At 50.1% G+C, this 115,343-nt stretch carries 103 protein-coding genes and 1 riboswitch (1 of these 104 running past the window's edge); of the genes, 58 read left to right on the top strand and 45 right to left on the bottom strand.

Annotation, left to right across the window (positions count from 1 at the left end):
* Window positions 1-64: the 3' end of a TVP38/TMEM64 family protein gene (locus tag GJ688_RS09740; RefSeq protein ID WP_155476354.1), read on the top strand. The gene continues 635 nt to the left of window position 1, outside the view; 64 of the gene's 699 nt are visible here — the last part of the coding sequence; the start codon falls outside the window, past its left edge; its stop codon occupies window positions 62-64.
* A 63-nt stretch (window positions 65-127) separates the two neighbouring features.
* On the opposite strand, the gene hepT is transcribed toward GJ688_RS09740, so the two are convergent.
* The 3 genes from hepT to GJ688_RS09725 form a co-directional block, all read right to left on the bottom strand.
* Window positions 128-565 (bottom strand): type VII toxin-antitoxin system HepT family RNase toxin, encoded by a 438-nt coding sequence (hepT, locus tag GJ688_RS09735; protein WP_155476353.1) that lies wholly within the window; start codon window positions 563-565, stop codon window positions 128-130.
* Entirely contained in the window at window positions 555-971 is a 417-nt protein-coding gene (mntA, locus tag GJ688_RS09730; RefSeq protein WP_155476352.1) for a type VII toxin-antitoxin system MntA family adenylyltransferase antitoxin, read from the bottom strand. Before mntA ends, hepT begins: the two co-directional genes overlap by 11 nt.
* A 236-nt stretch (window positions 972-1,207) precedes the next feature.
* The gene (locus GJ688_RS09725) at window positions 1,208-1,903 is read right to left on the bottom strand and encodes an Hsp20/alpha crystallin family protein (RefSeq protein ID WP_235910891.1); all 696 of its coding nucleotides are present in this window, start codon (window positions 1,901-1,903) and stop codon (window positions 1,208-1,210) included.
* Window positions 1,904-2,094: 191 nt separating this feature from the next.
* On the opposite strand from GJ688_RS09725, the gene GJ688_RS09720 reads away from it, so the two are divergent.
* The 5 genes from GJ688_RS09720 to GJ688_RS09700 all read left to right on the top strand — a co-directional run bounded on the left by GJ688_RS09720 (window position 2,095) and on the right by GJ688_RS09700 (window position 5,843).
* Window positions 2,095-3,069, top strand: a complete 975-nt coding sequence (locus GJ688_RS09720) for an SDH family Clp fold serine proteinase (protein ID WP_155476351.1) — start codon at window positions 2,095-2,097, stop codon at window positions 3,067-3,069.
* 3 nt (window positions 3,070-3,072) lie between these two features.
* A complete protein-coding gene (locus GJ688_RS09715; protein WP_155476350.1) occupies window positions 3,073-3,222 on the top strand; it encodes a hypothetical protein in 150 nt (49 codons plus the stop codon).
* 178 nt (window positions 3,223-3,400) lie between these two features.
* Window positions 3,401-4,300: a damage-control phosphatase ARMT1 family protein gene (locus GJ688_RS09710; protein ID WP_155476349.1), complete on the top strand. Its 900-nt coding sequence runs from the start codon at window positions 3,401-3,403 to the stop codon at window positions 4,298-4,300.
* Between the two features lie 196 nt (window positions 4,301-4,496).
* Window positions 4,497-5,180 (top strand): TerC family protein, encoded by a 684-nt coding sequence (locus GJ688_RS09705; RefSeq protein WP_155476348.1) that lies wholly within the window; start codon window positions 4,497-4,499, stop codon window positions 5,178-5,180.
* Window positions 5,181-5,321: 141 nt separating this feature from the next.
* The gene (locus GJ688_RS09700) at window positions 5,322-5,843 is read left to right on the top strand and encodes a hypothetical protein (protein ID WP_155476347.1); all 522 of its coding nucleotides are present in this window, start codon (window positions 5,322-5,324) and stop codon (window positions 5,841-5,843) included.
* Between the two features lie 19 nt (window positions 5,844-5,862).
* On the opposite strand, the gene GJ688_RS09695 is transcribed toward GJ688_RS09700, so the two are convergent.
* Entirely contained in the window at window positions 5,863-6,435 is a 573-nt protein-coding gene (locus GJ688_RS09695) for a hypothetical protein (RefSeq protein WP_155476346.1), read from the bottom strand.
* A gap of 340 nt (window positions 6,436-6,775) precedes the next feature.
* On the opposite strand from GJ688_RS09695, the gene GJ688_RS09690 reads away from it, so the two are divergent.
* The 3 genes from GJ688_RS09690 to GJ688_RS09680 all read left to right on the top strand — a co-directional run bounded on the left by GJ688_RS09690 (window position 6,776) and on the right by GJ688_RS09680 (window position 8,348).
* On the top strand, window positions 6,776-7,543 hold the full coding sequence (locus tag GJ688_RS09690) for a sulfite exporter TauE/SafE family protein (protein WP_155476345.1): 768 nt from the start codon (window positions 6,776-6,778) through the stop codon (window positions 7,541-7,543).
* 190 nt (window positions 7,544-7,733) lie between these two features.
* A complete protein-coding gene (locus GJ688_RS09685; protein ID WP_155476344.1) occupies window positions 7,734-8,093 on the top strand; it encodes a hypothetical protein in 360 nt (119 codons plus the stop codon).
* A gap of 24 nt (window positions 8,094-8,117) precedes the next feature.
* Entirely contained in the window at window positions 8,118-8,348 is a 231-nt protein-coding gene (locus GJ688_RS09680) for a hypothetical protein (RefSeq protein ID WP_155476343.1), read from the top strand.
* 307 nt (window positions 8,349-8,655) lie between these two features.
* Here GJ688_RS09680 and GJ688_RS09675 read toward each other — a convergent pair whose 3' ends face one another.
* Window positions 8,656-9,111, bottom strand: coding sequence for a MarR family winged helix-turn-helix transcriptional regulator (locus GJ688_RS09675; RefSeq protein ID WP_155476342.1), 456 nt, complete (start codon window positions 9,109-9,111; stop codon window positions 8,656-8,658).
* A 191-nt stretch (window positions 9,112-9,302) separates the two neighbouring features.
* Here GJ688_RS09675 and GJ688_RS09670 point away from each other — a divergent pair, with 191 nt between their 5' ends.
* Window positions 9,303-10,520 carry an efflux RND transporter periplasmic adaptor subunit gene (locus GJ688_RS09670; RefSeq protein ID WP_155476341.1) on the top strand — a complete coding sequence of 406 codons (1,218 nt, stop codon included), beginning with the start codon at window positions 9,303-9,305 and terminating at the stop codon, window positions 10,518-10,520.
* A gap of 39 nt (window positions 10,521-10,559) precedes the next feature.
* Complete coding sequence (locus tag GJ688_RS09665; RefSeq protein ID WP_155476340.1) at window positions 10,560-13,757, top strand: efflux RND transporter permease subunit; 3,198 nt, start codon at window positions 10,560-10,562, stop codon at window positions 13,755-13,757.
* Between the two features lie 399 nt (window positions 13,758-14,156).
* Here the strand turns inward: GJ688_RS09665 and GJ688_RS09660 are convergent, their stop codons facing one another.
* The 4 genes from GJ688_RS09660 to GJ688_RS09645 all read right to left on the bottom strand — a co-directional run bounded on the left by GJ688_RS09660 (window position 14,157) and on the right by GJ688_RS09645 (window position 17,355).
* Window positions 14,157-15,341, bottom strand: a complete 1,185-nt coding sequence (locus GJ688_RS09660; RefSeq protein ID WP_155476384.1) for a toxic anion resistance protein — start codon at window positions 15,339-15,341, stop codon at window positions 14,157-14,159.
* A 2-nt stretch (window positions 15,342-15,343) separates the two neighbouring features.
* Complete coding sequence (locus GJ688_RS09655; RefSeq protein WP_155476339.1) at window positions 15,344-16,018, bottom strand: 5-bromo-4-chloroindolyl phosphate hydrolysis family protein; 675 nt, start codon at window positions 16,016-16,018, stop codon at window positions 15,344-15,346.
* A 214-nt stretch (window positions 16,019-16,232) separates the two neighbouring features.
* Complete coding sequence (locus GJ688_RS09650) at window positions 16,233-16,445, bottom strand: hypothetical protein (protein ID WP_155476338.1); 213 nt, start codon at window positions 16,443-16,445, stop codon at window positions 16,233-16,235.
* Window positions 16,446-16,563: 118 nt separating this feature from the next.
* On the bottom strand, window positions 16,564-17,355 hold the full coding sequence (locus tag GJ688_RS09645; protein ID WP_235910890.1) for a ferrous iron transporter B: 792 nt from the start codon (window positions 17,353-17,355) through the stop codon (window positions 16,564-16,566).
* Window positions 17,356-17,576: 221 nt separating this feature from the next.
* Between GJ688_RS09645 and GJ688_RS09640 the strand changes: the two genes are divergently transcribed.
* Window positions 17,577-20,093: a hybrid sensor histidine kinase/response regulator gene (locus GJ688_RS09640; protein ID WP_155476337.1), complete on the top strand. Its 2,517-nt coding sequence runs from the start codon at window positions 17,577-17,579 to the stop codon at window positions 20,091-20,093.
* A gap of 162 nt (window positions 20,094-20,255) precedes the next feature.
* Window positions 20,256-21,173: an N-acetylmuramoyl-L-alanine amidase gene (locus GJ688_RS09635; RefSeq protein WP_170291841.1), complete on the top strand. Its 918-nt coding sequence runs from the start codon at window positions 20,256-20,258 to the stop codon at window positions 21,171-21,173.
* A gap of 34 nt (window positions 21,174-21,207) precedes the next feature.
* On the opposite strand, the gene GJ688_RS09630 is transcribed toward GJ688_RS09635, so the two are convergent.
* Window positions 21,208-21,873 carry a hypothetical protein gene (locus GJ688_RS09630; RefSeq protein ID WP_155476336.1) on the bottom strand — a complete coding sequence of 222 codons (666 nt, stop codon included), beginning with the start codon at window positions 21,871-21,873 and terminating at the stop codon, window positions 21,208-21,210.
* A 216-nt stretch (window positions 21,874-22,089) separates the two neighbouring features.
* On the opposite strand from GJ688_RS09630, the gene GJ688_RS09625 reads away from it, so the two are divergent.
* The 5 genes from GJ688_RS09625 to GJ688_RS09605 all read left to right on the top strand — a co-directional run bounded on the left by GJ688_RS09625 (window position 22,090) and on the right by GJ688_RS09605 (window position 30,269).
* On the top strand, window positions 22,090-22,800 hold the full coding sequence (locus GJ688_RS09625) for a response regulator transcription factor (RefSeq protein ID WP_155476335.1): 711 nt from the start codon (window positions 22,090-22,092) through the stop codon (window positions 22,798-22,800).
* Window positions 22,801-22,811: 11 nt separating this feature from the next.
* A complete protein-coding gene (locus GJ688_RS09620) occupies window positions 22,812-24,368 on the top strand; it encodes a sensor histidine kinase (protein ID WP_155476334.1) in 1,557 nt (518 codons plus the stop codon).
* A 102-nt stretch (window positions 24,369-24,470) separates the two neighbouring features.
* Window positions 24,471-25,577, top strand: a complete 1,107-nt coding sequence (locus GJ688_RS09615) for a hypothetical protein (RefSeq protein ID WP_155476333.1) — start codon at window positions 24,471-24,473, stop codon at window positions 25,575-25,577.
* Between the two features lie 181 nt (window positions 25,578-25,758).
* Window positions 25,759-27,141, top strand: a complete 1,383-nt coding sequence (locus GJ688_RS09610) for an efflux RND transporter periplasmic adaptor subunit (RefSeq protein WP_170291840.1) — start codon at window positions 25,759-25,761, stop codon at window positions 27,139-27,141.
* An 11-nt stretch (window positions 27,142-27,152) separates the two neighbouring features.
* Window positions 27,153-30,269, top strand: coding sequence for an efflux RND transporter permease subunit (locus GJ688_RS09605; RefSeq protein ID WP_155476331.1), 3,117 nt, complete (start codon window positions 27,153-27,155; stop codon window positions 30,267-30,269).
* Between the two features lie 93 nt (window positions 30,270-30,362).
* Here the strand turns inward: GJ688_RS09605 and GJ688_RS09600 are convergent, their stop codons facing one another.
* Window positions 30,363-30,518: a DUF1540 domain-containing protein gene (locus GJ688_RS09600; protein ID WP_155476330.1), complete on the bottom strand. Its 156-nt coding sequence runs from the start codon at window positions 30,516-30,518 to the stop codon at window positions 30,363-30,365.
* A 150-nt stretch (window positions 30,519-30,668) separates the two neighbouring features.
* On the opposite strand from GJ688_RS09600, the gene GJ688_RS09595 reads away from it, so the two are divergent.
* Window positions 30,669-30,887: a hypothetical protein gene (locus GJ688_RS09595; RefSeq protein ID WP_155476329.1), complete on the top strand. Its 219-nt coding sequence runs from the start codon at window positions 30,669-30,671 to the stop codon at window positions 30,885-30,887.
* Window positions 30,888-31,404: 517 nt separating this feature from the next.
* On the opposite strand, the gene GJ688_RS09590 is transcribed toward GJ688_RS09595, so the two are convergent.
* Entirely contained in the window at window positions 31,405-31,908 is a 504-nt protein-coding gene (locus tag GJ688_RS09590) for a LysM peptidoglycan-binding domain-containing protein (protein ID WP_155476328.1), read from the bottom strand.
* A gap of 235 nt (window positions 31,909-32,143) precedes the next feature.
* Window positions 32,144-32,279: riboswitch (cyclic di-AMP (ydaO/yuaA leader) on the top strand.
* Between the two features lie 159 nt (window positions 32,280-32,438).
* Between GJ688_RS09590 and GJ688_RS09585 the strand changes: the two genes are divergently transcribed.
* Window positions 32,439-34,274, top strand: a complete 1,836-nt coding sequence (locus GJ688_RS09585; protein WP_170291839.1) for an APC family permease — start codon at window positions 32,439-32,441, stop codon at window positions 34,272-34,274.
* A 55-nt stretch (window positions 34,275-34,329) separates the two neighbouring features.
* On the opposite strand, the gene GJ688_RS09580 is transcribed toward GJ688_RS09585, so the two are convergent.
* The 4 genes from GJ688_RS09580 to GJ688_RS21025 all read right to left on the bottom strand — a co-directional run bounded on the left by GJ688_RS09580 (window position 34,330) and on the right by GJ688_RS21025 (window position 36,679).
* Window positions 34,330-34,635, bottom strand: a complete 306-nt coding sequence (locus GJ688_RS09580; protein ID WP_155476326.1) for a hypothetical protein — start codon at window positions 34,633-34,635, stop codon at window positions 34,330-34,332.
* Between the two features lie 16 nt (window positions 34,636-34,651).
* Window positions 34,652-35,500: a 4Fe-4S binding protein gene (locus GJ688_RS09575; RefSeq protein ID WP_155476325.1), complete on the bottom strand. Its 849-nt coding sequence runs from the start codon at window positions 35,498-35,500 to the stop codon at window positions 34,652-34,654.
* Window positions 35,501-35,713: 213 nt separating this feature from the next.
* Window positions 35,714-36,424 (bottom strand): YetF domain-containing protein, encoded by a 711-nt coding sequence (locus GJ688_RS09570; protein WP_207708794.1) that lies wholly within the window; start codon window positions 36,422-36,424, stop codon window positions 35,714-35,716.
* Between the two features lie 132 nt (window positions 36,425-36,556).
* Window positions 36,557-36,679 carry a hypothetical protein gene (locus GJ688_RS21025; protein WP_268892057.1) on the bottom strand — a complete coding sequence of 41 codons (123 nt, stop codon included), beginning with the start codon at window positions 36,677-36,679 and terminating at the stop codon, window positions 36,557-36,559.
* Between the two features lie 396 nt (window positions 36,680-37,075).
* On the opposite strand from GJ688_RS21025, the gene GJ688_RS09565 reads away from it, so the two are divergent.
* Window positions 37,076-37,435, top strand: coding sequence for a DUF2642 domain-containing protein (locus GJ688_RS09565; RefSeq protein ID WP_155476324.1), 360 nt, complete (start codon window positions 37,076-37,078; stop codon window positions 37,433-37,435).
* On the opposite strand, the gene GJ688_RS09560 is transcribed toward GJ688_RS09565, so the two are convergent.
* The 15 genes from GJ688_RS09560 to GJ688_RS09490 form a co-directional block, all read right to left on the bottom strand.
* Window positions 37,432-37,881, bottom strand: coding sequence for a hypothetical protein (locus tag GJ688_RS09560; protein WP_155476323.1), 450 nt, complete (start codon window positions 37,879-37,881; stop codon window positions 37,432-37,434). The two genes, GJ688_RS09565 and GJ688_RS09560, sit on opposite strands and share 4 nt — an antisense overlap.
* A 16-nt stretch (window positions 37,882-37,897) precedes the next feature.
* A complete protein-coding gene (locus tag GJ688_RS09555; protein WP_207708793.1) occupies window positions 37,898-38,476 on the bottom strand; it encodes a hypothetical protein in 579 nt (192 codons plus the stop codon).
* A gap of 428 nt (window positions 38,477-38,904) precedes the next feature.
* Complete coding sequence (locus GJ688_RS09550; protein ID WP_155476322.1) at window positions 38,905-40,518, bottom strand: ABC-F family ATP-binding cassette domain-containing protein; 1,614 nt, start codon at window positions 40,516-40,518, stop codon at window positions 38,905-38,907.
* A gap of 216 nt (window positions 40,519-40,734) precedes the next feature.
* A complete protein-coding gene (gene nifV / locus GJ688_RS09545) occupies window positions 40,735-41,862 on the bottom strand; it encodes a homocitrate synthase (RefSeq protein WP_155476321.1) in 1,128 nt (375 codons plus the stop codon).
* Window positions 41,863-41,879: 17 nt separating this feature from the next.
* A complete protein-coding gene (locus tag GJ688_RS09540; RefSeq protein ID WP_155476320.1) occupies window positions 41,880-42,713 on the bottom strand; it encodes a radical SAM protein in 834 nt (277 codons plus the stop codon).
* 177 nt (window positions 42,714-42,890) lie between these two features.
* Complete coding sequence (fdxB, locus tag GJ688_RS09535) at window positions 42,891-43,157, bottom strand: ferredoxin III, nif-specific (RefSeq protein WP_155476319.1); 267 nt, start codon at window positions 43,155-43,157, stop codon at window positions 42,891-42,893.
* 12 nt (window positions 43,158-43,169) lie between these two features.
* Complete coding sequence (nifX, locus tag GJ688_RS09530; RefSeq protein WP_155476318.1) at window positions 43,170-43,541, bottom strand: nitrogen fixation protein NifX; 372 nt, start codon at window positions 43,539-43,541, stop codon at window positions 43,170-43,172.
* Window positions 43,542-43,675: 134 nt separating this feature from the next.
* Complete coding sequence (gene nifN, locus GJ688_RS09525) at window positions 43,676-44,974, bottom strand: nitrogenase iron-molybdenum cofactor biosynthesis protein NifN (protein ID WP_155476380.1); 1,299 nt, start codon at window positions 44,972-44,974, stop codon at window positions 43,676-43,678.
* A gap of 40 nt (window positions 44,975-45,014) precedes the next feature.
* On the bottom strand, window positions 45,015-46,376 hold the full coding sequence (gene nifE, locus GJ688_RS09520; protein WP_170291838.1) for a nitrogenase iron-molybdenum cofactor biosynthesis protein NifE: 1,362 nt from the start codon (window positions 46,374-46,376) through the stop codon (window positions 45,015-45,017).
* 109 nt (window positions 46,377-46,485) lie between these two features.
* Window positions 46,486-47,928 (bottom strand): nitrogenase molybdenum-iron protein subunit beta, encoded by a 1,443-nt coding sequence (gene nifK, locus GJ688_RS09515; protein WP_155476317.1) that lies wholly within the window; start codon window positions 47,926-47,928, stop codon window positions 46,486-46,488.
* On the bottom strand, window positions 47,928-49,394 hold the full coding sequence (gene nifD, locus GJ688_RS09510; RefSeq protein WP_155476316.1) for a nitrogenase molybdenum-iron protein alpha chain: 1,467 nt from the start codon (window positions 49,392-49,394) through the stop codon (window positions 47,928-47,930). The genes nifK and nifD overlap by 1 nt, the downstream gene beginning before the upstream one ends.
* Window positions 49,395-49,460: 66 nt before the next feature.
* Window positions 49,461-50,315, bottom strand: a complete 855-nt coding sequence (gene nifH, locus GJ688_RS09505; protein WP_155476315.1) for a nitrogenase iron protein — start codon at window positions 50,313-50,315, stop codon at window positions 49,461-49,463.
* Between the two features lie 28 nt (window positions 50,316-50,343).
* A complete protein-coding gene (locus GJ688_RS09500; protein ID WP_155476314.1) occupies window positions 50,344-50,727 on the bottom strand; it encodes a P-II family nitrogen regulator in 384 nt (127 codons plus the stop codon).
* Window positions 50,728-50,730: 3 nt separating this feature from the next.
* Entirely contained in the window at window positions 50,731-51,048 is a 318-nt protein-coding gene (locus GJ688_RS09495; protein ID WP_155476313.1) for a P-II family nitrogen regulator, read from the bottom strand.
* A gap of 231 nt (window positions 51,049-51,279) precedes the next feature.
* Window positions 51,280-51,723 (bottom strand): HutP family protein, encoded by a 444-nt coding sequence (locus GJ688_RS09490; RefSeq protein WP_155476312.1) that lies wholly within the window; start codon window positions 51,721-51,723, stop codon window positions 51,280-51,282.
* Between the two features lie 596 nt (window positions 51,724-52,319).
* Between GJ688_RS09490 and GJ688_RS21330 the strand changes: the two genes are divergently transcribed.
* Window positions 52,320-53,333 (top strand): methyl-accepting chemotaxis protein, encoded by a 1,014-nt coding sequence (locus GJ688_RS21330; protein ID WP_328597348.1) that lies wholly within the window; start codon window positions 52,320-52,322, stop codon window positions 53,331-53,333.
* Between the two features lie 204 nt (window positions 53,334-53,537).
* A complete protein-coding gene (locus tag GJ688_RS09480; protein ID WP_155476311.1) occupies window positions 53,538-53,753 on the top strand; it encodes a hypothetical protein in 216 nt (71 codons plus the stop codon).
* An 8-nt stretch (window positions 53,754-53,761) separates the two neighbouring features.
* On the opposite strand, the gene GJ688_RS09475 is transcribed toward GJ688_RS09480, so the two are convergent.
* Window positions 53,762-55,780 (bottom strand): molybdopterin-dependent oxidoreductase, encoded by a 2,019-nt coding sequence (locus GJ688_RS09475; RefSeq protein ID WP_155476310.1) that lies wholly within the window; start codon window positions 55,778-55,780, stop codon window positions 53,762-53,764.
* Window positions 55,781-56,045: 265 nt separating this feature from the next.
* Between GJ688_RS09475 and nifX (GJ688_RS09470) the strand changes: the two genes are divergently transcribed.
* The 3 genes from nifX (GJ688_RS09470) to cobI all read left to right on the top strand — a co-directional run bounded on the left by nifX (GJ688_RS09470) (window position 56,046) and on the right by cobI (window position 58,811).
* Window positions 56,046-56,420 (top strand): nitrogen fixation protein NifX, encoded by a 375-nt coding sequence (gene nifX, locus GJ688_RS09470; RefSeq protein ID WP_155476377.1) that lies wholly within the window; start codon window positions 56,046-56,048, stop codon window positions 56,418-56,420.
* A gap of 20 nt (window positions 56,421-56,440) precedes the next feature.
* The gene (locus tag GJ688_RS09465; RefSeq protein WP_155476309.1) at window positions 56,441-58,021 is read left to right on the top strand and encodes a hypothetical protein; all 1,581 of its coding nucleotides are present in this window, start codon (window positions 56,441-56,443) and stop codon (window positions 58,019-58,021) included.
* 88 nt (window positions 58,022-58,109) lie between these two features.
* Entirely contained in the window at window positions 58,110-58,811 is a 702-nt protein-coding gene (cobI, locus tag GJ688_RS09460) for a precorrin-2 C(20)-methyltransferase (RefSeq protein WP_155476308.1), read from the top strand.
* A gap of 393 nt (window positions 58,812-59,204) precedes the next feature.
* On the opposite strand, the gene GJ688_RS09455 is transcribed toward cobI, so the two are convergent.
* Window positions 59,205-59,411 carry a TOBE domain-containing protein gene (locus GJ688_RS09455; protein WP_155476307.1) on the bottom strand — a complete coding sequence of 69 codons (207 nt, stop codon included), beginning with the start codon at window positions 59,409-59,411 and terminating at the stop codon, window positions 59,205-59,207.
* A 142-nt stretch (window positions 59,412-59,553) separates the two neighbouring features.
* Between GJ688_RS09455 and GJ688_RS09450 the strand changes: the two genes are divergently transcribed.
* A complete protein-coding gene (locus tag GJ688_RS09450) occupies window positions 59,554-60,180 on the top strand; it encodes a tetratricopeptide repeat protein (protein WP_170291837.1) in 627 nt (208 codons plus the stop codon).
* Here GJ688_RS09450 and GJ688_RS09445 read toward each other — a convergent pair whose 3' ends face one another.
* Complete coding sequence (locus GJ688_RS09445; protein WP_155476305.1) at window positions 60,181-61,176, bottom strand: substrate-binding domain-containing protein; 996 nt, start codon at window positions 61,174-61,176, stop codon at window positions 60,181-60,183.
* 120 nt (window positions 61,177-61,296) lie between these two features.
* Here GJ688_RS09445 and modD point away from each other — a divergent pair, with 120 nt between their 5' ends.
* Window positions 61,297-62,142, top strand: coding sequence for a ModD protein (gene modD / locus GJ688_RS09440; protein ID WP_155476376.1), 846 nt, complete (start codon window positions 61,297-61,299; stop codon window positions 62,140-62,142).
* A 102-nt stretch (window positions 62,143-62,244) separates the two neighbouring features.
* Here modD and GJ688_RS20290 read toward each other — a convergent pair whose 3' ends face one another.
* Genes GJ688_RS20290 through modA (GJ688_RS09430) form a run of 3 tightly spaced genes read right to left on the bottom strand, consistent with a single transcriptional unit; the run spans window position 62,245 to window position 64,869 of the window.
* Entirely contained in the window at window positions 62,245-63,333 is a 1,089-nt protein-coding gene (locus tag GJ688_RS20290) for a sulfate/molybdate ABC transporter ATP-binding protein (RefSeq protein ID WP_170291836.1), read from the bottom strand.
* Window positions 63,279-64,028 (bottom strand): molybdate ABC transporter permease subunit, encoded by a 750-nt coding sequence (modB, locus tag GJ688_RS20285; protein ID WP_407928948.1) that lies wholly within the window; start codon window positions 64,026-64,028, stop codon window positions 63,279-63,281. Before modB ends, GJ688_RS20290 begins: the two co-directional genes overlap by 55 nt.
* 37 nt (window positions 64,029-64,065) lie before the next feature.
* Window positions 64,066-64,869 carry a molybdate ABC transporter substrate-binding protein gene (modA, locus tag GJ688_RS09430; RefSeq protein ID WP_155476304.1) on the bottom strand — a complete coding sequence of 268 codons (804 nt, stop codon included), beginning with the start codon at window positions 64,867-64,869 and terminating at the stop codon, window positions 64,066-64,068.
* A 515-nt stretch (window positions 64,870-65,384) separates the two neighbouring features.
* On the opposite strand from modA (GJ688_RS09430), the gene modA (GJ688_RS09425) reads away from it, so the two are divergent.
* Genes modA (GJ688_RS09425) through GJ688_RS09415 form a run of 3 tightly spaced genes read left to right on the top strand, consistent with a single transcriptional unit; the run spans window position 65,385 to window position 68,118 of the window.
* Entirely contained in the window at window positions 65,385-66,209 is an 825-nt protein-coding gene (modA, locus tag GJ688_RS09425; RefSeq protein ID WP_235910889.1) for a molybdate ABC transporter substrate-binding protein, read from the top strand.
* Window positions 66,210-66,259: 50 nt separating this feature from the next.
* Window positions 66,260-66,997: an ABC transporter permease gene (locus tag GJ688_RS09420; RefSeq protein ID WP_235910888.1), complete on the top strand. Its 738-nt coding sequence runs from the start codon at window positions 66,260-66,262 to the stop codon at window positions 66,995-66,997.
* Entirely contained in the window at window positions 66,994-68,118 is a 1,125-nt protein-coding gene (locus GJ688_RS09415; protein ID WP_155476302.1) for an ABC transporter ATP-binding protein, read from the top strand. The genes GJ688_RS09420 and GJ688_RS09415 overlap by 4 nt, the downstream gene beginning before the upstream one ends.
* A gap of 53 nt (window positions 68,119-68,171) precedes the next feature.
* On the opposite strand, the gene GJ688_RS09410 is transcribed toward GJ688_RS09415, so the two are convergent.
* The gene (locus GJ688_RS09410) at window positions 68,172-70,868 is read right to left on the bottom strand and encodes an ATP-binding protein (protein ID WP_155476301.1); all 2,697 of its coding nucleotides are present in this window, start codon (window positions 70,866-70,868) and stop codon (window positions 68,172-68,174) included.
* 241 nt (window positions 70,869-71,109) lie between these two features.
* On the opposite strand from GJ688_RS09410, the gene GJ688_RS09405 reads away from it, so the two are divergent.
* From GJ688_RS09405 to GJ688_RS09385, 5 genes are all read left to right on the top strand, one after another.
* A complete protein-coding gene (locus GJ688_RS09405; protein WP_170291835.1) occupies window positions 71,110-72,369 on the top strand; it encodes a threonine/serine exporter family protein in 1,260 nt (419 codons plus the stop codon).
* Between the two features lie 38 nt (window positions 72,370-72,407).
* Window positions 72,408-73,145: an HAD family hydrolase gene (locus GJ688_RS09400; RefSeq protein WP_328597347.1), complete on the top strand. Its 738-nt coding sequence runs from the start codon at window positions 72,408-72,410 to the stop codon at window positions 73,143-73,145.
* Between the two features lie 95 nt (window positions 73,146-73,240).
* A complete protein-coding gene (gene thrC / locus GJ688_RS09395; RefSeq protein ID WP_155476373.1) occupies window positions 73,241-74,482 on the top strand; it encodes a threonine synthase in 1,242 nt (413 codons plus the stop codon).
* 73 nt (window positions 74,483-74,555) lie between these two features.
* Window positions 74,556-75,914 carry a PLP-dependent cysteine synthase family protein gene (locus tag GJ688_RS09390; protein ID WP_155476299.1) on the top strand — a complete coding sequence of 453 codons (1,359 nt, stop codon included), beginning with the start codon at window positions 74,556-74,558 and terminating at the stop codon, window positions 75,912-75,914.
* 199 nt (window positions 75,915-76,113) lie between these two features.
* A complete protein-coding gene (locus tag GJ688_RS09385) occupies window positions 76,114-76,518 on the top strand; it encodes a VOC family protein (RefSeq protein WP_155476298.1) in 405 nt (134 codons plus the stop codon).
* Between the two features lie 302 nt (window positions 76,519-76,820).
* Here GJ688_RS09385 and ssnA read toward each other — a convergent pair whose 3' ends face one another.
* Window positions 76,821-78,152, bottom strand: coding sequence for a putative aminohydrolase SsnA (ssnA, locus tag GJ688_RS09380; RefSeq protein ID WP_155476297.1), 1,332 nt, complete (start codon window positions 78,150-78,152; stop codon window positions 76,821-76,823).
* Between the two features lie 16 nt (window positions 78,153-78,168).
* A complete protein-coding gene (gene ygfK, locus GJ688_RS09375; RefSeq protein ID WP_235910887.1) occupies window positions 78,169-81,318 on the bottom strand; it encodes a putative selenate reductase subunit YgfK in 3,150 nt (1,049 codons plus the stop codon).
* 296 nt (window positions 81,319-81,614) lie between these two features.
* On the opposite strand from ygfK, the gene dpaL reads away from it, so the two are divergent.
* The 16 genes from dpaL to sugE all read left to right on the top strand — a co-directional run bounded on the left by dpaL (window position 81,615) and on the right by sugE (window position 105,372).
* Window positions 81,615-82,838, top strand: a complete 1,224-nt coding sequence (dpaL, locus tag GJ688_RS09370) for a diaminopropionate ammonia-lyase (protein ID WP_155476295.1) — start codon at window positions 81,615-81,617, stop codon at window positions 82,836-82,838.
* Window positions 82,839-82,991: 153 nt separating this feature from the next.
* Entirely contained in the window at window positions 82,992-84,764 is a 1,773-nt protein-coding gene (locus tag GJ688_RS09365) for a sigma-54-dependent Fis family transcriptional regulator (protein WP_155476294.1), read from the top strand.
* 178 nt (window positions 84,765-84,942) lie between these two features.
* A complete protein-coding gene (gene xdhA, locus GJ688_RS09360; protein ID WP_155476293.1) occupies window positions 84,943-87,225 on the top strand; it encodes a xanthine dehydrogenase molybdenum-binding subunit XdhA in 2,283 nt (760 codons plus the stop codon).
* Between the two features lie 31 nt (window positions 87,226-87,256).
* Window positions 87,257-88,138, top strand: coding sequence for a xanthine dehydrogenase subunit XdhB (gene xdhB, locus GJ688_RS09355; RefSeq protein ID WP_155476292.1), 882 nt, complete (start codon window positions 87,257-87,259; stop codon window positions 88,136-88,138).
* Window positions 88,135-88,623, top strand: a complete 489-nt coding sequence (gene xdhC, locus GJ688_RS09350) for a xanthine dehydrogenase subunit XdhC (RefSeq protein ID WP_155476291.1) — start codon at window positions 88,135-88,137, stop codon at window positions 88,621-88,623. The genes xdhB and xdhC overlap by 4 nt, the downstream gene beginning before the upstream one ends.
* Before the next feature lie 291 nt (window positions 88,624-88,914).
* Entirely contained in the window at window positions 88,915-90,264 is a 1,350-nt protein-coding gene (locus GJ688_RS09345; protein WP_207708791.1) for a nucleobase:cation symporter-2 family protein, read from the top strand.
* Window positions 90,265-90,411: 147 nt separating this feature from the next.
* Window positions 90,412-91,653 (top strand): YgeY family selenium metabolism-linked hydrolase, encoded by a 1,242-nt coding sequence (locus tag GJ688_RS09340; RefSeq protein ID WP_155476290.1) that lies wholly within the window; start codon window positions 90,412-90,414, stop codon window positions 91,651-91,653.
* A 282-nt stretch (window positions 91,654-91,935) separates the two neighbouring features.
* On the top strand, window positions 91,936-92,940 hold the full coding sequence (locus GJ688_RS09335) for an ornithine carbamoyltransferase (RefSeq protein ID WP_155476289.1): 1,005 nt from the start codon (window positions 91,936-91,938) through the stop codon (window positions 92,938-92,940).
* A 4-nt stretch (window positions 92,941-92,944) separates the two neighbouring features.
* On the top strand, window positions 92,945-93,895 hold the full coding sequence (arcC, locus tag GJ688_RS09330; protein ID WP_155476288.1) for a carbamate kinase: 951 nt from the start codon (window positions 92,945-92,947) through the stop codon (window positions 93,893-93,895).
* 143 nt (window positions 93,896-94,038) lie between these two features.
* Window positions 94,039-95,421 (top strand): dihydropyrimidinase, encoded by a 1,383-nt coding sequence (gene hydA, locus GJ688_RS09325; protein WP_155476287.1) that lies wholly within the window; start codon window positions 94,039-94,041, stop codon window positions 95,419-95,421.
* A gap of 15 nt (window positions 95,422-95,436) precedes the next feature.
* Complete coding sequence (gene xdh / locus GJ688_RS09320; protein WP_155476286.1) at window positions 95,437-97,998, top strand: selenium-dependent xanthine dehydrogenase; 2,562 nt, start codon at window positions 95,437-95,439, stop codon at window positions 97,996-97,998.
* Between the two features lie 140 nt (window positions 97,999-98,138).
* Entirely contained in the window at window positions 98,139-99,566 is a 1,428-nt protein-coding gene (yqeC, locus tag GJ688_RS09315) for a selenium cofactor biosynthesis protein YqeC (RefSeq protein WP_155476285.1), read from the top strand.
* A 421-nt stretch (window positions 99,567-99,987) separates the two neighbouring features.
* The gene (locus GJ688_RS09310) at window positions 99,988-101,340 is read left to right on the top strand and encodes an NCS2 family permease (protein ID WP_155476284.1); all 1,353 of its coding nucleotides are present in this window, start codon (window positions 99,988-99,990) and stop codon (window positions 101,338-101,340) included.
* Between the two features lie 338 nt (window positions 101,341-101,678).
* Window positions 101,679-103,022: a 5'-deoxyadenosine deaminase gene (locus tag GJ688_RS09305; RefSeq protein ID WP_456237462.1), complete on the top strand. Its 1,344-nt coding sequence runs from the start codon at window positions 101,679-101,681 to the stop codon at window positions 103,020-103,022.
* Between the two features lie 11 nt (window positions 103,023-103,033).
* Entirely contained in the window at window positions 103,034-104,749 is a 1,716-nt protein-coding gene (gene ade, locus GJ688_RS09300) for an adenine deaminase (protein ID WP_328597346.1), read from the top strand.
* Between the two features lie 299 nt (window positions 104,750-105,048).
* Window positions 105,049-105,372 carry a quaternary ammonium compound efflux SMR transporter SugE gene (gene sugE, locus GJ688_RS09295; protein ID WP_155476282.1) on the top strand — a complete coding sequence of 108 codons (324 nt, stop codon included), beginning with the start codon at window positions 105,049-105,051 and terminating at the stop codon, window positions 105,370-105,372.
* A gap of 91 nt (window positions 105,373-105,463) precedes the next feature.
* Here sugE and GJ688_RS09290 read toward each other — a convergent pair whose 3' ends face one another.
* Window positions 105,464-106,705, bottom strand: coding sequence for a LysM peptidoglycan-binding domain-containing protein (locus GJ688_RS09290; RefSeq protein ID WP_170291833.1), 1,242 nt, complete (start codon window positions 106,703-106,705; stop codon window positions 105,464-105,466).
* A 348-nt stretch (window positions 106,706-107,053) separates the two neighbouring features.
* Here GJ688_RS09290 and rarD point away from each other — a divergent pair, with 348 nt between their 5' ends.
* Complete coding sequence (rarD, locus tag GJ688_RS09285; protein ID WP_155476280.1) at window positions 107,054-107,977, top strand: EamA family transporter RarD; 924 nt, start codon at window positions 107,054-107,056, stop codon at window positions 107,975-107,977.
* A gap of 146 nt (window positions 107,978-108,123) precedes the next feature.
* Window positions 108,124-108,663 carry a ferritin-like domain-containing protein gene (locus GJ688_RS09280; protein WP_155476279.1) on the top strand — a complete coding sequence of 180 codons (540 nt, stop codon included), beginning with the start codon at window positions 108,124-108,126 and terminating at the stop codon, window positions 108,661-108,663.
* 76 nt (window positions 108,664-108,739) lie between these two features.
* Here GJ688_RS09280 and GJ688_RS09275 read toward each other — a convergent pair whose 3' ends face one another.
* The gene (locus GJ688_RS09275; protein ID WP_155476278.1) at window positions 108,740-109,573 is read right to left on the bottom strand and encodes an MBL fold metallo-hydrolase; all 834 of its coding nucleotides are present in this window, start codon (window positions 109,571-109,573) and stop codon (window positions 108,740-108,742) included.
* Between the two features lie 202 nt (window positions 109,574-109,775).
* On the opposite strand from GJ688_RS09275, the gene GJ688_RS09270 reads away from it, so the two are divergent.
* Window positions 109,776-110,459, top strand: a complete 684-nt coding sequence (locus GJ688_RS09270) for a DNA alkylation repair protein (RefSeq protein ID WP_155476277.1) — start codon at window positions 109,776-109,778, stop codon at window positions 110,457-110,459.
* On the opposite strand, the gene GJ688_RS09265 is transcribed toward GJ688_RS09270, so the two are convergent.
* Window positions 110,456-110,626, bottom strand: a complete 171-nt coding sequence (locus GJ688_RS09265; protein WP_155476276.1) for a hypothetical protein — start codon at window positions 110,624-110,626, stop codon at window positions 110,456-110,458. The two genes, GJ688_RS09270 and GJ688_RS09265, sit on opposite strands and share 4 nt — an antisense overlap.
* A 269-nt stretch (window positions 110,627-110,895) precedes the next feature.
* Between GJ688_RS09265 and GJ688_RS09260 the strand changes: the two genes are divergently transcribed.
* Both GJ688_RS09260 and dmpI read left to right on the top strand, forming a co-directional pair.
* On the top strand, window positions 110,896-111,048 hold the full coding sequence (locus GJ688_RS09260) for a hypothetical protein (protein WP_155476275.1): 153 nt from the start codon (window positions 110,896-110,898) through the stop codon (window positions 111,046-111,048).
* A 44-nt stretch (window positions 111,049-111,092) separates the two neighbouring features.
* Complete coding sequence (dmpI, locus tag GJ688_RS09255; RefSeq protein ID WP_170291832.1) at window positions 111,093-111,284, top strand: 4-oxalocrotonate tautomerase DmpI; 192 nt, start codon at window positions 111,093-111,095, stop codon at window positions 111,282-111,284.
* A gap of 159 nt (window positions 111,285-111,443) precedes the next feature.
* Here the strand turns inward: dmpI and GJ688_RS21550 are convergent, their stop codons facing one another.
* Complete coding sequence (locus GJ688_RS21550) at window positions 111,444-111,689, bottom strand: STAS domain-containing protein (protein WP_170291831.1); 246 nt, start codon at window positions 111,687-111,689, stop codon at window positions 111,444-111,446.
* A gap of 456 nt (window positions 111,690-112,145) precedes the next feature.
* Between GJ688_RS21550 and GJ688_RS09245 the strand changes: the two genes are divergently transcribed.
* Window positions 112,146-113,981 (top strand): UbiD family decarboxylase, encoded by a 1,836-nt coding sequence (locus GJ688_RS09245; RefSeq protein ID WP_155476272.1) that lies wholly within the window; start codon window positions 112,146-112,148, stop codon window positions 113,979-113,981.
* A gap of 209 nt (window positions 113,982-114,190) precedes the next feature.
* On the opposite strand, the gene GJ688_RS09240 is transcribed toward GJ688_RS09245, so the two are convergent.
* Window positions 114,191-115,075, bottom strand: a complete 885-nt coding sequence (locus GJ688_RS09240) for a VOC family protein (protein WP_155476271.1) — start codon at window positions 115,073-115,075, stop codon at window positions 114,191-114,193.
* Window positions 115,076-115,343: the final 268 nt, after the last annotated feature.

Genomic DNA, 115,343 nt, shown 5'->3' with positions numbered 1-115,343 from the left:
AGGGATGAAATTTTATTTTAATAAAAAGGGTACTGAAAAAGAGAAACCGGGATACGATGGCTGATAGAAAGAGTGCATAATAGATAAGACAACTTTTTGACCATAAAGAAAAGCGTGAGCCCCAAAATCAGGTCTCACGCTTTTCTCTATGAGCATCATCGAGGTATTGGACGATGGTTCTAGCGAACTGCCGAATATCTTCGAGATTAGTCTCAATGATGTTTTGCAATATGGCCATATTCAATCGCTGGTACTCATGGACGGCGATATTGCGAAAACCAACCATAGATTTCAGCGCCTTTTCAAGACGAGAATTGATGACGCCTTGGCGGTGAAGGATTTCAAACATATCTCGGCTGGTTTGAGGAATTCCCCAGCTTTTTATGGCGATGACATGAGCGGCTAAATCGATAGCGGTTTCACACATTCGTTGAATGTTGAGCACGATGGAATCTTGTTTGGTGTAATTGCTCAAGTTATCAGGGTTTCGAGCGTATTCTTCCTGAACTCGTCGCCAGCATCGCTCGATAGTTTCTCGTTTGTTCCAGGCAATGTCAGGACTCATCATGGCGCATTCGCTCCCTTGCTGCATCGAAGATACACTGTCGTTCTTCATTGAGGCGGGTATATTTTTTTAGGGCTAAGGTATGAAACTCGAGAAGTCGCTGTTTGTCACAGCAGAAGATAAGAGTACCTGTAGATAACACTTGAGTTTGAAATACAGTAGAAGCTGTCGACAAATTAACCAAATCGACATCGCGGTTAAGTAGGACAGCCAATTCTAGTCCGACTTGAAAAACCGGAAAGTCATCGAAAAAGGCTTCAGAAAGAAAAGCGATATCGATATCACTATCGGGTCGTAGACGGTTATTTATGGAAGAGCCAAAAAGAATAACAGCGTAGGGATGAAAGGCCTTTTCGAGGATCGGCAATATGATAGTGGCAATGCCCTCTGGTGAAAGTCTATCCATGAGAGGCCTCCTTACAAAACGCGCTGACTACATGCCATTAGTAATATTTTACCATAAAATCTACTGTTGTACATGAGAATTAGCTAACTTATATAACCTCCAAAAAGAGAATGTATTTAGAAACAGATTAGATAGGCCATATGTAAGGTACGTTGGTTTGCTATAAAAGAGTCTACATAAACGAAAATCCCTGGCGATGTTTGATGTAACATGCCAGGGGTTTTTTAGTAAGTTTTCTATTTAGATTCTTGGTTGATAGTGGTGCGTTTGCGGCTGATTTTATCGCTTTTGGGGAGTCGAATCTCCAGGACGCCACTGCTTTGTAGGTTTGCATCGACGGCTTCGGCACGAATGCTCGTGGGAAGTGCGACGGTCCGGTTGATGACGAGGTTGTTCGTGCCGGTCCAAGCGGTGCCGGAGATGGTGAGCGAGTTGTCGGTCACGTTGAGGCTCAAGTTGTTGAGGGGAACGTTGGAAACGTAGGCGGTAACTACGACATCGCTGGAAGTTTCCGAAATATCGACACTCGGTTGAGCAATGACATTTCCGGAGAGCGCCATGGAAGCGAAGTTGGTCACGCCGGTCCAGCCGCTGCCCAGTTGATTGAATTGACCCGCAGAGATGACAGGGGTCGTCGAGATAACAGGGCTCGTCGAGAAGTTAATGGAAGGTTGAGCAAACTGGCTGGCCGAGATCATCGGATTCCAGGAAGACTGGATGCCAGCCACCATCGGGGTGGTCATCGTGGCGAAAGTCCCTAGATTTCCGGACGATTGAATCCAGTTGCCTGATACGGGAATGCTGCTTTGCATGGCATTGATCGTAGAGGTCGGAATCAGGCTGTAGTTGACGGTTGTTCCCATATTGGAGATGCTTGACGAGACAGGGATAAAGCTGGCATTTGCGCTTGTCGTTTGCTGGTTGGTGAGCATGCAAGACCCTCCTAAAAATATCTTCGTTGTTGGTCGAAGGTCCCTTGCGGAGACGCACTCAACGATCGAATGAGCCTACGACCAAAATTAGTTTGGCTTTGCTGTAAGGGCTCTATGCGAAAAGGCGGGGAATAATTGAAGAGTGGTTGTGAAAAATAGCTGTAGGAATAATCTGAGACCGGGGGTTAAGGATGCCACAGAAACGCAGAGAACTCATACAGACCATTTCAGAGATGCGCAAATCGAGCGTCATCTGTTATATCGGCGGCGACCGTCAAAATGTCAGCACCCGGGTCGCACCGGATATTATTCCTGTGATTTATAAACACCTAGAAGAGATGGATAACCTCGAAAAAATCGATTTATTTTTGTTTACTAAAGGGGGGGATGTACATACCCCTCTCCGGCTCGTAGAACTGATCCGGGAGTATACGGAACATTTTTCTGTCCTTGTTCCCTACAAAGCCTATAGTGCTGGGACGCTGATTTGTTTAGGCGCCACAGAACTCGTCATGACGAAAATGGGAGAACTGAGCCCTGTCGACCCGAATGTAGTGAGTATGTTCAATCCCACAGACAAGGAAAACGCAGCGGCCAAACTGCCGATCAATGTGGAGGATGTTTACTCCTTCTTCACATTAGCCCGCGAAGCAGCAGGGATCCCCGATGAATCCATGGATGACATCTTTTGCACCCTGGTGGAAAATGTTCATCCCCTGGCCATCGGCGGCGTGCAGCGAACCTATTCGCTGATCCGATCGATCGCAAAAAAGCTGCTCCTGTGCCATATGGATGCCGGACAAGAGAGCTTAATCGATGAGATCATCAGCAATTTGACAGAGAAAATGTTTTCTCACAGCTATATGATCTCTCGGCGAGAGGCCGCCTTATCTTTAAAACTCCCCGTCTCCTATTGCAGTCCCGAACTCGAGAAAGTAATGTGGTCTCTCTTCACCCGGTACAGCCATGACTTGCTCCTCGATGTTCCCTTTATCCCAGAACGAGCTGCGAACATGTCCGGTGAATTTTCCGTTTGCTCTGGAATAATTGAAACAGTCAAACGAACGGACGGCTATTTTTTTGAAGGGGTTATCCAAAAATTGAATGAAAGTCAAAACAATATCTGTATCTCCAACCAGGGATGGGAAGAGATTGAGGAGGAGTAAAAGGTGACGAAAAAATATGTGCGCATTGGTTCTGGCTCAGGGTCTACGACTGCAGAGTATCAGATAGACCGAGATGGAGCCGAATACGTGGTGGTTCGGGAACACAATGAGATCAGTGGACAGTTTAAGGCGGATGGACGAGGCTTTAAATAGGCAGGAAAAAGTCGGGTTCTGCTCCGAAAGGCGCAAAACCCGACTTTTTGTTTTTGCCACACTGTGTCGACAAGGACCGGAGATTCATCCATAATGAGGAAGGAAGTTAAACCTTAAACCATTTAGCTTAGTATGCTTAGGAAAGCGAAGACTACAGAAGCTTTTGAAGGAGAATCACATGAGATTATATTTTGACTGTGTCCCCTGTACAGTACAGCAGCTTACGAATGCGGTGCGAAGATTCATTCCCGATGAACAGGAACAATACGGGATTCTTGGTGATGCTATGAATGGTTTTTATGGTCAGATCCATAAAGATACCTGTTCGCCCATCTTGACGGCAGGGTTTTATGAAAAGATCAAAGCAGCCACAGGCACCGAAGACTTGTACGCCGCGGAGAAAGAGCTCTTTAATCGGGAAATGCTGCATTTAGAAGAGGACTTTCGTCAGTTAATTGCCGATAGCGACGATCCTGTCAAAAGGGCTGTTTGCCTGAGTGCTGCTGCCAATATTATCGATTTTGGCATTTTGGGTGAAGTGAATAAGCAAATGGCGAGAAAAGCTATTTTGAAAGGAGCCAAGACCGAACAGGAATATCCCGATTTGGAACGGTTAAAACAGGAACTGGCCACAGCCAAGACGCTGCTCTATATAGGAGACAACTGTGGAGAAATCGTCCTGGACAAGCTGGTCTTGGAAACGATTCGCCGACATTACCCACAAGTGGAGATCACCTTCGCTGTCCGCAGTGCACCAATCTTAAACGATGTAACGGAAAAGGAAGCCCGCGAAGTCGGGATCGACCAGTACGCCGAAATCATCCCCAGCGGCTCTACGATTCCGGGTACGGTGCTATGCCAGTGCACCCCTGAATTTAACCAGCGCTACCGGGATAGTGATGTGATCATTCTTAAGGGTATGGGGAACATAGAGACGGCAGCGGAAGATGAGAGGAAGGCCTTTTTTATCTTTATGGTCAAGTGTGACTTCATGAGCCGCCACTTGAAAGCCAATCTACAGGACATCTACATCACAAAGGGGAACTATTTGTACGAGCAGAACAGAAGTAGGGATTAAAAGAAAAGAAATGCTCGCCGATTAGGCGGGCTTTTTCTTTTATCCTTTGATAACAGGGCGTACTGGAATGCCAGATTGCATTATCCAGATTATCCAGTATTTAAGGGTATCATCACAAGAATGCATGCGCTAATATAGACAAGTACAAGCTGGGGGTTTGGCCCTATACGAAATATTTTATAAATGAGGTGAGCCGATGACGTGGCAAGTAGTTTTGACATTGCTGAACATTGTTTTTATCAACCTTCTCCTTAGCGGAGATAATGCCGTGGTCATTGCCATGGCAACGATGGGCTTACCTGAAGCTATCCGCAAAAAAGCAATTTTTTGGGGAACAAGCGGTTATTTTGTTCTCCTCGTGCTGTTAACCTCAGTGGCAGCTATTTTGATCCAAATTCCCTTGTTCCAATTTGTTGGCGGCGTCTTATTAGCCTGGATCGCTGTAAAGCTGCTCATCAATGAAGAGGAGAATGCCGAGAATCAAAAGTCTTCTGCCGATCTGAAAAAAGCGATTGGTACGATTATTTGGGCTGCCCTTCTCATGAGCACCGATAACGTCTTAGCTATTGCTGGGGCCGCAAAAGGTGACTTGGTCTTATTGTTCATTGGACTCGGTATCAGCATTCCGATCGTTATGGCAGGAAGCACACTCCTTGCCACGGTCATGCGTAAATACCCTTGGCTGGTTTTCGTCGGTTCCGGTATTCTTGCATGGACGTCGGGAACGATGATTGTAGAAGACAAGTATATTGCTTCGGTCTTGCATGGCCTTCAGGCGACGGTACAGATTCCCGAATTTGTCATCCCGGCGGTACTTACCGTCATGGTCATCCTGATCGGTAAAAAGTATCGCGATGCTGTGGGCATCTTGTCCAAGTAACTTTATAGAGAGAAAAAATCCACTGTGGATCATCCACCGTGGATTTTTTTGATCCATCCGTTTTTTGCAAATAATAGTCTCATCGTACATTCAGCGAAACCAAAAATGTACGCAACATCCGAGGATTCAACAGGAGGAAAGATGTCAAAGCTCACCCATTGGTTGATCATTACGCTCGTCATCTCGGTAGAACTGAACATCTATTTCTGGTCCGAGAGTCATAACCAAAGTAAACGTTTAATGGAAGCACTTTCAGACAATGCCGTACAGACGAGAATTTATCTCGATCGCGGCCGGGAAGATATGCAAAGAATTTTTTCGGAACCCCTAAGCCTGTTCTCCTTAAGCCTGATCAGTCGCGACCTGCAGACGACGGGAGCACTTTTGGAAAGTCGCTCCCGCCTCGACGGAACAAACCAGTCTACCTGGCGTTACTTAAACTATTCCTTTCAAGATTGCTCATTTCGCATAGCACGAGTGATCAATGAAGTGAGCACAACGTCCTCACTGACGACAGAACAATCGGAACAACTTCAAAAAATACAGGGCCTGATCGCGGAGGTGTCGAATACTTTTTGGTTAGCCAATCCTGAAAATGGAACGATACCCGAATCAGCGGTGGAGGATGCCCGAAAAGCCGCTGATGCTTACGGCAGAAAGTAAAAGGATAAAAGCCGCAGGTTCAATGTCTCTTCCAAGCAGCCCAACGACAATGAGGGCATTGCATAATCCCTCCCTGCACAGAAAGACCCTCCTGACCGCATTCCGGACAGGCAGAAGGAACAGTCGGGGAAAAGCGGATTCCGAGAAAACGTGACGTGTATGGCGACAGGCTGTGACTCACCACCAACATGGACGGATCCTGACGGAGACGATACTGGCCGTTGATACTTCGAACAAAGAAGAAACGGGCCAAGTAGCCTTGGATAAAGACGAGTACGTAACACTTGATGAAATTTCGCATAAAAATGAGGTTCTCTTGATTTTCCAGTTCAAAGTCAAAGTCAAGAAGCTCTAGCAAGTCGATGAATTCCTCAAAAAGCCAAAAGTCTAGATCGCTTGGTATATATCGAAAAACAAGCAAGGGAATGATAACAGCGCTGCACAAGGCACTGAGAAAAAAGGAGAGACCGAAGAAGCGAAAAGAGAAATGCTTCAGTAAAATTTGCCGGATCAATGATTGATCCCTTACTTCGATCAGAGGTTTTTGTTGGCGAACAGCTGTCCAAAAATCTCCTGCCGTGGTTACGTTCATGTCGGAATCCTCCTTTCACCACTTAAAAGACAACAAAAAACCTTTGCTCTAATGATACATCAGAACAAAGGTCTTGCTCAGCGAAGGGCTCCAAATGACCAGTTCATATCGAACGGTTGTTGATCATTGGTTACGAGCTACTCCCCTTTTTATACATGTTATCACAAATATTAAATGCCGTCAAAAAGCCTGGAACAGCTTGCTTAACAAAGGCGGTCACGCCTATTGACGGAATCTTCGTTCGGAGGGAAAGAGGAGTTAGGTATTGAAAAAGTAATCACATAAACGTATGTACTTGCGCGAAACCTGCGGGGGGGCCATCCAATGAAAGAGGTACAAGATGAGTTTTGATCTACTGACGATGACGGTCATTCTTTCCGCAGTTTCCTTTGTTGCGGGTTTCGTAGACAGTATCGCCGGTGGTGGAGGGCTTTTGCTTCTGCCGGCGCTTTTGTTTACCGGACTTCCTCCCCAGACGGTGCTGGGAACCAACAAGTTTGCCTCCACTTTCGGAACAAGTTTCGCCCTCGTTAATTTCGTACGAAGCAAGAAAGTCGACTGGCGAATCGTCTCAGTTGGAATAGCATTCACACTGCTCGGAGCCTTTCTAGGCTCTAAGGCGATCCTCTATTTCCCTAACGATCAAGTTGGGCGAATGATCGTCTTTCTCTTGCCCTTCGCCATGGCCATCACGTTAATTCCCCAAAAGGTACGAAAGGAACATAAGGAGCCTTCCACTCAGGAATTGTTAAAGAAGGTTCCATTGATTTGTTTTTCGATCGGCTTCTATGACGGATTTTTAGGACCCGGTACGGGCAGCTTTCTGATCATGGCCTTTTACATATTTCTTGGATTAGACCTGGTCATGGCTTCGGGAACAGCGAAAGTGTTCAATTTAGCGTCAAATGTTGGCGCCTTAATCGTTTTTCTGTTGGAAGGGAAGGTATTGTATCTTCTCGGTCTGCCCATGGCGCTCGCAAACATTACGGGAAATCTGCTGGGCAGCACGCTGGCCATAAGAAAAGGAACGAATTTGGTCAGGGCTTTTCTCATGACCTCCTTCGGACTATTGTTCATCACCCTAGTTTGGAAGTATTTCTTCCAATAAACCTTTCACAACTGCTCAAACACTGTGATGACTATCGTAAATTGTTACTCCATCTCAAAGAATAAGTCCTACGTAACAAACAGGCTGAAAAAATTCCTCTGCGTAACATGAAGAGAAGGTAGGTTTTCTGTTTAGCGACGGTCAAAAATGGGAACGGATAAGATAAAGCGAACAAAAAGGGGGAGCTCCGTTGCCTGAGACCGAAATAGATATTGAACGCCTCTATTACCAAGATCTCCGTGAAAAGAAAACTACCGCTACCGGTGTCCGTGGACGGGCATCGCGATTGGGCCGAGTCGGCAGCATGGTGATGCCGTCAGACAGACTTTCCGCTCGAGAAAAGCGCGATTACCGGCGGCCCGGACCGTTGATCACCTATTCCCTTTACGAGGATTTGGTCTCTTTCGAAGTGTTCGATCAGATGCACTACCGTCAACAGGTACAATTACTGCCGAGATGGCGCCGGAAGTATGCTGACGATGATATTTGTCGGCAATGGGGCCTTTCGAGATACGGTCTAGAGGTTATCGTAGAGGCCTTGGGTGGATAAAAAGGCATCCTGTAGGAGTAAACCATGAAAGGTAAGTACATCGATAAACACCTGGGTAATGCTATTGTGTTCACCGGATTTGGCCTCATCGCGATTATCTTACGATTTTTGACGCAACTTTGGTTAGCCCACTCAAAACCAACATTGATAGCAATCAATGGATACACAATGGGAATATTTATGTTGCTCATCGCTGCAGTTAATTTTTGGATGTATTATAAACAAACGAAGCAGAATAAAAAGCCCGCCGGCTGAGGCGAGCTTTCGTTTTTTAAAACAACTCATTTTTATTACCCGTAATCCGCATGCCGCATAAACATTCAATTGATTTTTAGGTTTATGCAGTTTTTCTTGCTTTAATAAACATTAATGGGGATTACAGTAAGGAATCCAGGTGCATCTTGTGGTTTATTTAGGAAGAAAACTGAATAAAACTAATTTTTCTTTGTATAATCATGAGAACTTGCGGAATCCGGGTTATTAAGTGAAGATGTAACTTTTCTACCGTTTCCATCGTCTCTAATAGGTGGACTAGCTAAACGAGCCAAAGAAGGAAAGGGCTTTACCGAGCCCTTTCTCGTAAGGTCCCGTTCATCTTTTCCAATACATCGACGGCTTTCTCCAAATCGTCTGCGTTTAACAACCGTAGCTGGGCGTTAATCCGTTCAAAGCGTCGATGATTCACTGTTTGAATCATGCTCAACCCTTGCTCAGTCAGCGATAACATGACCACCCGCCGGTCGGCGAGGGAACGTTCTCGGGTGAGAAGGTTTAATCCTGCCAGTTTATCCGTGATTCCGGTCACAGCGCCCGAGGTGACGCCCAACTGCCCGGCAATATAGGTAGAATTACAGGGACCGAACTTCCACAAAAGGTAGAGGAGAAAGAAATGTCCCTCTGCCAAGGGAATGTCACCGCCCACGTCCTGAGTGGCCTGCTTAATGTTATAAAAAAACTCGTCTAAGAGTGTCTGAATCCTCGTCAAATAGGTTTCTTTGTCCACTGTCTCGCTTGACATTGACGTCCACTTCCCTTACGATTTAAAAGTCTTGGTAGTTAAATATCTTAGTTGCTAAAACAATACTACGGTGGAATGCGGGGGATGTCAATCCTAATAGAGGGGACAGCGGAAAGTTTAGACAGCCCCATTCAATCAGATAGCATTGGAAGATAGGAAGAGCTCTCGACAGAAATAAGGAGGAACATGTTGTGAAAAAAGAAATGGGCGTCGGGCTGCTGGCGCTCGTCTTGTTGACGGCGGGAACAGCTTGCGGGAAACAGACGGAAGCGCCCACGGCAGAAGCGGCCGCACAGACAGTTTCCCTAGCGAAGGTACAGCGGGCGAGCTTGTCTAATCGGTTGACTTTCAACGGAACGCTGGAAGCGAAGGAAGAATTGAAACTCGTGCCCAAAGGGACAGGAAAAGTGGCCCATAGTAACGGCGAAGTGGGACAGATGGTCCGGGCTGGCGACGTGCTTATGGAACTGGACAACGCCGACATTCAAGCCCGATTGGACTCGGCCAAGGCTGGAGTCGCTGTCAACGAAGCCAATCTGCAAAAAGCGCAAGTTCAGTTGGAGATGGACCAAATCGCCCTCGACGATGCCCAGCGGAATTACGAGCGGCAAAAGGCCCTCTTTGAAGCGGGTGCAGCCCCGAAGACCGAGTTTGAAAACAGCAAAAGCGCTTATGATACGGCGGTGAAACGCGTCGCCAATGATCAGGCGAGTATCGCTTCTGCCCAGGCCCAAATGCAACAAAGTCAGGCTCAAATTCGCCAAATCGAAGTCGAGTTGAATGATACCATTTTGCGTTCACCGGTGACCGGTATCATCGCCGACCGAAGTGCCAACACAGGTGAATACGTTTCGAACACCAATCCTGCTTTTACTGTGGTGAACATTGACACTGTGGAAGTCAAAGCCAACCTGACCGAAACGGATATCAACTACGTCAAGACCGGGCAGGAAGTAGAAGTGAAAATCACGGCGGCAAGGACAGAACCGTTCAAAGGCCGTATCACTAAAATCAGCCCCATAGCCGACGAAAAGTCGAAAACATATCCCATCTGGATCAGCATCGATAACCATGATTACATATTGAAACCGGGCATGTTTGCCGAATTCCAACTGAACACCAATCAAAAGACAGACGTTTTGACCGTTCCCACAGAGGCGATCATCGAGCGAAACGGTACGCCGATGATCTATCTGGCTGTGGAAGGCAAAGCCGTTGAGAAGAAAGTCCACCTGGGAATCACCGACGGAAAACTGGTTGAGATTCTCGATGGAATCACCGAGAACGATAAGATCATCACTTCCGGGTTGAAAACATTGACCGATGGCGTAGCTATCGCCGAGCAGGGCAGCACCCAAACTGCTCCGGCTCCGGCAGAACAGGCTCCATCCGGTGGACAGGCGCAGTAACAGTCTCAGAACTTACACCAAGAAAGGAGAGCCTGAACCATGCGCCTGACCGAATTTGCCGTCAAGCGGCCTGTCGCCATGACCATGATCGTCCTCATGTTCGTTGTGCTGGGGTTATATAGCTATCGCATGCTTGGCGTCGACTTGTATCCAAACGTGAATATCCCCTATGTGACTGTCAGCGTTTCCTACCCCGGCGCTGGCGCCGAGGAAGTGGAAAAACAGGTCCTTAAACCGATTGAATCATCGGTCGCCTCCATCAGTAAGATCAAGTCGACCATGTCCCAAGCCTCCGAGGGTTTTGGTTTTGTTGTCGTCGAATTTGAGCTGTCTGCCAATGCCGATCAGGCAGCCATCGACGTTCAGAAAAAGGTCGATTCGATCAAAGGGCAGTTGCCGGAAGACGCCAAAGATCCCGTCGTCGTCAAGATGGACATGAACTCGGCTCCAGTCATCACTTTATCGGTCGTCAGCCCTCGGCCGATCGAAGAAACCTATGACCTCGTCGACAACATCTTGAAGGAGAGGTTGCTCAAAGTCGCCGGCGTCACCGATGTATCCCTCGTCGGCGGGAAGAAGCGGCAAGTCCAAGTCCAGATTGACAAGGCCAAGCTCGAAGGATACGGATTGTCCGTCAATACGGTGGTCAACCGCCTCGATAAAGAGAACCTGAACCAACCGAGCGGACGATTGGACCGGCCAGACCTGGAGTACAACGTCCGCGTCATGGGTGAGTTCAAATCGGTCAAGGAAGTGGAGGATATCCAGATTCCTTTGGCCAACGGTCACAGCATTCCCTTGAAAAACATCGCTACCGTTAAAGACGACTATGAAGAGATGCGCACCTTCAGCCGTCTCAATGGAGAAGCCTCGATCGCTGCGGCCGTTTTTAAACAGAGCGACGCCAGCATTGTCGACGTAGGCGATGCTGTGAAAAAAGCTTTGCCGGCGATTGAGAAGGATTTGCCGCCCGATGTGCAAGTCCATATCGCTCGCGACTTTTCTCAATATGTTCATCTATCTTTGAACGGGACTCGCTGGAGTATCTTAGAGGGTATTGTAACGACGGCATTTGCCTTGTTTATATTTCTGCGGGAATGGCGTTCGATGCTCACTGTCATCATCGCCATCCCGACATCGCTGATCTCGACCTTGATGGGCATGTATTTCGCTGGATTTACGTTCAACATGATGTCCCTCATGGGGATGGCCCTTTGTATCGGTATCCTCGTTGACGACTCGATCGTCGTCTTGGAGAACATTCACCGGCACCGAGACATGGGTAAAGGGACAGTGGAAGCGGTCTTGGAGGGCCGATCCGAGATCGGTATGGCCGCTATCGCCATCACCTTGTCGGACGTGGTCGTTTTCGCCCCGATTGCCTTTATGGGAGGCATGGTGGGCCAGTTTTTCCGGCAGTTCGGCCTCACTGTGGTCATCGCAACGCTTTTTTCCCTTTTCGTTTCCTTTACATTGACACCGATGCTAGCCTCTCGCTTCTATATGGAAGAAGATCCGGAGACAAAGCAGTTAAAAGCGAAAAAACGGCAGGCTTCTATTTTAGGTTGGGTCCTGCGAAAAATCGAACCTCTTTCCAACCGTTTTTGGTCCCTGACGGAGCGGGTGGGTGATCGATCCAGTTCCGATTACATGAAGGCCCTCGCCTGGGCGCTGAAGCATCGGAAGACGGTCATCGCTGCCGCCCTCGCCGCTGTGATGGCCAGTTTAACCTTGATCCCCTTAGGCCTCGTTGGCTTCGAGTTTATGCCGAAATCGGACCAAGGCGAACTGACCATCAACTTGGAAATGGCGAACGGGACGCCTGTGGCGACGACCGATCAGGCCGTCAAAGAAATCGAAGCGTACTTAAAAACAATCCCGGAAATCAAATACTTCCAGAGCAGTATCGGAACCAGCGGCGGCGGAGCTTCTGCAGTGGGTTCCAATAAAGCCAATATCGGTATACAACTCTATTCCAAGGCGGAACGATCCCGCTCGATGTGGCAAATTGGTGACGAGCTTCGCCTCTTTGCCAAGCAATTCACCAAGGGAGACATTCGGGTCCTTGAATCGGAATCAGGCGGCGGCCCGCCAGGAACAGCGATCCAGTTGGAAGTATCCGGTCCCGATTACGACCGGCTGTTGACCCTGGCTGATCAGGTAAAGACGATCGCTAAGGAGACTCCTGGAGCCATCGAGGTCGATTCCAACTTCCGTTTCGGACAGCCGGAGGTGCAGATTACCATCGACCGAGCCCGAGCCTCTACATACGGACTTACGGTCGATGATATCTCTCGAACGCTCCGGGCCTCCTTAAACGGCGATGTGGCCACGTCCTACCGGACCGGCGATGATGATGTGGATGTACTCGTCCGCCTCAACGGTGTCAATAAGGCTTCCGTGGATGAACTAAAACGCATCACCGTCACGACTTCAGCGGGCCAACTGGTCCCGATCGGGTTGATTGCCGACGTGAAAAAAGGCAGCGGGCCAACGGAGATTCACCGCATCGATCGGCAGCGAACGATTACCATATCGGGAAATCTAAAAAAAGGCACCGCCCAAAGCGCCTTTAACAACGAACTCAACCAGCGCCTCGCCCAACTGAAACTTCCTCCCGGCTATTCCATCAAGCAGGCCGGCTCCACGCAAGACATGGAAGAGACGGGTGTACAACTGATCTCGGCCTTCCTGCTTTCGATCACCTTGGTGTACATGGTTCTAGCCATTCTCTATGAAAGTTATGTTACGCCCATGATCCGGATGATGTCGCTTCCCTTAGGCCTGATCGGGGCGCTGATCGCCCTGGCCGTTACCGGAAAGACGATCAACCTGTTCTCAGGCATCGGTATCATCATGATGGACGGCTTGGTGGCGAAAAACGGTACCTTGCTCATCGACTACACCAATACGCTCGTCGAGCGGGGGAAACCGCTCCGGGAGGCATTGGTGGAAGCCGGTAAAACTCGTCTGCGGCCGATCATGATGACGACCTTCACCATGATCTTCGGGATGCTCCCGGTAGCGGCGGCGGTGACGGAAGGAACGGAAGTCCGTTCCGGTATGGCTGTCGTCCTTATTGGCGGCTTGATCACATCGACCGTGTTCACGCTCGTCGTTATCCCTGTGTTCTATACGCTTATCGATGATTTTATCAACTGGCGTAAACGGAAAAAGATGGAGCGCCTGAGAAAGCAAGTCGCTAGGATTGAGGCGAAAGCGGCCATCGATGCTTAGAAAGTTCCACTTAGTCTTTCACTTTGTGGTACATTTGGTAGATCTGGGTGTAATGACTCCGCTCGCTAAGGGCTCCACGGCTGTTCGCTCTGTTGCTCCGCGGGTGCGCCAAACCTCTGGGCATTTCTGCATGTAAACCATGGCGCACCTATCCGCTTCGCAACTTTCGCTCTCGACGCCGCTCCGCCCAAAACGCTCGCTTCGTCATTACACCCCGGATTTTGCCTTCAGTTGCATCTCTTGATTCTAAATTACTTTTAATGAAAATGTTGATAGAAAGTAAAAGGACGACGTCTTATTAAGAAATAGACGCCGTCCTTTTTTCAAGTAGAGCCCTTAGTTGTATATAACAGGGTCCCCAGGTTCTCGATGGAGTGTCTTCCCATGGTATCCCTTCACTTACCGATGAGTCGTCGATGTGACGATAGTCATCAACCGGTTCTTCAGTTCCTGTTCCATCCGGGCCAATTCAGTTTCCGCTTCTTGCCGTTTCGTCCGTCCTTCTTGCTGGATTTTTAGTGTCTCCTCCAGGGTGTGAATCAGGTTTTCCTGGGTTTTTTTCAAGGTCTCCAGATCGACGATGGCTCGCTCGTTTTCCCGGGCCACACCGATGCTGTTCGTCTTGAGCATCTCTGAGTTCCGCAGCAGCAGGTCATTCGTCGTATCGGTCACTTGTTTTTGCATGGCTAAGGCGCTTTGCTGGCGGTGGAGGGTCAAGGTGAGGACGACTTGGTTTTTCCAGAGCGGGATGGTCGTCAAGATGGACGATTGAATTTTTTCGACGAGCACGTGATCATTGTTTTGGATCAAGCGGATCTGGGGCGCGGTCTGGAGCGTGACCGTGCGGCTGATGAGCAGGTCGTGGATCTTCTTCTCCAGGCGGTCGGAAAACTGGATATAGTCATTCAATTCTTGCACGACGGCAGCGTCGTCACGGAGGGCCGCCTTTTGCTGCAGCATCGGGATGGTTCGTGTGCGCAGCTCTTCCAGTTTGAACCGGCCTGCAGCGATATAGACGTTCAGTTCCTCAAAGTATTCGCGGTTTTTTATAAACAAGGTCTCCAACAGGGTCACATCCCGCAATAACTGCAGGCGGGTCTTGTCCAACTGCTGGCTGATCTGATCGATTTCATGGCCCAGGGTCTGATAACGGGCGAGGAGCTTCTCAGTGGAACGTTTGGCTGAGCCGAAGAGTTTGTTGAAGAAGCCCCCTTTCGATTCGTTCAGTTCGTCGGGATCCACTTCTTTTAACTTGAACATCAGATTTCCCAGAATTTCACCGACAGGACCGGAATCCTTGGCTCGTACGTGATCGAGGATCGTATCGGCGAAACGAGACAGTTCTGTCTGCACGGGCATGCCAAACTGTAACAAGGTACGGCTGTCGTCGGGATGAAGCTGCTGGGCGAGTGCCTGTGCCTTGCGTTGTTGCTCCGGTGGCAAGGAAGACAACAGAGTTTCCGGCGGAAAAGAACGGGTCGGGGTGGGAACTGAGGGAATCGTTGTGGAAGGAGAAGAGGCAAGGGGATCTGGCGATTCGAAGGGGCCGGGAATCGAAAAAGGATCGGAGGAGGATGACTTCATGGTCACTTTTTCACTCCTTTTGCATCGGCGTTCAATGGCTCAAAAGGTTTTGAAGGGATGCTTTTGGCATCTAAAGTCTGTTTTAGCACATTGATTTCCACGTCTAAATCGAGAACGTCATTGGACAAGACTTGTCGAAGTTCCGCTTCGTAAGCGTCGCGAAGGTCATTCAAGACGGCTTCTGTTTTTTCTACGGCTTCACGAATTTCATGATTGGTGACAGGTTGATTCGCGAGCAGGCTGTATTTCTCTAAAATGGTGATCGTGGCGTCCAGGTAGTGATTGAAAAAAGCTTGGGCTTTTTTGATGCGTTTGGGGTCTTTTGTGGTGATGGCGAGGATCTGTTCAGCGATTTTATACAACCGAGATACCTTCAGCCAAATGGGGATAGAACGGATTTTAAAGCGCAGGCGACCAATCGTTTTGACTTTTTGCCGGCCTTCTTTGAGGGTCTTCTCGATGAAGCGTCCTTCCGAACCGTCACCAAGCTGGCCTTGAGGAAGGGCGGGGGAGAAGCGACGCTTTATGACGTAAGAGGAGATGAAATAGGCTGCCCCTCCAGTGACGAGGGCCGGCAGAAGATCAAAGCCATTAAACAAATAGATGAGAACGAAGGCGGTGACGCTGAGAGAACCGGAAAGCAATATCCGCAAAAGGGTTATTGCGATTTCTTTCACGATACTTCGCTCCTGTCAATGTTTTTCATTTTACGACATCTTACGATTATTATAACAAGAGGCAAAGGCGTTAAAAAGTATTATAGGAAAAAGTGGTTCCCTATAAAAAAGAACCGTCACCTTCGTTCTAAAGAACGGGTGACGGTTCGCCTTTTTCCGAGACTTTCGAAGAGTGCCATACCGTAGGAAGAGATGGTTTCGAGTTCACAACTGCTTACGATGATGATGGGCAGCAGGAGCAGCTTGAACCCCCGGAAGAGTTGCCTCCATGACTGGAGCAGCTTCCACTGCAGGGGCAGCCTCCTCCCGATGCACAACTGCAGCTTCCCTTTTTCACCTGTTTATATTCCTTGATAAATCCGCGCAAGGTAAACCAACCGATAGCCGTGATGAGTGCCCCGCTGACCAGGTAAGTGCTGAGCGCCATTGAGTCTCCTCCTCCTTGTTTTTTAACTAAATTTGTTTAACTAAACTCGATGTTTGTCTCAGGATTCTATCGCCGCCGCGGCAAGAAATCCAGCTCGTCAAAGGAATGGTACGGTAAACTAACCTCCGAACCCGAGCCACAGCCCTGCCTGATACACGATCAAAGACACGAGCCATGCCAGCGCAAACTGGTAGCCGGCGCTAAAGACAACCCACTTCCAGGAACCTAATTCTTTTTTCAGAGTGCCGAGCACAGCCATGCACGGCGTGTACAAGAGGGTAAAAACCATAAAGGCGTAGGCCGACAAGGAAGTAAAATGAGCCTGGACGATGTCTTGCATCTGCATCGCCGTATCCGTCGCATCAGAGAGATCGCCGACGCCATAGATGATGCCGAGAGTTGACACGACCGATTCTTTGGCCATGATTCCCGTAAGGATGGCTACACCAGCATCCCAGGAACCAAAACCGTGTAAGGCGAAGATGGGGGCAATGACGCTGCCGATAGCGGCTAAGAAACTATCTTGGATTTCAGAGGGTCCGCCCATGTTAAAGCTGCTTAACAGCCAGATGAGAACAGACATGCTGAAGATAATCGTGCCGGCTTTGAGGAGAAAACCTTTCCCTTTTTCCCAGGTCTGCAGGAGTACTGTTTGCAAGGTAGGGATCCGGTACGGAGGGAGTTCCAAAACAAAGGGTTCTGATTCACCTTGAAAGAGTGTGTTCTTGAAGAGAATACCCATGACGATCGCCAGCACAATCCCTAAGAGATAGAGGGAAAAAACGACTGGGGTTTCATGGTCAGTAAAGAATAGCGCTGTGAAGAGAGCATATATGGGCAGACGGGCACTGCAGGACATGAGTGGCGCAATGAGTGCTGTGATACGGCGATCTCGCTCTGAATTAAGCAATACGACCAAGTACGCGGTTAAATGAAAATAATTCTCAATTTGTCTTTAGCTTGATTTCGTCACTGAAGGCTTTTTTTAGGGTCTATTTTTCAAATGAAGGAATAGGGTACTCCTTTGCAGAATCATGAAGTGTAGCTGGAGATATATTAGTCATTCATGAAAATCGACTGGGAACAAGGAAATAATGGAGGCAGTTGGCGCTACAAAGGGGGATAAGAAACATGCATATGCTTCGCAAAGTCCCGTTACGAACGATACTCATCATTCCCTTTATCTTGCAACTGCTTATTGCCGCCGGTCTCGTCAGTTGGTTGTCCATCAAAAACAGTGAACTGGCTGTATATGATGTGACGACCCGACTGCGTACAGAGACAAGCAATCGGATTTTTGAACACTTGAAAAGCCATATGGAGATTCCCATGGTTGTCAACCGGTTAAATGCGAATGCCCTTGAAACAGGCCTGTTAGATATTCACAATAAACCGGAGCGGGAACGGTATTTCTTTAAACAGCAACAGACTTTTCCCGATATAGCCATGAACTTTATCGGTACCCCTCAAGGAGAGTTCATGGGCGCACGCCGGAGCGCCTCTGGGGAAATCCAACTTGTTTTGGCCAGTGATGCCACTGGAAACAACTCGAATTATTTTTCTGTTACCCCTAACGGGGAAGCGGGGGAGCTAAAGGAAGTATTCCGGAATTTTGATCCCCGAAAACGACCTTGGTACATCACTGGTGAAAAGCTAGGCCAACCGGCATGGAGCGACATTTACCGCCATTTTGTTTTTCAGGACTTAGCGATTACGGCGGTACGGCCTGTTTACGACGCTTCCGGTCGGTTGTTCGGGGTGCTCGGTGTCGATTACATACTGACGGGACTCAATCAGTTCTTACAAGGCTTACAGATAGGGAAGACAGGCAAGACCTATATTGTGGAGCGGTCAGGAAATCTTGTCGCTGCATCGACATTGGACAAAGCCTATCGCCTCATCGACGGCAAAATGGAGCGCATCCGGGCGTCAGAATCGGAAACTCCCCTGATCCGAGAGGCGTCACGCTTTCTGGAGAACCATTATGGTGATTGGAGAAACATCCCTGTCCAGGAACAGCTAGACTTTTTCGTGAAGGGTGAACGGCAGTACGTACAGGTGTCGCCCTTTGAAGAATATGGGCTCCATTGGCTGATCGTTGTGGTCGTTCCCGAAAAAGATTTCATGGGCCTTGTCGAAAAAAATACGCTGCAGACCTTAGGCCTCATTGGGGTGGCAATGATGGTGGCCATCGCTGTCGGTGTTTGGACATCTCACTGGGTGATTGAACCGATTCGGAGGTTGAATAGGGCAGCAGGAGAGTATGCCCAAGGAAATTGGGATTATCAAGTCGACTTCGAACGGGAGGATGAAGTGGGTACGCTGGGTAAATCCTTGACCAGCATGGCCCAGCAGCAGGCGGAATTGTTTGGTCACTTGGAGCAAAAGGTTGCCGAGCGAACGCGGGAACTGGAAGAAAAAAATCTCGAACTCATCGAAGCGAATGAGAAAAAAGAACTGGCTGCAAGGGCGAAGTCTGAGTTTTTGGCCAATATGAGCCATGAGATCCGGACGCCGATGAACGCAATTCTTGGGTTCTCAGAAATCCTGGGCGAACATGTTCAGGACGAACAGGGACGGCGGTACTTGGAGTACATTTCGACAAACGGCGAGACCCTGCTACGGATCATTAACGACATTTTGGATCTATCGAAAATCGAAGCAGGGAAGTTGGAAATTCAATTACGCCCGGCTAACTTAGCGGCCATTTTTGAAGAGATGCAACGAGGCTTTGCCAGCCAAGTCGAGGGAAAAGGGTTGCAGTTTATCTTGGACATGGCCCCGGAACTTCCCCGACAGGTGAATATCGATGAAGTTCGCTTGCGGCAGATACTGTTTAACCTGATCGGGAACGCCGTAAAGTTTACATACCGCGGCTTTATCAAGGTCGCTGTACGTTCGATGATCGAAAAACTCGCTAATTCGCTAGAGGAAGAACAGAGCCTAGGGACTGATGCTACGGAGAAGTTAAATTTGATAATCACCGTTCAAGATTCCGGTATCGGTATTGCGGCAGAACAGCAACAGGCCATATTTGAAGCGTTTGTCCAGCAAAAAGGGCAGGATGCTAACCGGTACGGTGGGACCGGTTTAGGCTTAACGATTACCCGTCGTCTCGTGGAAATGATGGATGGTCAAATTACCCTCCAAAGCGAGGCTGGAAAAGGAAGCACCTTCACCGTTCGACTGCCCAATATCGAAGCGGTGCGAGTCCTGGGACGAGAAAAAGTGTCTCAGAATGTTTTGCAGGCTCATGTGCGATTCCCTGATAGTACGATATTGGTGGCGGACGACGAAGAGGCAAACCGCGCTCTGGTCAAGGAATTTCTCGAACCTCACGGACTCACTTGCCTGGAGGCGACGAATGGAAGAGAAACGCTCGATATGGCGGAAAAAGTACGGCCAGACCTAGTTATATTGGATATGAAAATGCCGGTGTTGGACGGTTACGGGGTCTTGCAGATCATGAAGAGCGATGACGATTTAGCGACCATTCCAGTCATTGTCCTCACAGCGTCTGTGCTGGAGGAAGAAGAGGCGAATGTACGGCAAGCTGGTTGTGCAGGATTTTTGCGAAAACCGGTCAGCCGTCAGCAATTGCTGCTGGAAGTAATGCGCTTTCTCCCTTCCGAAAAGGCGGAAAAATGACAAAGGGGCAAGTTTTCCACAGGGACTGGTGCCGGAACAAAAATATGACAAGAATCGTAACTTAAAGGGAGAGCAGAACACATACTTTTCCTTTTTTGCAAGAAGACAATAGATTCCGCACCATCTGTTCTCCAAGGGATGATCGTGAGGAGTAGAAGAGTGATGCGGAAAATAATCTGTTGGGACGCTGGTCATGGCGGACGCGACCCAGGTGCGGTAGGTCCAAACGGAACCGAAGAGAAGAATATCACATTAGCTGTCGCACTACAGGCTGCGGAGTTTTTGCAACCCGTTGCCGATTCGGTATTTACCCGCACGGAAGATGTGGATTTTTGCGGCGAAAGCTATTCCGTAAATCTTGATCTGCAAAATCGGGTGCAGATCGCCAACAATAGCGGTGCCAATTACTTCGTATCGGTTCATTGCAATTCCGCCGATGATGCGAGGGCCAAGGGAACAGAAAGCTATTGTTGGCAGTTTGGCGGCCAGGGAGAGAAACTGGCGGAAGCCTTACAGAAAAAGATGATCGCTACCTTGGAGCTGGTAAACCGCGGAGTCAAGGAAGCTAATTTTTATGTACTGCGTAATACGGTGATGCCGGCATCACTCGTCGAGTTGGCCTTTATCTCTAACCCCTCGGAAGAAGAACTGCTGAACGATCCGGAGTGGCAGCGTGAAGCCGCCTGGTCGCTCGCTGCCGGTGTGGCGGACTTTTTAGGGGAATCCATTCCGCCGCTGCCTGCGCCGGGGCCGAATCCGGTACAACCGACGTTGATCGTGGCAGGCAAAAAGATCGAGAATGTGGAACTGATCGGAGACACTCTCTGGGCCTCGATCCGGGAGATGGCCGATGCCCTTAACCGGTCAGTGACCTGGGACGGTAACGCAAATGTGGTTAAGCTCGATTCCACCCTGTCGGGCTTAGGAAGAGCCGATGCGCCGCTGGCTCTTGTGGAGCAGCGGGCGCTAGTAGGACGAAATATCGAAGATCGAGTATACGTGCCGGTGCGTCCTTTTGCAGAAGCGCTTAACCTTACGGTCACCTGGGATCCGGCGACAAAAACGGCGAAGATCGATTAGCGATCTTCGCCGTTTCTTTTTATTTCCCAAAATTTTATTTCCGGATAATCTCATGCTGGTTCACAGGATCCCCCTGCGTGGTATCACCCGTCTGTCGGTAGGCAAAGTCAGGGTTAAGGGCTTGGACAAATCCGCTGATCCAGCGCTGATATAATTGCTTCATCGTCGGAGCATCGACGCCGGCACGGTGCCAGTTGGCTTCCTGAAGACAAAGAGCCGACTCCCAAACCACCTTTTCCGAGGTGTCAACGGTGATCATATCGGCCTGATCGCAAGGCATGCCGTTGAGCAGGTAGTTATTGAGAACCTTATAGATATCGGAGGCACCATCCGCACTTGCTCCTTGCTCCCGGGCGTGACGGCCACATTCGGCGCCATGTTCGGCAAAAACTTGTTCGACGACGTCACGGCCACCGTCCCCGCAAAAATCGATCAGACCCTGAATCAATGCGGCCTCTCTCGTCTCGGCCACGGTGATCTGCGATTGAAGCCAGCCGTGAATGTTTTCTCCTTCAATCAACTGGGACAAGTCTGCATCCGGGAGAGGTTCACCATACCGTTCCCACAGCTGGGTGCGGAGATTCATTGCAGCATCCCCGCAAAGGCGTGAAGCTTTTTCGTAGATCAGTTGCTCTCGCTCGACCACTTTGCGGATTTTTTGATAGAGCCAGTAATGGATAGGTCCAAGGAATGCGCTCATCGTTCTTCTCCTGCTTTCTTTATAGATTTTTCGTATAGTATGAGACTAAAGACATCGGCTTATGGGATATTCTAATTATAACTAAATCACTTATATAATTACGTGAGCCATATCACAACCTTTCGTGCTAATCTTATAAAAATCTTAAAGTTTATTCTGTAGAATATAGGGTATCGAAAGAAATCGGTCGCAATGTAGCGATATGGAGTGATACTGATGGCGATAACCATCCTCGTTGTCGACGACGAGCAGAAAATCCTCGACATGGTGACGACCTTCTTGGAGGTAGAGGGCTATATTGTTCTGCAAGCTACGGACGGGCTAAGCGCCCTGAAAAAGGTCAATGAGAATTCGCCTCATCTGGTCCTGCTGGATTGGATGCTTCCGGGAAAGAGCGGCCTAGACCTTTGCAAGGAGATCCGAGCCCACTCAAAGATTCCGATCATCATGCTGACGGCCCGTGTCGACGAAAGCGATAAAGTGCTCGGCTTGGAAATGGGTGCCGACGACTATGTGACGAAGCCTTTTGGGCTGCGCGAACTGGTCGCTCGCATCCGTTCAGTACTGCGTAGATACGACATGGGCACCGAAGGGTCGCAAACAGCGGAGACACAGGAGGCTCGAATTCTCCGGCGCGGAGATTTAACCATTGATAATGAAAAATTTGAAGCCTTTTTGAAAGATATTCCTCTCAACCTGACAGCCACCGAGTTCAAGATCCTGCAGACCTTGGCTCAACGTCCCGGCGTCGTCTACAGCCGACTGCAACTGATGCGGATCGTCATGGGGGAAGCTTATGTAAACTATGAGCGGTCCATCGACACGCATGTGAGCAATCTGCGCAAGAAAGTCGGCGATACGCCGGGAGAGCCCCGGTACATCCTCACCGTCTTTGGCGTTGGCTATAAGTTTTCCGAGCGGTTATAGGTGGTGATGAGATGCGGTTGCGGACAAAATTGTTATTAGGTTCATTCCTGATTATCCTCACCTTATCGGGTGTCTACCTGACCCTCTCCATGATAGCGACCAACACCATCTTTGACCGCTATGAAAATATGGTGCAAAAACAAATGGCCGATCAAATCCAAAATTCACTGGCGGAGTACTACCTGAATAACGGTGAAAGCTGGCGCGGTGTCGATCAATACATGCTCCCGCTGATGTCTCAACACCCGCAGCGGGATCGGCGCTTTATGCGGATCACTATGGTGCTTCTCGACGAGCATCGTGTGCCTATCGCGGCATGGCCTCGCGGCACGGAGGAACACTGGCAGGATATCGACCTACAAGAGAAGGGGACGATTACGCCTATCGTCGTCGAAGAGAGAGAGGTCGGCGGGCTTTGGATGCCTTATCGTAACCCCACCGGCATCGAAGGCATCCGGGCTAGAGTGTCCTCATCGCTGGTAGATACTTTTCTGGTTTCCATCTTGATCAGTTCGATAACTGCGATCGTCGTCACCTACCTGCTGGCCAGACGATTGACGAAGCCCTTATTACAACTGGCTTTGGCTGCCCAGGAGATAAAAAAACGACGCTTTGATTTACGCCTGCCCGTATCTTCTCAAGATGAAGTGGGTACCGTGACCAAGGCCTTTAATGAGATGAGCGAAGCGCTGCAACGAGGGGAACAAGTTCGAACCAACCTGGTGGCTGATGTGGCTCATGAGCTACGGACTCCGCTTACGGTGATCCAAGGTCAGTTGGAATCGATCCAACAAGGCGTTTTGCCGGCAGCGGTGGAGACCGTATTACCTATCCACGATGAAGTGATCCGGTTAAACCGCCTCGTCGACGAACTTCGCCAGCTCACGTTGGCCGAGGCGGGAAAACTGCCCTTGCGGCTGCTTCCAACGGATGTGAAAGCCTTATTACAGCGGGTTGTCGAGATTTTCTCAATTGAATCAGAACTTCGCCATATTCAATTGAAAATGAACTGTACTGAGGAAACTATTTTCATCACGGTAGATCCAGATCGACTGACGCAAATCATCGTCAACATCGTGGGCAATGCTTTGAACTATTCACCCCAAGGCGGGACGGTCCATATTGGCTTGCTAAAAGCTTCGTTACCGGAAGAAACTGACGGCGACTCGGTCATATCCTTCATCAACATGCATTTGAACGGGGAAGCAGAAGTAGAGCTTGCGCAGAATTACCAACTCCCGGAAACAGTGACAATGAGAAAAACTTCTTCCCTTAGCTCAAAAAATATACCCACGGAAACGGAGGGGATCGTTGTTTACGTGGCCGACGAGGGACCGGGGATTGCACCGGAACATCTGCCCCATGTGTTCGAACGCTTTTTCCGTTGCGACCCATCGAGGGGGCGAGAAACGGGAGGAAGCGGTTTGGGCTTAGCCATCGCCCGGGAATATGTGTTGGCTCACGGAGGCCGGATCGTCGCAGTAAACCGTAGGGAAAAGGGAAGTTGTTTTGCCTTTTTCCTCCCCCAAAAGCCGCCAGAGTCGGTTAATCGTGATGAACGATCTTGAAGAAATCTTAACATCTGCCAGAAACGAGCTTGAAACGGACAGGGTATCCTAAAGATGCTAAGGATATGTCCTTAGAAAACGAAGAAGTCAGAGGTGTTCATGATGAGTAAAAAATGGACAAAAGGCATGGTTTCGGTCGGTTTGATCGGTGCCCTCTTTTGCGGTGGTATCGTGGCCTACGCGGCGACAGATACGACCACCAGCGGTAACGGACAAGGATTTTCTTTCTCCCATCACTTCGGCTTTAAAGGGGAAAAGGGTAAATTCGAAGGTCGCGGTCATGGAGCTTTTCTAGGAGGTCCCTATGAAAAACATCTCGAAGATTTAGCCGCCATTTTCAGCATGGATAAAGATGCCCTGAAAAGGGAGCTCCAGAGCGGCAAAACGATTCTAGAGATCGCTCAAGAAAAAGGTGTCTCTAAAGACGATCTGATCACAAAATTGGTCTCCGCTGCCCAGGCCCAGATCGATAAAGCTGTCACCGACGGGAAACTGAGCAGCGATAAAGCGGCACAGATGAAAGAAAACTTGAAAGACCGGATCACCGCTATGGTCGAGAAAAAGTTTGAACCGGGCAAAGGTGATTTTAAAGGTAGCCCTATGGGAAAACACTTTGAAGGGCTCGCCGCTATTCTCGGCATGGAACAAAGTGCTTTAAAAACGGAACTCCAGAGCGGGAAAACGATTCTAGACATCGCTCAGGCCAAAGGCATCTCCAAAGACGATCTGATCGCTAAGATGGTAGCTGACGCCGAGACCCGTATCGATCAAGCGGTCAAGGATGGAAAACTGACGAGCGATAAAGCAGTCCAGATGAAAGCGAACCTGAAAGACCGGCTCATCGCCGCCGTGGAAAGAAAAGCCGATCCTTCCAAAGCTGACGGAAAGCGTGGCATGCTTGGCAATCATCTTCAAAAAGTGACTGAAATCCTAAACATGCAGCCGAATGAACTGAGGGACGAGATGAAAGCCGGCAAAAGCCTGGCTGAAATTGCTCAAAGCAAAGGAATTGCACCGGAAGACCTCAAAGCAAAACTGATTGAAGCGGCCAAACAAGATATCGATTCCCTCGTACAACAAGGGAAAATGACGCAAGAAAAGGCTGACCAAGTGAAGCAAGGCCTGGAAAAACGGATAGACGGGATGATCAACCATAAGCCCGGTACAAAAAAAGGTACGAAAACCCAGCAAGCCCAACCGGTTCAATAGTCGATAGGCTCACAGGAGACGACAAAGCTCTTTCGTAAAAACTTTTTCAATGGTTTATAGATTACAAAAAGGTCTTGATGAACCAAGACCTTTTCTTTTTTGCTTTTTGCCAACAATCTTATAAATTCCTTAACAACTTTGCCGTATAATCATGCTAGGACATTATGTGAGGTGGAGACATTTGCGGACAAAAGCGGCAGTTCTCGTACTGGCCTTATCGGTTCTAGCCACAACAACGGCCTGTGGAAAAACAGACAGCACCACCAAAAGCGCAGAAGCGCAAGTATCAGCGGTAAGTACAGCTCCCGTAACCCGAGAGGCACTTTCTGTTCCCCTCGTCGTAAGCGGAAAAATTGCTCCGACACAGGAGATCAATGTGGTTCCCAAGTCCTCCGGCAAGGTGGCCTATATAAATGGTGAAGTAGGCCAAGCGGTAGCCGCAGGCACACTGCTGTTACAACTGGAAAACAACGATATTCTAGCCAAGTTGGACTCGGCCCGTGCGTCCCTGGCAGCGAGCCAAGCCAACTTGGATCGGGCCAAACTTCAATTGGATAAGAACCAGATTCAGATTAACGATGCCAAGCGGAACTTAGACCGGAAAAAAACGCTCTATGATTCTGGTGCGACCCCATTGACCGATTTAGAGACGGCTCAAACAAACTACGATTCCGTGCAAAAAGATTATGACATGAATGTGGCATCTGTAGCTTCGGCTCAGGCCGCTGTGGAGCAAAACCAGGCAGCGATCCGGCAGAACGAAGTCGATTTAGAAAACACGCGTGTCATTACCCCCATCTCCGGTGTCATTTCCGCGAAGAACACCGATATCGGTGAATTCGTATCCACCAGCACTGCCCCTTTTGTAGTCATCGATCTACATACAGTAGAAGTTAACGGCAGCGTCAACGAAGACGACCTAAAATATATACAAAAAGGTATGGATGTAGATGTGATGGTCGCGGCGGTGTCTGGCCAGCCATTTAAGGGAAAAGTCGTCCGTATCAGCCCTGCTGCAGATGCCAAGACGAAAACCTATCCCATATGGATCGCCATTGATAACCCAGATGGGCAACTCAAAGAAGGAATGTTCGCCGAAGCCCATTTCCAAACGCAGAAGCGAGAAAACACCCTGGTCGTTCCAACCGATGCTGTCGTGGAACGGGGCGGACAAAAAGTGGTCTATGTCGCTGAAGGCGGAAAGGCTGTCGAAAGAAAAGTCACCGTCGGAATTACAGTAGAAAAGAAAACGGAAGTGCTCGACGGTGTGAAGGAAGGCGAACTGGTAATCACCTCCGGCCTGCAAACCATGCGTGATGGCATGCCGATTCGCGGAGACAAAGGTGGAAACGCGGAGGCCGATAAAGCTGCAAATGGAGATCCCGCTGCGCAAGGGAATCCCTCCGGCCGCAATAAAGGAGGCGCTGGGGGAGGACAAGGGGCGCAAGGGAACCGCAGCGGACAGGGTGATTCAAACGCCTCGGGCGATGGGAACGCTGCCGGCCAAGGTAAGCAAGGTTCTTCCGATGGTCAAGGCGCCGGTAAGCCTCAACAACAGCAGTAGGCGGGAAGAGAATGAATATAACCGATTTTTCAATTAAGCGTCCGGCCGGCATCACCATGATCGTGCTCTTTTTCGTGGTTCTCGGCATTTACAGTTTCAACCGAATCGGTGTTGAACTGCTACCGGCCATGAATACCCCCTACGTGACGGTCCAAGTGTCCTACGCGGGTGCCGGAGCCGAAGAAGTGGAGAAGCAGGTCCTGGAGCCTTTAGAAGATGCCGTATCTTCCGTGTCCAAACTGAAAAAAATCTCCTCCACAGCCAACCAGGGGAACGGCTTCATCGTCTTAGAGTTTGACATGACAGCCAATGCCGATCAAGCGGCCCTCGATGTGACCAAAAAAGTGGACTCCGTCAAAGGCCGTCTCCCCGACGGTGCTGACGACCCCATCGTCGTCAAAAGAGATATCAACGCCCAGCCCATTATGAGCCTTGGTGTCACCAGCGAAGGGATGTCTAAGGTCGAAACCTATCACTTGGCTGATGACGTGATCCGCGACCGGTTGCAGCGGGTCAATGGGGTGGCCGATGTAAGCATCTTCGGTGGGCGACAGAAGGAGATTGCTGTCGAGATCGATCCGCAAAAACTCTACAGCTATAACGTATCGCTCAACTCCGTCGTCAATAAGATCAAGTCTGAAAACGCCAACAGCCCCGCCGGGAAACTCTATCGAGATAAAGATTATGATTTGCGCATCCTCGGTGAATACCACAGCGTGAACGAGATCGAAAATCTAGGTATCGCTACGGCAGACGGTGCCATCATTCCGCTCAAGACCGTCGCGATCGTAAAAGAGCAGGTCAAAGAAGTTAAGAACATGACCCGCTTGAACGGTGATGAGTCTGTCGGTATTGAGATTCAAAAGCAAAGTGATGCCAGTGTGGCCGATGTCGGTGATGCATTAAAAGTAGAACTGGAAAAAATCCGTAAGGATTTACCGGGCGTCAACATCTTTATCGCGAATGATGCCTCCGACTATGTCCATAAAGCCTTAAACAATACGCAGATGAGTATCTTCGAAGGGATCTTGACCACCTCTGTAGCGCTCCTCTTCTTCTTGAAAGAGTGGAGGTCCATGGGGACGGTCTTACTCGCTATCCCCACATCGCTCATCGCCACCATTTTTGTCATGTACATGGCCAATTTCTCCTTCAACATGATGTCCTTAATGGGGATGGCCCTCTGTATCGGTATTCTGGTGGACGACTCCATCGTGGTTTTGGAAAACATCCACCGGCACTTGACGATGGGGAAAGATGCTGAAACAGCGGCCCGGGAAGGGCGGATGGAGATCGGCATGGCCGCTATCGCCATCACCCTTTGCGACGTCGTCGTCTTTCTGCCTATCGCCTTCATGCAAGGGATGGTGGGCCAATTCTTCCGTCAGTTCGGACTGACTATCGTTTTTGCCACGCTTTTTTCCCTCTTTGTCTCCTTTACCCTTACACCGATGCTATCGTCGAGACTCTTCAAGCGGGGATACCAGGAGAGCCATCACCCGTTCTGGCAGCGAGTCGATCGGTTCGGCTTGGCCTTTAAGGGGCGTTACGAAAAAATCCTGGATTGGTCCTTACGAAACAAGAAAAAAGTTTTGGCCGGCGCCCTGGTCATTTTTCTAGCCTCAATCAGCCTCATCCCTCTGAAATTAGTGGGTGCAGAATTCTTACCAAACAACGACGAAGGCAGTTTTACCGTATCGATAGAATTACCTATCGGCACCCCCTTTGAGGAAACCGATAAGGCGATCGCGAAAGCCGAAGCTTATCTGCGAACGATTCCAGAAGCGACCATGGTCCAATCCCGCTTCAGCGCAAACTCTGGTTCCGTCCAGGTGATGCTGCAGAATAAAAAAGAACGAAAGCGGACAGTCTGGCAAATCGGCGATGAAGTGCGCCAGTGGAGCCGGAAAAATTACGCCCCTGGTGTAGCACGAGTCAATGAGACGAGCTCTTCCATCGCTGGTATGCCTGGCGGAGGGCGCGGGCCCGGTGGCGGCGGCGGAAACGTATCCATCGAAATTTTAGGCTCCGATAATGACAAACTGATGCAGATTTCCGATGCGGTCATGGCGATCCTGAAAGAAACGGCGGGCTCGAAAGACGTCAACAGCAGTTGGCGGGTAGGTCAACCGGAAATTGAGACTGTGATCAACCGGGAACGCGTCAAATATTACGGTGCGTCGATCAGCGATATTTCCAGAGCTTTGCAGACCGGTATCAGCGGCAGCACGGCAGGCACCTATACCGAAAAGGGTGACGATATCGACATCAATGTCCGATTTAAAGACGGCGACAAAATGGATATTCAGAAACTCAAAAACGTCCCCGTCACTGTGGGGAGCCAGAATATCCCTCTCGGGAATCTGGTAGAATTCAAAGAAGGCACAGGCCCTCTGACGATCCGTCGCGTCGATAAACAGCGCAGCATTACGATCAGCTGCAATTTAACGGATCGCCCCTTACAAGACTTTGTCAGTGAGGTACAAGGTAAAATCAAGGCGCAAAACTTCGATCCTGCCTATACGGTTCGTTTTGCCGGTTCGGCACAGAGCATGAACGATACCTTTAGCCAGATGATCAGTGCCTTGGGATTATCGCTCATCTTGGTCTATATGGTGCTCGTTGTCTTGTATGAATCGTTCCTCACGCCTTTCATTCGGATGTTCTCTCTGCCATTAGGCTTTGTCGGTGCCTTGGTCGCCCTAGCGCTGACGAAAAACAGCCTCAACCTCTTCTCAATGATGGGTATCATCATGATGGACGGCTTGGTCGCTAAAAACGGTACCTTGCTGCTCGATTACTCACTCACGTTAGTCACTCGTGGATTACCTCCTCAGGAAGCGGTCATCGAAGCGGCGAAGACAAGGCTACGCCCCATCATTATGACCACGCTGACGATGGTCATCGGTATGCTGCCGACAGCCTTAGCGGTGGCCGAAGGCGCCGAGAACCGGGTAGGTATGGCCTGGGTCCTCATCGGCGGTCTGCTCAGTTCGACCTTCTTCACCTTGGTGATCATCCCGATCATCTTCATCTATTTGTACAACTGGAAAGAACGATTGGGCAACCGGCAGTGGCGCCTTCCCTGGAGTAAAGGGAAAAAGGAAGCTGCGGCGACAAAAGCGTAACCTTACCCTATAAAATGAGAAAAGACCAGTCGAAGCGATAAGACTTCACTGGTCTCTTTTTCTTCATAAAAGAGCCTATTAGCCCTATGGATCTTAGTGTTTTTTCGGAACAAAGGTTTCGCAAGCGGTATCGTCAGAGACGCTGGTCATGTGGTCTTTTACACGGGAGCGGACCTCAATGGTAGAAGCTTGACAAATCTCGCTCTTGTTGTAATGGCATTCTTCGACTCTACACTTGATTTGAGACATGGACTCACCTCCTCTCAGAGGTTATCCTGTCCAGATCATATTTGCCGGATACAGCTTTTTATTAGGGCGTAACTTTTTCGTCATGAAAATAAAAGAAAAACTTTCATGAATATATTTCGTAAAATGATAATCATGAGAGGAGGGCTTTTATTGCATTACTCGATTGTCAAAGAGGGGCATTTTAAAGATGAGGATATGCGAATCTGGGAAAGCCAAGTGAAAAAGGAGATCTTGATGGTAGACGCTGAAGCCAAGTTAAGTTTAACGTTTTTAACCAGCGATCATGTAAAAATTTACTTTTCTTCAGGAAAATCCTTAGAAGCCTTTCGACAGAGACTTATTGAATTTGGGACATGTAATAATATCTAATAGAAAAGGGTTGGCTAACGAAAAAAAGAACCGCCCGATATAGTATCGGCGGTCGAGTAGACGATCAATTCTCATGATTATCTCACTTTTACGAGAGCTCGTAACTATGTAGAATTTATCCATATAGCTGGTTAATATATGGCAAGGGCTGTTGCCGTATGTAGGAAAAGTGTGCTTTTCGCAGTGCCTGTTGAGAATTTTCCGAGCATAGGATGATCAAGTTATTTTCTGCATAAAGGCCGTAACGAACGTAATCGTTTCGGGTTCTTCGTACATCTATTTCCATATCGCTGAAGTCAATGATCTTGAATCCCTGCGACTCTCCCGGTGTTCGAACCATTAACCAAAACATAACATTTGTAGACAGAATTCTCGCTCCCTTCCGGTTGTTTTCTATAAATTTATACTAATATGCTAGCAGAAAGATTAAAAACTTTTGGTTAAAAACAAGTAAAATCTACGTAAATGTGAAAATGATATGAAAAAAGGAGCCAGGATATTATCCAAACTCCTTTTTTTATTCGTCAGAAATGGGTAGCACCAGACCATATCCTGTGAAGAGAACATCTGGAGAAAAGCCCGGGCGCCCTTGATTAGCTTTAACTACGGTATTGGTCGAGAGGCCAAATCGATTGGCAATAGCATAGAGCGAATCACCGGGGGATACTACATAGATCTGTACAGGTATTTTTAACAACTGATTTGGATAAATCAGATTGGGATTCTCAATTTGCGGATTCAACTGGTTCAAATTTTCCACAGTCGTCGAGAATCGACTAGCTATGGAATTCATACTATCGCCAGGCCTGACAAAGTAAAACACTTGTGTAGCCGGATTATAGAGATAGGGCACTATCAACAACTGTCCTGGGAAGATAAGCCCTGGATCTGTAAATGGCGGATAAAGTGCATTTAGTCTCTCGATCTGCTCAACCGTACTGCCTAGCCGTATTGCGATTAAGTAGGGCGTATCGCTAGGATCAACGGAATATAGGAAATGTGTACCCTCTGCTAATGGCATGACCCGAATCCCTCCTTCGACCCATCATATTCGTCGAAAGAGAATTCAGTGTATTGCAAAAGGTTAATGGTAGATATTTACCCCGTAACCTATGAAAAACTACGATAAACGGAGATATGGTAAGATCAGAAGCCAAAAACTTCTTTGGGGACCAGTCAGGTCTATGTTCCATTGTATTTCTAATGAATTCTGCTTTTGCATAATGATTCGTAGAGGTCTATACTTCATCTCAATTAAATATTCTAAGCCGAGTTTCGACGTTGTCGAAAGCGGGGGAACCGTTTCTTGGGGCTAATCTTTCTGACGAAGAGAGAGGGATGATCTCACCGTCCTGCCCGTCAGCTAACCTCGTAGGCTGTTGGGGAGTGTTATTTCCATAAATAACATTCATGAAGGCAGCCTCTAAAATTGGTCTGTCTTTTTTTTATGAAAAAGCCATTTTCATGATAGCCTGTGGCCCAATGGGCCATGAACGTTTTATTTTCTGAAAAGCGACTACCATTATGTAATTGATCGGGAGGAAGCCTGACGTGGTTCAACGTTCAATAAAGCGGTTACTATTCGGAAGACCTTTACACAACCGCGAATTGTCCCATGAAAAGTTACCGAACTGGAAGGCATTGCCTATATTTTCCTCTGATGCGCTTTCATCCATTGCTTACGGACCGGAGCAAGTGATTCTCGCTCTGACAGCAGCGAGTGCCTTTGCATACGGTTTTGTTCCCTACGTGTCGGTGGGAATCCTGGTCTTGTTGGCTGTCGTAACCCTGTCCTATGTCCAAGTGGCCCGTGCAAACCCCGGCGGCGGAGGCTCCTATTCGGTGGCCAGAGGGAATCTGGGGGAATTCCCAGCCTTAATCGCCGCAGGTTCTCTCGTCGCCGACTACTGTTTAACCGTCGCCGTTTCTATTTCCTCCGGTACCGATGCTTTAGTGTCTGCCTTTCCTCAATTGAATCCCATCCGACTGGGCATCGATTTGTTTGTACTCTTTGGCATTTTGATGGTGATCAACTTGCGAGGCGTTCGCGAGTCGGCGAACGCTTTCGTCTATCCCACATACGCCTTTATTTTTGGGATCGCTGCGCTGATTGTAACAGGTATCTATCAGGCGCTCTCAGGGATTCAACCGGTCCTGCCTCCGGCATCGTTAGAAAAGCAGTGGACCGCTGGAATGCTTTTCGTCCTGTTGAGGGCTTTCTCTAATGGTTGCAGTTCCATGACCGGTATCGAGGCGATTTCCAATGGTGTGCCGAACTTCAAGGAACCTTCGGCAGAGAACGCCCGGATTACGACCTATTGGATGTCCTTTGTACTTGGAACCATGTTCGCAGGAATCTCCTTTCTGATGATGCATTTTCATATCTTGCCGATGGAAAACGTGACGGGTTTATCACAGATCGCCGAAGCGACTCTCGGAAGAAACTGGGCCTACTATTACATCCAATTCACCACGATGATCATTCTATACTTGGCAGCCAATACGGCCTATAATGGGCTTCCGCCCTTGTTGTCCATTCTAGCGACAGATGGCTATATGCCGAGATACCTCTCGGCTCGGGGGGACAGACTGGCTTTTACGAACGGGATCCTATTCCTGACTTTTGCCGCTGCCTTCCTGATCGTTGTTTATCATGGCAATACAGAGCACTTGATCTCGCTCTATGCCATCGGCGTTTTCCTCTCCTTTACCATCGCTCAAACAGGGATGGTCATTCACTGGAGAAAAGAGGGCGGTGCCGGGGCAAAAAGCCGGGCACTCGTAAACGGGATCGGTGCGGTAATCACTGGGATCGTCGTCGTGGTTATCGTGATCTCAAAATTCGTTCACGGAGCTTGGATGATACTCGTCTTCATTCCGGCGGCCATATTCGTGTTCAAAAAGATTAAAAATCATTATCTTGCGGTGAGCGACCAACTGGGTGTGAACTGGAACGAGGTTGGTTTACCTAGACCGGAACGGAAACATATCGTCATTGTACCGATCGCAGGCGTGAACAGGGTGGTTCAGAATACGATCGATTACGCAAAGGTTCTGGGTGGAGAAGTTCACGCTGTATATATTTCTACCGATTCGGAGCAAATCGGTAAAGTTCTCGAACGATGGAATCGTTGGAAGCCCAATATCGATTTGAAGATCATTGAATCCCCCTACCGAACGATTATCGCCCCGCTCGTCAGCTACATCGACCGGATTGACAAAAAGAATAACCCTAACGATTTCATCACCGTATTGATTCCCGAGTTTGAAACCAAAAAGTGGTGGCACCGCTTGCTGCATAACCAGACAGGATGGATGCTGAGAACGGTCCTGTTGCTTTATCGGGATGTAGTCGTCACGGTGGTACCTTTTAAGCTGGTAAAATAATCATCAAAAAAGCGCGTAACCCCATGAGCCAGGGTTCACGCGCTTTTTTATTCTATTATTTGAACAATCTTTGCTTAAATTCTTCCGTAGATAGCCCGCGCTCGGAGGCAAGTTCCTTTAAAGATTTCGCATCGTTCGTATCGACGGGTAAGGTCAGACGCTCTTTTACTTCACCGACAGGTATTTTCATCGCTTCGGATACTTGTTTTAAGGTCATCCATCCCCGGATATCCTCGCTGAACATGACTGTTACAGGGATGGTTTGCTTTGTGACCCAGAAATTTAGAGACATTGCTCCGCCGATGACAGAGAGGAAGATGATCAAAACGGTAAAGCCGTACTGTATTTTACCGACTCGCATAAAATACCTCCTTTCTTCAACGACGATAGTCCACTGAATGAGGTATAGGGGGTGAAGGATTCTTACCGGATTCTAAGATCAAAGCCTCCGGTTTCGGGCAATTTTCCATGCATTGAAGACAGCGAATACAGTCCCCGCCGGTGTTTTGGACGTGGGCCACGTCGATGCCCATGGGACAGGACTTATTACAAAGATTACAACCTATGCAATGAGAGGACTGTCTTTTTAACTTTATGATGCTTAGCGGGCTGAGCAGTGAGAACAATGCGCCTAAAGGGCATAGGTATTTGCAAAAGAATCTTTCGATAAAAATAGATAGGATCGATAACAAAAGGAGTATGACTAAACCGGGAGATAATTCAAACTCGAATCCGAAGAACGCTTTGAAGGGATCGTGGATCTCAAACCATAGTTTATCGGTGGATATGGTCATGTAAAGGATGAGTGCTAAGAGGACGAAGCGTAGATACCGTAGAGGTCTATCGATGTGTACCGGTAAAGGGAATTGTTTTCCGAAGAGCCTTTTCCCGATAATGCCGATCCATTCTTGCAAGGCGCCAAATGGACAGATCCAACCGCAGAAACTCGCCCCTGTGAGGAGCGTTACCAAGACGGCAGCCGTGAGCAGCACCAAGTTAGAAAGATTCGTTTTTTGCAGAAACTGCCCTTTCGTTACGTAACTCCACAGTGTTTCTACACCGCCGAAAACACAATAGCTATCGAGGGGAGGACTTCCCTGTGGCCCCCCTCCGACGATCTGGTGACGGATACCGAAATACCCCATTAACATGACGAATCCGATGAGTGATGCATTTCTAAGTAATGACATTCGGCGCGTGGGGTGGAAGATGCTATGCTTATTCATAACACCGCCTCCTTCAAAACGGCTATCATCCTGTATCTAGGGTAACTCAAAGAAGTGACGATCTGATGACGGTCACGTTACAGTTATGTGACAGGTTAAAGCAAGCGATTTTTCTAGGACAAGAAAGCCGAAAAACCATAGCGAAACATAAAACCCTCTAACCTTTCGGAAAGGCAGAGGGTTCAAGAGGAAACTATGAACCAGCAACCGGGGCTAATCATGGATTTTCCGGTTGAATTCGTTGGTATCATTCTTCATGTCTATATAGAGGGTCCCGTCAGTTTCTAAGCTGGCATAAAATACATCTTCAACCTGGTTTATCCCTTTTTCTCGAAGTTGTTTGTACAGCCAGGAAAAACTCAGGTTATTTTGACGAAGGTTTTGTTCCAGGAGATCTCCGTCCTTAATAATTTCCGAAGCTAGACCCATATAGGATGTTGGCTTCCGCAAATCTTTCATCGTAACCGGCTGGTATTGTGTTTTTTTTAATACGCTTAGATGACCGTGTGGTTCGAGAATGGCAAATTCAACTTCCGTTAAGTTGAAGACTCCCTTTTCGCGCAGTTGCATCTCTAAGTCATTGATGTTGTATCTTACCTTTGCCATGTTTGCTTCTAAAATCTTTCCGTTTTGTATGACCACGACCGGGTTTCCATCTAGAATTTTTCTCATACTTAGACTCTTGAGGGTCAACTTATCGATAGATATCGCAAAAATGATGATAAAAATAGGGGCTAATAAGACCCACCAGCCGTGCAACTCACGAGAAATAAATTGAGCCGATATGGCTCCGATGACGATGGACGTTGCGAAGTCAAAATAGGTCATTTGCGAAATCAATTTTTTACCTGCAATTCTTGTTAACAACATAAGCAAGAGAAATATAACTATAGAACGAATCAATGTGAAAAAGAGTATTTCCATGTCTTTATACCTCCTCAGAGTAATAGTTTGTTATTTGGAATAGCTATTTATGCAAAGAACAATTAAGTCCGGGAGAGAACCTAAAAAAAGCGTGAACCCCAAGGGGCTCACGCTTTTTTCGCTTTAATAGAATTAGTAAGCACCAAAGCCAAGGCCAAAACCGGTGCCGAGGATGGCGATAATGATGATCAAGATGGCCAAAGCGACGATGCTATTGCCGATATAGCCACCACCGGTAGTTCCGCATGCCCCCATGTTTCCTGCCTCCTTTCATGAACAACAGAGAGTACTTACATCATTAGAGATTGCCGAAATAACTGGCATTACCCGGCGTAGCCAACACCGATAATCGCGGGATAAAATGCGCCGATGATGATGAGAGCGATCACAAGACCGACTACAGTTGGGAATCCCACATAACCACCCACTACAGCAGCACCCATATTCGTTCCTCCTTTCAGACTTGACTGGGATTTACCTACAATCCCAATTTATGGGCAGTATGCTGAAATGGTTACAGATCATATTCCTTCCTAAAGAGATAACCCGGCAGCTTACGGTCGCGACTTAACCTGGGGCATTGATCGCAGAATGAGCCAAGTTGTCTCCGGCATACCTATAGGGTAAGATTTTTAGGGAGGGATATGTTTCATGGATAAGGAATGCGAAAGTTCCATCAAGCCCCAGGACGTTCCAGTATGCCTGCATCCGATCGTTCAACCAGCTTACGTGAACCAGATGCCGGCTTTGTGTACACCGATTCATACGGTTCCGGTAGTTCCACAACCGAATCAATATGTAACCGTAATCGAGCCCGTTTTTATCGATCATATCAGCCGACATAACGGTGAACAAATGGTTGTAATGACGACAGCTGGCAAGGTGGAAGGGGTATTGACTGGTGTGGCGACGGATCATATTCAACTGAATATCGGAAACGACAGGGCAATTCACCTTCGGATTGATCAGATCGTGTATTTTGAGGGTTTTCCCATTTCATATCGCCCTTAATGCTGAATAAACCCGATCCCTTGTGGGTTATGGTTTTCAAGAACAGTAGAAACCCAATCAAACTGTTTTTCTGAACAAGAAATCATAACAACTACGGTGGACTTTGCTTGCCGATTCCCTTTTTTATTTTTTCGGAAGGCAAGGTCAAGGAGGAGTCCCAAAATAGATCCAACGGTTAGCCCCATTAGCCCCCAAATAATTGGACCCCAGGTCCAAACATAACCAAAAATAACGCCAAGAACCATGAATGCTGACCCCGAAACAGTGGCACCATCAAATACACTGATACCATCTGCTGCGTAGATGCTATCCATGATTTTCCCTTGGCTTGTATTTACCTTCAGCGGAACGGCGAGGATATGGTCTCTTGTAATTCCTTTTTCTTCGAGCTCAGTGATTGCCATTTCTAAAAATAATGACTGTTCAAAAGCAGCGACGACATACATGACAAACAACTCCAGGCTATATAGGCAACTTAAAGTTTTTACTCTGGTATTTTAACCTCAGAAATTGAGCTTGTTCGTACTCAAATAACTTATTGTACTCCACCGTATGAACGAAGGAATCATAAATGGCAAAACAGTATATAGATGGCATAAAAATAAGCCATTGAGGGTCTACAATGATTTTCACCTGTTCGAAGGCACCCATCGCTGTGTAATGGACACCCTCCATAAGATGTGAAAAGTAAGTAATCGCAATCCACCATACCAATACAAAAAAACCTGTCGGTAACCTGTGAGTATATAGATGCCCTAAGCCTGGCATAAAAACAGACCATGCTACGGCTACCCAGGGATTCCGTTTGTCAAAATAATTGATCTCAATCGCATCCATCTTAAAGGGAACGATAGGAGATTGTTCTCTTTGGGCGAGAATGGTGAACTTATTTAAGTCCACAGTGGAACGATAGCTATCCCAAAGGGCATATACGAAAACCCCTGCATATAACAGCAGCCATCGAATGTTTACCGTCTCTTTGGCGAGACTAAACTGACCTGTAAAAGAGTAAAGGATGGCTAAGTTTAGTTTTGATTCCACGTTAATAACAATCTCCCAAATGATCAAAAGAAATCATTTTACATAACTTCCCATGAATATCTGTCCGAAACCGGGGAAGAGTGCTGAAAGCCAGACTGTAACCCAGGGATTCCGTAGATGGATGTGATTGGTAGCTATAGTGGAAACGTATGCCAACGGTCTCCGGATATTTTTTTTCGAAGGAGCTTTAAACATGCTGACTGCTAACTTCCTCACAACGTATTCTTTGATATTATGGATGATTTAGGTTAAGTTATTCACCGGTTGGGGTTTAATCTTGGTGATAATCACGAAGAGAGAACTTTGAGAGTAGAGCATTTTCAGTAAAAAAATTAGCGTGATCCAAGATTATGGATCACGCTAATTTCGTTTATGAGTTAGTGTATTTTAAGGAAATAACAGTCCAAAGCTAACCAATGAATACCTTATTACACGGCCCCTTCAGTGGCCCGTATGGCTGTTTGATACTCCAGATACTCGTCAAAGGTCATCAGTTTATCGACAAGCCCGTCCGGTGTAATCTCGATGATCCGGTTGGCAACGGTTTGGGTGAATTGATGGTCTTGCGAGACAAAGAGGAGGGTGCCATCGAAGCTCATCAGACCGTTGTTCAGCGCAGTGATGGATTCGAGGTCTAAGTGGTTCGTCGGTTCGTCCATGAGCAGGACGTTGGCGCCGCTAAGCATCATACGGGAGAGCATGCAGCGGACCTTCTCACCACCGGAGAGAACAGAAGCTTTTTTCAGAGATTCTTCTCCGGAGAAGAGCATCCGGCCGAGGAAGCCTCGGACAAAACCCTCTTCCTGGTCCTTGGAGAATTGGCGAAGCCAGTCGATGAGGTTGAGGTCGCAGTTTTCAAAATAAGCTGAGTTGTCTTTCGGGAAGTACGCTTGGGAGGTCGTGATTCCCCATTTGAACTCGCCGCTGTCCGCTTCCATTTCACCCATGAGGATCTGGAAGAGGGTCGTCTTGGCGAGACCATTGGGGCCGACGAGGGCGATTTTATCACCTTTGTTGACGGTAAAGGAGATGTTGTTCAAGACCTTTTCCCCGTCAATCGTTTTGCACAGATCGGTCACCGTAAGCAGGTCGTTACCGGCTTCCCGATCAGACTTAAAGACAATATAGGGGAATTTACGGTTCGAGGGTTTAATATCGTCGACAGTGATTTTGTCGAGGAGTTTTTTACGGGAAGTGGCCTGGCGAGATTTGGAAGCGTTCGCACTAAAGCGGCGGATGAACTGCTCCAATTCCTTGATTTTTTCTTCCTTCTTCTTGTTGGCGTTCCGGGCCAACTGCAGCGCTAACTGGCTGGATTCATACCAGAAATCGTAGTTCCCCATGTAGAGTTGGATTTTGCCGAAGTCGATGTCGGCGATCTGGGTACAGACCTGATTCAAAAAGTGGCGATCGTGGGAGACGACGATAACGGTACCTTTGAAATCGGCCAGGAAGTTTTCCAGCCAGGAGATGGAATCCAAGTCCAGGTGGTTCGTCGGTTCGTCGAGCAGAAGGATATGGGGGTTGCCAAAGAGGGCCTGGGCGAGCAGGACGCGCAGTTTGGCGTTGGCTTCCAGTTCCTTCATGGTTTTATAGTGCAGTTCGTTGGAGATGCCCAGACCGGTCAGCAGACCAGCCGCTTCGGATTCAGCGTCCCAGCCGTTGAGTTCGGCGAACTCGCCTTCCAATTCAGCGACGCGCATGCCATCTTCTTCAGAGAAATCGGGTTTGGCGTAGATGGCGTCCTTTTCCTCCATGACCTGATAGAGGCGGCTGTGACCCATGATGACGGTCTTGATGACTTCAAATTCATCGAACTCAAAATGGTTCTGTTTGAGCACGGCCATGCGCTCGCCGGGAGTGATGACGACCTCGCCGCTGCTCGGTTCGATTTCACCGGAGAGGATTTTTAGAAAGGTCGATTTGCCGGCACCGTTGGCGCCGATGAGGCCGTAGCAGTTTCCGGGCGTAAACTTGATGTTTACATCTTCAAATAAGGCCCGTTTGCCAAACCGAAGGGTCAGATTCTGGGTTGCGATCAATTGAAATACCTACTTTCCTTTACTTCTTGTCTAACGTACTATCCTATATTCGCTTCTCGTCGCAGATTGACGATTCACAAAAACTCCCCAGGCCTGAAGCCTGGGGAGTGAAAGTGACTATAGCCCAGATGGAGCGAAACCATCATGAGTCGCACAATATATAGTATAACTCAAAAAAAGCCAACCTGCAAAGGGTAGATGTAACCGTTTGAATCGCTATTTAACGATTTGTTCGTCTACGACAATTTCCAAGATGTCTTGGCGTCGGAGGGGACGTTTGAGGATTTGGCTTTTTAGACGAACCTTTTGGATCAAGTGATCCAACATTGTTGGATCCATCTCAAGATTGAGCGTTTGCATGACCTGTACAAGTGATTTTTTCCCGCTGTATTTGCCTAAGGCGATGCGATGCTTGCGGTTGATATACTCGGGAGGCAGGCCTTCGTAGTTTCCTTTATCCTTGCGTAAGCCATCGACATGGATGGCGGAAGCATGGGTGAAAGCATAGCGGCCGACGACCGGTTTCGCCAGCGGAATCGGTCGTCGGGTGATCCGACTTACTAGCTGGCAAAGGCTCTGCAGTTTTGTCATTTGAATATGGGTATCGGCGTTGCAGCATTGCCGCAACGCCACGGCCACCTCTTCCAAAGGTGCGTTCCCGGCTCGTTCCCCGAGACCACAGACGGTGACACTGGCAGCTTTTGCACCGGCTTGGATTGCGGCAATCGTATTGGCTGTGGCCATGCCCAAGTCGTTGTGGGCGTGGATTTCCAAGGGTATCGTCAATGATGTGGTCAAGCGGTCGAATAGCGTAAAGGTTCGAATGGGGTCGAGGACACCGAGTGTATCAGAGACGCGCATGCGGTTGGCTTTGAGACGCTGAGCTTCCAAGCCTAAGCGGATGAGAAAGTCTGTATCGGCCCGGCTGGCATCTTCCAACCCTATGCATACATAGAGACCTTCTTGCTTGGCCCGGTAAAGGCATTTACCCAACGTCTCAAGGACCCATTCACGGCTTTGTTGAAGCTTCCGCCGAATCTGTTGATCGGAAGAGGGAACGGAGATGGCTACCGCTCGGACCCCAGTCTTCAAACTTGCTTCCAGATCATCGATCACCGCTCGGTTCCAAGTGGTCAAGCGAACAGGGAGGTTCAAAGCGACGAGGCGGGCGATGGTCGCTTGTTCGTCTTCGCCCATGGCCGGAACCCCCGCCTCGATCTCATGAACTCCCGCTTCCACCAGCGCACGGGCGATTGATTCTTTTTCTTCCGGCGAGAAGGCGGCACCGGGGGATTGCTCCCCGTCCCGCAAAGTTGTATCCATCATCCATACCCGTTGGCCCATGGCTATGCCTCCTACTCCTATATGATGCCGATGGCGTCAGCTCGGCATTGGCGACAGTGAGACAGTTGCGGCAAAATCGCTTCTGCCTGCCGCCGGTAGGTGCGCATTTCCTCTGGACTCGGCGGTTGGACGTCAGCGAAGATTCCCTGGTTGATCAACGGCATCAGGTTGAGAATAGAGGCTCCTCGAGCTCTAACTTCCCAAGCCAGTTCTTCCAGGTGTTTGTCATTCAGTCCTGGGATGACGACGGTGTTGACCTTGACGGTCAAGCCTGCTTGAGCTGCCAATTCGATACCGAGCAACTGTTGCTCTAAGAGGATCTGGGCACCCATTTCGTCAGCCAGCTTGCGGCCTTGCCAGCGAACATACCGGTAGATCTGGGCGCCGACAGCCGGATCCAAGGTATTCAAGGTGACCGTCACATGGGATACACCGCAGCGGAGCAGGTCGGTCAACCGCTCAGCCAGCAGCAACCCGTTTGAGCTGATGCAGCGGATGAGATGGGGGTGATGCTCTTGGATGAGTTCCAAAGTGGTATAGGTCGCCGGGTTGGCTAGAGGCTCTCCAGGGCCGGCGATGCCGACGACTTGCAGGTAAGGACCGATGTCTGAAGCCAAGGCTTGCTCTACGCGCCAGAGGGCCTGCTCAGGAGTAATCACTCGGCTGGTAACGCCAGGCCGTGACTCATTGGCACAATCGAATTTACGTACACAATAACCACAGGCAATGTTACAACCAGGAGCGACAGGCAGATGAATCCGTCCTGATTTTCCGTGGCCATGAGGTGAAAAACAGGGGTGCTTGGACACATCTTTCGTTGAATTTCCTCCGCAAGAACCAGTGCAACCCATGTTGCCACCTCCTAATTTCTATGACATATTTCAAAGCTTTTTTAACCGCATATTTCTAAGCTTTAATAACTGCATATTTGAAGCTGTATAGTGTTTGAGTAAATCTGCTATGTTCTCGTTTTTTACTTGTTTGATAAGAATGAACTTCTGTCTGGAATGATTACCGATTGTGAATGATCAAATCTTTTTCGGTTCTAAGGAGATACAGCGCTTGGCGCAAGTACGGGAACAAGCCTGACAGCCGATACAGCGGTCTTTATTGGAGATCTCAGCGACCATCCGCAGCATATCGTCCTCATCTTCAAACTCAGCCAATCCGAGGACCTGTTGAGCGCAAACTTTGATGCAACGTCCACAACCCATGCATTTCGCGGGATCGATGGAATTAATAAACTGAGGCGTCCACTCTTGTCCTCCAAAAGTTAAACCAGTCACGAAAGCCATATTTGTTTCCTCCTAATTATTTTTTTCTTGTTGTAACCGTTTCCGCAACCAAGGCGGGGGGGAACCGGCCAGCAGAGTTTGCAACCGATTCAGTTCGTCTTCGATGGGAGTTCCTTCAGAGACTTTCAAGGGATGAATATTCGATTGGACCAACCGGGCTGCCGCTGGTCCACCGATGGCGGTACAGTAGACGACGGCACAATCGGAAATGATCTGCAGGCGGCCTTCAATCTTGTCTTCATCGGGAGTGAATTCTTTGGGGCAGTAGACCGTTCCTTTGGAGAGAATTTCTTCGGCTGTAACATCATAAACGGCAAAGGCACTGGCGAGCCCGAAGTGAGCATCGACAAATTTCTGACTTTCTGTGGCAAAGGCAACGAGCATGGGGGACACCTCCTCGAAAAACTAGCAGAACTGTTATCGCCCCCAAAAAGGCGATTAGATGCTCAGGGAAAGGGACCGATTTATTCGGCTATATTTCTGGTTATATATTTAATGAAGGAATTCGGATTAACTCCTTATCCTGCCATGGCGTTCAAGCAATCATATAAGAACTGCTGTGTACCGCGATAACCGATCCATACTTTTTGGGACATCCCGGCCCGGTCAAAGACCGGTAGCCCGGCTCTCAGGTGAGGAATTTTTAGAGGAAGCGCTGCTTGACGAGCATTGGAGTTTGCGATGATCAGATGACTACCAGGGGCTCGCTCTTCCAGGTGCTCCAGATCGCCCACATCAACGGCGTATTGAGAGGGGAAGGTGAAGTTGGGGAGGACGTTTTCATGGAGTGCTGTTGCCGCTAGGGCTACTTGAATGACTGCTCCGACTTCGACGAGGCAGTTGGCTAAAGAGATGAGCAGGTCTGATTCTAAGGCGATAGCGATTCGTTTTTGGCCGAGTTGGTCATGATAATCGGCCAAAGTATCTAACAGGCGACTCCGCTGCCGGAGCAACCGCTCCGGAATGGGCCGGCCTGAGAGTTGGCAAAGTTTAAGGTAGAAGGTATCCACCGCTTCGAGACCGGTCAGAGAAGGTACGGCGATATGGGGTACACCGTGCCGCTTTTGCAAGGATTCTCCGACGACGGCCATGCTGGGCCCAAAAGAGAAGGAGGCGATGCACCCGGGAATTCGCCGGATATCTTCCAGCGTAATGCCCCCTTGAACCACCGGTGCCGGTTCTAGCTCAAAATGGCCGTCGAGAGATGTGGAGATGTCGGGAAGGACTAAGGGCGTCAACCCAAACAGAGAGACTGTGTCTTTGAGTTCCTCCACATCGGCCGGAGTAAAATGGGCTCCGGGGAACAAGGCTACCGTATTTGACTCCCTAGGAGCGGGGTCAACCGTAAGCGTATCCAACAAGGCGAGAACCGTGCGCTGGTACCCTTCTTGCAGGGAACCGATGTAGTCGGGGGTTTTAGCCAACACGACCGGTTTTTCGATCAAATCGGGCCGCTCTTGACGCAAGCTGGCCAAGGCGCTGACCATGTCGTCGCCGAAGGTTTCCGTTAAGCCGGAACTCATGACACCGATGATCCGTGGCTGAAATTTATCAGCCGCTTTGGCGATACCTTTTTTTAGGTGTTCCCAGCCTCCGAAGATGGCTGTATCTTCGAGAAGGGCTGTCGAGTTTAAGGGAATCGGCTCCTTGAAGTGTCGCGAGAGCTGCAACCGGATGAAGGTGGAGCAACCTTGTGATCCGTGCAAAAGGGCTAAGAGACCGTCGACGCCCATATAGGCGATGGTGGCACCTAAGGCAGGGCTGTTTTTCTGAGGGTTGCCAGTGTAGCTGCGAGGTTCTGCTACCGGACCGGTCATCGTTGAACAGCCGTTGATGCTGCCATATACGTTGACTGCTTTACTCATTGACCGTCACCTCCGGCGGAAAAGCCACCCTCATTTTCTCCCAGACGGGGCTGAATACAGTACGGGCAACGGCGTTGGCGAAGGTGATCATCCCGGCGTAGCCGGCATAGGGCAGGCTGCGTCCGTGGTTAATATCCAGAAAAGGAGTCCGGGTCTTATGGGCTAGGTACTTCGTTTTGCCTCCGGCCACGATGAGGTCGGGGCTTTTTTCTTTGATCAGGGTCAGGAATCCGGCGGCACTGGTATCTTCGATGATATGAGCCGTCGGGTCCATCAAGGCTTTCATTCGTAAGAAGTCATCCGGTGTGGAGTTCTGCGTACCACCAGCCAGTACATCGATCCCTAATTCCCGCAGGGTCGTGACCATGGACCAGGTTTTCACGCCACCGGTGAAGAGGACGGCTCTCTTGCCGCTGAGTCGCGCCTTAAGGGGTTCGATGACGGCTCGCGTTTCTGCTTCCTTCTGGAAAATATGGGCTTCCGTCCGTTCGATCAGGTCGGCGTCTCCGAAGGCGTTGGCGATGGCTCGGAGTGTAGCACTTGTATCGTGGATGCCGTAGAAGGATCCTTCGATGTATGGAATTCCATATTTTTGTTCCATCTGTTTGACCAGGTTGGTCAAGCTCTTTGAGCAAACCAGCACATTCAGTTTGGCTCGGTGGGCCGTGCGGATGTCGTCAAAACGAGCATCGCCGCTGATGCACGCTTGCAGCTTAATACCGATAGCCTCTAATGAGGGCTGGATCCCCCACAAGTCGCCGGCGATGTTGTATTCACCGATGAAGTTGATGGCGAAAGGGTGGACTGTTTCTGGTTCAGCCGTGCCGATGATCTGGCGGAAGAGGACTTCGCCGGCGACACGGTTGCCGATGTTTTTATCGCCCATAAAACCAGGAGCGTTTACCGGGATGACCGGAACTGAGACGTCTTTTTGCGCTTCCTTACAGGCCGTTTCCAGATCGTCTCCGATTAAAGCCGAGACACAGGTGGCATAGACGAATACCGCTTTGGGCTGGTGTTTCCGGGCCACGTCGATGATGGCTTGAATGAGCTTCTTTTCTCCGCCGTAGACGACATCCATTTCCATCAGGTCTGTCGTCAATCCGCGGCGATAGAGTTGAGGTCCCGAAGATTTGGCGCCCCGATTGTCCCAGGAGTTCCCTGCGCAAGCGATGGGACCATGGACAACGTGAGCGGCATCGGTCACCGGCATGAGGACGACTCTTGCGCCGTCGAATGCACAGGAACGCTCAGCACCTTCACCGGGCAGAGCTTTCATACACAGTTTCGGCGCCCCTTTATCAGTAAGGGGACATGTTTCTTTTAAGTCCAGTTTGGTAAGATTGACAAACACCGGTGACACCTCCTATATCACTGTTCCTCGGTTGTTTTTAGGTACCCCGGTGGCGGGCCGGTGGCGAATCCGCCACCGGAGCCGAATCCAACCTGGAGCATTAAAAGGTTTAGCGCAGCAGTTCGAAGAATCTGTCGGGGCAGGTCCGATCGGTCTGTTCCATGAAGGTGTTCGCGATCATGGTGACCAAGTTGATGGCGCCTTCGTAGCCAACGATGGGGCTGCGGTGCATGTTCACGCGGTCGACAATCGGGAAGCCGATGCGAACGAGGGGGATGTTGGCATCTTTCGCATCGAACTTGCCGTGGGAATCACCCAGCAGCATGTCGACCGGTTCCGTCATCAGCAGGGAGCGCAGGTGCCAGAGGTCGCGACCGGTGTGTACGGTAGCTTCTTTGCCGAAGGGGCTGCCGTCGAGGACCTTTTGCAGTTCTTTCCGGAAGGCTTCCGTACCGTTGGTGCAGACGATGTGTACGGGAATACCACCCATTTCGAGCAGGAAGCCCGTCAGACCTAAGAGCAGGTCCGGGTCGCCAAACATGGCAAATCGTTTGCCGTGGATGTACTGGTGAGCGTCGGTAGCCGAGTCAACAGCGCGACCGCGTTCTTTTTCCAGTTCAGCCGGTATAGGTTTACCGGTCATTTCAGACAGCGCCATCAGGAAGTTGTCTGTATTCTTGATACCGATCGGCATGGTGACCATTTCGGTGTTGATTTTTTGGACGTTTTTGACGAATTTGTAAGTACCGGAAGTGGAGAACTTCTGGGTGAAGATGAAGCCGGAAGCGTTGAGCGCATCGGCCAGTTCCGCCATAGTGGTCCCTTTCGGGTACATGTTGTACTCACCCGTATGCGGTGCATCCATGGCTTCTTCGGCGTCAGGCAGTACGGTCAAGGGGATGCCCATCGCACGAACAAGCTTCTTGTATTCCCGAAGGTTACCGGGATAGGTGTCAAAGCCAGGAACCAGGTACAGGCGACCATTGGTCCATTTGCCATGACGGGTGTCGGCGAGGGATTGCAGCAGGGCTTTCAGCATGTTATCAAAGCCGGTGATGTGGGAGCCTACGAAGGAGGGCGTTTGGGCAAAGGCGATGGGGAAGTCTTTCGGAATCGACTCGGCGGCACGAGCGTTATTGATAAAGGCGTTCAAGTCATCACCGATAACTTCGGCCATACAGGTGGTGAACACAGCCATCATGGAAGGTTTGTAGACTTGGTAGGCGTTTTTCAGACCTTCGATCAGGTTGTTCTGACCGCCGAAGACGGCTGAGTCTTCCGTCATGGAGTCTGATACGGTGGGAATCGGCTCCCGGAAGTGACGGTTCAAGGTGTTGCGGAAATAGGCGGCGCAGCCTTGGGAACCGTGTACGAAGGGCAGGCAGCCTTCGATGCCGAGGGCGCAAAGGAGCGCTCCAAGGGGTTGACAAGCTTTGGCCGGGTTAATGGAGAGCGCTTTGCGGGCAAAGTTTTTCTCTTTGTATTCGACAGAGTTCAGGTATTCAACGGCTGCTTTTGTCGACGTGCAGGCACAGGTTGTGTTCTCGCTCATTAGCGCACCTCCTTCACGGTTTCTTTCTTCCAGGGAGCCTTCGCTAAGCCCCAGGTCGGGCTGCTCAGTGCGATATCCATGTCACGGGCGAAGATGGGGAAGCCGTCATAAGCGTGGTAGGGGCCGGAGTAATCCCAGGAGTGCATCTGACGGAAGGGATAGCCCATCTTTTCGAAGACATATTTTTCTTTGACACCGGATCCGATCAGGTCGGGTTTCATCCGGTTGACGAACTCTTCCAGTTCGTAAGCGGTGACATCGTCATAGATGACGGTGTTATCGCCCATCATAGGCATGGTGCGGTCATAGTCGTCTTTATGAGCGAACTCGTAACCGGTACCGACGACTTCCATACCGAGGTCTTCGTAAGCGCCGATGACGTGGCGGGGACGGAGACCACCGACATAGAGCATGACTTTTTTGCCTTCGAGACGGGGGCGATATTTGTCAATGACGGCCTGCATCATCGGTTCATACTTAGCGATAACCGCTTCGGCTTTCTCTTGGATGGTTTCGTCGAAGCGAGCAGCGATGGCCCGGATCGATTGCTTGATTTTGGTGGGGCCGAAGAAGTTGAATTCCATATGGGGAATGCCATATGTTTCTTCCATGTGTTTACAAATGTAGTTCATACTACGATAACAGTGAATCAGGTTCAATTTGACTTGGTGGGCCGTTTGCAGCATCTCGATGGTGGAGTCACCCGTCCAGACGTTGCGAACACGGAGGCCCATCTCTTCGAGAATCTTGATGGAGGCCCAAGCGTCACCACCGATGTTGTAGTCGCCGATGAGGGACACATCATAGGGGCCGACTTCTTCTTCTCGCTCTTTTTTACCGAGCAGGTGGTCGCGAACCGCATCGTTGGCAATGTGGTGGCCTAAGGACTGGCTGATACCGCGGAAACCTTCGCAGCGGACAGGAACGATAGGCAGATCCAGTTCCTTGCTCATCTTTTTAGAGACGCTCTCAATGTCATCACCGATGAGGCCGACAGGACACTCGGACATGACGGAGATCCCTTTGACGGTGGGGAACAGTTCCTTGACTTCCCGGCAGATTTGCTCCAATTTCTTGTCGCCGCCGTAAACGATGTCGTTTTCAGAGAAGTCAGAGGTAAACTGGAAAGGCACGAAGTTGTTCACACCCAGTTCCCCTTCCGCTAGGTTACGGCGGTTACCCCAGGAGTAGTAGCCGCAACCGACAGGGCCGTGGGAGATGTGGATCATATCTTTGACAGGGCCGAAGACAACGCCCTTGGCACCGGCGTAGGCGCAACCACGGGCGGTCATCAGACCCGGAACGGTTTTCGAGTTCGATTTGACGGAGCAGGAGGCGCAGCCCTCTGTTTTAACGGTGATGTGCTTGGCGCGCATCTTTTTCGCACGATCGGGGTATGCCGACAGGACTTCATCCACCATCTCTGGTGTGGCTGGGGTATATTTCGGCGTTTCTTGCTCAGCCATGAAAGCTACACCTCTTTCTTTCTAAAGAATGTACGATGAGACCGATAGGGGAGAGAGAAGGGGCGATTAGCCCAGTTTGGCCATCGCCGTTTCTTCGTCTTCCAGGATGCCGTAGGAGATGAGGAGGTCTTCCAGTTCGTCCATGGAAAGCGGTGTGGGAACAACGAGCATTTTGTTCTCGTCGATTTTCTTGGCCAGAGCGCGATATTCGTCGGCTTGGGGATGTTCGGGAGAGTATTCGATAACGGTCATGCGGCGCAGTTCGGCCCGTTGCACTTGGTTGTCGCGGGGCAGGAAGTGAATCATTTGCGTGCCCAGACGGCTGGCCAACTCGGCAATCAGTTCGTATTCCTTGTCGGTTTTACGGCTGTTACAGATGAGGCCGCCGAGGCGAACTTTACCGGTAGCAGCGTATTTAAGGATACCGCGGGCGATGTTGTTAGCCGCGTACATGGCCATCATTTCACCGGAGGTAACGATGTAGATCTCTTGGGCTTTGTTTTCACGAATCGGCATGGCGAAACCGCCGCAGACAACGTCACCGAGAACGTCGTAGAACACATAGTCCAGGTCAGGGGTGTAAGCGCCGTTTTCTTCGAGGAAGTTGATGGCGGTGATAACACCGCGGCCGGCACAGCCTACACCAGGTTCGGGACCGCCGGACTCGGCGCAGCGGATGTCGGCGAAACCGGTGAGGAGAACGTCTTCCAGTTCGAGGTCTTCCACAGTACCTTTTTCACGGGCTAGGTCCATAACCGTGGCTTGGGCTTTAGAGTGAAGAATCAACCGAGTCGAGTCGGCCTTGGGGTCACAACCGACGATCATGATTTTTTTGCCCATCTCGGCGAGGGCGGAGACGGTGTTTTGGGTGGTCGTGGATTTACCGATACCACCTTTTCCGTAAATGGCTATCTGACGCATTGCGAATTCCTCCTTTTGTTGGTGGGCCTTAGCTTACCGCTTGAGCGCCCCGCTCTTCTGTCCGAACACGAACGACTTCTTCCAAGGGACAGACAAATACTTTTCCATCGCCAATGTGTCCCGTTTTGTTGGCCAGCATGATGGCATCGACAGCACTGGAGACTTGGTCATCTTGGACGATGATAGTGATCATTCGTTTGGGGATCCATTTGATTTCCGGCTCCATATTTTGCAAGGCACTTGCAAGCTTGTTCATCTCGGGGTCCACTTCAGCGGCCCATCCGCCAATCCCCTTTTGTTTCCCACGGCCTTCGACACTTTGGATGGTCATGGCCGAGAAGCCGGCTTCTTCAAGGGCCTTTTTGGTAGCCGGCAGCTGATGCCGGCGAATGAACGCCACGATTTCCTTCATGGTTTATAACCCCCTTGCCCCCGTACGTACGGTGTAGGCTTCTTCTACCGGGGTAACGAAGATTTTGCCGTCACCCATGGAACCGGTTTTGCCGGCTTCGACGATGATTTGAACGGCTTTTTCCACGCTTTCGTCTTCGACGACCATCAGAAGCATCGTTTTCGGGAACTCATCATAGACGACGTCGCCAATGCGCATTCCTTTGGTTTTGCCGCGACCAAAGACGTGCATCTTGGTCAGAGAGAACAGATTTTCTTGGGCTAATGCTTCAGCGATAACTTCCGCCCGTTCCGGCCGGATAATGGCGCGGATCATTTTCATGGGTAAACGCCTCCCTCAATTTTCTTAAGATTGTGATAACAAGGAACATATGGGTGTGAACGATTTGCTGGGCATCACCTCCTTAGCGACTGCAGCCCCAGGGAAACAAAAAGAGTCCTTGGTTTTTGGGTGCCAAGGGCTCTCTATCTCACTGACTCGCTACGACCCGCTATCGGGTCGGCGCCCATAATGAAGTTTTTAGGATGGGGAACTTTTTTGATAGGTAAGTTTCTAGAGATGCATAAATCCCAACCCGACCCTGCAGTGTTCGGTAAGTGGATGCACGGAGGACTTGCCAAAGATCCCCACCGCTAACCACCTTCCATCACTGATCACGCTAATTTTCAGTGCCAGGCTGGCGTTTTGTGCATAATCCAGAAATATGCCTCTTAGTGCTTCGATAGTTGCATGGATTACAGCATGGACGTTTTCTGGTTTACTCTCAATCACTTTGGCCTTGAGCGCCGCGGTAACCACCGAGTTGGTTAATTTACCGGAGGTTTGAAGAGCACCGATGGTGCCTCCAACTTCTGTAACCACACAAGGAAGATGCCAAGTCTCTCCGTAGTATTGGCGAAGACGAAATTCGCTCTCTCGCGTTTCACTCATCGCCAACATCATCGCGGCGCGTTCCAAAGAGGGTTTTGGTCGGCTCTCGTGGATATTTTCCTTCATTTACCTTGCCCCCTTATTCGCGCGTGAGCCCGATAAAACAAAAACGCCATTCCGAAGCGGTTAACTTCAGAATGGCGTCTCTGCCATCGTTTTCTTAATCTCTGTGGCTTAAAGATACTCCCAATTGATACCTTCTGTCACCTCTGATTTTCGAGCTAAAAAGGACGGTTTTACACGAATATAACATTCGTGCTCAAAATATCTCCCGTTATCTCCTGATTTCAGAATGAACCATGTTTTTAAATTCAAATATAATCAGGAGAATCCTATTTATGAGAGGAACTGATATGTGTGGAAAGCCAAAGACAGCGATTGAATATTTGCTTGCAATAAGAAGGCAGTTTATGTTGGAGAGTTATAGTCATATAAGGTTTCCCACGGCAAGCGCTCATTACAGGTATTGGGAAGGATTAAAATATTGTTTCGGGCCAGATTGCGTTTCCTGTAATAATATGGGAAAATAGTGTGGTGAATTTTCACTATGGAACGACGATGTTCCGTGCACATCTCAGCATAAGATATGTCGGGCATCGTTTTGTTTTTTAGAGAAAAAGTGTGAAAGTGAAAGAAGGCGATAAGAAAAAGGAGAGCGAAACATGATGACTGGAAACCATGTGAACGTGTCGGCGCTGCTTAAAAAATTGAACACCGGTACAAGTCGGATGCGCCAATCTGTGAACACGATCGATCGGATTACCAAAAAAACGAATTTGATTGCATTGAATTCGGCGATCGAAGCAGCACGGGCTGGTGAAGCTGGCCGCGGCTTCCGGGTGGTCGCCGAAGAGATTCGTGGTCTCGCTGACCATAGTTTTCAAGTGACCAAGGATAGTTCCGATATTATCAGTGAGATACAGTTGACGGCGATGCAAGTTATCGCTGTTCGTACCGCTGATGTTGCTTTCGATACGATAGACAAAATCGATCGCAATTTGTTTGAACGCAACTGTGACGTGCAAGCCTGGGCGACCTTTAAAGAGATCATCAACTGCGTATCTGGAGAAGAACCGGATCGGCAATCACTGGCAACACAATTGATGGGAAAGATTATTGAAATCTATGAGGTCTACCACGACCTCTATCTCGCCGACGTACAGGGGAATATGGTAGCCGTAGGGAAAAATCAAGGGTTGGTCGGGAAAAATGTGTCTCATGAAGAGTGGTTTCGGGAGACCTTACAGTCCGGTAAGGTCTATGTGACCGATCTGTACTATTCGAATACGTTACAGAAGCCGACGATCGCATACTCCTGTCCGGTACGGGAAAAAGACGGACGAATCATCGGTATTTTCTCTACACGATTCAATTGGGATTACATCTACGATATCATTGATTCGGCTAAAGTTAGCCCCGAGGGAAAGCTCTTTGTCGTCAATAAAGCGGGAATGGTCATTGGAACTCGAGATCGCCAGGGCATTTTGGAGACCGATTTGAGCAGCATATCGGCAGTGCAAAAGGCGATCTCTGGGGAACAATATGGATATACATTAGAACAAGAAATGAATGGGAAGGTTCAAATTTATGGATATGCCCACACCAAAGGTTATAATGCTTATTCCGGTAAGAATTGGTCTGCTGTCGTCAAAGAAGTAATGGAGACTGGAAAATAGTCACCGAAATCTCGAATGCATTCCTTGAAATAGGAATGGAGTAGAATTGAAAAAAAGAACTAAGTGGAATACAATGAGAACATAACAGAGCGCAAACAGACAGGACTATCTTGATTGCTTGCCAATGAGGGCTCTCGAAATGCTTAACACAGCTTTCGGAGCCCTTTTTGATTCCGTTTTGATTCAGGATGGTAGGTGAAGTGTATGTATTGGTTGCTGGTGTTCAACCCCAATGAAATCTTCGATTTTCAAGTCCTTGACTTTGACCGCAACGAGGAAGTTGTTTATCGAACCATGTATGACTACATGAATACGGGCATTTATCCGCAGAAAAAGATGATCATCCTGCAAGCACCATCATCGGCAGCTGCCTTACATTTAGCGGCGAAAAACCGTAGTTTATATCGCGGTACGAAATAAGAGCCAAGTCACTCCCATTTCCTTACGGTCACTCTCGTTTCATAATAGGGAGATCCCGAACCGACGTCGCTGACCAGATCTAGCGTGAGTACGTTGGCGCTGCTGTCGCTAAGGAGCCACTTCCCCCGTGGGAAGACAATCGTATCTCTGCGTTGCCGCTCATCGAAGTGGACCCGGGCCTTCGTCTTTCCGACGAGGCTGGTAATCTCCACAATATCTGATTCTGCAATTCCCCGTTTCGATGCTTCCGAGGGGTGCATCCTGATCAGTGTCATTTCTGATTGGTCCTCCGGGGTCAATTCGGAACAGAGCCAATCAAAAGGGGAGACTGACAGCAGGTGATAGGGATAGATACTGTCAATATCCCTATTCTCGGCAGAAATCAAGCTTTCTTTTACGGGATCGGCAATGGGTAATCCACTATGAACAGGACTGGAATGTTTATCGGGCAGTGTAAAATCCGTCATAAACCGGAACTTGCCGGAAGGTGTGGGAAAGACGCGATCTTGATAAGGGACGAGTGGCGCCCCTGGCATACGTACATAACCTGACCACAAGTCGTCTAGGGCAACGCCTTGCGATAGCGTCGGCGCCAGCAACAATGACAGCCACTGTTCCGGGGGCCGATTAAAATCTCTGGCAAAAGGAAAGCGCGATGCCAAAGCCCGGAACATTTCGAAATCGGATTTACACTCGCCCAGCGGTTCAATCGCCCGGTTGACCGGTCCGATGTAGTTATGGCCGTAACTGGCGACGATATCCTGTTCTTCCAAAAAGGTCGTGCTCGGCAGGAAGATATGAGCGTGCCTTGCCGTATCGTCCAGAAAGTGGCCGGAAACAACGACAAAGGGCGTCTTCGCAAAAGCTTCCGCAACCTTGTTGGCATTCGGCGCCATGCAGACGGGATTACCGGCTGTAACGAAGATCATCTCGATCGGGGGTGGTTGGGCGTCAAGGATCTCCTGACCGATGCGGGGCATCAGGAAGCGCCGGCGATCTGGATGGAGATGATCGTCCGTCCAAGAGAGATCAAAGGGCGCATACTCTTCAAAGCCCTGGCTGATACCGCCGCCAGGTACGCCGATGATGCCGGCGATGGCACCAAGCCCGTCAATCGCACGGATCCCATGATGAGCATGGGCCCAGCGGTGCAGTCCCCAGCCGAGCAAAATCGCCGTAGGGAACTGGTCGATCAAAACATGGGCGAGCAATTCGATCTGATCTACCGGAACATCACATCGATCCGCTAACTCATCGACGGTGAAAGGATCTAAAATATGCTGAAACGCTTCAAATCCTTCGCTGCACTCAGTGAGAAAAAAGCGATTCGCCTTCCCAAGATCGAGAATTCGTTTCGCCGCAGCCATAGCTAAGAAGGCGTCAGTTCCCGGGGCCGGTTGGATGTGGTGATCACAATGCTTTCGGGTCTCCGAAGCGACGGGGTCGATCAGGATGACTGTGCCACCGGCTTTTCGGATCCGGGCCATGATGGGAAGCAGATAGGGGTTCGTTGCCGCTGGATTTCGCCCCCAGAGAATCATCGACCGGCTGTTCTGATGGTCGAGGGGATCGTGAGAGATGCGCTCACCAAAGTCCAAATTTTGCGATGCCTGGCCAGTTCCGCCGCATAAGGTACCACGAGTACCGGTGACTCCGCCGAAGAGATTAAAAAAGCGCTCATTCAGAAGTTTCAAGGCGGTACGTTGAGCAAAACCACGGTAATACAAGAGGGCTTCCGCCCCGTGGCGGGATTTGATATTATTCATTCGCCAAGCGATCTCATCAAGAGCCTCATCCCAGGAGATGCGACGCCACCGATCGCCTTCCCGTCGAAGGGGACTCGTCACCCGTTCAGGGCTGTAGGCTCGTTCAACGAATTTAGCGCATTTGTGGCAGCCTTGACTGCTGATCGGATGGGCGCGGTTGCCGAGCAAGGAGCGGACCCGGCCATTTTCCACCTTGGCAATAAGCCCGCAAGCATTCGGGCAATCGCGGGTACAAGTCGTGATGATTTCGCGGGTGGACATAACATTCCTCCTCTCCCTTCCTCCGTTGCTTTTTTTCGCATATTCGCTAGCTATGGACAATTCCCTCTTTGTGACAAGCGATGGAAGGGAATTCCCTTATTCGCTTGACGGATCATTTGTAATTCCTTATGATAAGGGAAAAATAATCGATTTAAAACGAGGTAGAGTCTCACTGGCGAGATCGTCTGTTCGAAAGACTGGGAGTCCTAGAACAATCGGTCTCGCCTTGTTGTTTCCAACCGGGATGGTGAAGGGAGATGATGGCATGCGCATCGCTTTTGCCACGGATAATCAAAAGGAGATCGACGCCCATTTTGGTCAAGCAGAAGCATTCGCCATCTTCGAGGTGACCCCGCATGGATATGAGAGCCGGGGATTTGCATTTCCTCAAGAACAGCAGTCTTCTGAAACCGATAAGATCGTTGCCCGTCTGGAAGTCCTGCGAGGCTGCTCCTTGGTCTATTGCACCGATATCGGCGGTCCGGCGGCGGCCCGTTTGATCCAAGAAAAAATGCATCCTTTGAAAGTCGAAGCCGGCACTCCTTTTGAATATGAATTGCAACGCTTGCAAAAGGCTTTAGCCGGGAATCTTCCACCATGGCTGTGCAAAATCGTACATAGGTCAGACGAACACAGGTAACTGATTCGGAAGGAAAGGTGATGAACCTGATGGGGAAGGAGGATCGGGAATACAGCAATCAAGAGATCCCTCAGGTATCGGTTATCGCCTTTCGGACTTGTCCAATCTGCCGGAAGAAACATAGCCAAAAAGTATGTGAGCAGATTTCTGAGGCAGATTTGGTGCATACCGATGCCATGCTGGTTGGCAAATGGTTGTATCCCATTCCAAAACTAACTTGTTGTGACGGTGCAATCGAGGCTACCCATGCCAAGCTGTTATGGATAATTCCGCAACCGGGCGAATCGGTACCCTTTCGAATCGGCTCGAAAGATATTCCTGCCGTTTCCGAGAAGACCAGCCTCTATGGCGAGATCATATCGCCCAAGCGTCTGGCTGAACTGCAAAACCTATGGATCGCTCAAGAATGTCTCTGGTTAGAGAAAAAAGAGGAATATGTAAAGCACAGCTCGGCCTTTTTTCACTCTTGCTGGCCTCAACCGGCGAAAGAAATGGATCCTTGGCAAATGGTCGATCTGTTAGACGAACTGAACATGCTGCCGGAAGATCTAAAAAACCTCACGAGAGACAAGTCCGTCCGGACGCGACCCCGGGGAGATAAGAAGCGCTACATGGTGGTCAAGCGAATCAAAGATTATGTGATTCGTGAGTTTCCCAAATCGCACCTAGACCTGTTTTTTTACCACACCGTCGATAGAATCATCTATTTTTCGCTGCTTCCCGGGATCTATTCGGGAAAATGGGATGTGCTCACTTACGAGACAAGCCTGGGCCAAACCCTGCTGTCCTTCCTGCTGCTTACCTTTCCACTGATCGATCAACTGCGCTATTTGCGTACCGAGGCGACGGTTGCCTTGCTCTCCGGTACTGAGGGGAATCACGAATCGGAACTGAGGCGGTATGTAAAGCTAGTCAAAAAACAACTGACTGAAAAGGAAGCCTCACTGCAGAGGGTAACGGTAGAACTACAGCAAACACGGGAGCGAACAGCCTTACTGGAGAAAAAGCTATATGAAGCCAAAGAAGAGGTACGGAAACTGCAAGAGCAATTAGTGGCCCTGCGAAAGGAAGCCTCGGAAACTGACTATATCCGAAAAATTAAGAATTTAAAGGGCTTGATCGACGATTTGCAATCGGAAATCAGCCGATATCAAACCGAACAAAAAAAGAATTCACCGGCGAATTCCCCATCGAATCTACCGGTGAATCGATCAGACGAACTAGCCGATGTCATGTTTTTGGGGCAAAGACGTGCTGAACAACCACTTCATATAGACGTTCTGAAAGGAAAGACTGTCGGTATCTTTGGGGCGCTTCGAGACCATGGTGAACGGGAAAAGTTACCTTTCCGGATTCTCTGTCAGGACGGGGAAAAGCAAGCTGAATGCAAGAGGATTCTGCCTCAGTGTGATGCAATCGTGGTGTTAACCCAGCATATCGCTCACGGGACCATGTGGATGATCAAAGAATATGCCGCGATGACAAGTAAACCGCTGATATTCTCCCGCCACACAAGCATTCCGCTCATCTTGCAGCAGTTGTCTCAAGTGTTGCCGAGAGAAGATGCTAACACATTATTTTCCCCTGAAGACAGAGGCTGAACGTTCTCAACTCATCCCATATCTTTCGCGCTTCAATACCCGAAAAAGTGATTAGAATGTATTAGATTATGAAAGGAGCAACTCAATCATGATAGGTAAGCTATATGGAATTGGCGTTGGCCCTGGCGATCCGGAGTTACTGACGGTAAAAGCCGCATTGGCCTTAGGCAGGGCCGATGTCATCATCGCCCCTTATTCCAAGAAAAAAGGAACCCGGTGCTCTGCTCTGGGGATCGTTAGAGAATTCATCCGAAAAGATGCGGAAATATGTGATTTGCCGATCCCAAGAGCACAAGACGAAGAAAAACTGGCGGAAGCTTGTACTCAGATTGCCAATCTGTTAGAAGAAGGAAAGAATGTCGCTTTTATCGCCCGAGGCGATTCGATGCTGTACAGCAAATATGTTCCCATCTTTGAACGGTTATCAAAGCAGAAGTATGAAATCGTCAACATACCAGGAATTATCTCCTTTTCTGCCATCAGCAGTGCTGCCGGATTTCCCATCGCGGATGGCGACGAGGCAGTGACGATTATTCCTGTGAACGATAACTGCGACAATATTGAACCATCACTGGCCTCAGCAGATACGATCATCTTGCTGAAAGTACATAAGAATCTTGATCGAATCATTGACCTTTTGGCGGCCTACGGTTTCAAAGAACAGGCCGTGCTGGTGGGGCGCTGCGGACTACCTGGGGAAATCATCGAAAAGGACCTGGAGAAGATGAGAGGCAAGACGCTGACCTACCTGTCGACGATCATCGCCAGAAGGCAGCCAAGTTCGGATTAACTTAAATCACTATAAAGTGAACCGATTAAAAAAACCGCTCTGGGACTAAAGACGTTAGTCTCAGAGCGGTTTTTTCGTGATTAACTGCCATGCTTATTATTCCATGAACAACAGGTAATGAACGTTTTATTTGAGAGAACGTCTTGACTTGTTTTATGTTATGTTTTATCATTTTGGTAATGGAAGTTAAATAGCGTTGAGTTATGTTAAATTGCATTTTATTATCTTTCGTTTTACTTACATCATCATTAACGATAACCCCAGAATCTCAGTGACGAGATTGTTCCGCGTGAACAGTAGGTCACTGAGATTTTTTTTAGAAGGAGGCGGTTGAGTGGGTGATTGTTCGAAATGAAAAAGCCCCGCCGTTGAAAACGAGGCTTTTCTGGGGGGTTATGCCATGAGCATAACCGATGTGGACTTAATCACGGCAACAGCTTCTGAACCGACAGTAAGGGCGAGGTCATCGACAGCGTCTTTGGAAACCATAGATGTAATGGTTTGACCACCGGCGATTTCGATGACGACTTCGGCCATCACTTGACCGATTTTGATTTCCTTGACTGTTCCTTTTAATTGATTTCTAGCAGTAAGTTTCATACAACAACCCCCCTTTCATCTCACCTAAGTATTATTTTGCCTCTATCTTCTAATTTCCTCTATTGGTCATAAATATATTGAAACTTTTTTTACAAGAAACAAGTAGAGGATATTTTATATTAAAATGGAAGGGGAGAAATATATGCGTTTGCAAAGAGTTTGTCCTACTGAAGAATTGGCTTCTTCCATTGATTATCCGAATGATTTAAAGAGCGAACTGGATGAAAGAGAGGACTTGTTTTTTTTAGGCCTTTGTTTTTTAGAGGGAATCGGAGTGGGCAAGGAAGCTGTCCTGGCGGCTGAACTATTTAAAAAGGCCGCGGAACGAGAACATTCCGGCGGCCAGTACGAACTAGGTGTCTGTTATTGTATGGGAAGGGGTATCGCCCAGGATGGGGAAGAGGCGTTGAGATGGTTTGTGCGTTCTGCAGACCAAGGATATGCCAAGGCACAACACAACCTGGGTGTACGTTATAGCATCGGCAAAGGGGTACCGCAAAATGCTGCCCAGGCAGCCCAGTGGTTTTTGAAGGCAGCCAAGCAAGGGCATGCCCTTTCCCAGTTCAAGCTGGCAGTGATGTATGCGCTAGGCTGGGGCGTTTCTAATGATCAAGAACAGGCCTCCGTTTGGTATCATTGCTCCGGGGAATTCGGTGCTCGCGAAGCCGCTGTTTCTATTGATTCTATTCTGCAGGAAACGAACGATAGGGCCGTATGGTTTCAAGAGGCCCTCAAAAATGGATACACAGGAAGGGAATTCGTTCGCTAGTTACAGTTCTTCGACGATTTCTCCCATCTGTTCGATGCTGTAACCGCCCATGGTGGACAGGCGATCCCGAAAGTCTTTCGAACGGAGCACATCCATGAGCGCTCGGAATCGAACATCGTTGGCGTCGTTTTTCCGAATGATTAAATCGTAATGCTCCCTTTGCAAGGGGATGAAATCAAGGTTCTGGAACAGGGTGGTCACTTTTTCGATGCCTAAACCGACGTCGGCTCGTCCGGCCGATACGGCACCGGCGACGGCCATATGGGAGAGTTCCTCCTGTTCATATCCTTGAATCATACGGCTGTCGATATTTAAACGGCGGAGCTGCTCATCGAGAAGAACGCGAGCTCCGCATCCTCGCTCCCGGTTTACCATGGTGATGCCGGCACGGGCAAGATCGTTCCAACCTTGAATCCCTTTGGGATTTCCCGATGGGACGTAGAAACCGGCCATTCGCGAAACGAAACGGATAACGATCGTGCGGACGCCCGGTACGAGGCGTCGAACATAAGGGACATTGTATATACCGGTATCACCGTCCCAGAGATGGGCTGTAGCTAGGTGAACACGGCCGCGATAGAGCGCAAGCAGTCCATCCATACTTCCCGCATGATACCGCAGTGACTGAACGCCCGGCGAGTAGAGTTCCAGGTATCGACTTAACAAATCGAGAACCACATCTTGCCCGCAGATGATGAAGTTCTGAGCGTTATTGTTTGAGTCGCCGTAGCAGTGGGCGCCCCGGATCTCCTGTTCCGGTTGTGCCATAGGATAAGTGGCAGTCGGAAGAGGGCGGAGGGGATTCTCTACTTCCGCTGCGCTGCCCTGTTTGCCACGATTTTTATAGTCATTCACGTCTTTCAGATCGACACGAAGTTTTCGACCTACGCGGTAAGCAGGCAAATCGCCCCGTTTTATCATTTCATAAACGGTATTTTTACGTATTTTCAGTATTTCAGCGACTTCTTCAGGCGTTAACGATGCATTTTCGGTCATATCAATTCTCCCTTTGCATCTTACTAAGAAGAAAAACGGGACATTCCTGTTTGATTCCATTATAAATGAAGACGGAGTCCATGAGTAACTACCGTCAAATTAATTTTCGAGGTGAAAATCATGATGTATATTGCTGAAGAGACGATTGAGAAGTTAATTCGAGAAGATGTCCCCTATATAGACCTGACCTCATTGGTCGTTGGAATCGACCATCAAGAGGGAGTGATGAGGTACTCAACTCGAGAAGAAGCTGTTCTTTGCGGAACCGAAGAGGCGCAGAGAATTCTTCTCAAATTGGGATGTCAAGTACGGTCCTTCGTCGCTTCCGGAGCCATCGTCCAACCGGGGGACACGGTCCTAGAAGCGATGGGGCCTGCCGGGCGGTTGCACATGGCCTGGAAAGTGACGGCCAATCTCCTGGAATACTGCTCGGGTGTAGCGACGAGAACAAAGAGGTTGATCGACTTGGCTCGGATGGTAAACCCCCATATCCAAGTCGTCACGACGCGAAAAAGTGTTCCCGGTTCTAAAGACATCTCGGTGAAAGGGATGATCGCTGGCGGCGGACTCCCTCACCGGTTGGGATTATCAGAAACGATCCTCGTCTTCAGACAGCATTTGAACTTCATCGGCGGGATAGAGGGTCTGTTGATGAAATTAGATGACATGAAAAGACGATGTTGCGAAAAGAAGATCCTCGTCGAAGTGGAAAGCCTTGATGAGGCCCTCCGTCTGAGTGCAGCCGGCGTCGACGGAATCCAGTTCGATAAGTTTTCACTAGAAAAGCTGCAACAGGCCGTCGATGAGATTCGAAAGATCAATCCACAGGTAACGCTTATCGGCACCGGCGGCATTAATGAAAAGAATGTAGCCCAGTATGCGAGTACCGGGATTGATGTGATCAACACGTCATCGGTTTTCTTCGGAAAGCCCATAGATATGGCTGTCACTATCGATGAGCGATAAGAAAAAAACGAAAATAGAATAGCTTTCATGATCGCTATCATGAATAAGCCCCGCCGGATCGGCGGGGTTTTTGGTATCCGAAAGTCATTCGCCTTATTTTATTTACCGTTCCTCATCCATGAAAAATAGGTCCTTGGTGTCGATTTCAAGCTGTAAAGGTTGAACTTCTTTTTGTAAAAACTCCCACTCTTTCTTCGAAAGTTCCACTTGAAGAGTCGAGGAAGAAGCAGAAGCGGTAGGACCTTTTACCGTCACCCGGATCGTTACGCGATGGGGAGACTCAATGGTTTGAACGATACGGCAGGGAAAGGTGTTCTGACGATGATCCTTCGCAGGCTCTGTGACTAAGCGAAGATGGTTAGCTCGAATGCCTGCGTGTTTCCAGTTGGGAGAGACGGGATGGTCTAATGTCAATAGACACCCCCAATCCAGGGCTTCTACCTGATGAGTTCCGGCGATGCGGACGGATGATGTGTTTTTACACCCTGTCAACTGAGCGACGGTGACGGTGGGCGGGCGGGAAAAGATCCGTTTCTTTTCATCCAAGGCGATCTGTTTTCCTCTGGAAAGGACGAGGAGATGATCGCAGACTCGATAGGCTTCTTCTAAATTGTGAGTCACAAAGAGCGTAACGCCGGAATATTGCCTGAGCGTATCGATCAGCATCGTTTCCATTTGCGTGCGCAAGTGATGATCGAGCGCAGAAAATGGTTCATCGAGCAAAAGCACTTCCGGTTCAGTCGACAAGGCCCGGGCAAAGGCGACTCGCTGCAGTTGGCCGCCTGAGAGCTGATGAGGGAACCGGTTTTCGAGATCATGAAGTTGAAACTGATCGATTCTTCTCGCAACCCTCTGTATTTGCTCTTCTTGAGAGAGTCCCAACAGGCGCAGACCGAACAAGATATTTTCAGCTACTGTCATGTGGGGGAAAACTGCGTAATCCTGAAAGAGGTATCCTATTTTTCGTTCCCGGCTCGGCAGGTTAATCCCTTGATCAGAATCAAAGAGGATCCTTCCATTTAGGCTGATTCGACCTCGGTCCGGAGTCACCAGGCCGGCGATACAGCGGAGGATCATCGACTTCCCGGCGCCGGAACCACCAAGCAGGCCGAGTGGATCTCGGCCTGCTGTAAAGTTTACTTGGAGATGGAAGCCGGGAAATCGCTTTTCGATGTGGACCTGTAGTTCCACTGAAATTGCCTCCTTATGCGAAACCGGGTAACCAAGGTGGATTGAAACTGGTTCCAATGGTTGAGAGTGACGATGAATCCCAGAGACAAGGTGACGATGATCAAAACCCAGAGGAGCGCTTTTCCCATCTCCCCGCCTTCGGCGGCAAAGAAAATCGCTACCGGGATCGTTTGGGTAACCCCGGGAATGTTTCCAGCCAGCATCAGCGTGGCCCCGAATTCACCTAGCGCTCTGGCGAAAGAGAGAATCGTTCCGGCCACGATGCCCGGCCAAGCCAAGGGGACCGTGATCTGCCAGAAGACAGTCCATTCATCGGCACCAAGAGTTCGAGCCGCATGGAGGTAATTCGGATTTACCTGCTCAAAGGCGCCGCGAGCGGTTTTATACATCAGGGGGAACGATACGGTGGTGGCGGCGATGACCGTCGCCGCCCAAGAGAAAATGATGGAGTAGTCGAAAGCTTGTAAAAGCTGACCGAACGGACCGTTTTTCCCGAACAACATCAACAAGAAAAATCCGATGACCGTCGGGGGAAGGACTAGAGGGAGGGTCAGGATGCCATCGATGATGCCTTTGCCAGGGCCTTGGTACTTGATCATCCCATAAGCAGCAGCAATGCCTACAAAGAAGGTGATCAATGTGGAGATAGAAGCCGTCTTTAAGGAGATCCAAATCGGCATGGGATCCATGGTCATTCTGCCATCCCTCCTCGTAGTAGAACTGGTTGTCCTGTTATTTTGTGTGAACGGTAAAGCCGTATTTTTCAAACACCGCTTTAGCTTGCTCTCCTTGCAAGAACAGGGCGAAATCATTCGCCGCAGCCTGGTTCTTGCTGGCCTTTACCACAGCTAGGGGGTAGAGAATGGGAGAGTGGGAACCTTGAGGCGCTTTGGCTACGGTTTTCACTTTATCTGATGTTTTGGCATCGGTTTCATAAACGATACCGGCTTCCGTATTGCCTGACTCCACATATGTGAGGACTTGACGAACATCTTTGGCGAATACACTCTTCGACTTTACCGCTTCAGCTATGTTGAGTTTCGTCAATACTTCTTGAGCGTACTGACCGGCAGGGACGCTCTGCGGTTCGCCGAGAGCCAGTTTTTTCACCTTTGTTCCAGCTAAGTCGGTAAAATCGCTGATCGAAGAATCTTTAGGAGCCACGAGGACGACTTCATTTTCTAAGAGGTCTACTCGGGAAGAGGGGTCGATCAGGTCTTTCGTTTGCAGCTCATTCATCTGCTTGGAAGCGGCAGAAATAAATAGGTCAACAGGGGCGCCTTCTTCGATTTGCCGCTGTAAGGAACCAGAGGCACCAAAGTTATATGTAATGGTAACGTTCGGTTTTGCTTGTGTATACATCCCCTGTAATTCTGTCATGGCATCCTTTAAGCTGGCGGCGGCAGAGAGGGTTAGAGAGACCGGTTGGTTGGCAGTGGTTTTCGAAGTGCTTTGCTGGCTGCCGTTGCATCCCGTGAGAAAGAGGGCTAGACCGAGCAAAAAGGTGATCCCCCAGAGTATGCTTCCTCTTTTCATCTTGAAAACCTCCTCAAAATAACCGTAGATTTATTAGATTTTATATGAAAATAAAACATCCCAACGGGATCTGTCCTTTTGCTGCGCAAAGGTACATCTCCACATTGAGATGTCGTCTAACGAAACGAGATATAACGTTATCTTAAGTGTATAAATGAACTCTTATGATGTCAAGAGGGGAGTGGGGCTTAATTTATTTAATGATTGACTTTATCGTTTTGTTTATTTATGATGACTCTAGTTGCTGTTGTAAAGTGTCGTCATGAATTGTCTTGTTGCGAATGGTTCTGTTCTTGGAATCCTGTTCACGGAAGCTTAATTGAGTTGGTTCATTACTACGCAAGGCTCAATGGTGAGTGCGAAACTCTTCGAGAGTTTACTCCATTGAGCCCTTTTTGTATTTTCTTGTTTTTTCGACGAAAAGAATCTTAGTGGACGAGACGTTGCCTGTGGATGGTGACTCTTTCCGCTGAGTTTACCATAATGAAATTTTCAACATCCAAGGAGGAACTTAGATGAGTAGATGGTTTCGAATGATGCTGATGAGTGCGATAGCCATCGTACTGCTCGCTGGATGTGCCCCCTCTGTGCCGACTTCGGGAACTACGACTAGCCCTTCTGCACAACCATCAACGGTAAAAAGTAATTCTGTGCTATTTGCCTACGTTGGAACTGGCATCAAAGAACCTGTTACTGAGCTTGCACAGATGTATGAAGCTAAGACAGGAACGAAAGTGGAAATGACCTTCAATAGTTCTGGGGCGTTACTGAGTCAAGTGGAGACGGCTAAGAAAGGCGACATCTACCTTCCGGGCGGAATGCCCTATGTGGAAAAAGCGAAAAACGCTGGACATGTGAGCGAAACAGTGGGTCCCATTGCCTACCATGTCCCTGTGATCATGACACCGAAAGGGAATCCAGCCCAGATTAAGAGTCTAAAGGATCTGACCCGTTCGAATGTCAAACTGATCTTACCAGATACGGAAGCGACGGCCATCGGCAAATCAGCGCTCCATATTTTCGAAAAAGCCGAGATATCGAAAGATGTTTTGAAGAATGTACAAGCTTATGTGGAGACAGCGCCGAAGGTGCTTACCACGTTGCAGTTAGGTCAAGGCAACGCTGCGATTGGGGAGTACAGCGCCGCAGTGAAGGCTAAAGATATGGTAGACTTGATCGAAATTGATCCGCAATTTAACGAAGTGGAGCAAATTCCTTGTGCCGTGCTTACATACTCCAACCAGCAAACAGAAGCTACGAACTTTTTGGATTTTATGGCGAAGGAAGGTCCAAAGGTATTTGAAAAATACGGGTTCAAAACTCGCCTGGATACACCATGAGGAGAAAAAGGGATCTTTTTTCGACGGTATTCTGGATGATTACTGCCGTTATGGTTAGTTTTCTGCTCGTCCTTTTCTCGGGCCTGCTCTTTTACGGTGATGCCCAAACCATGGTTTCGATTCTAAAACACCCTGAATTTCGATTTGCCCTTGCCTTAACCTTGCAAACGTCGATAGTGGCTACACTCATGGCTACAGTTGTTGCCGTCCCCTGCGGGTATCTGTTGGCGAGAAGAAATTTTCCGGGCAAACTTCTTGTGGACAGCCTGCTTGAACTGCCCATCGTGCTTCCTCCATTGGTTTCCGGCGTCGCCTTGCTGATCTTTTTCGGGCCACTCTTCGGTCCAAATTTTCGGGAGGCCGGTATAGAGGTTGTCTTTACGCATGTCGGGGTCGTCGTGGCACAGTGGTTTGTCGCTGTGCCCTTTGCGATCCGTTCCTTTCGCCACGCTTTTGAGTCTGTAGATCCTCGGCTGGAAAAAGTAGCCCGTACCTTAGGCTGTACACCTTTGCAAAGCTTTTGGCGAGTCCTTCTTCCCATCGCCCGTCGAGGGATTCTCGGGGGGATGACGATGACCTGGGCGAGAACTCTCGGTGAGTTCGGTGCTACAGCCATGTTGGCGGGAGTGACTCGGTTCAAAACGGAAACGCTGCCGGTGGCGATCTATTTGAGTATGACGAATGGCGATCTCGCCTTCTCGCTATCGATCGCGGCATTGTTGCTCTTCATGGCCTTAAGCATACTCACTGCCTTTAAAATGTTGACCCAAACAGAGGTTCAGCTATGAAGCAGACTTTGTTGGAAGTGCAAGATCTGTCCTTGCGCGTTGGATCGTTTACCTTACAAGAAGTATCTGTTCAAGTTCATAAAGGGGACTACGTAGTCGTCGTCGGGCCGACGGGCTCTGGAAAGACCCTTTTGTTAGAGGCGATCGCCGGATTGATTCCCCTACAAGAGGGCCGGATCATATACGATGGCAGAGACATCACCGAGGAATCTCCCGAAAGCCGCCATTTTGGCTTTGCCTATCAAGATAGTCTTCTCTATCCTCATTTGACGGTGCGAGAAAACATTCTTTTTAGCGCAGCTGTACGAGGCCAGGCCGACTCCCCGCTGATCCGGCAGCGTTTGGCCGAATTGGCCGAAGCGATGGCCATTCAGCCGCTCTTGGAACGTCGTCCCGGCCCTTTAAGCGGTGGGGAACGGCAGCGTGTGTCACTGGCCCGGGCTTTGTTGCTCCGACCATCGCTGTTGTTATTGGATGAACCTCTCTCGGCCCTAGACCCGCAGACGCGAGCAGGCCTCCAAAAACTGCTTCGGAAGATTCACCGGGATGATGAGGTCACCCTCATTCATGTGACCCATGATTTCTCGGAAGCGATCCATTTAGGGACAAAAATGCTGCTCCTTAAAGACGGCCGAGTCCTTCAGTACGGGGCACCGAAGGAGCTTTTTTCCCAGCCGAACAGTGAATTTGCGGCACGTTTTTTGCGTGTGGACAACATTCTGTCCGGAATTGTTCAACGCAAGAGCCGTTATAGTTGGTTTTGTACAGAGAAGTCATCCCGTTTATATGGTCCGCTTCCGGAAAAGGTCCTAGAAGATTGGAAAGTGGGAATAAGGGGGGTACTGGCAGTTCGAGCCGCTCATATCCGCATGTTCCCGGAGATGAATGCTGGTGAAGTACGAGAAGGGGAGTGTTCTTGGCCTGTTATGGTGATCGGTGTAACCTTTCACGGGTCCTATGTGGAGGTTGCTTGCGAGGGTGACGACCCGTGGGTCATACATATAAGCCTGGCTGAGTGGCGCTCATTTCCGGTGGCACGAGGGGAGCGGGTTTGGTTAGCTTGTATGCTCCGTGATTTGCATGTTATCCCATGTCCCGCGGTGATTCATGATGATCGGTAGTCACGACTAAAGGCCAAGCGATTGCGGTTTCAGCAATGCGCTTGGCCTTTAGTTTAGTTCACTTCAGTAAAAGCCTTTTTGACAAGTGAGAATTGCCGCTCGATCTCCACCAGTACGTTCGTGCTATTCTCAAGTTGTTCATGCTTAGCCATCATCTCCAGATCACGGCAGAGTTTATAGAGATGCATCGCACCGACGGCGGCGCTGGCTGATTTCAATCCATGCGCGACGGAGCGAACCTGAAAAGCGTTGTTGCTTTCTATCGCATCTTGCAAGGCAGCTAACCGGGAAGGTGTATCTTGAAAATAAACTGCGTAGAGTTCCTGAATCTTATCTTCAGTGGACTCCTGTAACTCCGCATTGATGCTCATTGCCTCCGGATCGATAGAAGGTGTCAGCGATGGTTCTCTATCACCGTTTCCAAGGGAAAGCCAGTAGACGACGGTCTCTCGTAATGATTTCAGCGTCATCGGTTTTGTCAGAAAATCATCGATACCGCTTTCGCCTCGTTGTCTCCAGTCGGGTTCTTCACCGGATATGATGACGATCCGAGAACGCCAAGTTAAATCCTTCTCCCATTGACGAATCGCAGCGGCTGCTTGAAGTCCATTGAGTACAGGCATACGGTTATCCATCAAGATCAGAGCGTACCGCGATTGTTGGACCGCTTCTACAGCTTTTTGACCGTTTGTCACCTCATAGAGATTCGAAAAACCCATCGTCTCCAGTTGCATCCGAAGGACCAAGCGATTGGGCCGATGGTCATCGACGATCAGAATCGGCTTGGATAGATAGGATTTTTCCATACGCCATGGGACCATCTCCATCATTGTAGAGGGAGAAGATGAAGTGGAGGATTCAGAAGTAACGGTTGCACTGAAAATATTGCTTCTATCGTTCGCCGATTCAACTGCCCCACTCAACGCCTCTACGGTAAGGGGTCTATCGACCGATGTATCTAACTCAGACGGTAGAGGCTCTTCCGTAAGCGGTATCGTGAACCAGAAAGTTGAACCCACCTTTGGGGTACTCTGAACCCCGATGTGTCCGCCCATGAGTTCGACCAAGTGCTTGCAAATCGAGAGGCCCAAACCGGTTCCGCCGTACTGGCGGCTGATTGAACTATCGGCTTGCACAAATGGTTGAAATAACTTGTCCTGTACAACGGGGGAAATCCCAATCCCCGTATCGTGGACTTCGAAACGCAGTATCTTTCCTTCGTCGACAGACTCATCGAAGCAGATATGCAGCGAGATTGTCCCTGCTTCGGTGAATTTAACGGCATTGTTCAATAGATTCAGTAGAACTTGCTTCAACCGTAAAGGATCACCTTGCACAACCGAGGGAATATGGATATCTGTCATGCATTGAAAAGTTAATCCTCGCTCGTTGATTTTGGGGGTGATTAGCTGGGATATAGCCTGCAAAAGGTCGTTTAAATTGATTTTCGTTGTTTCTATAAGAATTTGCCCTGCTTCAATTTTGGAAAAGTCCAAGATATCATTCATAATATTCGCCATCAACTCAGCGGAATCACGTATGATGAAGGCTTGTTGTCGCTGTATGTCTGTTAAGGGAGTGGTCAATAAAAGCTCTGTCGTACCGACAATCCCCTGCATGGGAGTGCGAATCTCATGAGTAATGGTGGAGAAAAAGTCGGATTTTATCTTGTTTGCCTCTTCAGCCGCCTTGCGGGCTTGTTCAAGTCGTTGAATCATGGAGCACATGGAAGCCAGCCAAGCGACGAGTACAACAGCGACGATGATGATACCGGTACCGATTCGCACCGACTGGGTATGGAGGGTATATTGTAGATTGCGATCATTGTAGACGAGTTCGATGATGCGAGAGTTGTAGTAGTCCGGTTTTTGCTCTCTATCGAAGACGATACAAGGGATATAACGATAGGTTAAAGAACTCTGACTCTCCGGATCCCAGTGGATATATTCGACGGTTTTATTTGATCGTATCGCTTCTTTTGCCAGATCGATATAAGCGGGTTTGTTCGGTACGGGGGCTGAATCTGCGGAATAGTGAGATAGAGTACCTCGGATCTGGTTGTCCACTTGCAGAGAGTAAATTGTAGCCGCGGTGACGGAGGGATAATTCTGAACGGCATTCCGTGCCAAATGGACCAAATCGAGATCCTGCATCATATCGGTATATTTCGAAGCTTTAACACCGAGTTCGAATAAGTATTTATGATCCGGTGTGGGCATATAGCCAAACTTACGAGTTTCTTTTTTTACGATGGAGATGATAAACCGGTCGCTGGTGAATTCGTTCTTGGCGAGCCGCTCTTGCAACATTTGAATAAAACCGGACGACTGTTTCTGCTTGAAATCCAAATGTAAATCGCTCGGAACGGTCGTATGCACAACGGTAAAGTTGTTATCGATGATATAGATATCAAAATCAACGAACTGACTTTTCAGCGCTTCTAGATCCCATTGCTGCACATTGGGGTCACGGTTGTACTTCCTAATCATCGCTTCGGTATAGAGCTTCATTTTTTCTTCAATGGAAGCTTCAATGATCTGATATGCTTTATCTGCATTAGCTGTTAGAGTCATGATATTCTTTTCGATCAATTCTTGCTGGTACTTACGTTCTTCGTATAAGGTATCCTGTAACTCAACATAAAAGTAGTACGAAATAAGGCACTGTAAGGTGATAGCCAGTAAGCCGATACCGATTAACCACTTTATTTGTACCGAACTTTTTATTGCAGTCAAATTAGGTTTAAACAAAGAATCACCCTCTTGAGGTACACTGTCTGTACTTGGTACATTCTGGCATACCAATCCCTATGTCTTTCGACAAAAGGCGGGTAATTTCCTCTCAAATTCTAAAAATTACGAATTCGATCGAACTGATTAAGTTATTTATTTCTCCTGAGAACCATATTCGGAAGTATTAATTTATGCTATGGTGATAATGGTTGCATATAAATATAGAAAAAGGTCCATCAAACCGAGGTGAATGAATAAGATGACGAACCGCTCCGTCGAATTTGTAGTACAAGCTGGGCGCACGCTTCTCGAAGCCGGGGCGGAAGTGTACCGGGTGGAAGATACGGTGCAAAAGATGGGCGATGCCTTAGGTATTCGACGGCTTGAAAGTTATGTAACGCCAGCAGGGGTATTTATCAGTTATATCGATAGTGCCGGAGCACCGAGCACCTACTTTCGGAAAGCCGCGAAGCGGGGCGTCAATCTAAGCAAGATTTCTGCCATCAATAACTTATCGCGGCAAGTGGCCCAAAAAGAGGTCGATTTAGAAGAAGCCTTTTCCATCCTCGGGCAGATTGAATCGGCTGCCCCAATGTATTCGACGTTGATTAAGATCAGTTGCGGCGCCGTCAACGCAGCGGCGATTACCGTGATTAATGGCGGTAATTGGCAGGACTTTTGGATTGCCTTCATGGTTACTTATCTGGTATACCTGTTGATTGACGCCACAAGGATACTGGCAATTCCCTTTATGCGGGAATTGCTCATCGGATCTGTCGGCACGGGGTTGGTGCTGGCGACTCGTACATTGATCGATTTTGATATCAACCCCGTCATCGTCGGTGTCCTGCTGTCAGCGATCCCAGGCGCTTTTATGGTAAATTCCGTCCGTGACGCCATAGCCGGTGACCTGATATCGGGAGCTATTCGTGGATTTGAAGCGGTGGGACTGATGATGGCTCTCTTCGGCGGCGCAGGGATCACGATTGGCATTGTGGGCCTGGAATACCTGCCCGAGCCCGTGGAACCGGTGATGCCGCTCATCACTCTTGGATTTTTTGTATCGGCCTTGTTCAATATATATAATCTAGCGCCAAAACGGACGATCTTTGGGGCCGGATTGGTGGGTCTGTTGAGTTCATTCGTCCTTTACTGGACGATGCAAAGTCCCTTTCCCATCATCTTGGGTATGTTGTGGGGAGCCATGGCCGCTTCCCTGGCCAGTGAAATTCTCGCGCGCATCTACCGTGTGCCGGTGACCGTGTTCATCATCGGCGGCTTTGTTCCCTTGCTACCGGGGGTTTGGTTCTTCCGGGCTACACAATTTTTATTTACAGGCAACTATCCCTTGTTCTTTGAACCGCTCCTGATGGGCGTGACGGGGATTATGGCGGTTGGAGTCGGCGTAGCTGTGGTGACAGCGGTGGTGCGTCATTGGAAACGGAGGCACAAAGACATCTTATTCGATGGGCGATTTTTTCGCCGGATGTTCAAAGACAACGGGCAAGCAAAAATGTGATAGATGACTGTGATTTTTAACGTTAGGAGCAATGACAGGTGGACTTACCGCTACATAAAGACGTTGTAAAAAAGGATCTGAGCCGCTACGGACTGTTGCTGTTCGATCTGGATGGTACACTGACAGACCCGAAAATCGGCATTACCAAGAGTGTTCAGTATGCGCTGCGAAAGTACGGCATCGTCGAAGAGAATCTGGACAACCTGATCAAATTCATCGGACCACCGCTGATTGATTCTTTTATGGAGTTCGCCCATTTCGATGAAGCGACGGCCCGGCAGGCCGTAGAGTACTACCGGGAGTATTTCTCTGTGTATGGGCTCTATGAAAACGCCCTGTTTCCACAGATACCGGAACTGCTTGCCGGGCTGAAACAGTCCGGAAAGAAACTCCTCGTGGCCACGTCCAAGCCGACGGTCTTCGCGGAAAAGATTTTGGAACACTTCCACATCGGCGAGTATTTCTCAGCCGTCATTGGAAGCAACCTTGACGGAACGCGCTGTGCCAAAGGCGAGGTGGTCGAATACGCCTTGTCTATCGCTGGGAAGGGGAACGCTTCCTCTGTCTATACAGAAGCTGAAGGCCGTCCTTTTGGAAACGTCTTGATGATCGGCGACCGCAAGCATGATATCATCGGAGCGCAAAAAAACAACATTGACTCTGTAGCGGTCACCTACGGCTACGGATCTCTGGAGGAACTAGAAAAAGCAAAACCGACCTATATGGTTCATTCGGTCGATGAATTGATAGCTCGTTTCCTGCGAGCTAATGTGTAGACTGCAAATGTCCGATGGTAGCCGCCATGCCCTTGGCGGCTTTTCCGTTTGTATTGGCACAGATCTTGCATATCTATCAAGGCGAGGTGAGTAACATGCAATTTGTCCGTTATCTCCAATGTGTCCATTGCGGCGGAATCTATCTACCTGACGTCGTGGACTATTACTGCCCGAAATGCGGTTACCAGCATGGAATCCTGGACGTAATTTATGACTATGACGCCGTGGAAGCGCATCTGAATCCTCAAAGTCTTGCTGCCGATCCAGTCCGCACCATGTGGCGATATCTGCCCTTGTTACCGGTGGCGAATCCAGAATTGATCCCTCATCTGCAAGTCGGCTGGACTCCCTTGTATAATACGCCGAAACTGGCCGAATGGCTCGGCGTAGAGCAATGCTGGGTTAAAGATGAAGGGCGCAATCCGACGGCCTCCTTTAAGGATCGCGCCAGCGCCGTCGGTGTCGTCAAAGCGCTGGAGAAAGGTGCCACTCGGATCACTTGTGCATCGACAGGCAATGCGGCATCTTCTCTGGCTGGTTTTTCGTCCGCTGCTGGGTTGCCAGCGAGCATCTTCGTACCCCGTCGCGCACCAGAGGCGAAAGTGGCTCAACTGCTCGTCTTTGGCGCTCAAGTTTTTTCAGTCGGTGGTACTTACGATCAGGCTTGGGAGCTGTGCATGCTAGCCAGTGCTGAGTTTGGCTGGTATAATCGAAATTGCGCGATCAATCCCTATCTCATTGAAGGCAAAAAGACGGTCTCCCTGGAATTAGCCGAGCAATTCTATGAATTGACGCCTGGTAAGTTCCCCGACTGGGTTGTTGTGTCTGTCGGTGACGGCTGTACGATCGGCGGTGTTTGGAAAGGGTTAAAGGAGATGCACCGCCTTGGGTTCATCCCCCGGCTGCCGAAAGTGCTTGGGGTACAAGCGGAGGGATGCCAGCCCTTCCTGACGGCATGGCTGAACCATCAGCCCTTGCAGCCCTGTGACGCCGATACGTTGGCCGATTCCATCGCCGTCGGCCATCCCCGCAACTTCCACAAAGGGATGCAGGCGGTGGTGGAGTCCGGAGGGGCTTTTGTCGCCGTTCCGGATGAAGCCATTCTGGAAGCGATGACGACGCTGGCTCGTAAAGCGGCAGTCTTCGGCGAACCGGCTGGGGTCACCGGTGCAGCAGGAGTGAAAGCGGCCGTACAATCGGGGATCATCGACCCGGCTGAGTCGGTGGCCATTATCGTGACCGGAAACGGTCTCAAAGACATCGCCAGTGCCATCAAGGCTGCCGGTGCGCCTACCTTGATCGAGCCAGATTTGGAAGCGGTTCGTAAGGCCCTATAAATCTCTACCCGCAATAAGTTCCGTACCTCATAGGTTTATAAATAAGTTCAGAAGAGAAATGGAGGACGATCAAATGCCTCAAATCCCTTTTGGTCCGAACTATGATGAAATGCTGCATCCAGAGACGATTCCAACAGAAGTGCGGGAAAAAGCGCTGGCGGCGCTGAATCAGGATGAACTCAACCCCGTCAACCTCTTCAACATCACTTGGAAAAACAGCACGAATCAAGTAAGAAAAGTGGTGCTTCCGCCGGCCTTGACCGGTGTCGACGCCAACATCGTCGTCATGCTCGGTTGCGGTTTTCCTTCCGGGTCACACAAAGTCGGTCCGGCCTACAGCACACTGATCGAAGGACTTGTTGACGGGGAGATCGTTCCCGGTGAACATACGATTCTTGGGCCGTCGACGGGGAACTTCGGTATCGGCACAGCCTACATATCGCGGCTTCTCGGTTTCAAGGCTATCGTCATCATGCCGGACAACATGAGCAAAGAGCGCTACGAGCGGATCCGCAAGTACGGCGGCGAGCTAGAACTGACGCCGGGCTCGGAGTCCGATGTGATCCTGACGCTGGAGCGGACCCACGAGATGATGAAAAACCCGAAAAACAAGGCTTTGGCCCAGTTTGAACTGTTCCCCAACTACCGTTTCCATCGCCATGTGACCGGCAACAGCGCTATCGACGCTGTGAAAGGGGTAGGCAACGGCCGGATCGCCGGGTTTGTATCGGCACCTGGTTCTGCTGGTACGATCGCCGCCGGAGACCAGATTAAGACGGTCTTCCCCGATGCGAAAATAGCCGCCCTAGAACCGTACGAATGCTCCACGCTGGCTAACGGCGGCCGGGGGCAACACCGGATCGAAGGCATTGGTGACAAGATGATCACCTTGATCCATAACGTCCTGACGACAGATTTTGTCATTCTCATCCGGGACGAAGAGACTGTGCAAGGCCTGAAGCTTTTCCGCGACGGAGTGGACACGCTCGTCAGCCTCGGCATGGACCGCGATTTCGCCCTTGCTCTGCGAGACAGTTTCGGGCCTTCCGGGATCTGTAACGTCCTCGGTGCCATCAAAATGGCCAAGTTCCTACGCTTAGGACCGGGAGATAACGTGGTCACTGTAGCCACCGATGGATTTGATCGCTATCAGTCTGTCCTTGAGGAACTGGACCATCGTTACCTGGAGATAGAACCCTTCGTCTTGGAACGCTGGGCGAAAGATATCTTCCTGGGAGCAGACGACCGCCACATCTTCGATTTCCGCAAAGCCGCTATGAAGGAACAACTCTTCACACAAAAAGAAAAAGACTGGCTCAAATTCGGCTATTCCCAGGCTTTTCTCGATGCCATGCGGGAACCGGCATTTTGGGAAGCAGAGTACGCCAAAGTGGTCTCGTACAATGAAAAAATTGCAGCGATGCGGGGATAACCGGAGCGGACTGCCCGCATAAAATATATGATCGTAAGTACGGAAGAAGGCCTAACCTCCAGATTGGGGGTAGGCCTTCTTCTATTATTAGGTTGGACTTAGGCGGAAGTTGATTCTCTTTACTACGGCTCTAAGGCATAGGTGGAGCCAGTGCGGTTACTCTATCAAGGAGAATCAAAGTGAGGAGAGGGATTTTATCATGGCAAAGCTGTACCCTTATATTTATTCGGACGATGCGAAATACCAGGCTGAGTTCTATGCGAAGGCCTTAGACGGCGAGATCATCATGCTTAAAACGTTTGCCGAACTGCCTCAGCAAAATGCGAAGATGGAACTGATCAAAGATAAGGTGATGCACCTTCGATTGAAAGTAGCCGGGCAAATCTTTTTTATGTCTGACTCCGTCAATGAGCCGGTCCGGCGAGGAAACGGCTTGGATTTAACGTTAGAGTTTGAAAGGGAGGAAGAGGCACGAAAAGCCTTCGAGGGACTTGCCGACGGAGGGACGGTGCTCATGCCCTTTGCGAAGCAATTTTGGGGAAGTATGTCTGGTATGGTAGTAGATCCTTTCGGCATTCGCTGGCAGATCGCCACAGAACTCTAATTGTTTTGCCCGAAAAAAGTCGTGCATTCGGCTTAAACATAGTTCTAAATCCGGGTGTAATGACTCCACTCGCTAAGAGCTCCACGGCTGTTCGATCGGTTGCTTCGCGGTGCGCCAAACCTCTGGGTTTTTCTGCATGTAAACCGTGGCGCACTTATCCGCTTCGCAACTTTCGCTCTCGACGCCGTTCCGCTCAAATCGCTCGCTCCGTCATCACACCCAAGGAGTAGCCATTAAAAGCGATGGAACTAAACTCGAAAAAAATCCCCCGGATAACCGGGGGATAGATGAATCAAAGAGTATTAATCGGCTAATTTATCCATCCGCTCCCACAACCGCTGGGCCGCCTTGCGGGCTTTTTCGTAGATGGGTTGAATATCCATGGGGAACTCCCGGTTTTCCAGCACGACCTTACCGTTGATGATGACGGTCTTCACGTCCCGCGAATCCATGCCGAAGGCGATGTGGCCGCCGATGTTTTCCGGTGCGAGCGGTGTCGGTGAGGCATAGTCGACGATCGTCAGATCAGCCTTGTATCCCTTGGCGACCTTACCGAAGCAGCCGCCGAAATAGCGTTGCAACAGGTCGTTGCCGTTATAGAGATACTTGAGGAAACTATCGGGCCAGAGAGGACCGCCGGCATCACGGTGCTTGAAGAAGGCGAACTTGAACTCCTCGAACATGTCGCTGCCGATTCCGTCGGTGCCGAGAGCGAAGTTTTTGTACTGGGGGATTTTGTGGTTGTATCCCACGTGGTTGTTCATGTTGGAGCGGGCATTGTGGGCTAGATAAGCATCATGATCGTTGATGATCGCTACGTCGGTATCGGAGAGGTGCACGCCGTGGACGAGCAGTGCCTTGTCGTTGATCAGTCCCGCATCATATAAGCGGGGAATGATATCTTTGCCGTATTTGTGGTGGGAGTGGGAGACGTCATAGCGGTCTTCTGCGACGTGGACGTGAATCCCTCGACCGGTTTCTTTGACGGCTTCGGCCATCAACCGGAGGGCCTCGTCGGGCATAGTTACCGGTGCGTGACCGCCGATCATGGCCTCTACGAGATGGTTGCCTTTGCTCGCTTGCTTGTCGGCTTCACAGAGCTTGGCGAAATCAACGTTTTCCTGAACACCTGCCTCCACTTCAGTGAGGCCGCCGTTGCGGTCTGTCGTCTCGTAACAGGTGATCCCGCGCAGGCCCGTCTCTTCAAAGCCCTGCTTCAGCACCTTCAGCGATCCTTTGATGAAGTTTGGCGAGGCATGGTGGTCGATGACGGCGGTGGTACCGTAGCGGATGGCTTCGAAAGAGCAGATAAGGCCGCTGTAGTAGAGGATCTCTTGGTCGATTGCCCGGTCCAGGCGCCACCAGAGGTTCTGCAGGACTGAGATAAAGTCCGGGCTCGGCTTGATGCGGGCCAGGATGCCCCGGGACAAGCCCGAATAAAAATGGTTGTGGCTACAGACGATGCCCGGCATCAGGATAGCGCCATTTAAGTCAATCACCCGATCGGCTACATATTTACCAGAGAAGTTTTCTCCCACTTCCATGATTTCCGTTCCATAGATATATACGTCCATACCCGTTCGGACGCTGGGCGGCTGAAACTCGACGATGGTTGCGTTCGTTAACAAAAGCATGGGGAAGTACCTCCTGCTACTCGTCTACGTGCCCGAAGAGGGACGGCCGGTTTTGGTACAGTTTCGCGAAGAGTTGGGACAGCTTGCTCCATTCTCCATCGCAGCTATCGGCGGCGAAAGTGCCGTCCGCCAGGGCGAAGGTGTGAACTTCTCCGTTCAGCCGAACAAGTACTTGGTCTCCTTCAACGAAGAAGCCGGGGTTACGGCTGTCCTCAAAATCATTTCGCAAGCTGAACAAGGTGGGTTTATCCGTATAAGGGCGTCCTTCCCAGGGGCAGAAGCTGGCGCAGTTGCCACATTCATTGCAGTAAGCGTCAATATGGACGATCTGATAGTAGTTACGGAATCGGCCTTCGTCACTCATCGGTACGGCCACATTGGCCCGGTTCGGGCAGACTTCCACACACTTATTGCAGACGCTGTTGCATTCTACGCAGCGATGATATTCCTTGTCGCCCACGGCGAGATTGACCTCATCGCCGGCTTCCACGGGAACGTCAGACTGGGCGGTGAGGCCTTGTTTTTTGGAGGCGATTCGCTTTACCTGCTCCGCGCTAGTCGGGGAAGGGGTAAACCGGCTTGGCTGCCAGGCAGGATCTTCGATGCGGCAGATGGCGTCGGCGGCTTTGCGCCCGTCAGCGATACCGTTGACGATGGAGGAAGGACCGCGGTGAGCATCACCGACGAGGTAGACCCCTTGAAGCACCGTTTCGCAATTGAGCTTGTTCGTCTCAGGCGGCATCTTGTCGGAAGCAGTGAGTCCCAACCGGTGTAACAAGGCGTAATCGACATCTTCGCCGATAGCGGTGATCAACGTATCGATGGGGAGAGTACGCAGTTCCTCCGTCTTTTCCGGTTTCCGTCGGCCGCTGCTGTCCCGTTGTCCCAGTTTCATCACCCGGCAACGGAGCGTACCGTCAGCGTCAAAGGATTCGGGATTCAAAAGAAAATGGAATTTTACCTTGTCGGCTAGGGCGAGTTCGTACTCTTCCCGGTAAGCCGGCATTTCTTTTTCGGTCCGGCGGTAGATGACTGTCGATGATTCTACACCGGGCAGTTTCAGGGCCGTACGGCTGGCGTCCATGGCTGTGTTGCCGGCACCGACGATAGCTACATGCTTGCCGAGTTGCAAGGATGCAGGTTCGCTGTTGTAGCGCTGCAGGAATTCCAAGGCCGAAATGATCCGAACGGAACTGGAGGCATTTTCAAGGAGGAAATCTTTTTCCGCACCGGCGCCGACGGCGACGATGACATAGGAAAATCCTTGCCCTTTCAGCGCTTCCGGCGTCAGGCTGCGGTCTGCGCCAAAGTGGAATTTTACACCGTGGTCTTTGATGAATTGGATGTCACTTTCGATAGCCTCATCGCTGATGCGAAAGCGAGGGATCACATGGCGGACCGTGCCGCCGGCAGATTGACGGGGCTCAAAGACGGTCACGTCGAAGCCTTCCCGAGCCAAGAAATAGGCTGAGGCAAGACCGGCGGGACCGGCGCCCATGACGGCCACTTTGGCAGCATGCTTTTTGGCCGGCACTGCCCATTTTTCGCGATACTCTGCAAAGCCTTGTTTGACAGCGATGCGCTTCATTTCCCGGATGAGGACGCAGCCCTCGTAATCCATGCGGGTACAGTGGTATTGGCAGGCATGGTCACAGATATGACCGGTGATGGAGGGTAGGGCATTTTTCTCATAGATGAGGGCCAGAGCTTCGGCATAGCGCTTTTCGCCGACAAGGCGGATGTATTCAGGGATGTCTTGGTGGATCGGACAAGCGGTTTTACAAGGCGCCTCGGCACAGTCAAAGAGCGGCAGTGTGCCATTGATAGTCGCTTTTGCCGTGCCCCGATACTGTTTTTGCGTAAAGTCGGCTTGCAACGCTTTTTCGGCGAGGGCTGATAATTTATCCACATCGATGCGGGCCCTATCCCAACCACCGAGGTCCTCCAGCTTTGCGGCCATGGCGACGAGGCGCCCGTACCCGCCTGGCTTGAGCAGGTCTGTCGCCACGGTGATAGGCTTGATGCCCGTCTGGAACACATCGACGATGTTATGTTCGTTGATCCCGCCGGAGAAGGAGATGGGCATTTCACCGCTAAATTCCTTGCTGATTTTCGCGGCCAAGTTAATCGAAATCGGGAAGAGGGCCCGGCCGGACATGTACATTTCACCGCCGGGAAGGCGTCCTTTAAAGTTGACGGAACCGAGAGTGTTCGTCAGTTTAACGCCGAAGAAGCGGCCATGATCCTGGGCCAATCGCTTCAGCCGGTGCAGCATGGGAACGGCGTCAGTATATTGCAAATCATGATCGAAGGATTCTTGGGCCAGTTCGACATAATCGAAACCGAGGTTATCTAGAATCTGGCGCACTACCGGAAAGGTGAGCAGCGTGGGATTCAGTTTGACATAGGTCTCCATTTTCTTTTCCGTGATCATGTAGGCGCAGATTTTCTCAATCTCGGCGGGTGGGCAGCCATGCATCGTCGACAACGTCACAGATTTGCATACCTTCGGAGAGATTCGTTCGGGCAGCGATTGAATCTCCGGAAGTCGCCCTTCCAGACCGGTGCCGGCAAAAAAGCTATCATCTTTTATGATCGAGTCGAGTTCGTTCAAGCAGCGGATGAAGCAAGGGTGATCGGAAGCATCTCTCAGATCATCGATATACCGGTTCATCCGGGGAGAACAGATGCCTTCCATGTTGTAGCCGACACTCATATTAAAGAGAAAGGAGCGCTCATCGCTCGCCCGGAGGGCGAAGATCTCTTCGATCAGGTACAGGGCGACCCAGGCTTTGATGTATTCTTCATAAGCTTTTTCAACGGTAAACTCAGAGGACCATTCCGTGTTGAACCCTTCGTCTTCCGCATCGATGCAGGGTTTGGCCACGGGCGGTTCTTTTTCTTGTACCGTTTTCAGTTCAATAAATCGGCTTCCCGCTAAATAGGATGTAACGATGTTCTGGGCCAACTGGGTGTGGGGGCCAGCAGCCGGGCCGACAGCGGTCTCACAAGGTTCTCCGAAAAAGCGAACCTGTTTCGTGCCTTTTTTACGAAAAAAGCTTTCTTCAGGTAAAGAGAAAATCGATCTCTCTGTCGCATACTCCTCGAATATCCGTTGAAGCAGTTCCCGAAATGGAATCGGACGCATCATGTCTCCCAACGACATTCCCTCCTCGCGATGATCAAAGCAACAATGCCTTTGGTTACGAAAGTACTGCAAGAACTATGCCAAGTTCAAGAGATTGCAATCGTTTTCTTGTTCATCCATTATCTCATGTTTCAATGGAAGGTGGCTATTCGGAAACTAAGTAAAATCTGGGGTGCATTGATGGGGTCCTTAGCGAGCGGAGTCTTGCACCCCCGAATTAGAACAATGTTAACACCGTTAGATACATACGGGACCCCTTTGGCGCGATTCTTGCATAAGAGTGTAGACATCAATACCCCGAGGAGGAAATCATCATGGACGCAACCATTCACTGGATAAGTAACTCAATGCAAAAAAAAGGCGATGCCGGCGCTTCGACGAGCTTTCTCAGTCGCAAAGAGATTCACAAAGCCAAACAATTTCATATGAGCTTCCCTGAATACTCGGCCACACCGCTGCAAAATTTGACGGGCCTAGCCAAAACGTTGGGCATTTCAGGTGTCTATGTAAAAGATGAGTCGTACCGTTTCGGCCTCAACGCATTTAAGGTCTTAGGAGGGTCTTACGCCATCGCGCGCCACTTGGCGAAACGGTTGGGTCGGGACATCAGTGAACTCCCTTACCATGTCCTGATTTCCCCGGAAGTGAAAAGTCAGTTGGGCGAGATCACCTTCGCTACCACGACTGACGGCAATCACGGCCGGGGCGTCGCCTGGACGGCGAAACAACTCCGGCAAAAGTCGGTCGTCTACATGCCCAAAGGCTCTTCTCTCTACCGCCTCGAGAAAATCCGGGAGGAAGGGGCCCACGCTTGCATCACCGATTCTAACTACGACGACACCGTCCGGATGACCGCCGAGCAGGCCGAAAAGCATGGGTGGGTCATCGTGCAGGATACAGCCTGGGAAGGGTACGAAGAAATTCCCACCTGGATCATGCAAGGGTATGGCACCATGGCAGCGGAAGCACTGGAACAGCTGCAGTTGATCGGCATGGAGAAACCGACTCACATCTTCGTCCAAGCTGGTGTGGGTTCGCTGGCGGGTGCGGTACAAGGATTTTTCCAAGACATCTTCCAAGGTGACCGCCCTAAACTGGTCATCGTTGAGCCTGATCAAGCTGATTGTTTTTACCGTTCCGGCTTAGCTGGCGACGGCGACCCGAGAGCCGTTGGCGGTGATATGGCCACCATCATGGCCGGGTTAGCTTGCGGCGAGCCGAACCGGATCGGCTGGGAGATCCTCCGGGATTACTGTGACATGTTTGTCTCCTGCCCTGACTGGGTGGCCGCCAAAGGCATGCGCATTCTGGGCAATCCCTTAGGAACAGACCCGCGAGTCGTCTCCGGCGAATCGGGAGCAGTCACCTTGGGACTGCTCGAAACCTTCTTGCTTGATAAGCAGTATGAAACAGCTCGGGAAGCATTAGGACTTACGGCAGATTCACGAGTGCTGCTCTTTAGCACCGAAGGAAACACCGATCCGAACAAGTACCTAAGCATCGCCTGGGACGGTGAATGCCCCGTTCCCCGGGACTGACGCAAACTGCGAAAAAAATCTCAAAATTATACGAAATGCAAAATGTCCCCGCTGGTCAAACGGCGTGGTTCGTGCTAGTGTTTAGTTGAACAAACAAAAGCAATGGAACGGAAAAAGCACGAACGGTTTGGAAACGGCGGGAGGGGACCGCATATGTACAACCTTCGCGATATTAAAGAAACGGTGCAGCAGACGGCGGAAGCGATTGCCGAAGCGTTGCTGATTGAAGTGGAAATCGCCGATCGAGAACTGGTGAGGGTGGCCGGTACGGGGCGCTATAAAGAGGGCCGTGGCCGCGTACTCAAAGACGGCTTTGTCTACGGCCACATCCTGCGAACAGGCCAGCCGGTCATCATCGATAAACCGGGTCACCATGAACTCTGCCAGCCCTGCCTCTCCCGAGGCAACTGCTCTGAAAAAGCCGAGGTGGCTGTACCGATCCGGATCGAGGGAGACACCGTCGGGGTCATCGGACTCATCGGTTTTGAGTTAGAACAGGCGAAGCGGCTCCTTGGACGTAAGGATTCGCTGCTTCGCTTTTTGGAAAAGATGGCTGACTTGATCGCCGTTAAAACGCAAGAGAACCTGCAAAAAGAGCAACGGGAAACGCTCGTCCGGCAGTTAGAGACCATGTTAAATGTCTTAAATGACGGCCTGATGGTAGTTAACGCTGAAAAAACAGTCATTCATTATAACCAGTTGGCCGCCCAGATGACCGACATGGTGGCAGAGCAAGAAGTCTCCCTATCCCAGATCATGGATGAGAAAAAGCTCTGGAAGTCCATCGAGAAGGGGAAACCCTTTTCCGGCCAGGTCAAGGGACGGCGGGCTCCCTCCCAGTGGTACTGTGACGCCGTACCGATCAATGGCGACGGTGGTGAAGAGACCGTAGAAGGCGCCATCATCATCCTCAAAGATGTGCAAGAGATCAAGCGCCTCGTCAAAGACACCACCGTCAGCGACATCGCCACCGAGTTTTCCCAGATCATCGGCGAAAGCAGCAAGATCAAGGAACTGAAAGAGCTGTCCTGCAAAGTGGCTGCCGGGAATTCGACCTTGCTGATCCAGGGCGAAAGCGGCACCGGAAAGGAACTGCTCGCCCGGGCGATCCACCAGAGCAGTACCCGTAGCCAACACTCCTTCATCGCCATCAACTGCGGCGCCATCCCGGAGACACTCCTTGAAAGCGAACTTTTCGGGTACGAAGAAGGCTCCTTCACCGGGGCCAAGCGCGGCGGCAAACTAGGCAAGTTTGAACTGGCCCACAATGGCACGATCTTCTTAGATGAAATCGGTGACATGCCTTTACACCTGCAAGTGAAAATACTGCGGGTTCTGCAGGAACGGCGCGTGGAGAAAGTAGGCAGTTCCCGGTCGACCCCTGTCGACGTCCGGGTCATCGCCGCCACCCACCGAAACCTTGAAAAAATGGTGGCGAGCGGTGAATTCCGAGAAGACCTCTATTACCGGTTGAGCGTCATTCCCCTGAACATCCCCCCGCTGCGGGAACGGCCCGAAGATATCCCCTTGTTGATCGAGCACTATTTGGAACATTACTGTACCGTTCTCGGGAAAAACGTAACCCGGCTGACACCCGATGCAGCCTTGCTGCTCAGCAAGTACAGCTGGCCGGGAAACGTGCGGGAGCTATCCAACGTCATCGAGTATGCCGTCACCATGGCTATCGGCGGATCCATCACTGTCAAAGACTTGCCCAAACGGATCAAGACGGAAGAGCCGGCGAAAGTTCAGGAAAGCTGCCTGCACTTAAAAACCTTAGAGCGGGAAGCGATCGCTAAAGCCTTGCAGGTGGCTACATCGGAGGGAAGCAAGGATAATGCCGCTCATCTTCTCGGGATCAGCCGGGCCACCCTCTATCGTAAGATCAAAGAGTACAACATTGCCGAACATAAACTATTCTCTTAAAAAAATCTCACAAACCGACAGAAATCTTAAATCGAGAGTCTCGTCTCGAAATGAGACGAATTGCCTTAGCTGCCTGTGCGTAAGAAATAGCAAGAGCGTAATCGTTTCAAAATGCACCAAAGTGTCTCATCTTGAGACAGTGCATCTAGGTTCAAAAAATCCAGGGAGGTAAGACTGCATGGAAATCGTGGGTCGCAGCATCACACGGGTCGATGCCGTCGCCAAAGTAAAAGGCACGGCCAAATACGTCGACGACCACTTTGTACCCGGCATGCTCCACGCCAAAGCTTTTCGAAGCACCATCGCCAATGGTTGGGTCAAAAGCATCGACGTGAGCAAAGCGAAAGCGCTGCCTGGTGTCGTCGCTGTCATCACGTATGAAGACGTTCCTGCCCACACCTTCCCCACAGCCGGTCACCCCTACTCGAAGGATCCTTCCCACCAGGACGTGGCTGATAGAAACCTCTTAACCCGCCGTGTCCGCTACGTGGGGGACGAAATCGCCGCCGTCATCGCTGTCGACGAACTGACAGCGGAAAAAGCGCGTCAACTCATCGATGTTGAGTACGAAGAGTATGCACCGGTCCTGACGGCAGAAGCGGCCTTGCAGCCAGGGATACCTGAAATTCACGGGGGCACCGGCAATGTGCTGGGACGAGGCGGCTATGAGGTAGGCAACATGGCAGAAGCGGTGGCCGAATCAGACCATACCTTTGCCGACGAGTTCTCTACCCAAGTCGTCGCCCACTGTGCCATGGAAAACTACAGTGCCTACGCCTATATGGAAGAAAACGGCCGCATCGTCGTCGTCTCATCGACCCAGATCCCCCATATCTGCCGGCGGATCGTCGGTCAGGCGCTCGGTATCCCCTGGGGACGAGTTCGCGTCATCAAGCCCTACATCGGCGGCGGTTTTGGCGGGAAACAGGATACGGTCGTCGAACCGCTCGTCGCCTTCTTGACGACGAAAGTACACGGACGACCGGTCAAAATGGAATTGAGCCGGGAAGAGACCTTCATCTCGTCGCGGGTGCGCCATCCCTTCCAGTTCCGCATCGAGACCGGCGTCAAGAACGATGGAACGCTGTCCTTCCGGAATCTTGAAGCGATCTCCCTCAACGGAGGCTACGCTTCCCACGGCCAGTCCATCGCCAACAACTGTGGCACCAAGTTCCGCCAGCAGTACCGGCAAAAAGCGATCAAGTACAGCTGTAAAACCTTATACACGAATATGCCTGCTGCCGGCGCCATGCGAGGCTACGGCGTCCCCCAAGCCATGTTCGTCATGGAAAGCCATCTCGATGATATCGCCCGGGCCTTAGACTTGGATCCGGTGGAAATTCGCCTGAAAAATATTCCCGAAACCGGTCATAAAGATCCCTTAAACGGCATCGTCGCCCTAAGCAACGGCCTAAAGGAGTGCCTGGTAAAGGGCAAGGAACTGATCCGGTGGGATGAAAAGAAATCGAATAGAGCGAACCAAGCAGGCACAAAGCGCCGCGGATTGGGTGTAGCTTGTTTTAACTACGCCTCTGGAACTCATCCGGTTGGGCTGGAAGTCGCCGGAGCCCGCATCGTCATGAACGAAGACGGCTCGGTACAACTGCAAGTCGGTGCCACCGAAATCGGCCAGGGCAGTGACACCGTGTTCAGCCAAATGGTCGCTGAGACCATTGGAATTCCCCTATCGATGGTACATATCCTTTCAGAACAAGACACCGATATCTCGCCCGTTGACCTCGGGTCCTACGCTTCCCGGCAGACCTACATCACCGGTATGGCTGTGCGCAAAGCTGCCGAAGAGATCAAAGCAAAAGTGCTCGATTACGCCTGGGGAATGACCGATATTCCCGCCCAAGTTATGGACATCGTTGACGGCTGGATCGTCTACAAACACAACGGTGAAAAGATCACTCCCTTGAGTGAAATCGCACTCGATGCTCATACCGATGTGGTTCATGCGAAGCCCTTTACGGCGGATGTGACCAATAACGCCCGCGTGAACGCCCTCGCCTTCGGTTGTACCTTCGTGGAAGTGGAAGTGGACATTCCCACAGGCAAGGTGGAAATCCTCGAAATCTACAACATCCACGACTCCGGTACGATCGTCAACCCGACATTGGCCGAAGGCCAAGTCCACGGCGGTGTGAGCATGGGATTAGGCTATGCCCTCTACGAACAGATGCTTTTCGATCCGAAGACCGGAAAGCCGCTCATCCACAACCTTCTCGACTATAAACTGATGACCGCCCTCGATACGCCCGAAATCGGGGCTCACTTTGTAAATACCTTTGAGCCGACAGGTCCTTACGGGGCGAAAGCCCTCGGTGAACCGCCAGCGATTACACCGGCACCGGCGATTCGCAACGCCATTTTGGATGCGACCGGTGTCAAATTCAATGATCTGCCCATGACACCGCAGCGGCTGATCGCCAAATTCCAAGCAGAGGGCCTGATCTAGTTGGAGGGTCAGAAGTAAGGGAGGCATATTCATGTACGACATCGCCCGTTACGAAGAAGCCCGGACTGTTGACGAAGCCGTGGCCCTCCTGGCGGCGAATCCGAACGCCCGGATCATCGCCGGCGGCACCGATGTGCTGATCCGGATCCGCGAAGGACATCAGCCATCGGCTGAACTGGTGGGCATCCGCCATATCGAAGAACTCTCGAAAATCGAACTTCTCTCCGATGGCACCTTATCTATCGGAGCGGCGGCAACATTCAGCCGCGTCTCCAAGCACTCCTTGATCACTCACCTCGTTCCCGCCTTAGGCGAAGCCGTGGAGACCGTCGGCGGTCCTCAGATCCGGCGGGTAGCCACCATCGGCGGCAACGTCTGCAACGGTGCCACCTCTGCCGACAGCGCCTCGACGCTCTTCGCTTTTGACGCGGTGCTGCAGATCCAAGGTCCCGAAGGGGTACGCCTCGTACCGATCCGGGAGTTCTACCGCGGACCAGGCAAGGTCCATCTCAGTCAGACCGAGGTGTTGACCGCTATCTTAATCTCACCGGAGAACTATAACGGCTTCGGCGGCCACTACATCAAATACGCCATGCGCAAAGCCATGGACATCGCCACCTTAGGCTGCTCCGTCAACTGCAAGGTTGGTGCAGGCAACATCGTAGAAAAAGCCCGCCTGGCCTTCGGCGTTGCCGCCCCGACACCGATCCGCTGCCCCGGCGCGGAAGCCCTCGTAGAAGGAAAACCTTTTAACGCCGCCCTAGCCGATGAGTTCGGTAAAGCGGCTGCCGCTGAAATCAACCCGCGCACCTCCTGGCGGGCGAGCCGGGAATTCCGGCTGCACCTGGCCGAAGAGTTGAGCAAGCAGGCCTTGGTCCAAGCGTTCATCAAGGCAGGGGGGAAGGTACAATGACATCGACCATATCGGGAAGAACCCAAAAAATCACCTGCACGATCAATGGCGAAGCCGTAACGATGGATGTCGATATCCGGGAATCGCTGCTCGATGTGCTGCGTAACCGCCTTTACCTGACCGGGGCCAAAAAGGGCTGCGGTGTCGGTGAATGCGGCGCCTGCACCGTCTTGATCGATGGAGAAGCTTATGACTCCTGTCTCTTTCTCGCCGTCTGGGCCGACGGAAAGCACATCCGCACGATTGAAGGCGAAGCCAAAGAAGGCCAACTGTCTAGAGTGCAAGAGGCTTTTGTGGAAAGCGGAGCCGTCCAATGCGGATACTGCATCCCTGGCTTTGTCCTATCGGTGACGGCACTGAAGGAACAAAACTGCCACTGTGACCGGGAAAGCCTGAAAAAAGAGCTTTCTGGGCATATGTGCCGCTGCACGGGATATCAGAACATCATCAAGGCGGCGGAGAAAGTATTGACCGAAGAGAAGTAGCCTAGTTGACGGGAAGGCCAAGTCTAGTTCGTCTCATCTTGAGATACATGTATCGTTTTCATACGGCTGAATATCTCAAAACTCCAGACTTTTGGTATCACCTTGAGACGAAATCGCAAACATTTGTAATTATTATTGCAATTGCGTGGTTGGCATGTAATTTGCAATAGATAAGACCATAGTTGAATCCGACGGAACAGGGAAGCGGAAATGCAAAGGGAGGTCGATAGGAGGGTTCCCGACAGGTACAAATAGCGGTATGTAAAAACGTGAGGAATGAGGTGCAACTCAATGCAGCAGGGAAAACACCCAGTTGACGAAATGCTGCCACTAGGTCAATTGTTTGCCTACGGCTTGCAGCACGTGCTGGCCATGTATGCGGGTGCCGTAGCCGTCCCGTTGATCATCGCCAACGCTTTGAAACTCAGCACAGAACAGCTTATTTTCCTCATCAACGCGGACCTTTTTACATGTGGTATTGCTACCATCATCCAGACCGTAGGCTTTTGGAAAGTCGGTGTCCGAATTCCCATGATCCAAGGGGTCACCTTTGCCGCCGTTACGCCCATGATCATCATCGGCACGACACAAGGGTTACCGGGGATCTATGGTGCCATCATCATTTCTGGTTTAGTCACCTTCTTAGCAGCACCGTACTTTAGCCGGTTGCTTCGCTTTTTCCCGCCGGTCGTCACAGGCACGATCATCACAGTCATCGGGATCACACTGATGCCGGTAGCGGTACGGTGGGCCGGTGGCGGAAACCCGGCGGCACCGAACTTCGCCGAACCCCTCTACTTAGGCCTCTCCTTGGCGACTCTGGTCCTGGTCCTGTTCTTCTACCGCTATTTCAAAGGTTTCATGAGCAACATCGCCGTGCTGCTTGGACTCGTCGGCGGTACCGCTCTTGCGATTCCTTTCGGGTTAGTGAACTTCTCCGAGGTGGGAAAAGCCGGCTGGATCAGCATCACCACCCCCTTCTGGTTCGGCATGCCTACTTTCGATATTGCCTCGATTGCTGCTATGGTCCTGGTCATGCTCGTCGTCATGACAGAGACGACGGGTGATTGCGTCGCCATCGGTGAGATCATCGACAAACCGATCACCCAGGACGATTTGTCTCGTTGCTTGCGGGCAGACGGGCTGTCGACGATTCTCGGCGGGATCTTAAACAGCTTCCCTTATACGGCTTTCGCCCAGAACGTGGGGCTTGTCGGTTTGACCCGCGTACGAAGCCGCTTTGTCGTAACTGCTGCCGGGGTCATCCTCGTAGTCCTGGGACTTTTCCCTAAACTGGCTGCGGTGATCGCCGCCATTCCCGCTCCAGTTCTCGGCGGCGCCGGGATCGCTATGTTCGGCATGGTCGCCGCAAGCGGCATCAAGACCTTGTCGAAGATCGAATTCGAAGGCACCCATAACATCATGGTTGTCGCCATCAGCATCGGTCTCGGCCTGATCCCCCTGGCTGTGCCGACCTTCTATCAAAAGTTTCCTGGCTGGACGCAGGTCATCTTAAACAGCGGCATCACTGCCAGTAGCCTCATGGCCATCGTCTTGAACGCAGTGCTGAATGGTACCGGAAAATCGGCGGAACAACTGGGCGGCAAGCCGGTGAGCGCCGGGATGCATAGCAGTAAATAGGTTGCCGCGATAGCATTTCTCCGGTTACCTCCAAATTGTATCTACTCAATCAGTCCGCCAAGCAATGGGTTCATTATCATGCTCCATCTTGTCCGAACCTCGGACAGTGGATATAAATGTCAAACGGGTTATAAGGAGATGTAGGTTTTGGACAAGTTTACGGAGGTACTGAAACTCGCGGAGAAGTACCAACCGGACATGACACGGTTCTTACGGGATTTGGTGGCCATACCGAGTGAAAGTTGCAACGAGAAGGACGTCGTGCTTCGCATTAAAGAGGAAATGGAGAAGGTGGGCTTTGACCGCGTCGACATCGATCCCATGGGTAACATCCTGGGAACGATCGGCCGGGGCAAGCGCGTCATCGCCATGGACGCCCACATTGACACAGTCGGTGTCGGTAACCTCGATAACTGGCAGTATGACCCCTATCAAGGTTACGAAGACGATGAGATCATCATCGGCCGAGGAACGAGCGACCAAACAGGCGGCATGGTCTCCATGGTATACGCCGGCAAAATCATCAAAGACCTGGGCCTCGAAGATGACTACACGTTAGTGATCGTCGGTTCCGTTCAGGAAGAAGACTGTGACGGTCTCTGCTGGCAGTACATCATCAATGAAGGTAAACTCCGTCCCGAGTTCGTCGTCATCACCGAACCTACCGACGGCAAAATTTATCGCGGCCAGCGGGGCCGGATGGAAATCAAAGTCTCGACCAAAGGCATCAGTTGCCATGGCTCTGCGCCGGAACGGGGAGACAATGCCATTTACAAAATGGCAGGCATCCTGACGGAACTCCGGGCGCTCCATGAAAACCTACAAGATCATCCCTTCCTCGGAAAAGGAAGCTTGACCGTATCGGAAATTTTCCATACCTCGCCGTCCCGCTGCGCTGTGGCGGACAGCTGCTGGATCTCCATCGACCGCCGCCTCACCGCTGGCGAAGATGCGGAACTGGCACTGGGACAGATCCGCAACCTGCCGGCTGTGAAAGCTGCCGGAGCCGTCGTCGAGATGTACACTTATGAGCGCCCCTCCTACACCGGCTTGGTCTATCCGACCGATGCCTACTTCCCCACATGGCTGATTGAAGACGGCCATCCTGTCTGCGGCACTTTGGAAGACGCCTACAAAGGCCTTTTCGGCACCGAACCGGTCGTCGATAAGTGGACCTTCTCCACCAACGGCGTCTCTATCATGGGCCGCTACGGGATCCCTTGCATCGGTTTCGGACCCGGTCATGAAGACCAGGCTCACGCGCCCAATGAGCGCACCTGGAAAAAAGAACTGGTCCAAGCGGCGGCTATGTACGCTGTCATCCCGAGCATCTATGTGCAGCAATATGCCGAGAAGATGCCCGAAGATACGAAAAACCTGGTCGAATAATCAAGGCAGAAACAGCTCGTATCCCCTGGACATAAGCTCTGGCGAAAAATTGCCCCCATCGACGCGGCAATTACAATTGACCGGTCGATCATGAGCACGGTCGCCCTGCCAAAGGGGCGGGCGACCGCCCCCAAAACATAGGTACGTCAATGTGAGACCGTAACCATACGGTTGTCCAAATAAAAAAACATGATCCCGGTGAAAGCTGATACTGCATTCACAGATCATGACATAAAGCTTCACAGAATCCTAAGAAAAACTACCACGAGGAGGATTTTCACGATGCAATCCATTTTCCGCGGCCGTCACTTCATCAACCTGGAAGATTTCAATAAAGAAGAAGTCGACACTATGCTTGAGGTCTCCTTCGACCTCAAGAAAAAGTTTGCCATGGGCGTCCCTACGCCGTACCTGCTCCACCAGTCCATGTTCCTCATGTTCTTTGAACAGTCCACCCGGACTCGGAACTCCATGGAAGCCGGTTTCGCCCAACTAGGCGGCCATGCCGGATTCCTCGACTCCAGCAGCATGCAAATCGCCCACGGCGAAAGCGCCAAAGATACAGCCATCATCCTGTCCCGCTTCGGCCATGCCATCGCGTGCCGCTATTGCAACTGGGGATACGGCAACAAGTACCTGACCGAAATGGCTCAGTGGTCCACCGTGCCCATTATGAACCTGCAGTGCGACCTGTACCACCCCTTCCAAGCCCTGGCCGACCTGATGACCATGAAAGAAAAAATCGGCGATCTCAAGCGCGTGAAAGTCTCCATCATCTGGGCCTACGCCGAAAGCCATAAAAAGCCCATCTCCGTACCGCTCTCCCAAGTGCTGCTCTTCCCCCGTTACGGTATGGACGTCTGCCTGGCCCACCCGAAAGGCTGGGAGCTTCCCGACTGGGTTATTGAACAAGCCAAAGCGAACGCAGCCCGCTACGGCGGTACCGTCACGGTGACCAACAACGAAGAAGAAGCTTACGAAAACGCCCATATCGTCATTCCGAAGAACTGGGGATCCTGGGTCAACGACCAGACCGGTGCTTCCATTGCCGGGGCGACCAAAGTCGTCGACGACAAGCTCATGGCGCAGAAGTCCTGGAAGTGCACCGAAGCCAAAATGGCGACGGCCGACAAAGACGTCATGTACATGCACGCGCTGCCGGCTGACCGCAACAACGAAGTAGAAGACTCCGTCATCGACGGCCCTCATTCCATCGTTTACGATGAAGCAGAAAACCGCCTCCACACTGCCAAAGCGGTCATGACATTATTAATGGGTGGTCGGTAATTCTATGAAACAACTGGCTGTCGTAGCGATCGGCGGCAACTCGCTCATCATCGACAACGCCCACCAAGCGGTGGAAGATCAATATCGTGCGGTCTGTGAAACGGCGAACCATATTGCCGGCATGATTGAACAAGGATACGAGGTCATCATCACCCACGGCAATGGTCCGCAGGTCGGATTTATCCTCCGGCGTTCTGAAATTGCCTGTGAAGTGGCAGGTATGCACCATGTCCCCCTCGTCAGCTGCGGCGCCGATACACAAGGAGCCATCGGCTTTCAGATCCAGCAGGCCATGGACAACGAATTCAAAAAGCGTGGCTTGACCAAATCAGCCGTCACCATCGTCACCCAAGTGGCCGTCTCCCCGGAAGACCCGGCCTTCCAAAAACCGACCAAACCGATCGGATCCTTCTACACGGAGGAACAGGCACAAGCGCTTTGCAAAGCTCATCCTGACTGGGTCATGGTCAACGATGCCGGACGGGGATACCGCCGGCTCGTTCCCTCACCGAAGCCGCAGCAGATCATCGAAAAAGATGTGATCCGCATGTTAGCGGGTCAAGGCTACTGTGTCATCGGTGTCGGCGGCGGCGGAATCCCTGTCGTGCCCCAAGATGACGGTACTTTCAAAGGAATCGATGCGGTCATCGACAAAGACTTTGCCTCCAGCCTCCTGGCCTCAGAGATTGACGCGGACGTGCTGATCATCTCGACGGGCGTGCCGAAAGTGTACATCAATTACGGAAAACCGGACGAGAAACCCCTCGATAAGGTGACCGTGGCGGAACTAAAGCAGTATGTCTCCGAGAACCACTTTGCCCCTGGCAGCATGCTGCCTAAAGTGCAGGCGGTCATCGACTTCCTTGAGCGGGGCGGCAAAAAAGCCATCATCACCAACCCCGAGTCCTTGGAAGAAGCGGTCGCGGGAAGAACAGGCACCCACGTGTATCCTTAAAGCAAAAAGGTGAACTTGGGGTAAATCGGTGTGTAATGACTCTCGATTCATCCATGTGTTCCTTAAATCTCGTTGAGACTGCGCCCGCCTGAACCGGGCGAAGTGCAGTCTCTTTCCCTTTCGTTAGAGAAAGGAGGGGGAGAATGGGTCTTGTGCTTCGCGGCGGGACTGTCGTGACCGCCTTGGAAACCTACCCGGCCGATGTTCGCATCGACGGCGAACAGATCGGGATGATCGCCCAGCATATCGAACCGACGGCTGCAGACCAGGTGCTCGATGTAACCGGCAAATATCTGCTTCCAGGCGGGATCGACGCTCACACTCACTTTGACCTACCCTTCGGAGACATGTCCACTGCCGACGATTTTGAAAGCGGCAGCCGGTCCGCCGTCATGGGCGGGACGACGACGGTCATCGATTTCGCCACCCAATTCCGCGGTGAGCCCCTGACAGAGGCGCTCGAAAACTGGCATGATAAAGCTCGCGGCAAGAGCTATTGTGACTACGGTTTTCACATGGCCATCTCGGACTGGAAGCAGGGTATGACGGCCCAGATGGAGGAACTGGTCCGAAAGTCGGGCGTCACCTCCTTCAAGCTGTACATGGCCTACAAGGGAAGCATGCAGGTCGACGACGGCGTACTTTTCGATGTATTGCGAAAAAGCGGCGAGATGGGAGCTCTAGTCTGCCTGCACTGTGAAAACGGTGATGTAGTCAATCTTCTCGTTCAAGAAGCCAGAGCACAGGGAAGGACAGCGCCGTCGACCCATCCATTGACACGACCGCCCGCTGTCGAAGAGGAAGCTGTCGCCCGGGCCATCGCGCTGGCGAACATGGCCAAAGCGCCCTTGTACATCGTCCACTTATCGACTCGCGGTGCCTTAGAAACGGCAGAACGAGCCCGGAAGCAAGGCGCCTGTGTCTATATAGAAACGTGCCCGCAATATTTGCTTCTCGATGATCGTCGCTACGAAGGCGAAAGCTTCGAGAGCGCCAAATACGTCATCTCTCCGCCATTGCGTTCACCTGAACATGGCGAAGCCTTATGGGAAGGAATCCGGCGAGGCGCCGTGGATACGATCGCCACAGATCACTGCTCCTTTAATTTTCAAGGCCAGAAAAGTCTGGGCCGGAACGACTTCAGTAAAATCCCCAACGGCATGCCCGGCGTCGAACATCGACTGGGGCTGCTCTACAGCGCTGGTGTCGTCCCCGGGAAAATCAGTCTCAACCAATTCGTCTCCCTCACAGCGACCCGCCCAGCCCAATTGTTCGGAATTTTCCCCCGTAAGGGAACGATTGCTGTCGGTTCCGACGCAGACATCGTCTTATGGGACCCTCAAGCAACGAAAGTGATCGGAAAAGAAAATCATCACTGCCATGTTGACTATGAACCTTACGAAGGATTTTCCCAAACCGGCTTGCCTGTCCATGTGTTCCTCCGGGGACGGCAGATCGTCCGCGATGGCAAACTGTTAGACTCTGCGCCAGGAGGCCGGTATCTCTTCCGGAAACCGCTAAAATAAAGAAGGAGATGCTGTATGCATACCATCCATGTAAACGGCGCGGTCCACAGTGTCACCGATGATGGAAATCTGCTCGAATTTTTGCGGGATACGCTCCACATCACTTCGATGAAAAACGGTTGCGGCGAAGGGGCCTGCGGTGCCTGTATGGTCCTCATCGATGGGAAAGCCATGCGGGCCTGCCTGTACACGCTAGCCAAGGTGGACGGAAAAAGGATTTTGACCGTCGAAGGCCTCTCCGAAGAAGAAAAAGAAAGCTACGCCTGGGCCTTTGCCGAAGCCGGTGCGGTGCAGTGCGGATTTTGCATTCCCGGCATGGTCATCAGTGCCAAAGCGTTACTCGATAAACAGCCGAATCCGACGAACCAGGAAATCAAAACGGCCTTACGGGGCAATATCTGCCGCTGTACAGGCTATGTCAAAATCGAAAAAGCTATCGCCATGGCGGCCAAAGTGCTCCGGGGCGATATGATGATACCTTCCAGTGACCCCCATTCCGGGATCGGTTTTAACACCAACCGAGTCGACGCTCACGAAAAAACACTCGGCACGGGCCAGTATGTGGACGATCTTCACGTAGAGGGAATGCTCTACGGTTCCGTACTGCGGACAAAGATGGCCCGGGCCTACATAAAACAGATTGACATTTCAGCAGCCCTTGCGCTGCCCGGCGTGGAAGCGGTGCTCACCGCTAAGGACGTGCCGGGACAGCGCCATTGGGGGTTCATCTTCAAAGATTGGCCAGCATTGATCGCCGAAGGAGAAGAGACGCGCTATATCGGCGATGCCTTGGCCATCGTAGCCGCCAAAACGAAGCGAATCGCCCGAGAGGCTCTGCGCATGATCCAGGTGGACTATGAAGAGCGGGAACCGGTAGTGACGCCGGCAGATGCCTTGGCTCCCGAAGCCCACCAGATCCATGAAAAAGGGAATCTCCTCTCGACAACAAAAGTTCGCCGCGGGAATCCGGAAGAGGCTTTGTCCCGCTCGGCCCATGTGGTCACCCACCGCTATACGACCCCAGCGACAGAACATGCCTTTTTGGAACCGGAGAGCGCCCTGGCTGTCCCCGGAGAAGAAGGTGTCCTGACCGTCTACGTGACCACTCAAAGCGTCTACAAAGACCAGCAGGGAATCATGGCGATCCTCGATTTGCCTGCCGATAAAGTGCGGGTCATCAGCAAACTCGTCGGCGGCGGTTTCGGCGGCAAGGAAGATCTATCGGTCCAGCATCATGCGGCATTGCTCGCTTATAAAACGGGAAAACCGGTCAAATTGACCTTAACGCGCCAGGAAAGCATCCATGTCCATCCGAAACGGCATGCCATGGAGGTAGAACTCACCACCGGCTGCGACGACGATGGAAAAATAACGGCCATGATCGCGCGGCTCACTGCCGATACAGGTGCCTATGCCTCCCTAGGTCCAGCCGTGCTGGAGCGGGCTTGCACCCACGTAGGCGGCCCCTACCATGTGCCCAACGTCGACATCACCGGCCTCTGTGTCTATACCAACAACCCGCCAGCCGGGGCTTTTCGCGGATTCGGCGTTCCGCAATCCTGTTTCGCCTGTGAAGGCAACTTAGACTTGCTCGCGAAAAAGACCGGTCTATCGCCCTGGGAAATTCGTTATCGCAATGCTCTAGAACCGGGTATGACGAACGCCACCGGACAAATCGCTGACGAGGGCACCGCCATCAAAGAAACCCTGTTGGCTGTCCGGGAAGTCTACGAAGCCCACCCTTACGCCGGGATCGCCTGTGCTCTAAAAAATACAGGTATCGGCGTAGGCAAACCTGATGTGGGCCGGGTCAAGCTGCAAGTCAAAGAGGGAAAGGTACGGATTCTGACGAGTGCGGCCTGTATCGGGCAGGGGTTGGCCACCATCGTAGGACAGATCGTCTCAGAAGTGACCGGCTTACCCCTCGATCAACTGGAACTCGTCGCACCGGATACGTCGGAGACCCCTGATTCAGGGACCACCACCGCCTCCCGGCAAACCTTGTTCACCGGTGAAGCAGCCCGACAGGCAGCCTCGGCACTGGTGCAGGGATTAAAAAGCGCCTCCTTAGAGGAACTGGAAGGACGCGAGTTTTTCGGTGAATACCACGGCGTCACCGACCCTCTCGAATCGCCGAAGCCCAATCCGGTGAACCATGTGGCCTTCAGCTATGCCACCCACGTCGTTCTCTTGGACGATCAGGGCAAGGTCACCAAAGTCATCGCCGCCCATGACGTGGGCCGGGCCATTAACCCGAAAGCGATCGAAGGCCAGGTGGAGGGAGCTGTCGCCATGGGCCTTGGCTACGCGCTAAGGGAGGATTTTCCGCTCAACCAAGGGGTTCCACAGGTCAAGTTCGGTACGCTCGGCTTGTTCCGTTCTACAGATATGCCTGAAGTAGAGACCATCTTGATCGAAAAGAACCCGTCGCCGCTAGCCTTCGGCGCTAAAGGAGTCGGCGAGATCGCTACCATCCCCGTAGCCCCAGCTGTTGCCTCAGCCTATTTCCGGTTTGACAAACAGCTTCGCTTTTCCTTACCCTTAAAAGGGACCGCTTATGACAAGGGACGAAAATAGATAACTCGCGTTCCTGCAACGTTAACGATGTGCAATTTTGTTGTGCAATTTTTAAGGACTTCCATTCCACCGATGGTATCGAGTTCGACCTAGCTCTATTCTCGATTACTCACGGCGGGGGCTGAAGGAGAGGTTATCTTATGAGAGATAGCTGCACCGGCAGTTACGATGTAAAAAGCAAGTGGGTCGCTACGGCTGCCCGCTTGCTTTCCCCGTTTCCGGCGATTGTGGCCTTGGTAGGCGGCGGCGGGAAAACGACACTGCTTTATGCCTTGGGGCGATACCTGCATCAGTCAGGAAAACGAGTGCTCCTATCGACGACGACGAAAATGTACCCACCAGAAGCGGGACAAGCGTCCCTATGGCTAGGTTCGGAACCACCGCCGGGTGACTCGCTTTACTTATGGGGTAGGGGGATAAGTCCGGAAGGGAAAGTGGAAGGCCTCGACGCCGGTCTTTTTTCAACCTTAACCAATGATTACGATGTCATTCTAGTGGAAGCTGACGGAAGCCGAGGCCTCCCCTTAAAAGTTTGGGGGCAGGGAGAACCGGTGCTTCCTTCGGGAGTTACCGATATCTTCTGCTTGGCCTCCTTGCAGGCATTCGGAAAGCCTGTCCAGGATGTGCTGCATCGAGCCGAACTGGCTGATGAGTTTTTTGCACTGCCGGAGCAGGTGGATCTGGAGCTATGGAATGCTCTTCGTCAGTATCATGAGAGGACACTGAGGCAGCTTGTCGACTATGGCGTAACGATTCGATTGATCGATCGCGGTTCCCCGGCCCTATGGCGGAAAGTCTGTGACGAATCCTACTCCGCTTATCTATGGAGCGAAGCGGACGGATGTTTCCCTCAAAAGAGCATTCGGATAACCGGAAAAAAAAATAAACAAAGATTTGAAGTAAGCAAAGCAAAAAGATTCAGCCGTAGAGGGGACTCAAAGGGAAAAGTCACGAAACAGGATATTTCTATCGTCGCTGTCGTTCTAGCCGCCGGCCGGGCGAGTCGTTTTGGCGGGGGAAAACTCCGGGCATCTTTGGCCGGGCGTCCACTCTTGGCTTGGACACTGCGGTTAGTCAATTCCATCCCTTTTTCATCACGGCTAGTCGTCACAGGCGCCGACTCTGATGTAGAGGAACTGGCCAAGAAATATGGTCATACCGTGGTAATGAACCAGGACTGGCAGAAGGGAATGGGAACTTCATTAGCGACGGCTATTCAGGCGCTGCAGTCTTCCGGTAATGAAGCGAATATCGATGGGGTGCTCTTCTTTTTAGGAGATATGCCTTTGATTCGGCGAAAAACAGTGAGTTACTTGCTGCAGCAGATTCGTTCAACCAAACCAGATATCGCCTATCCGACATTCCGAGGGAAAAAGGGCCATCCCGTCTATTTTCATCGCCAATGCTTTCCTGCCTTGTTCTCTTTGGCAGGAGATGAAGGCGGTCGCCAACTGATGGCGCAGTTTCCCGATCATCTAGCCGTACCTGTCGATGATGAAGGAGTGCTCACTGACGTAGATAGTCAAAAAGCATTGGAGGCGGTCCGTGTGAGATTAAACAGTCAGTGAAAAATTACGTTAAAAGCAGTCTCAATATTATTTGGTAAGCTCAAAATGAGATCACAAGAGCTGCCGCAGGTACAGAGGTTTTGTGATTCGAGATTACAAGTGCTATCTCAAAATGAGTCAGACAGCCTCCTGACTTATTTTTGATGAAAAAAGCTTGTAACTTCTTTTCTCTACATAGGGCGGACAAAAGAGAAGGCCCCTCAAATATCTTTGCATCGGTACCCCCCTAAACAGCTTGGCACGATTATTGCATTAGCCTAAATGTTGTGAACGTTCGTGCAATAACTGTCGCTACCGGCCAATCGTTGAATGAGGGGGGATTTTTTCCGGGGACGTACGTTGCCTCCGCGCAAGGTTGTGATCGTTCTTGCATGGGTAGTTGCCTATTCCCAGTGAAAAAAAGAGTAGAGGAGGATTTTCTATGTCCACCAAAGTATCCACCTCAGCCCCTGTTGAGAAAGGCCTAATGGACAAGCTCTTTCATCTTTCGGCCAAAGGGACCGATGTAAAAACAGAGATCCTCGCCGGCGTGACCACCTTTGTGGCCCTCGCCTATATCATCTTTGTCAACCCCAATATCCTCGCTGATGCAGGTATCCCCAAAGAGGCCGCCATTGCGTCCACCATTTACGCGACCGTCGTGGCCACTTTGCTGATGGGCCTTTGGGCCAACTTTCCCATCGCTGTTGCGCCGGGCATGGGTCTGAACGCCTTTTTTGCCTATTATGTCTGCGGTGTGCTCGGCCTTCCCTGGCAAACGGCCCTGGGTGCTGTATTCTTCTCCGGTTTACTGTTCTTAGTGCTAACCCTTGGCGGGGTCCGTCAAGCGATCATCAAAGCTGTACCGATGAACCTAAAAAGCGCCATCGGTGTCGGGATCGGCCTTTTTATCGCTTTTATCGGACTGAAAAACGCGGGTATCATCATCGCTGATAAAGCTACCTTTGTCGCCGTCGGACACTTGACGGCTCCAGAACCGTTCCTCGCCTGCATTGGCATGATCCTCACGGCAGTTCTCATCGCCAGAAATGTAAAGGGTGCTATGCTCATCGGGATTCTCGGCACGACTCTGCTCGGAATGATTGCCGGTGTCGTAACCATCCCCAAGGGAATTGCCGACATCATGAGCTTTACCCTGCCGAGCGTCGGTCCTACGTTGCTGCAATTGAACATCGCCGGTGCGTGGCAGTACGGCATCTTTTCGATCATCTTTACCTTTACCATCGTCGAACTTTTTGACAACATGGGAACCTTGATTGGCTTAACACGCAAGGCCAATTTGATGGATGATCAAGGCAATATCGAAAACATTGACCGTGCTCTCACCACCGACGCGGTAGGGACCCTCTTTAGCGCTATCTTTGGCACATCGACGGTGACTTCCTATGTGGAAAGTGCTGCAGGCATCGCCGAAGGCGGGAAAACAGGATTGACGGCTTTGACGGTTTCCGCCTTATTCCTGATATCGCTGGTCTTCGCCCCGCTCATCGGGATCGTCCCCGGCTTTGCCACCGCCCCAGCGCTCATTCTGGTCGGTGCCATGATGCTCGCCGAAATCAAACATGTCAGTTTTGACGATTTCACCGACGGCGTCCCGGCCTTCCTAACGGTGATTATGATGCCCCTGACGTTCAGTATCGCCAACGGATTTGCTTTCGGCTTCATCAGCTATACCTTCTTAAAATCCCTGACCGGCCGGTTCAAAGAAGTGAGCATTTTTATGTGGCTCATCTCCTTCGCATTCCTCATCAACTTCTATATGCGTCTTCACTAGCCCGGGTATATTCCAACCCTCCCAGGAATCGCAGTAAATGATAAAATGATAGAGTCTCCTCTTCGGATGTCGTTACAGGCGGAGTTATCTCCTATGTAAGGACAAGCTGGGAAATCCGGTGTGTCGGCGACCTATGCAAAAGCCAAAGGTTGTCGACACACCCTGTTTTCCCTGTGCTGTATGATCATAGTTTACAGCACAGATGAAGTGGCTCAAGACTGCCTAATTCTGTCCGAAGATTGCCGCTTGACTTCTAAGTCCATATTGCCTAATGGCGGAATGCCAAGGACTGTCCGGTGAATCCCCAGAGACTCTTTGGTGACGGAGTAATTGCGGAGGTGAGCGCCTTGTCTCTGTTAATTAAAAACGGAACGATCGTGACGATGAACCCAAACCGAGATATCCTCACAGGCGATATTTATATTGAGGGAAATCGGATCACCGCCATCGGTGATAATTTACCCCATCAGGCGGGACGGACCATCGACGCCGCGGGAAAAGTGGTCATCCCTGGTTTGATTCAGCCGCATATTCATCTATGTCAGACCTTATTTCGTGGACAAGCGGACGACTTAGAACTGCTCGACTGGCTCAAGTTAAAGATCTGGCCCTTGGAAAGCGGTCATGATCCGGAGTCGATCTACTATTCGGCTATGCTCGGCACCGGTGAACTGATCAAAGGCGGCACGACAGCCATCGTTGATATGGCTACGGTGAACCATACGAATGAAAACTTTCAGGCCATCTATGACAGCGGTATCCGGGCTATTTCCGGAAAGTGCATGATGGATCTGGGCGACGAGGTTCCCGAACCGATGCGGGAAAAAACGAGAAATTCCATCGACGAGAGCCTCCGCATGCTGGAAAAATGGCATGGAAAAGGGAATGGACGCATACAATACGCCTTTACGCCCCGGTTTGCCGTGTCCTGTACGGAAGAACTGCTCCGAGAAGTGGTCAGACTGGCCGAACAGTACCGGGTGATGATTCACACACACGCTTCGGAGAATAAAGGCGAAGTCGAATTCGTATATCAGATGAGCGGGATGCGCAATGTCCTGTACTTGCAAAAACTGGGCTTGACGGCGCCAAACCTCATCGTAGCTCATTGCATTCATCTAGACGAAGAGGAAATGGAAACCCTCGTCCAAACACAAACCAAAATCGCCCACTGCCCCAGTTGTAACTTAAAGCTGGCCTCTGGGTTCGCCAAGATTCCAGAACTACTCGACCGGGGTGCTTATGTATCGATCGCCGCCGATGGCGCACCTTGCAACAATTATCTCGATGGATTTATCGAAATGCGCATGGCTGCCCTGATCCAAAAGCCTTTTTACGGGCCGAGAGCGATGCCGGCGCCGAAGGTCTTTGAGTTGGCCACGATCGGCGGGGCTAGAGCGATGGGATTGGAAGCGGAAATCGGCAGCGTAGAAGTCGGCAAAAAGGCAGACTTGGCGATCATCAATCTGGACGAATTGCGGACGACACCGCAAAAAGGGGTCAACATATATTCGCAACTGGTTTACCAAACCCAGAGCTCCCAGGTCGAGACGACCATTGTAGATGGAAACATCCTCATGGAGAACCGCGTGCTGAATGGGATGGATGAAAAAGAAGTCCGGCGAAAAGCTAACGAAAGTCTCGAGCGGGTCGCCAAACGAGTGGGCATATCGATCGCCTAGAGGTGAGAACGGTGAAAAAGCCGGTAAAAGATCTGATAGCCGTGGCAAATGGAGAAAGACCAGCGGATCTAGTCTTAAAAAATGCGGAAATCTTCAATGTCTTCACAGGTGAATTCGAACGGGGAGACATCGCTCTCGTCGGGGGATACATCGCTGGGGTGGGCGACTATTCCGGCGAGGTGGAATACGACTGCTCAGGCCGGTACGTGACACCGGGCTTTATTGACGGTCATGTTCATATCGAAAGCTCCATGGTGAGCCCTAGCGAGTTCGCTCGAGCCGTGGTCCCCTTGGGAACAACGACGGTCATCGCCGACCCTCATGAAATCGCCAATGTAGCCGGCCGAGAGGGTATCCGGTTTATGCTGGATTCGTCGGAACAGATCCCTTTGAACGTCTATTTGATGCTCCCGTCGGCGGTACCGGCAACGACATTGGAAACGTCCGGTGCGATCTTGAATGCCTCCGACTTGGCCGAATTCCTTGACCACCCGCGGGTCCTCGGTTTGGGTGAGATGATGAATTTTCCCGGACTCTTATCAAGAGATGAACAAGTGGTCGCTAAACTGGAAATGGTAGGGGAAGGGGTCATCGACGGCCACGGGCCTACCTTGACCGGCAAAGCTTTGAACGCCTATATCGCAGCGGGAGTCCGTTCGGATCACGAATGTACCACTGCTGCAGAAGCGTCGGAACGGTTGTCCAAGGGTATGGTGGTGATGCTGCGGGAAGGATCGGCAGCCAAAAACCTTCTCGATCTCCTGCCGGCCGTAAAACCGGAAATGTCCAGGCGTTGTATCATGGTGACCGATGACCGCCATCCTGACGATCTAATTCAATTGGGCCATATCAACCAAATGGTGAAAATGGCCGTCGACGCCGGAATCGATATCGCAACGGCGATCCAGATGGTCACGATCAATACGGCCACCTATTTCCGACTTCATGACTTAGGTGCGGTAGCTCCAGGCTACCGGGCCGATTTGCTCGTCTTTGATGATGTAACGGACTGGAAGCCCCATGCGGTCTTTAAGGCAGGAAAAAAAGTGGCCGAGAAGGGGCAGCCTCTCTTTGAGAAGACACTGATACCAGGAACACCAGTCCACCGCTCGCTCCATATCGGTGAACTTACTTTAGAAGATTTACAAGTGCCGGCACGATCCGTGATGGCTCGTGTCATCGAATTGGCACCCCGGCAAATCTTCACTCGAGAGCGGATCATGGCTGTCCCTGTCCGGGACGGACGGTTTGTGGCGGCTCCGGAAGAGAACCTGCTCAAACTGGCCGTCATCGAGCGGCATAAACAGACCGGTAATGTTGGCGTCGGTTTTGTCTATGGCTTAGGGATGCGCATCGGGGCCATCGCCTCCACCATCGCCCATGACTCTCATAACCTGGTCGTCGCTGGTGCTACCGATACAGATATGTTGCTCGCCGTCGAGGAAATCAAGCGCATTGAAGGAGGTTTGGCTATCGTGGCCGATGGACGAGTCCTCGGTTCATTGCCCCTTCCCTTAGGCGGTTTAATGTCGGAGGGGGATATTTACGAGGTGCGGGTCAAGCTGAACGAATTACTCCACATCGCTCGGCAGTTGGGCGTTCATCGGGAGTACGACCCGTTCCTGACGCTGGCTTTTCTCAGCCTCCCCGTCATCCCCGAATTGAAGCTGACCGATAAAGGGCTCGTCGACGTGCGACAGATGCAGTTGGTACCGGTATCCCTATAAGTGAGAAGCCAATAGCAAAACGTGCCTAGACTCTCTGTTACTTTCGGTTGGACCGACGCAGGCAATTCCAAGACAGCTTATATAGGAAGAGCGACTCAAGAAAAGTATTTCAGAATTGCGTTTCCGAAAGTGTGTTTTAGAAAGAGTCTATTAGAAAGAGTAAGACCCGGGAAGCTATCTCTATGGATATCTTCCCGGGTCTTACTACGGTTTCTTAGATATAGATAGACTTTTCGATTCAGATAGGGAAGACTTTTTTGTAAGGAAGGGATTTGTTTTAGAAGCGAGGTGGCCTGTATATGGCATGGACCTATCTAGTTATCGCGGGGATCTTCGAGGTGGTGTGGGCCATCGGGCTCAAATATTCCCAAGGGTTTACCCAGCTATATCCGTCTTTGATCACGGCGGCAGGGATGGCTGTTAGTTTTTATTTTCTAGCCCTGGCGTCGAAGACCCTGCCGATCGGGACCGCTTATGCCGTATGGACAGGTATCGGGGCTGTAGGTGCCGTCATCCTAGGAATCGTCCTTTTTCAAGAACCTCGAGACTTCCCTCGAATGGTCTTTCTTGCGATGATTCTAATAGGGATTATTGGACTGAAATTTACCAGTGCTAGTTCCTAGGATAAGATTTGCTGGTAATAAAGCAAGATAAAAAGCCCGGCTTGTGGTACACCGGGCTTTGGCACGTGAAGGTATACTTGTGGTTCTCTATTTATTTTCCCGCGGCTTTTTTCACCATATCCGCATGCTGTTTCTGGTAGGCGAGTGAAACACCGCTGCCGTGACCTTTGCTGTTGGATAAGTACAGGTCGATATGACCGTCGACACCGTTATCGGGAATACTGTCGAAGCTGTGAGGCATCCCGGAGAGCGATGCGGCAATGTTCATACCATCCTTATAGACGACGACGGCCCGCGGTGTCCAGGTCCAGCCGCCTGGGAACAGATCCTTGAGGACCGCCGTATCTTTAGTGGTCAAGGGTTCTACATCGCTATGGTTGTATCCGCCCATCATTTTTACTTGAAGGGTTTTATTTGTGAGAACATCAGTGATTTGAAAGCGATCATTTCGCTTAAGCAGATACTGACCGTCTAAAAACCAGTCGACAAGTTTGCCGACGCGGGCGGGTGCTTTGTCCTGGCCGGGCTGAACGGCATAAGCCCGGGGTGCATAGCCCGAAACGGCGATCAGATCATCGGCATCGAGCCAATCCGTCGGGGACATATAGTTATAACGGAGAAGATTTGACGCGGAGACTTGAAATTGTTTTGCCAGCTTATCGACCGTATCACCTGCTCGCACCACATATGTTTTAGCCGGCCAAGAGAGGACTGGTTCAGAGGCCGGTTTTGTAGAGGGTGTAGGCTTTGACACAGGCATCGGCGTGGGTTTTTGTGTGTTTGACGGTGGATTTGTAGGCTTGGTCGACGTTGGGGAGGGTATAGGTTTCGGAACAGGTTTAGGAACATTGGGAAGAGGTTTCGGAGACGTCGATGGGATGGTCGGCTTTGTAGTGGGGTTGGGTGCCGGTGTAGGTTCAGTAGTTTTTATGATGGCGCCCTCTTGGATTTTCAGTACTTGGCCGATTTGGATCTCATCGGAGGTTAGGTTGTTCAATTCCTTTAGGACACTCACGGTCGTCCTATACTTCTGGGCAATTTTCCAGAGGGTGTCACCCGAACTGGTGGTATGTAATCTGGCTTCTCTTAGGTAGAGCGAGTGACCCGGATAGAGAGTCGTCGTTTTTAGCCCATTGAGGGTCTCCAGACGATCGATGCTGACTCCGGTCTTCTGGGCAATTTTGAAGAGACTATCATTCTTTTGAACCCTATAGGTAGCCGAGACAGAAGAAATCAGGGATGTTGGAACAGACGCGGCGAAGGCGGTAGAACTAAAGGTGAGCACAGTCGCGAGGGCAAGTCCTGCAACAAAGGGTGCAGGCGTTTTCTTCATTTGCAACATCCCTTCGTTAAATAGTTTGTTGTTACGTTCAGCGCCATACGTTACATATTTTCGATGGGTCCTTTAAGTTTGAGGGGATAGAAAAGGCCCCTTCTTCGCTAAAGGAGCCTTGTATAAACAATTGCGAATTTTATAAGGTTCACTTACTTTGAGATAGATTTAGTGCTAAACTTAAAAAATACAATGAAATAGGACGTACAGAACGGGCCATAGAAAACGATCCCGGAAAGGTGTTGCCATGCATATCTTTCCGGGTCGTTATTTTTACTCTCAAGAAAAGATAGATAAAAAGCGTAAAGAGACGATGCAGCAACTGCCGCAAAAAGAGAGGAAGCAAAGATGATACAATCAGATGATAAAAAAGCACATGAAAACACATTAACCGGGATCTATTACGCCTTGGCCGCCTATTTATTATGGGGCCTGCTCCCGCTGTACTGGAAGTCCCTCGGAGGGGTTCCGGGAACGGAGATCTTGGCTCACCGAATAGTATGGTCTTTCGTCTTTGTCATGGCCGTTTTGTTTGTTACAGGTCGGTGGGGGAAAATGAAGGAGGCTCTTCGGGAGAAAAACAACCGGTTGCGGCTCATCGCGGGATCGTTGCTCATCAGTGTGAACTGGTTTGTCTACATATGGGCTGTCAACAACGGTCACATGGTCGAAGCCAGCCTGGGATACTATATCAATCCGTTGTTCAATGTGGCCGTAGGGGTGGTTTTTCTGCGGGAGCGATTGAGCCGGGCACAAATCGCGGCTATTGTTCTAGCGGCCATGGGTGTACTTTTTCTGACAGTAAACTTTGGACAAGTTCCATGGATCGCCATGACCCTGGCGATCAGTTTCACCTTGTACGGTATGGTTAAAAAGAAGGTCCTTCTAGAACCGATGGTGGGGCTGGCGATAGAGACGGCGGTTGTCACACCCTTGGCGCTTCTGTACTTGCTCTTCCTTCAGGGGACCGGGGCGTCTGCCTTATCGAATGGGTCTTCGCTGACCGTGATCCTTTTACTCGGTGCCGGGGTGGCTACGGCCATGCCCCTCGTCTGGTTTGCCCAAGGAGCCCAACGAATACCGCTCTCCACGATGGGGTTCATCCAGTACCTATCCCCGACAATAAGCCTGCTCTTAGGTGTCTTTCTGTTTCATGAAACATTTACCACTGTTCACGTCATCAGTTTCGCCTTCATCTGGTCAGGGTTGATAGTCTACTCACTGTCTCACTTGAAACAGATGAGAGACTCAAAAAGAGAGAGCGTCAGTTAATCTCTCAAGGGTCTATCAGAAAAACATTAATATTTGTTGTTTTCGAGAAAAATGAACTATAAAAAAGGTTTTTGGTGCTCTGATAGAGAATTAAAAAGAGCAAATAATCACTTTTGCTATCAAGTGAAATGAAAGGGGTACGCTTAATGGCAAACGGCTCAAGAGAAGAAAGAAGAAACAAGGTTATCGAAGTTTTGAACAAAGCCCGTTCCATGGAATTACAGGCGATTCATCAGTATATGAATCAGCATTACAACCTGGATGGAATGGATTATGGCGAGTTAGCCGCCAATATGAAGCTAATCGCGATTGATGAAATGAGACACGCAGAAGCTTTTGCAGAGCGGATAAAGGAACTGGGCGGCGAACCTACGAGTGAAATATCGGGTAAAATCGAAAAAGGCCAAGAAATTAATCTGATCTATCCTTTTGATGTAGAACGAGAAGAGGACGCCGTCGACGTTTATAACCAATTTTTGTTGGTTTGCAGGGAAAACGGAGACAGCATTACGATGAAGTTATTTGAAACGATTATTGAAGAAGAACAAGCACACCTCAACTATTTTGCCAACATTGATGAGCACCTAAAGAATTTGGGAGCCACCTTCTTGGCACGTATCGCCGGAACTTCAGCGAGTACGGGCCCTTCAAAGGGCTTCACGGTCAAGGCAAACAGCGCCCAATAAGTGAAAGTAAAAACCCTTGCAAACTTTAAGCAAGGGTTTTTCTTTGATGAATTTACCTTCTTCATCATAGCCTGTGTTATTTCTTTTCACAAATGTTGCTAGATGGCATCACCCATGTGGCTCCGATTTCCCGCATGACGACGCGATCCAGTTGTCTTGATGCTGCATGTAAAAAGCGTTGGAGCGGTTCCTCCATGGGCTCTTGGGACAACTTAAAGGTGCTAAAGTGCATGGGGATCACATACTTAGCGCCGATTTCCTCGACCATCTGCCAGGCTTGCTCCGGTGTCGCGTGTCTGGCTTCGAACGGTTTTGGGGAATAGGCACCGATACCAATGATGGCGAGATCGATCGGAGTGCCTGCTAGCTGCGCTTTGAATTTCGGTGTATAGGCGCTATCAGCACCATAGAAGATGTTAACCCCGTTCTTTGATAGCAAAAAGCTGTTGGCTTCCATCTCTTTGTACCAAGGCAACCGTGCACCCCAGTGATTACCTTCGATCGCACGAATACGGACTCCGGAAAGTTCCTGTACATCGCGCCAATGCATTTCGATGACAGACTTAAACGTAAGCCGTCGCCACAGACGAAGAGTGCCTCTGGCCGTAACTGCAATCGTGTGAGGCGATTGCACTTTTCTCAGCGTGGGATAGTCAAAATGGTCTGTGTGTGCGTGAGATACGAGTAGGAGATCGACAGGGCCGAGTTCTGCTGCCGTCAAGGCAGGCGGATGAAACCGTTTGGGGCCGATCGTCGAATTACCTAAGGGCGTGATGCCGATTCGATTTTCTAAGGCTGGATCGATCAGAATTCGAGTACCAAAAAAGTTCATGAGAAAGGTTGCGTGACCGAGCCAAGAAAGGGTGAGATTTTCCTTAGACCAGCTTTTCGGATCGGGGCGTAAATGCATAGTTAATTCTTTTACCTCGCATATCGAAAAATAATCAGTAGAATTCAGTAGGCCGAAGAAGTATCCCTAAGAGAAGTGACCTTTACTTTTGATATCGTCGATGAGAAGGTGATTCATGAGCTATAGAAACCTCGTCAACTTATTGTAAATGATATACTATGGGTTCAGGTTATGACTATCTCACCATTGGAGGGCCTAATCGATGAGTTTTTATGTTCAAGAACTGGTTGCGTTATATTCTCTACACTCAGATGCTGGTTATGCAGAGTGGTCAAAACAATATATGCGATCTCAATTCGACTTTTTAGGTATTCGAAGCCCGGTCCGAAAAAGGCTGATCAAACAATTTATCAAGAGTCACGGCTTACCCGTAAAAGAAGAACTCAAAGCAATCATCGAAACACTTTGGCGACGACCAGAACGGGAATATCAATATGCTGCTATTGAAATCGTAATGTTCGCGAAAAAGAATCTTAGCCCGGAAGATATGCCTTGGTTAGTTCCTCTTCTCATGACCAAGCAATGGTGGGATACGATTGATCTGCTATCGCCACAGATTATGGGCTATATGTTTACTGCTTACCCTCAACTAATTCCAGACTATCCGGATAGATGGATTGACAATGCTGATTTTTGGCTCCAGAGGTCAGCGATCTTATACCAACTGAACTACAAAGAAAAAACAGACGAAAGTCGCCTGTTCCGGTACATATTACAGTGTGCTGGTAGCAATGAGTTTTTCGTTCAAAAAGCAATCGGATGGGCACTTCGCCAATATGCCAGAACATCCCCGGAAAAGGTCCAGGCCTTTGTTTCTACACACCCCCTAAAGCCGCTCTGTCAAAGGGAAGCTTTGAAACACATCGGACATCTAAGATCCGATTAGTCGATTTCAAAAAAAGCTTTATAAGCATTAATAACTCGCAAATAGTTTCTCCTATCAGTGTTTATGTAAGGAACCGTCGAGCCTTTAAAATATCCTTCGATTTCAGCGGCCATAGCAGGTGAAAAGGTATACCCCAAGACTCGTTCGGCAAATTCTACGATGCTCATATGTAGCCACTCCTTCAATGAAACTTGGTCACGAGTAGTCTGATTGATTTGATCGATGACCTTAGTATAGATGACAAATATGTTCGTTTAGTGATTTTCATGTGAACGTTTGATATACGTCGCTGTGGCGGAAACGCTTGGGATACGTTCCATTGTATCGCTGATGTTTAGAACAATTAGGCGATTAAGAAAAACGTTGTAGGGGAGTCGGTGAGTATGGGCGGATTTTTATAGCTTCCTGGGCACCCTAACCCCGGGAGGTGATAGCAATGCCCAACAATTACGATCTGACTTCGGTACCTGGTGGGCCGGTTGACACTGAAAACAATCCGACTAAACAAAACAGGGAACAGAACAACGAAGTCGCCATGAAATTCCCGGGGTTAGAATCGAGTGAGGGACAGAGCAGAGTTTTGAAATAATTATCCTCGGTAGGCGAATACTGTTCAACAGTGGAGGAGTCATCGTGCCTTTCATTCAACTCGAAGCAGGCAAGATAAGCACTGAACAGAAAGAAAAACTCATCGTTGGCTTAACCAAAGTTGCTAGCGAGACATTAGGTATTGCCGAGGACAAGTTCATTGTTCTGCTTAAAGAAAATGATCTTGATAATTGGGGTACCGGCGGGAAAATGCTGAGTAAAGTATTAGGAAGGTAATGAAACAAAGACAGCCCTAAGGTCACACAGCCGGGCTGTTTTTTTGTATCAGCTAAAAAAATCGGTCCAACTTTGCCGTTTGAAAGCAAAACCGTTCATTGACCAGAATCTTCTCGGACCTGGTTCTCAAAAAAGGCGGGATATGTATTTCCATGCCTTTTACTGTACATGAATTATTTTATTTAATTTTGTGTGGGTAAATACGTCTTTAATAAATGGAGATGCTTCAATAATTCTAAATTCTTTTGCGAGGTTGCGCGTGATTTTAAACAATCTAACCAAAACAGATAAACCCGTAGAGTCCATAAATGTTACCTTAGAAAAATCGAATGTTATTTTATGTTTATCTTGCAAAAAATCATCAACAAAATTACAGGAAAAACCGCAATAACGTTGTGTGTTCATCAATGTTAAATTCTCAGTGGGGCAAATGATTAATTCGTCTTCGCGATGAATATATTGAAAAGCTTCAGAGAAAAAGCACTTTAACAGGCAACTTCCCCGAAAGCAACCGTGCCGGCAACGATAGCATGTTGCGTTAATCAAAGTAATCACCTTCATCTATTTTATATTAATAATATCAAAAATTTATTAAAAAACAATTTCACAAACATTGAACGAATTAAATTATGTGTTTTTCATCGGCGCTGGTATGCCACATGATTTAAGGCCGTAACATCGAGTAGGCCGAACTAAAGCCCGATGACAATCCCCCGCCCCCAAAACGCAAAGAAACGCCATCAGCACGCTGTCTCCGAAGAAACATGTCGGTAATAGCGTACCCGGTTTGTTGAAAACATAAGAGTACGATAAAATAACTCTTGTGAAGGGTGAATAAAATCATTAGGGAGCCAGAGAAGTATGTATCGAAATCTAGAAGAGGCGATTGATGATCTAGAAGCGCATGGCCATTTAGTCCGTATTTCTGAAGAAGTAGACCCGTATCTCGAAATGGCCGCGATTCATCTGAAAGTCTATGAGGCGGGCGGTCCTGCCTTGTTATTTGAAAATGTCAAAGGATCAAAATACCGGGCTGTTTCGAATTTATTTGGCACGATCGAAAGAAGCAAATTTATTTTTCGCAAAACCTGGTTAGCCACGCAAAATGTGATTGCCCTGAGGAACGACCCCATCAAAGCGCTGAAAAATCCTATGGCTCATATTCAGTCAGCCTTCGCAGCGGCCAAGGCATTACCGATGAAAAAGTCCTCCTTACCAGCCTCGTTTCAAGAAATCCAAATTGCCGATTTGCCAATGATTCAGCATTGGCCCAAGGATGGGGGCGCCTTTATTACCTTGCCTCAAGTCTATAGTGAAGATCCCGAAAAACCGGGAATTATGAATGCCAACCTGGGAATGTACCGGGTCCAATTGAACGGTAATGAATATGAATTGAACAAAGAGATTGGCATACATTATCAGATCCAGCGAGGCATCGGGGTACATCAAGCAAAAGCCAATAAAAAGGAAGAACCCCTTAAAGTCAGCATTTTCATCGGTGGACCACCTGCTCATACCCTATCGGCAGTGATGCCTTTGCCAGAAGGGCTAAGTGAAATGACTTTCGCAGGCATGCTTGCAGGCCGTCGCTTTCGATACAGCTATGTTGACGGCTATTGTATCAGTCATGATGCTGATTTCGTGATTACAGGTGAAATTCATCCCGGGGAAACAAAGCCGGAGGGACCTTTCGGTGATCATCTCGGTTATTACAGTCTAACTCATGATTTCCCCTTGCTGAGAGTTCACAAGGTCTATGCCAGGAAGAATGCGATTTGGCCATTTACTGTCGTAGGCCGCCCGCCTCAAGAAGATACATCCTTTGGGGCGCTCATTCATGAACTTACAGGGGATGCGATCCCACGAGAGATCCCTGGTGTGAAAGAAGTACATGCTGTCGACGCAGCCGGCGTACATCCCTTGCTTTTTGCGATCGGTAGTGAGCGCTACACTCCTTATCAGCGAGTAAAGCAACCGGCTGAGCTTCTGACGATTGCCAACCGAATTTTAGGGACAGGGCAATTGAGTTTGGCGAAGTATCTATTCATTACGGCGGAAGAAGACCGACCGCTAGATACGCATCGAGAAGTTGATTTTTTAACCTATATCTTAGAACGACTAGATCTGCGTCGTGACATTCACTTTCAAACGAACACGACGATTGATACCTTAGATTATTCAGGGACAGGCTTAAACCAAGGTAGTAAAGTAATTATTGCAGCTTATGGAGATAGAAAAAGACAATTATGCAAGGAGATACCTGAGCCATTAAAAAAACTGCCTGAAGATTTGCCATATTTTAGTGAACCCCGTTTAGTCCTGCCAGGTATCGTGGCCCTTCAAGGTCCCGTTTTTTCAACCTATGAAAAGGCCAAGAAGGAATTAAATGATCTATCTGAAGCGATTCAGAAAAGGGGCTCCATTCCCTCTTGCCCGGTGATCTTGTTATGTGATGACAGTGAATACATCAGCAGCTCAAACAAAAATTTTCTTTGGGTAACCTTTACCCGCAGTAATCCTGCCGTTGATATATATGGTGTAAATGCTTTTTACGCGAACAAACACTGGGGTTGCGACAATATTATCATTGATGTGCGGAGCAAACCGCATCATGCGCCCCCATTAATTCCGGATCCGACTGTGGAGAAAAAGATCGAGCGATTCTTTGGGAAGGGAGCTCCCTTAGTGGACATTTGAGTTGACCTACGAAAGTTAGAGGCTCAGTACAATGGTGTACTGGGCCTCTTTTTTGCTTGGAGTCTCAATTATCATAAATGATCAGGCCATTTTAAACCAGGTAATCGCTGATACGCAGCCCAAATTTGTCCGTTAGGCCAATTCCCCAAAAGGGCAGTAAATACTTAGCCGGAAGAAAAGGGGTTAGGATTATTCTTGATTAAACTATCTCAACTTCCTAAACGTGCTTTTTCTAAGGCGTTTAAATCAAACTTTTTCATTTCTAAGAAGGCCTCAGTAACTCTTCGGATTTCATCCTTTGCACCAGTAAACAGGACATCATTCATGTTTTCCGGGACAATCTGCCATGAAACCCCAAACTTATCTTTTATCCATCCACATTGCTCTGCTTCAGGTACAGCTGAAAGCCTATCCCAGAAGTAATCAATCTCCTCCTGATCTTTACAGTTTATTATGAGTGAAAATGCCTCATTAAAGTTGAAATCTACTTCAAATGCATTATCCATTGCTGAAAACTCAACGTTACAAAGTCTGAAAGCAACATAATTCACCTTTGCCTTTGATGACGCTGCTTCGCTCTCTCCATATCTGCTGATTATTCCTAGTTCTGAATCCTCAAATATTTCGACGTAGTACTTTACTGCCTCTTCAGCTTTCCCACATGATTCATTTGAGAAAAGCAAATTTGGTGTAATCTTTTGAACAGTTTGCCCACTATCGATTAGCATAAGTTGCCAAGACAAACCGTAACGGTCCTGAACCCATCCGTACAACTTACTAAAGGGGTATTCACCAAGTGGCATTAATTCAGTTCCGCCTTCTAATAGAGCTTTCCATTTGGTTTTAACTTCTTCTACGGTGTAGCAAGCTACCATCAAGGAAATAGAAGGGTTAAATCGGAAGTACGGACCTGCACTAATGGCCCTAAATTGGTGCCCCGCCAATTCAAAACTTACAATTTCTGCATCTCCTGAAGGTGTGTTTTCTATAATTGTTGTATTTAATAGTTTGGATTGGTCAAATAAACTGATATAAAACAAAGCCGCTTCTTTAGCTTCCTTGTCATACCATAAATGTGGAACGACTTTCTGCATATTGTCCTCCTTCTTGACACCTTGTACCAGTTATTTTAATCAATAATATCATGATTTAAACGGTATACGCTGAGATATTGAGGTGAGCTCGGCTCTGAATTTATGACCTCCCGCGACAAACCTGGACCAGACTCCGTTTACCTGCGTAATAAATAATCTCATCGTCAACTGTTGAACGCATTTTTAGATAATAACTCAACTTTCGCACACCGAAAAACCCAGTCGAGCCTTGAATTGACAGGGTAAATCAGCAATAAAGTTATCGAAG

Origin of the sequence: Heliobacterium mobile, assembly GCF_009720735.1 — a bacterium.
Taxonomy (GTDB): domain Bacteria; phylum Bacillota; class Desulfitobacteriia; order Heliobacteriales; family Heliobacteriaceae; genus Heliobacterium; species Heliobacterium mobile.
Note: the sequence above shows the minus strand (reverse complement) of the source record. Positions and strands in the feature narration are given on the sequence as shown.

Bases quoted from the DNA above. Each gene is read 5' to 3' on its own strand.
- hepT (WP_155476353.1), bottom strand. From the start codon at position 565: ATGAGTCCTGACATTGCCTGGAACAAACGAGAAACTATCGAGCGATGC.
- mntA (WP_155476352.1), bottom strand. From the start codon at position 971: ATGGATAGACTTTCACCAGAGGGCATTGCCACTATCATATTGCCGATC.
- GJ688_RS09725 (WP_235910891.1), bottom strand. From the start codon at position 1,903: ATGCTCACCAACCAGCAAACGACAAGCGCAAATGCCAGCTTTATCCCT.
- GJ688_RS09720 (WP_155476351.1), top strand. From the start codon at position 2,095: ATGCCACAGAAACGCAGAGAACTCATACAGACCATTTCAGAGATGCGC.
- GJ688_RS09710 (WP_155476349.1), top strand. From the start codon at position 3,401: ATGAGATTATATTTTGACTGTGTCCCCTGTACAGTACAGCAGCTTACG.
- GJ688_RS09705 (WP_155476348.1), top strand. From the start codon at position 4,497: ATGACGTGGCAAGTAGTTTTGACATTGCTGAACATTGTTTTTATCAAC.
- GJ688_RS09700 (WP_155476347.1), top strand. From the start codon at position 5,322: ATGTCAAAGCTCACCCATTGGTTGATCATTACGCTCGTCATCTCGGTA.
- GJ688_RS09695 (WP_155476346.1), bottom strand. From the start codon at position 6,435: ATGAACGTAACCACGGCAGGAGATTTTTGGACAGCTGTTCGCCAACAA.
- GJ688_RS09690 (WP_155476345.1), top strand. From the start codon at position 6,776: ATGAGTTTTGATCTACTGACGATGACGGTCATTCTTTCCGCAGTTTCC.
- GJ688_RS09680 (WP_155476343.1), top strand. From the start codon at position 8,118: ATGAAAGGTAAGTACATCGATAAACACCTGGGTAATGCTATTGTGTTC.
- GJ688_RS09675 (WP_155476342.1), bottom strand. From the start codon at position 9,111: ATGTCAAGCGAGACAGTGGACAAAGAAACCTATTTGACGAGGATTCAG.
- GJ688_RS09665 (WP_155476340.1), top strand. From the start codon at position 10,560: ATGCGCCTGACCGAATTTGCCGTCAAGCGGCCTGTCGCCATGACCATG.
- GJ688_RS09660 (WP_155476384.1), bottom strand. From the start codon at position 15,341: ATGAAGTCATCCTCCTCCGATCCTTTTTCGATTCCCGGCCCCTTCGAA.
- GJ688_RS09650 (WP_155476338.1), bottom strand. From the start codon at position 16,445: ATGGCGCTCAGCACTTACCTGGTCAGCGGGGCACTCATCACGGCTATC.
- GJ688_RS09640 (WP_155476337.1), top strand. From the start codon at position 17,577: ATGCATATGCTTCGCAAAGTCCCGTTACGAACGATACTCATCATTCCC.
- GJ688_RS09635 (WP_170291841.1), top strand. From the start codon at position 20,256: ATGCGGAAAATAATCTGTTGGGACGCTGGTCATGGCGGACGCGACCCA.
- GJ688_RS09630 (WP_155476336.1), bottom strand. From the start codon at position 21,873: ATGAGCGCATTCCTTGGACCTATCCATTACTGGCTCTATCAAAAAATC.
- GJ688_RS09625 (WP_155476335.1), top strand. From the start codon at position 22,090: ATGGCGATAACCATCCTCGTTGTCGACGACGAGCAGAAAATCCTCGAC.
- GJ688_RS09620 (WP_155476334.1), top strand. From the start codon at position 22,812: ATGCGGTTGCGGACAAAATTGTTATTAGGTTCATTCCTGATTATCCTC.
- GJ688_RS09615 (WP_155476333.1), top strand. From the start codon at position 24,471: ATGAGTAAAAAATGGACAAAAGGCATGGTTTCGGTCGGTTTGATCGGT.
- GJ688_RS09605 (WP_155476331.1), top strand. From the start codon at position 27,153: ATGAATATAACCGATTTTTCAATTAAGCGTCCGGCCGGCATCACCATG.
- GJ688_RS09600 (WP_155476330.1), bottom strand. From the start codon at position 30,518: ATGTCTCAAATCAAGTGTAGAGTCGAAGAATGCCATTACAACAAGAGC.
- GJ688_RS09590 (WP_155476328.1), bottom strand. From the start codon at position 31,908: ATGCCATTAGCAGAGGGTACACATTTCCTATATTCCGTTGATCCTAGC.
- GJ688_RS09580 (WP_155476326.1), bottom strand. From the start codon at position 34,635: ATGCGAGTCGGTAAAATACAGTACGGCTTTACCGTTTTGATCATCTTC.
- GJ688_RS09575 (WP_155476325.1), bottom strand. From the start codon at position 35,500: ATGAATAAGCATAGCATCTTCCACCCCACGCGCCGAATGTCATTACTT.
- GJ688_RS09570 (WP_207708794.1), bottom strand. From the start codon at position 36,424: ATGGAAATACTCTTTTTCACATTGATTCGTTCTATAGTTATATTTCTC.
- GJ688_RS21025 (WP_268892057.1), bottom strand. From the start codon at position 36,679: ATGGGGGCATGCGGAACTACCGGTGGTGGCTATATCGGCAATAGCATC.
- GJ688_RS09565 (WP_155476324.1), top strand. From the start codon at position 37,076: ATGGATAAGGAATGCGAAAGTTCCATCAAGCCCCAGGACGTTCCAGTA.
- GJ688_RS09560 (WP_155476323.1), bottom strand. From the start codon at position 37,881: ATGTATGTCGTCGCTGCTTTTGAACAGTCATTATTTTTAGAAATGGCA.
- nifV (WP_155476321.1), bottom strand. From the start codon at position 41,862: ATGGGCCAACGGGTATGGATGATGGATACAACTTTGCGGGACGGGGAG.
- GJ688_RS09540 (WP_155476320.1), bottom strand. From the start codon at position 42,713: ATGGGTTGCACTGGTTCTTGCGGAGGAAATTCAACGAAAGATGTGTCC.
- fdxB (WP_155476319.1), bottom strand. From the start codon at position 43,157: ATGGCTTTCGTGACTGGTTTAACTTTTGGAGGACAAGAGTGGACGCCT.
- nifX (WP_155476318.1), bottom strand. From the start codon at position 43,541: ATGCTCGTTGCCTTTGCCACAGAAAGTCAGAAATTTGTCGATGCTCAC.
- nifN (WP_155476380.1), bottom strand. From the start codon at position 44,974: ATGACCGGTCCGGTAGCAGAACCTCGCAGCTACACTGGCAACCCTCAG.
- nifK (WP_155476317.1), bottom strand. From the start codon at position 47,928: ATGAGCGAGAACACAACCTGTGCCTGCACGTCGACAAAAGCAGCCGTT.
- nifD (WP_155476316.1), bottom strand. From the start codon at position 49,394: ATGGCTGAGCAAGAAACGCCGAAATATACCCCAGCCACACCAGAGATG.
- nifH (WP_155476315.1), bottom strand. From the start codon at position 50,315: ATGCGTCAGATAGCCATTTACGGAAAAGGTGGTATCGGTAAATCCACG.
- GJ688_RS09500 (WP_155476314.1), bottom strand. From the start codon at position 50,727: ATGAAGGAAATCGTGGCGTTCATTCGCCGGCATCAGCTGCCGGCTACC.
- GJ688_RS09495 (WP_155476313.1), bottom strand. From the start codon at position 51,048: ATGAAAATGATCCGCGCCATTATCCGGCCGGAACGGGCGGAAGTTATC.
- GJ688_RS09490 (WP_155476312.1), bottom strand. From the start codon at position 51,723: ATGAAGGAAAATATCCACGAGAGCCGACCAAAACCCTCTTTGGAACGC.
- GJ688_RS21330 (WP_328597348.1), top strand. From the start codon at position 52,320: ATGATGACTGGAAACCATGTGAACGTGTCGGCGCTGCTTAAAAAATTG.
- GJ688_RS09480 (WP_155476311.1), top strand. From the start codon at position 53,538: ATGTATTGGTTGCTGGTGTTCAACCCCAATGAAATCTTCGATTTTCAA.
- GJ688_RS09475 (WP_155476310.1), bottom strand. From the start codon at position 55,780: ATGTCCACCCGCGAAATCATCACGACTTGTACCCGCGATTGCCCGAAT.
- nifX (WP_155476377.1), top strand. From the start codon at position 56,046: ATGCGCATCGCTTTTGCCACGGATAATCAAAAGGAGATCGACGCCCAT.
- GJ688_RS09465 (WP_155476309.1), top strand. From the start codon at position 56,441: ATGAACCTGATGGGGAAGGAGGATCGGGAATACAGCAATCAAGAGATC.
- cobI (WP_155476308.1), top strand. From the start codon at position 58,110: ATGATAGGTAAGCTATATGGAATTGGCGTTGGCCCTGGCGATCCGGAG.
- GJ688_RS09455 (WP_155476307.1), bottom strand. From the start codon at position 59,411: ATGAAACTTACTGCTAGAAATCAATTAAAAGGAACAGTCAAGGAAATC.
- GJ688_RS09450 (WP_170291837.1), top strand. From the start codon at position 59,554: ATGCGTTTGCAAAGAGTTTGTCCTACTGAAGAATTGGCTTCTTCCATT.
- GJ688_RS09445 (WP_155476305.1), bottom strand. From the start codon at position 61,176: ATGACCGAAAATGCATCGTTAACGCCTGAAGAAGTCGCTGAAATACTG.
- modD (WP_155476376.1), top strand. From the start codon at position 61,297: ATGATGTATATTGCTGAAGAGACGATTGAGAAGTTAATTCGAGAAGAT.
- modB (WP_407928948.1), bottom strand. From the start codon at position 64,028: ATGACCATGGATCCCATGCCGATTTGGATCTCCTTAAAGACGGCTTCT.
- modA (WP_155476304.1), bottom strand. From the start codon at position 64,869: ATGAAAAGAGGAAGCATACTCTGGGGGATCACCTTTTTGCTCGGTCTA.
- modA (WP_235910889.1), top strand. From the start codon at position 65,385: ATGAGTAGATGGTTTCGAATGATGCTGATGAGTGCGATAGCCATCGTA.
- GJ688_RS09420 (WP_235910888.1), top strand. From the start codon at position 66,260: ATGGTTAGTTTTCTGCTCGTCCTTTTCTCGGGCCTGCTCTTTTACGGT.
- GJ688_RS09415 (WP_155476302.1), top strand. From the start codon at position 66,994: ATGAAGCAGACTTTGTTGGAAGTGCAAGATCTGTCCTTGCGCGTTGGA.
- GJ688_RS09405 (WP_170291835.1), top strand. From the start codon at position 71,110: ATGACGAACCGCTCCGTCGAATTTGTAGTACAAGCTGGGCGCACGCTT.
- thrC (WP_155476373.1), top strand. From the start codon at position 73,241: ATGCAATTTGTCCGTTATCTCCAATGTGTCCATTGCGGCGGAATCTAT.
- GJ688_RS09390 (WP_155476299.1), top strand. From the start codon at position 74,556: ATGCCTCAAATCCCTTTTGGTCCGAACTATGATGAAATGCTGCATCCA.
- GJ688_RS09385 (WP_155476298.1), top strand. From the start codon at position 76,114: ATGGCAAAGCTGTACCCTTATATTTATTCGGACGATGCGAAATACCAG.
- ssnA (WP_155476297.1), bottom strand. From the start codon at position 78,152: ATGCTTTTGTTAACGAACGCAACCATCGTCGAGTTTCAGCCGCCCAGC.
- ygfK (WP_235910887.1), bottom strand. From the start codon at position 81,318: ATGTCGTTGGGAGACATGATGCGTCCGATTCCATTTCGGGAACTGCTT.
- dpaL (WP_155476295.1), top strand. From the start codon at position 81,615: ATGGACGCAACCATTCACTGGATAAGTAACTCAATGCAAAAAAAAGGC.
- GJ688_RS09365 (WP_155476294.1), top strand. From the start codon at position 82,992: ATGTACAACCTTCGCGATATTAAAGAAACGGTGCAGCAGACGGCGGAA.
- xdhA (WP_155476293.1), top strand. From the start codon at position 84,943: ATGGAAATCGTGGGTCGCAGCATCACACGGGTCGATGCCGTCGCCAAA.
- xdhB (WP_155476292.1), top strand. From the start codon at position 87,257: ATGTACGACATCGCCCGTTACGAAGAAGCCCGGACTGTTGACGAAGCC.
- xdhC (WP_155476291.1), top strand. From the start codon at position 88,135: ATGACATCGACCATATCGGGAAGAACCCAAAAAATCACCTGCACGATC.
- GJ688_RS09345 (WP_207708791.1), top strand. From the start codon at position 88,915: ATGCAGCAGGGAAAACACCCAGTTGACGAAATGCTGCCACTAGGTCAA.
- GJ688_RS09335 (WP_155476289.1), top strand. From the start codon at position 91,936: ATGCAATCCATTTTCCGCGGCCGTCACTTCATCAACCTGGAAGATTTC.
- arcC (WP_155476288.1), top strand. From the start codon at position 92,945: ATGAAACAACTGGCTGTCGTAGCGATCGGCGGCAACTCGCTCATCATC.
- hydA (WP_155476287.1), top strand. From the start codon at position 94,039: ATGGGTCTTGTGCTTCGCGGCGGGACTGTCGTGACCGCCTTGGAAACC.
- xdh (WP_155476286.1), top strand. From the start codon at position 95,437: ATGCATACCATCCATGTAAACGGCGCGGTCCACAGTGTCACCGATGAT.
- yqeC (WP_155476285.1), top strand. From the start codon at position 98,139: ATGAGAGATAGCTGCACCGGCAGTTACGATGTAAAAAGCAAGTGGGTC.
- GJ688_RS09310 (WP_155476284.1), top strand. From the start codon at position 99,988: ATGTCCACCAAAGTATCCACCTCAGCCCCTGTTGAGAAAGGCCTAATG.
- sugE (WP_155476282.1), top strand. From the start codon at position 105,049: ATGGCATGGACCTATCTAGTTATCGCGGGGATCTTCGAGGTGGTGTGG.
- GJ688_RS09290 (WP_170291833.1), bottom strand. From the start codon at position 106,705: ATGAAGAAAACGCCTGCACCCTTTGTTGCAGGACTTGCCCTCGCGACT.
- rarD (WP_155476280.1), top strand. From the start codon at position 107,054: ATGATACAATCAGATGATAAAAAAGCACATGAAAACACATTAACCGGG.
- GJ688_RS09280 (WP_155476279.1), top strand. From the start codon at position 108,124: ATGGCAAACGGCTCAAGAGAAGAAAGAAGAAACAAGGTTATCGAAGTT.
- GJ688_RS09275 (WP_155476278.1), bottom strand. From the start codon at position 109,573: ATGCATTTACGCCCCGATCCGAAAAGCTGGTCTAAGGAAAATCTCACC.
- GJ688_RS09270 (WP_155476277.1), top strand. From the start codon at position 109,776: ATGAGTTTTTATGTTCAAGAACTGGTTGCGTTATATTCTCTACACTCA.
- GJ688_RS09265 (WP_155476276.1), bottom strand. From the start codon at position 110,626: ATGAGCATCGTAGAATTTGCCGAACGAGTCTTGGGGTATACCTTTTCA.
- GJ688_RS09260 (WP_155476275.1), top strand. From the start codon at position 110,896: ATGCCCAACAATTACGATCTGACTTCGGTACCTGGTGGGCCGGTTGAC.
- GJ688_RS21550 (WP_170291831.1), bottom strand. From the start codon at position 111,689: ATGAACACACAACGTTATTGCGGTTTTTCCTGTAATTTTGTTGATGAT.
- GJ688_RS09245 (WP_155476272.1), top strand. From the start codon at position 112,146: ATGTATCGAAATCTAGAAGAGGCGATTGATGATCTAGAAGCGCATGGC.
- GJ688_RS09240 (WP_155476271.1), bottom strand. From the start codon at position 115,075: ATGCAGAAAGTCGTTCCACATTTATGGTATGACAAGGAAGCTAAAGAA.